At 70.3% G+C, this 102031-nt stretch carries 97 protein-coding genes; 50 read left to right on the top strand and 47 right to left on the bottom strand.

Features of this window, described 5'->3' with window-relative positions; translation table 11 throughout:
* Nucleotides 1-306 precede the first annotated feature (306 nt).
* On the bottom strand, nucleotides 307-1200 hold the full coding sequence (locus ACH34T_RS39845; protein ID WP_396026190.1) for an SDR family NAD(P)-dependent oxidoreductase: 894 nt from the start codon (nucleotides 1198-1200) through the stop codon (nucleotides 307-309).
* Between the two features lie 213 nt (nucleotides 1201-1413).
* Here ACH34T_RS39845 and ACH34T_RS39850 point away from each other — a divergent pair, with 213 nt between their 5' ends.
* The 5 genes from ACH34T_RS39850 (at nucleotide 1414) to ACH34T_RS39870 (ending at nucleotide 5903) form a co-directional block, all read left to right on the top strand.
* Nucleotides 1414-2562, top strand: coding sequence for a GAF domain-containing sensor histidine kinase (locus ACH34T_RS39850; RefSeq protein WP_396026191.1), 1149 nt, complete (start codon nucleotides 1414-1416; stop codon nucleotides 2560-2562).
* A complete protein-coding gene (locus tag ACH34T_RS39855; protein ID WP_396026192.1) occupies nucleotides 2559-3281 on the top strand; it encodes a response regulator in 723 nt (240 codons plus the stop codon). The genes ACH34T_RS39850 and ACH34T_RS39855 overlap by 4 nt, the downstream gene beginning before the upstream one ends.
* Before the next feature lie 36 nt (nucleotides 3282-3317).
* Entirely contained in the window at nucleotides 3318-4103 is a 786-nt protein-coding gene (locus ACH34T_RS39860; RefSeq protein ID WP_396026193.1) for a PP2C family protein-serine/threonine phosphatase, read from the top strand.
* 641 nt (nucleotides 4104-4744) lie between these two features.
* Entirely contained in the window at nucleotides 4745-5092 is a 348-nt protein-coding gene (locus ACH34T_RS39865; protein ID WP_396026194.1) for a DUF2752 domain-containing protein, read from the top strand.
* Nucleotides 5093-5180: 88 nt separating this feature from the next.
* Complete coding sequence (locus ACH34T_RS39870; protein WP_396026195.1) at nucleotides 5181-5903, top strand: RDD family protein; 723 nt, start codon at nucleotides 5181-5183, stop codon at nucleotides 5901-5903.
* 184 nt (nucleotides 5904-6087) lie between these two features.
* Here ACH34T_RS39870 and ACH34T_RS39875 read toward each other — a convergent pair whose 3' ends face one another.
* The gene (locus tag ACH34T_RS39875) at nucleotides 6088-6843 is read right to left on the bottom strand and encodes a hypothetical protein (RefSeq protein ID WP_396026196.1); all 756 of its coding nucleotides are present in this window, start codon (nucleotides 6841-6843) and stop codon (nucleotides 6088-6090) included.
* A gap of 209 nt (nucleotides 6844-7052) precedes the next feature.
* On the opposite strand from ACH34T_RS39875, the gene ACH34T_RS39880 reads away from it, so the two are divergent.
* The 4 genes from ACH34T_RS39880 (at nucleotide 7053) to ACH34T_RS39895 (ending at nucleotide 9904) form a co-directional block, all read left to right on the top strand.
* The gene (locus ACH34T_RS39880) at nucleotides 7053-7841 is read left to right on the top strand and encodes an ABC transporter ATP-binding protein (RefSeq protein ID WP_396026197.1); all 789 of its coding nucleotides are present in this window, start codon (nucleotides 7053-7055) and stop codon (nucleotides 7839-7841) included.
* 381 nt (nucleotides 7842-8222) lie between these two features.
* Nucleotides 8223-8993, top strand: coding sequence for a sulfite exporter TauE/SafE family protein (locus tag ACH34T_RS39885; RefSeq protein WP_396026198.1), 771 nt, complete (start codon nucleotides 8223-8225; stop codon nucleotides 8991-8993).
* Between the two features lie 89 nt (nucleotides 8994-9082).
* Nucleotides 9083-9319, top strand: a complete 237-nt coding sequence (locus ACH34T_RS39890) for a hypothetical protein (protein WP_132181957.1) — start codon at nucleotides 9083-9085, stop codon at nucleotides 9317-9319.
* 123 nt (nucleotides 9320-9442) lie between these two features.
* Complete coding sequence (locus ACH34T_RS39895; RefSeq protein WP_396026199.1) at nucleotides 9443-9904, top strand: hypothetical protein; 462 nt, start codon at nucleotides 9443-9445, stop codon at nucleotides 9902-9904.
* A 264-nt stretch (nucleotides 9905-10168) separates the two neighbouring features.
* Here ACH34T_RS39895 and ACH34T_RS39900 read toward each other — a convergent pair whose 3' ends face one another.
* From ACH34T_RS39900 to ACH34T_RS39915, 4 genes are all read right to left on the bottom strand, one after another.
* Nucleotides 10169-11083: a Rieske 2Fe-2S domain-containing protein gene (locus ACH34T_RS39900; protein ID WP_396026200.1), complete on the bottom strand. Its 915-nt coding sequence runs from the start codon at nucleotides 11081-11083 to the stop codon at nucleotides 10169-10171.
* A 210-nt stretch (nucleotides 11084-11293) separates the two neighbouring features.
* Nucleotides 11294-11908 (bottom strand): Uma2 family endonuclease, encoded by a 615-nt coding sequence (locus tag ACH34T_RS39905; protein WP_396026201.1) that lies wholly within the window; start codon nucleotides 11906-11908, stop codon nucleotides 11294-11296.
* A gap of 330 nt (nucleotides 11909-12238) precedes the next feature.
* A complete protein-coding gene (locus ACH34T_RS39910; protein ID WP_396026202.1) occupies nucleotides 12239-13687 on the bottom strand; it encodes a catalase in 1449 nt (482 codons plus the stop codon).
* A 57-nt stretch (nucleotides 13688-13744) separates the two neighbouring features.
* Nucleotides 13745-14152, bottom strand: a complete 408-nt coding sequence (locus tag ACH34T_RS39915) for a Fur family transcriptional regulator (protein WP_396026203.1) — start codon at nucleotides 14150-14152, stop codon at nucleotides 13745-13747.
* 455 nt (nucleotides 14153-14607) lie between these two features.
* Here ACH34T_RS39915 and ACH34T_RS39920 point away from each other — a divergent pair, with 455 nt between their 5' ends.
* The 4 genes from ACH34T_RS39920 to ACH34T_RS39935 all read left to right on the top strand — a co-directional run bounded on the left by ACH34T_RS39920 (nucleotide 14608) and on the right by ACH34T_RS39935 (nucleotide 19256).
* Entirely contained in the window at nucleotides 14608-15708 is a 1101-nt protein-coding gene (locus tag ACH34T_RS39920) for a CapA family protein (protein WP_396026204.1), read from the top strand.
* A gap of 78 nt (nucleotides 15709-15786) precedes the next feature.
* On the top strand, nucleotides 15787-16557 hold the full coding sequence (locus tag ACH34T_RS39925; protein ID WP_396026205.1) for a GyrI-like domain-containing protein: 771 nt from the start codon (nucleotides 15787-15789) through the stop codon (nucleotides 16555-16557).
* On the top strand, nucleotides 16554-17084 hold the full coding sequence (locus ACH34T_RS39930) for a GyrI-like domain-containing protein (protein ID WP_396026206.1): 531 nt from the start codon (nucleotides 16554-16556) through the stop codon (nucleotides 17082-17084). Before ACH34T_RS39925 ends, ACH34T_RS39930 begins: the two co-directional genes overlap by 4 nt.
* 192 nt (nucleotides 17085-17276) lie before the next feature.
* Nucleotides 17277-19256: an SDR family oxidoreductase gene (locus ACH34T_RS39935; RefSeq protein WP_396026207.1), complete on the top strand. Its 1980-nt coding sequence runs from the start codon at nucleotides 17277-17279 to the stop codon at nucleotides 19254-19256.
* A gap of 424 nt (nucleotides 19257-19680) precedes the next feature.
* On the opposite strand, the gene ACH34T_RS39940 is transcribed toward ACH34T_RS39935, so the two are convergent.
* The gene (locus ACH34T_RS39940; protein ID WP_396026208.1) at nucleotides 19681-20691 is read right to left on the bottom strand and encodes a helix-turn-helix domain-containing protein; all 1011 of its coding nucleotides are present in this window, start codon (nucleotides 20689-20691) and stop codon (nucleotides 19681-19683) included.
* 1147 nt (nucleotides 20692-21838) lie between these two features.
* Here ACH34T_RS39940 and ACH34T_RS39945 point away from each other — a divergent pair.
* A complete protein-coding gene (locus tag ACH34T_RS39945) occupies nucleotides 21839-22621 on the top strand; it encodes an endonuclease/exonuclease/phosphatase family protein (protein WP_396026281.1) in 783 nt (260 codons plus the stop codon).
* A gap of 1 nt (nucleotide 22622) precedes the next feature.
* Here the strand turns inward: ACH34T_RS39945 and ACH34T_RS39950 are convergent, their stop codons facing one another.
* Entirely contained in the window at nucleotides 22623-24221 is a 1599-nt protein-coding gene (locus ACH34T_RS39950; protein ID WP_396026209.1) for an alpha/beta fold hydrolase, read from the bottom strand.
* A gap of 185 nt (nucleotides 24222-24406) precedes the next feature.
* Between ACH34T_RS39950 and ACH34T_RS39955 the strand changes: the two genes are divergently transcribed.
* Nucleotides 24407-25036, top strand: coding sequence for a TetR/AcrR family transcriptional regulator (locus ACH34T_RS39955; RefSeq protein WP_396026210.1), 630 nt, complete (start codon nucleotides 24407-24409; stop codon nucleotides 25034-25036).
* 17 nt (nucleotides 25037-25053) lie between these two features.
* Here ACH34T_RS39955 and ACH34T_RS39960 read toward each other — a convergent pair whose 3' ends face one another.
* The gene (locus ACH34T_RS39960; protein ID WP_396026211.1) at nucleotides 25054-25830 is read right to left on the bottom strand and encodes a class I SAM-dependent methyltransferase; all 777 of its coding nucleotides are present in this window, start codon (nucleotides 25828-25830) and stop codon (nucleotides 25054-25056) included.
* A 181-nt stretch (nucleotides 25831-26011) separates the two neighbouring features.
* On the opposite strand from ACH34T_RS39960, the gene ACH34T_RS39965 reads away from it, so the two are divergent.
* Together ACH34T_RS39965 and ACH34T_RS39970 are read left to right on the top strand one after the other, a co-directional pair.
* Nucleotides 26012-26476 (top strand): hemerythrin domain-containing protein, encoded by a 465-nt coding sequence (locus tag ACH34T_RS39965; protein ID WP_396026212.1) that lies wholly within the window; start codon nucleotides 26012-26014, stop codon nucleotides 26474-26476.
* 219 nt (nucleotides 26477-26695) lie between these two features.
* Nucleotides 26696-28243: an MFS transporter gene (locus ACH34T_RS39970; protein ID WP_396026213.1), complete on the top strand. Its 1548-nt coding sequence runs from the start codon at nucleotides 26696-26698 to the stop codon at nucleotides 28241-28243.
* Between the two features lie 182 nt (nucleotides 28244-28425).
* On the opposite strand, the gene ACH34T_RS39975 is transcribed toward ACH34T_RS39970, so the two are convergent.
* The 6 genes from ACH34T_RS39975 to ACH34T_RS40000 form a co-directional block, all read right to left on the bottom strand.
* Nucleotides 28426-28617, bottom strand: a complete 192-nt coding sequence (locus tag ACH34T_RS39975; protein ID WP_396026214.1) for a hypothetical protein — start codon at nucleotides 28615-28617, stop codon at nucleotides 28426-28428.
* A gap of 29 nt (nucleotides 28618-28646) precedes the next feature.
* Entirely contained in the window at nucleotides 28647-29120 is a 474-nt protein-coding gene (locus ACH34T_RS39980; protein ID WP_396026215.1) for an alpha/beta fold hydrolase, read from the bottom strand.
* Between the two features lie 136 nt (nucleotides 29121-29256).
* Nucleotides 29257-29961, bottom strand: a complete 705-nt coding sequence (locus ACH34T_RS39985) for a hypothetical protein (RefSeq protein ID WP_396026216.1) — start codon at nucleotides 29959-29961, stop codon at nucleotides 29257-29259.
* A 6-nt stretch (nucleotides 29962-29967) separates the two neighbouring features.
* Nucleotides 29968-30267 (bottom strand): chorismate mutase, encoded by a 300-nt coding sequence (locus ACH34T_RS39990; RefSeq protein WP_396026217.1) that lies wholly within the window; start codon nucleotides 30265-30267, stop codon nucleotides 29968-29970.
* A gap of 33 nt (nucleotides 30268-30300) precedes the next feature.
* Nucleotides 30301-32610 (bottom strand): peptidylprolyl isomerase, encoded by a 2310-nt coding sequence (locus ACH34T_RS39995; RefSeq protein ID WP_396026218.1) that lies wholly within the window; start codon nucleotides 32608-32610, stop codon nucleotides 30301-30303.
* 874 nt (nucleotides 32611-33484) lie between these two features.
* Nucleotides 33485-34783, bottom strand: a complete 1299-nt coding sequence (locus tag ACH34T_RS40000) for a GH1 family beta-glucosidase (protein ID WP_396026219.1) — start codon at nucleotides 34781-34783, stop codon at nucleotides 33485-33487.
* A 157-nt stretch (nucleotides 34784-34940) separates the two neighbouring features.
* Here ACH34T_RS40000 and ACH34T_RS40005 point away from each other — a divergent pair, with 157 nt between their 5' ends.
* The 3 genes from ACH34T_RS40005 to ACH34T_RS40015 all read left to right on the top strand — a co-directional run bounded on the left by ACH34T_RS40005 (nucleotide 34941) and on the right by ACH34T_RS40015 (nucleotide 37846).
* Nucleotides 34941-35564: a TetR family transcriptional regulator gene (locus tag ACH34T_RS40005; RefSeq protein ID WP_396026220.1), complete on the top strand. Its 624-nt coding sequence runs from the start codon at nucleotides 34941-34943 to the stop codon at nucleotides 35562-35564.
* 47 nt (nucleotides 35565-35611) lie between these two features.
* Complete coding sequence (locus ACH34T_RS40010) at nucleotides 35612-36220, top strand: hypothetical protein (protein WP_396026221.1); 609 nt, start codon at nucleotides 35612-35614, stop codon at nucleotides 36218-36220.
* A gap of 519 nt (nucleotides 36221-36739) precedes the next feature.
* The gene (locus ACH34T_RS40015; RefSeq protein ID WP_396026222.1) at nucleotides 36740-37846 is read left to right on the top strand and encodes a ferritin-like domain-containing protein; all 1107 of its coding nucleotides are present in this window, start codon (nucleotides 36740-36742) and stop codon (nucleotides 37844-37846) included.
* A 390-nt stretch (nucleotides 37847-38236) separates the two neighbouring features.
* Here the strand turns inward: ACH34T_RS40015 and ACH34T_RS40020 are convergent, their stop codons facing one another.
* Nucleotides 38237-38656 carry a hypothetical protein gene (locus ACH34T_RS40020; protein ID WP_396026223.1) on the bottom strand — a complete coding sequence of 140 codons (420 nt, stop codon included), beginning with the start codon at nucleotides 38654-38656 and terminating at the stop codon, nucleotides 38237-38239.
* A 493-nt stretch (nucleotides 38657-39149) separates the two neighbouring features.
* Here ACH34T_RS40020 and ACH34T_RS40025 point away from each other — a divergent pair, with 493 nt between their 5' ends.
* Both ACH34T_RS40025 and ACH34T_RS40030 read left to right on the top strand, forming a co-directional pair.
* On the top strand, nucleotides 39150-39479 hold the full coding sequence (locus ACH34T_RS40025) for a hypothetical protein (protein WP_396026224.1): 330 nt from the start codon (nucleotides 39150-39152) through the stop codon (nucleotides 39477-39479).
* Nucleotides 39480-39943: 464 nt separating this feature from the next.
* Nucleotides 39944-40561: a septal ring lytic transglycosylase RlpA family protein gene (locus tag ACH34T_RS40030; RefSeq protein WP_396026225.1), complete on the top strand. Its 618-nt coding sequence runs from the start codon at nucleotides 39944-39946 to the stop codon at nucleotides 40559-40561.
* A gap of 64 nt (nucleotides 40562-40625) precedes the next feature.
* On the opposite strand, the gene ACH34T_RS40035 is transcribed toward ACH34T_RS40030, so the two are convergent.
* Nucleotides 40626-42296, bottom strand: coding sequence for a hypothetical protein (locus ACH34T_RS40035; RefSeq protein ID WP_396026226.1), 1671 nt, complete (start codon nucleotides 42294-42296; stop codon nucleotides 40626-40628).
* A gap of 372 nt (nucleotides 42297-42668) precedes the next feature.
* Between ACH34T_RS40035 and ACH34T_RS40040 the strand changes: the two genes are divergently transcribed.
* Together ACH34T_RS40040 and ACH34T_RS40045 are read left to right on the top strand one after the other, a co-directional pair.
* The gene (locus ACH34T_RS40040) at nucleotides 42669-43031 is read left to right on the top strand and encodes a YkvA family protein (protein WP_396026227.1); all 363 of its coding nucleotides are present in this window, start codon (nucleotides 42669-42671) and stop codon (nucleotides 43029-43031) included.
* Between the two features lie 244 nt (nucleotides 43032-43275).
* Nucleotides 43276-43416 (top strand): hypothetical protein, encoded by a 141-nt coding sequence (locus ACH34T_RS40045; RefSeq protein ID WP_396026284.1) that lies wholly within the window; start codon nucleotides 43276-43278, stop codon nucleotides 43414-43416.
* Here the strand turns inward: ACH34T_RS40045 and ACH34T_RS40050 are convergent.
* Nucleotides 43371-43502 (bottom strand): hypothetical protein, encoded by a 132-nt coding sequence (locus tag ACH34T_RS40050; protein WP_396026228.1) that lies wholly within the window; start codon nucleotides 43500-43502, stop codon nucleotides 43371-43373. The genes ACH34T_RS40045 and ACH34T_RS40050 overlap by 46 nt on opposite strands.
* Complete coding sequence (locus ACH34T_RS40055; protein ID WP_396026285.1) at nucleotides 43445-43711, bottom strand: hypothetical protein; 267 nt, start codon at nucleotides 43709-43711, stop codon at nucleotides 43445-43447. The genes ACH34T_RS40050 and ACH34T_RS40055 overlap by 58 nt, the downstream gene beginning before the upstream one ends.
* Before the next feature lie 439 nt (nucleotides 43712-44150).
* Here ACH34T_RS40055 and ACH34T_RS40060 point away from each other — a divergent pair, with 439 nt between their 5' ends.
* The gene (locus ACH34T_RS40060; RefSeq protein ID WP_396026282.1) at nucleotides 44151-44522 is read left to right on the top strand and encodes a hypothetical protein; all 372 of its coding nucleotides are present in this window, start codon (nucleotides 44151-44153) and stop codon (nucleotides 44520-44522) included.
* Between the two features lie 31 nt (nucleotides 44523-44553).
* Complete coding sequence (locus ACH34T_RS40065; RefSeq protein WP_396026229.1) at nucleotides 44554-46143, top strand: caspase family protein; 1590 nt, start codon at nucleotides 44554-44556, stop codon at nucleotides 46141-46143.
* A 15-nt stretch (nucleotides 46144-46158) separates the two neighbouring features.
* Here the strand turns inward: ACH34T_RS40065 and ACH34T_RS40070 are convergent, their stop codons facing one another.
* Together ACH34T_RS40070 and ACH34T_RS40075 are read right to left on the bottom strand one after the other, a co-directional pair.
* Entirely contained in the window at nucleotides 46159-46746 is a 588-nt protein-coding gene (locus tag ACH34T_RS40070) for a hypothetical protein (protein WP_396026230.1), read from the bottom strand.
* Between the two features lie 127 nt (nucleotides 46747-46873).
* On the bottom strand, nucleotides 46874-48070 hold the full coding sequence (locus tag ACH34T_RS40075; protein ID WP_396026231.1) for an IS110 family transposase: 1197 nt from the start codon (nucleotides 48068-48070) through the stop codon (nucleotides 46874-46876).
* Between the two features lie 330 nt (nucleotides 48071-48400).
* Here ACH34T_RS40075 and ACH34T_RS40080 point away from each other — a divergent pair, with 330 nt between their 5' ends.
* Entirely contained in the window at nucleotides 48401-48988 is a 588-nt protein-coding gene (locus tag ACH34T_RS40080) for a hypothetical protein (protein WP_396026232.1), read from the top strand.
* Between the two features lie 573 nt (nucleotides 48989-49561).
* On the opposite strand, the gene ACH34T_RS40085 is transcribed toward ACH34T_RS40080, so the two are convergent.
* Both ACH34T_RS40085 and ACH34T_RS40090 read right to left on the bottom strand, forming a co-directional pair.
* Entirely contained in the window at nucleotides 49562-50311 is a 750-nt protein-coding gene (locus tag ACH34T_RS40085) for an IclR family transcriptional regulator (protein ID WP_396026233.1), read from the bottom strand.
* A gap of 1270 nt (nucleotides 50312-51581) precedes the next feature.
* Complete coding sequence (locus ACH34T_RS40090; protein WP_396026234.1) at nucleotides 51582-51746, bottom strand: hypothetical protein; 165 nt, start codon at nucleotides 51744-51746, stop codon at nucleotides 51582-51584.
* Nucleotides 51747-52326: 580 nt separating this feature from the next.
* On the opposite strand from ACH34T_RS40090, the gene ACH34T_RS40095 reads away from it, so the two are divergent.
* The 4 genes from ACH34T_RS40095 (at nucleotide 52327) to speB (ending at nucleotide 56451) form a co-directional block, all read left to right on the top strand.
* The gene (locus ACH34T_RS40095) at nucleotides 52327-52506 is read left to right on the top strand and encodes a hypothetical protein (protein WP_396026235.1); all 180 of its coding nucleotides are present in this window, start codon (nucleotides 52327-52329) and stop codon (nucleotides 52504-52506) included.
* 879 nt (nucleotides 52507-53385) lie between these two features.
* A complete protein-coding gene (locus ACH34T_RS40100) occupies nucleotides 53386-53634 on the top strand; it encodes a zf-TFIIB domain-containing protein (RefSeq protein WP_396026236.1) in 249 nt (82 codons plus the stop codon).
* A 620-nt stretch (nucleotides 53635-54254) separates the two neighbouring features.
* Complete coding sequence (locus ACH34T_RS40105; RefSeq protein WP_396026237.1) at nucleotides 54255-55208, top strand: carbohydrate-binding protein; 954 nt, start codon at nucleotides 54255-54257, stop codon at nucleotides 55206-55208.
* 217 nt (nucleotides 55209-55425) lie between these two features.
* The gene (speB, locus tag ACH34T_RS40110; protein WP_396026238.1) at nucleotides 55426-56451 is read left to right on the top strand and encodes an agmatinase; all 1026 of its coding nucleotides are present in this window, start codon (nucleotides 55426-55428) and stop codon (nucleotides 56449-56451) included.
* A 121-nt stretch (nucleotides 56452-56572) separates the two neighbouring features.
* Here the strand turns inward: speB and ACH34T_RS40115 are convergent, their stop codons facing one another.
* The 6 genes from ACH34T_RS40115 to ACH34T_RS40140 form a co-directional block, all read right to left on the bottom strand.
* A complete protein-coding gene (locus ACH34T_RS40115) occupies nucleotides 56573-57439 on the bottom strand; it encodes a hypothetical protein (RefSeq protein ID WP_396026239.1) in 867 nt (288 codons plus the stop codon).
* Nucleotides 57440-57444: 5 nt separating this feature from the next.
* Entirely contained in the window at nucleotides 57445-57966 is a 522-nt protein-coding gene (locus tag ACH34T_RS40120) for a SigE family RNA polymerase sigma factor (RefSeq protein WP_396026240.1), read from the bottom strand.
* A gap of 144 nt (nucleotides 57967-58110) precedes the next feature.
* Complete coding sequence (locus ACH34T_RS40125; RefSeq protein ID WP_396026241.1) at nucleotides 58111-59958, bottom strand: hypothetical protein; 1848 nt, start codon at nucleotides 59956-59958, stop codon at nucleotides 58111-58113.
* Entirely contained in the window at nucleotides 59955-60755 is an 801-nt protein-coding gene (locus ACH34T_RS40130; RefSeq protein WP_396026242.1) for a glycosyltransferase, read from the bottom strand. Before ACH34T_RS40130 ends, ACH34T_RS40125 begins: the two co-directional genes overlap by 4 nt.
* 217 nt (nucleotides 60756-60972) lie before the next feature.
* On the bottom strand, nucleotides 60973-61143 hold the full coding sequence (locus tag ACH34T_RS40135) for a hypothetical protein (protein ID WP_396026243.1): 171 nt from the start codon (nucleotides 61141-61143) through the stop codon (nucleotides 60973-60975).
* 25 nt (nucleotides 61144-61168) lie between these two features.
* Nucleotides 61169-61522, bottom strand: coding sequence for a PRC-barrel domain-containing protein (locus ACH34T_RS40140; RefSeq protein ID WP_396026244.1), 354 nt, complete (start codon nucleotides 61520-61522; stop codon nucleotides 61169-61171).
* Nucleotides 61523-61667: 145 nt separating this feature from the next.
* On the opposite strand from ACH34T_RS40140, the gene ACH34T_RS40145 reads away from it, so the two are divergent.
* Nucleotides 61668-62507, top strand: a complete 840-nt coding sequence (locus ACH34T_RS40145; protein ID WP_396026245.1) for an alpha/beta fold hydrolase — start codon at nucleotides 61668-61670, stop codon at nucleotides 62505-62507.
* 250 nt (nucleotides 62508-62757) lie between these two features.
* Here the strand turns inward: ACH34T_RS40145 and ACH34T_RS40150 are convergent, their stop codons facing one another.
* Together ACH34T_RS40150 and ACH34T_RS40155 are read right to left on the bottom strand one after the other, a co-directional pair.
* On the bottom strand, nucleotides 62758-63216 hold the full coding sequence (locus ACH34T_RS40150) for a PPOX class F420-dependent oxidoreductase (RefSeq protein WP_396026246.1): 459 nt from the start codon (nucleotides 63214-63216) through the stop codon (nucleotides 62758-62760).
* A complete protein-coding gene (locus tag ACH34T_RS40155; protein WP_396026247.1) occupies nucleotides 63213-64127 on the bottom strand; it encodes an NAD(P)-dependent oxidoreductase in 915 nt (304 codons plus the stop codon). The genes ACH34T_RS40150 and ACH34T_RS40155 overlap by 4 nt, the downstream gene beginning before the upstream one ends.
* Before the next feature lie 52 nt (nucleotides 64128-64179).
* Here ACH34T_RS40155 and ACH34T_RS40160 point away from each other — a divergent pair, with 52 nt between their 5' ends.
* Both ACH34T_RS40160 and ACH34T_RS40165 read left to right on the top strand, forming a co-directional pair.
* Nucleotides 64180-64587 (top strand): MerR family transcriptional regulator, encoded by a 408-nt coding sequence (locus ACH34T_RS40160; RefSeq protein WP_396026248.1) that lies wholly within the window; start codon nucleotides 64180-64182, stop codon nucleotides 64585-64587.
* Nucleotides 64584-65135: a cob(I)yrinic acid a,c-diamide adenosyltransferase gene (locus tag ACH34T_RS40165; protein WP_396026249.1), complete on the top strand. Its 552-nt coding sequence runs from the start codon at nucleotides 64584-64586 to the stop codon at nucleotides 65133-65135. The genes ACH34T_RS40160 and ACH34T_RS40165 overlap by 4 nt, the downstream gene beginning before the upstream one ends.
* 88 nt (nucleotides 65136-65223) lie before the next feature.
* On the opposite strand, the gene ACH34T_RS40170 is transcribed toward ACH34T_RS40165, so the two are convergent.
* Together ACH34T_RS40170 and ACH34T_RS40175 are read right to left on the bottom strand one after the other, a co-directional pair.
* Complete coding sequence (locus ACH34T_RS40170; RefSeq protein WP_396026250.1) at nucleotides 65224-65832, bottom strand: hypothetical protein; 609 nt, start codon at nucleotides 65830-65832, stop codon at nucleotides 65224-65226.
* 67 nt (nucleotides 65833-65899) lie between these two features.
* Nucleotides 65900-66424, bottom strand: a complete 525-nt coding sequence (locus ACH34T_RS40175; RefSeq protein ID WP_396026251.1) for a hypothetical protein — start codon at nucleotides 66422-66424, stop codon at nucleotides 65900-65902.
* A gap of 152 nt (nucleotides 66425-66576) precedes the next feature.
* On the opposite strand from ACH34T_RS40175, the gene ACH34T_RS40180 reads away from it, so the two are divergent.
* Together ACH34T_RS40180 and ACH34T_RS40185 are read left to right on the top strand one after the other, a co-directional pair.
* A complete protein-coding gene (locus tag ACH34T_RS40180) occupies nucleotides 66577-67326 on the top strand; it encodes a GntR family transcriptional regulator (protein ID WP_396026252.1) in 750 nt (249 codons plus the stop codon).
* A gap of 57 nt (nucleotides 67327-67383) precedes the next feature.
* A complete protein-coding gene (locus ACH34T_RS40185) occupies nucleotides 67384-67941 on the top strand; it encodes an NUDIX domain-containing protein (protein ID WP_396026253.1) in 558 nt (185 codons plus the stop codon).
* A gap of 22 nt (nucleotides 67942-67963) precedes the next feature.
* Here the strand turns inward: ACH34T_RS40185 and ACH34T_RS40190 are convergent, their stop codons facing one another.
* The 3 genes from ACH34T_RS40190 to ACH34T_RS40200 form a co-directional block, all read right to left on the bottom strand.
* Nucleotides 67964-68998 (bottom strand): ATP-binding protein, encoded by a 1035-nt coding sequence (locus tag ACH34T_RS40190; protein ID WP_396026254.1) that lies wholly within the window; start codon nucleotides 68996-68998, stop codon nucleotides 67964-67966.
* A gap of 77 nt (nucleotides 68999-69075) precedes the next feature.
* Nucleotides 69076-69792: a response regulator transcription factor gene (locus ACH34T_RS40195; RefSeq protein ID WP_396026255.1), complete on the bottom strand. Its 717-nt coding sequence runs from the start codon at nucleotides 69790-69792 to the stop codon at nucleotides 69076-69078.
* A 287-nt stretch (nucleotides 69793-70079) separates the two neighbouring features.
* Nucleotides 70080-71564: a glutamate--cysteine ligase gene (locus tag ACH34T_RS40200; protein WP_396026256.1), complete on the bottom strand. Its 1485-nt coding sequence runs from the start codon at nucleotides 71562-71564 to the stop codon at nucleotides 70080-70082.
* A 156-nt stretch (nucleotides 71565-71720) separates the two neighbouring features.
* Here ACH34T_RS40200 and ACH34T_RS40205 point away from each other — a divergent pair, with 156 nt between their 5' ends.
* Entirely contained in the window at nucleotides 71721-73103 is a 1383-nt protein-coding gene (locus tag ACH34T_RS40205; RefSeq protein WP_396026257.1) for a sensor histidine kinase, read from the top strand.
* Between the two features lie 75 nt (nucleotides 73104-73178).
* On the opposite strand, the gene ACH34T_RS40210 is transcribed toward ACH34T_RS40205, so the two are convergent.
* Complete coding sequence (locus ACH34T_RS40210; RefSeq protein WP_396026258.1) at nucleotides 73179-73727, bottom strand: YceI family protein; 549 nt, start codon at nucleotides 73725-73727, stop codon at nucleotides 73179-73181.
* A gap of 224 nt (nucleotides 73728-73951) precedes the next feature.
* Between ACH34T_RS40210 and ACH34T_RS40215 the strand changes: the two genes are divergently transcribed.
* Nucleotides 73952-74773, top strand: a complete 822-nt coding sequence (locus ACH34T_RS40215) for a L,D-transpeptidase family protein (RefSeq protein WP_396026259.1) — start codon at nucleotides 73952-73954, stop codon at nucleotides 74771-74773.
* 273 nt (nucleotides 74774-75046) lie between these two features.
* On the top strand, nucleotides 75047-75763 hold the full coding sequence (locus tag ACH34T_RS40220) for a hypothetical protein (RefSeq protein ID WP_396026260.1): 717 nt from the start codon (nucleotides 75047-75049) through the stop codon (nucleotides 75761-75763).
* A 405-nt stretch (nucleotides 75764-76168) separates the two neighbouring features.
* Here the strand turns inward: ACH34T_RS40220 and ACH34T_RS40225 are convergent, their stop codons facing one another.
* Together ACH34T_RS40225 and ACH34T_RS40230 are read right to left on the bottom strand one after the other, a co-directional pair.
* Nucleotides 76169-77308: an NADAR family protein gene (locus ACH34T_RS40225; RefSeq protein ID WP_396026261.1), complete on the bottom strand. Its 1140-nt coding sequence runs from the start codon at nucleotides 77306-77308 to the stop codon at nucleotides 76169-76171.
* Nucleotides 77309-77438: 130 nt separating this feature from the next.
* Nucleotides 77439-79001 (bottom strand): S1 family peptidase, encoded by a 1563-nt coding sequence (locus ACH34T_RS40230; RefSeq protein WP_396026262.1) that lies wholly within the window; start codon nucleotides 78999-79001, stop codon nucleotides 77439-77441.
* Nucleotides 79002-79149: 148 nt separating this feature from the next.
* On the opposite strand from ACH34T_RS40230, the gene ACH34T_RS40235 reads away from it, so the two are divergent.
* Complete coding sequence (locus ACH34T_RS40235) at nucleotides 79150-79530, top strand: hypothetical protein (RefSeq protein WP_396026263.1); 381 nt, start codon at nucleotides 79150-79152, stop codon at nucleotides 79528-79530.
* A gap of 186 nt (nucleotides 79531-79716) precedes the next feature.
* Here the strand turns inward: ACH34T_RS40235 and ACH34T_RS40240 are convergent, their stop codons facing one another.
* Complete coding sequence (locus ACH34T_RS40240; RefSeq protein WP_396026264.1) at nucleotides 79717-80415, bottom strand: helix-turn-helix domain-containing protein; 699 nt, start codon at nucleotides 80413-80415, stop codon at nucleotides 79717-79719.
* Nucleotides 80416-80901: 486 nt separating this feature from the next.
* Between ACH34T_RS40240 and ACH34T_RS40245 the strand changes: the two genes are divergently transcribed.
* Nucleotides 80902-81804, top strand: coding sequence for a hypothetical protein (locus tag ACH34T_RS40245; RefSeq protein ID WP_396026265.1), 903 nt, complete (start codon nucleotides 80902-80904; stop codon nucleotides 81802-81804).
* Between the two features lie 102 nt (nucleotides 81805-81906).
* The gene (locus ACH34T_RS40250) at nucleotides 81907-82947 is read left to right on the top strand and encodes a beta-propeller fold lactonase family protein (protein ID WP_396026266.1); all 1041 of its coding nucleotides are present in this window, start codon (nucleotides 81907-81909) and stop codon (nucleotides 82945-82947) included.
* A 73-nt stretch (nucleotides 82948-83020) separates the two neighbouring features.
* On the opposite strand, the gene sigE is transcribed toward ACH34T_RS40250, so the two are convergent.
* Nucleotides 83021-83560: an RNA polymerase sigma factor SigE gene (gene sigE, locus ACH34T_RS40255; protein ID WP_396026283.1), complete on the bottom strand. Its 540-nt coding sequence runs from the start codon at nucleotides 83558-83560 to the stop codon at nucleotides 83021-83023.
* Nucleotides 83561-83781: 221 nt separating this feature from the next.
* On the opposite strand from sigE, the gene ACH34T_RS40260 reads away from it, so the two are divergent.
* Nucleotides 83782-85359, top strand: a complete 1578-nt coding sequence (locus ACH34T_RS40260) for an acyl-CoA synthetase (protein ID WP_396026267.1) — start codon at nucleotides 83782-83784, stop codon at nucleotides 85357-85359.
* A gap of 129 nt (nucleotides 85360-85488) precedes the next feature.
* Nucleotides 85489-87405: a serine/threonine-protein kinase gene (locus ACH34T_RS40265; protein WP_396026268.1), complete on the top strand. Its 1917-nt coding sequence runs from the start codon at nucleotides 85489-85491 to the stop codon at nucleotides 87403-87405.
* Nucleotides 87406-87415: 10 nt separating this feature from the next.
* Here the strand turns inward: ACH34T_RS40265 and rho are convergent, their stop codons facing one another.
* Nucleotides 87416-88735: a transcription termination factor Rho gene (gene rho, locus ACH34T_RS40270; protein WP_396026269.1), complete on the bottom strand. Its 1320-nt coding sequence runs from the start codon at nucleotides 88733-88735 to the stop codon at nucleotides 87416-87418.
* A 581-nt stretch (nucleotides 88736-89316) separates the two neighbouring features.
* Between rho and ACH34T_RS40275 the strand changes: the two genes are divergently transcribed.
* Nucleotides 89317-90141, top strand: coding sequence for an enoyl-CoA hydratase/isomerase family protein (locus ACH34T_RS40275; protein WP_396026270.1), 825 nt, complete (start codon nucleotides 89317-89319; stop codon nucleotides 90139-90141).
* Here the strand turns inward: ACH34T_RS40275 and ACH34T_RS40280 are convergent.
* The 3 genes from ACH34T_RS40280 to ACH34T_RS40290 all read right to left on the bottom strand — a co-directional run bounded on the left by ACH34T_RS40280 (nucleotide 90116) and on the right by ACH34T_RS40290 (nucleotide 93106).
* Complete coding sequence (locus ACH34T_RS40280; protein WP_396026271.1) at nucleotides 90116-91042, bottom strand: hypothetical protein; 927 nt, start codon at nucleotides 91040-91042, stop codon at nucleotides 90116-90118. The genes ACH34T_RS40275 and ACH34T_RS40280 overlap by 26 nt on opposite strands.
* Nucleotides 91043-91169: 127 nt before the next feature.
* Nucleotides 91170-91814, bottom strand: a complete 645-nt coding sequence (locus ACH34T_RS40285) for a LuxR C-terminal-related transcriptional regulator (RefSeq protein WP_396026272.1) — start codon at nucleotides 91812-91814, stop codon at nucleotides 91170-91172.
* Nucleotides 91778-93106 (bottom strand): sensor histidine kinase, encoded by a 1329-nt coding sequence (locus tag ACH34T_RS40290; RefSeq protein WP_396026273.1) that lies wholly within the window; start codon nucleotides 93104-93106, stop codon nucleotides 91778-91780. Before ACH34T_RS40290 ends, ACH34T_RS40285 begins: the two co-directional genes overlap by 37 nt.
* A gap of 242 nt (nucleotides 93107-93348) precedes the next feature.
* Between ACH34T_RS40290 and ACH34T_RS40295 the strand changes: the two genes are divergently transcribed.
* Together ACH34T_RS40295 and ACH34T_RS40300 are read left to right on the top strand one after the other, a co-directional pair.
* A complete protein-coding gene (locus tag ACH34T_RS40295) occupies nucleotides 93349-95550 on the top strand; it encodes an MMPL family transporter (protein WP_396026274.1) in 2202 nt (733 codons plus the stop codon).
* 393 nt (nucleotides 95551-95943) lie between these two features.
* Nucleotides 95944-96324 (top strand): hypothetical protein, encoded by a 381-nt coding sequence (locus tag ACH34T_RS40300; protein ID WP_396026275.1) that lies wholly within the window; start codon nucleotides 95944-95946, stop codon nucleotides 96322-96324.
* 89 nt (nucleotides 96325-96413) lie between these two features.
* Here the strand turns inward: ACH34T_RS40300 and ACH34T_RS40305 are convergent, their stop codons facing one another.
* Nucleotides 96414-97259, bottom strand: coding sequence for a polysaccharide deacetylase family protein (locus ACH34T_RS40305; RefSeq protein WP_396026276.1), 846 nt, complete (start codon nucleotides 97257-97259; stop codon nucleotides 96414-96416).
* Nucleotides 97260-97350: 91 nt separating this feature from the next.
* Here ACH34T_RS40305 and ACH34T_RS40310 point away from each other — a divergent pair, with 91 nt between their 5' ends.
* Nucleotides 97351-98091, top strand: coding sequence for an ABC transporter permease (locus ACH34T_RS40310; protein WP_396026277.1), 741 nt, complete (start codon nucleotides 97351-97353; stop codon nucleotides 98089-98091).
* Nucleotides 98092-98325: 234 nt separating this feature from the next.
* Here the strand turns inward: ACH34T_RS40310 and ACH34T_RS40315 are convergent, their stop codons facing one another.
* Nucleotides 98326-99072: an IclR family transcriptional regulator gene (locus ACH34T_RS40315; RefSeq protein ID WP_396026278.1), complete on the bottom strand. Its 747-nt coding sequence runs from the start codon at nucleotides 99070-99072 to the stop codon at nucleotides 98326-98328.
* Nucleotides 99073-99188: 116 nt separating this feature from the next.
* Here ACH34T_RS40315 and ACH34T_RS40320 point away from each other — a divergent pair, with 116 nt between their 5' ends.
* Together ACH34T_RS40320 and ACH34T_RS40325 are read left to right on the top strand one after the other, a co-directional pair.
* Nucleotides 99189-100445 (top strand): amino acid deaminase, encoded by a 1257-nt coding sequence (locus tag ACH34T_RS40320; RefSeq protein ID WP_396026279.1) that lies wholly within the window; start codon nucleotides 99189-99191, stop codon nucleotides 100443-100445.
* The coding region (locus tag ACH34T_RS40325; RefSeq protein WP_396026280.1) for an amidohydrolase family protein at nucleotides 100445-102031 on the top strand (1587 nt) is incomplete at its 3' end. The genes ACH34T_RS40320 and ACH34T_RS40325, both read left to right, overlap by 1 nt.

Genomic DNA, 102031 nt, shown 5'->3' on the forward strand with positions numbered 1-102031 from the left:
CTGCGAGCACGGTGGGCTCTGCGAAGACGGCAGGCTCTGCGAGCACGGTGGGCTCTGCGAAGACGGCAGGCTCTGCGAGCACGGTGGGCTCTGCGAAGACGGCAGGCTCTGCGAGCACGGTGGGCTCCGCGTACACGGCGGTCTCCGCCTGCACGGCTCGCTCCGCTTCCCCGGCGGGCTCTGTTTGTGTGGCGGGCTTGGCTTGTGTGGCGGGCTTGGTCTGTGCGGTGGGGGCTGTGTGCTCGGGCTTCGGCTGGTCGGGGGTGGGCGGTTCGGGGCGTGCTCGGTCAGGTTCTAGGGCGGTGGTCATTGGGCACCGGCCAGGTCGGCGGCGCGGTAGCGGCCGCTGGGCGGACGGTCGGTCACGAGACGGCGGAACGCGGCGGCGGCCTCCTCGGGCGGTGGCGCGGAATCGGCGTCCTCGCCCGCGGCGCGGAGCATGTCGGTGTTCATCTCGCCTGGGTCCGCCCACCACACGGCCACGTCCGGCTCCTCCGCCGCCAGGACGTTCGAGAGCTGCTCCAGCGCCGCCTTGGACGACCCGTAGCCGCCCCACGTCTCGTAGTTCTCCACGGCCGCGTCCGACGTGATGTTGAGGATCGCGCCGCGCCGCTCCCGCAGGCTCGGCAGGACGTCCTGGATCAGCGCCAGCGGCGCCAGGACGTTCGTTGCGAACGTGTCCGCCAGGTCGGTGACGGGCAGCGCCGCGAGCCGGTACATCGGCGTCGGGCCGAGGGTGCTCGCGTTGTTGACGAGCAGGTCAAGCCCGCCGTCCACGGCCCGGACGAGGTCCGCGCGGTGCGCCGGGTCGGTGACGTCCCCGGCGATGGCCGTGACACTCCCGCCGCTCGCGCCCGTGCTCGCGCCGCCTGCGCTCTCGACGCCGGAGCTCCCGCTGCCCGAGCCCGCGCCTGCGCCGCCCGCACTCGCGCCCGCGCTGCCCGCGCTGCTCGCGCTCGCGCCCGCGCCGCCTGCGCTCCCGCCGCCGTTGCCGTTGCCGCTCCCGGCGTTGCCGTTTCCGGTGTTGCTGTTGCCGTGGTTGTCTTTGCGGCTGTTGCTGTCGCTGATGTCGTCGGCTGCGGCGGATAGTGCGGCTGCGTCGCGTGCGTCGATGACGAGGTGCCAGCCGTCCCGGGCGAGTTCGCGGGCGAGGGCCCGTCCGAGCCCCCGGGAGGCCCCTGTGATCAATGCGGTCTTCATGCTCTCGACGCTAGAAACGAGCGGCGTTCACGGCATCGGCCAACGGGTCCGCTAAACGGTGGTCAGTTGGTCCTAGGACCGGCGTCCCGGACGCCCGGACGGCACGGGCGCACGCGTCCTCCCGGGGGCTGATTCGAGAAGTCGCGCGCAGCGAGTACGGTCTTCACATGTGAGCGCCGCGAGGCGCTGGGCCAGCGGAGACGAGAGGCCGGGATGGAGACGGGCGAAGGCTGCGGCGAAGGCGGCCAGGGCGCGACCCTGCGCGCCGTGAGCTCCGCCGTGCTCGCGGTCACCCGGCACCTGTCCGTCCACGAGGTGCTGCAGGTGATCGTCCGGGCGGCGGCGCAGCTGCTGGACGCCCGGTACGCGGCCCTCGGCGTCCCGGACGACGAGGGCTCGTTCGCCGAGTTCGTCGTCGAGGGCGTCTCCGACGAGGAGTGGGAGCGCATCGGCCCGCTGCCACGCCAGCACGGCATGCTCGCCGCGATGCTGCACGGCGACACGCCCAAGCGGCTCGCCGACATCCGCAGGGAGCCGGAGTTCGAGGGCTGGCCGCACGCGCATCCCGTCCTGAAGGACTTCCTGGGCGTCCCGATCCGGGACGGCCAGGAAGTCATCGGCATCATCTTCCTGGCCAACAAGAAGCGCCCCGGCGGCTTCACCGACGACGACGAAGAGCTCCTCACCCTGTTCGCCGCGCACGCCGCGATCGCCATGACGAACGCCCGCCTGTACGAGCACAACCGCGAGCTGACCGTCGTCGCCGAACGCAACCGCATGGCCCGCGAGCTGCACGACGCCGTCGCGCAGAAGCTGTTCTCGCTGCGGCTCACCGCGCGCACCGCGTCCGCGCTGGCCGAGCGCGACCCCGTCCGGACCGTCCAGGAGCTGGAGCAGGTCGAGCGGCTCGCCGCCGAGGCCCTCGCCGAGCTCCGCGCCGTGATCTTCGAGCTGCGCCCGGCGGACCTCACCGACGGACTGGTCTCCTCGCTGCGCAAGCACGTCGAGGTCCTCGACCGGGCGCATGAGGCGACGGTACGCATCGCCGCCGACGAGGCCGTCGTCCTCCCCGAAGACCAGGAGGCCGTCGCCTTCCGCATCACCCAAGAGGCGCTCTACAACGCGCTACGCCACGCTGGTGCCCGCATCGTCGAGGTACGGCTCGGCACCCGCGACGGGCAGGCCGTGCTGGAGGTCGCCGACGACGGGTCAGGGTTCGACGCGTCCGACACGGCGGCCGAGCAGCAGAACGGGCTCGGCCTCGCGTCCATGCGCGACCGCGCCTACTCGATCGGCGGCGAGCTCACGATCGACGCCGCGCCCGGGCACGGCACGACCGTCCGGCTGGAGGTGCCGCTGTGACCGCCAACGGGCGCACGCCGGACGATGGCCCGCCACGCCGCCCGGGAAGGGCGCCGATCAAGGTCCTGATCGTGGACGACCATCCGGTCGTCCGGCAGGGGCTGCGCACCTTCCTCGGCATCCAGGACGACATCGAGGTCGTCGGCGAGGCGGAGGACGGCACGTCGGCCGTGACACTGGCCGAATCCCTGGAGCCCGATATCGTGCTCATGGACCTCAAGATGCCGGGCGCCGACGGCCTGACAGCGCTGACGGAGCTGCGGGCTCGCGGGGTGGCGGCACGGGTCCTGGTCCTGACCAGCGTCACGGAACGCGGGCACGTGCTGCCGGCCGTTCAAGCGGGCGCTGCCGGGTACCTGTACAAGGACGTCGACCCGCAGGCGCTCGTCCAGGCGATCCGGGCGGTCCACGACGGGCACGTGCTGTTCGCGCCCGACGCGGCCGAGGCGATGCTGGCGGACGGGCCCGGCACGCAGGACGACCGCGGCCTCGCCGCGCTGACCGAACGGGAACGGGAGGTGCTCGTGCACATCGCGCGGGGCAGATCCAACCGGGAGATCGCTCGCGCGCTCGTGGTGTCCGAGAAGACCGTCAAGACGCACGTCAGTAATCTGCTCATGAAACTGGGAGTCCAGGATCGGACGCAGGCGGCGCTCTACGCCGTCCGGCACGGTGTCGGCCCGTCCGGCGCCGATGGCGAGACAGCCGCCCGCGACTGATACAACTCCACTCACCGGATCGTCATCGAAATTGGTATGAACGTAGCTATCAGATACGCAGCAGGCAGCGACATCGGCTGCAACCGAGAGAACAACGAGGACTCGGGCTACGCCGGTGCGCGGCTGATCGCGGTCGCGGACGGCATGGGCGGCTACGCGGGCGGCGAAGTCGCGAGCTCGACCGTCATCGGCTCATTGCGCTCGCTCGACACCGACTCCCATCAGGACGATCTCGTCGACATCCTTGGCCGCGCCGTGGCGGAGGCCAACGAGAAGTTGCGCATCGTCCGGGAGGAACGCCCGGACCTGAGCCGCATGGGCACCACGCTCACCGCGATGCTGTGGTCGGGCGAGTCCGTCGCGCTCGCGCACGTCGGCGACTCGCGCGGCTACCTGCTGCGCGACGGCGAGCTGTTCCAGATGACGCAGGACCACACCATGGACGAGCTCCTCAAGGCGGAGGCCGAACAGGCCGGCCAGCAGGCCGACCCGGCGGAGACGTCCCGGCTGTCGCACGTCCTGTACCGGGTCCTGGACGGACGCGAGGACCGCGAACCCGACCTGCGCCTCCGCGAGGCCCGGCTCGGCGACCGCTACCTCCTCTGCTCGGACGGCCTCAGCGGCCCGGTCGACGCGCAGACCATCTACGAGGTCCTGTCCGCCGAGGCCGATCCGCAGCGCGCCGTCGACCGGCTGATCGAGCTCGCCCGCGAGAACGGCGGCCCCGACAACATCACGGCCGTCGTCGCCGACGTCATCGAGTCCGACCACGTCACCGCCGCCGACGCCCCCGTGGTCGTCGGCGCCGCCGCCCAGTCCTGACCACCACCCCGGCCGGCCTCCACCCCACGCCACCGGCGAACCCGGCATCCCTTCCACACGCGCGCGCCGACCCCAAACCCCACCCACCAAGAGCGCCCCCCGCACCCCACACGCCCCTCCCCACCCACCCCCAACACGACCTCCACACCCACCCCACCTCGCGCCACCTCACCCCGCGCCGTCCTGCACCCGCTCTGCCCCTTGGTTTCGTGTCTGTGTCTGTCGGTTTGTCTGTGTTGTGCGGGCTTCTTGGTGGCGTGTTGTTCGCTACGCTTTCCTGGGTTTCGTGGTGGTCGGCGTCGCGTCTGGAGCGGGGTCGGCGGAGTGTGATAGGTGTCTTGGTTTCGGATGATTCGTTGGATTCATCGGGCGAAAGAGTGCCCATGTAGCTGGCGGTTTGTCCTACTCTTGCCCCTGGGGCGGTGTCGCAGAGCACTGGGTAACGGTCCGATCGCAGATCGTTGACCGGGCTTGACCCGCCTTAGGGTGCACCCGATATACGGGTCACTCACCTGTATGTCATCGAGGCGGAGGATTCGTTGGGGGGAGCGCCCGGGGCGGCGGCCGCGAGTGCACCGGAAGGTGTGCTCGGCGGGATCGTCAGCCGGACCCTCACCGCAGCGCGGCACGGACCCCTGGGTGTGGTGCTGCGTGTTGCGGCGATGGCCTTCGCGGCCGTCGGCGCGTCATGGATCCACCGTGTCAACGACCCCGGCGTGCTCTGTCCCCTACGGGCGCTCACCGGAATCCCGTGCCCCATGTGCGGGAGCACCACCGTGTTCATCGAGCTCGGCGCGGGCCGTCCGGTCCATGCCGCGCTGGCGAACCCGGTGGCGCTCACCGGCGCGATCGCCGTGGCGCTCGCACCACTGGGACCGGGAGGACGGTGGTGGGCACTCCAGCCGAAGACCCGTGCCTGGATGCTCGGCACCGCCCTCGTGGGGTCGGAGCTGTGGCAGCTCGTCCGGTTCGGTGTTCTGCGGGTTTGAGCCGCGGTCGGTCCTCGGCCAGACTTGCGGAGCCCACCGGGTCCGGCGGGCGTCACACAACCACAGGGTCAATCAATAAGGAGCAAGTGTGGGTAACCCCTACGACCCCTACGGTCAGCAGCCGGGCTACGGGCAGCAACAGCCCGGGTACGGCCAGCAACCCCCAGCCCAGCCCGGCTATGGCCAGCCGGCCCAGCCCGGGTACGGCCAGCCCCCCGCGCAGCCCGGCTACGGTCAGCCGCCCGCGCAGCCGGGTTACGGCCAGCCCCCGGCGCAGCCCGGGTACGGCCAGCAGCCGCCCGCCGCCCAGCCCGGCTACGGGGCGCCGCCGCAGGCTCCCCCGGGACAGCCGGGCTACCAGGAGGTGCACCACCACCACTACGGCTCCGGCGGCCAGCTGGCCGAGTGGGGCTCGCGTGCGGGTGGCGCCATCATCGACGGCTTGATCATCGGTGCGCCGCTCTTCGTGCTGTACATGGTGGGCCTGCTGCTCGCCAGCGCCGGAGACGGCGCCGGGGTGCTCGGCCTGCTGCTGATCGTCATCGGTTACATCGCGGCCTTCGCCGCCAGCCTCTGGCTGATCTACCAGGAGGGCACCACCGGCCAGACGATCGGCAAGCGGCAGATGGGCATCCGCCTCGTGAGCGCGCAGACCGGCCAGCCCATCGGCTTCGGCATGGCGTTCGTCCGCAGGCTCGCGCACATCGCGGACAGCTTCGCGTGCTACATCGGCTACCTCTGGCCGCTGTGGGACGATCGTAAGCAGACTTTCGCCGACAAGATCTGCAACACCCTCGTGGTCCGCGGCTGATCAGCGGCCCGCGAGCCGGGGTTCCATCCCCTTGCGCGACATGAGCGGGGCGTCCCTTCGGGGGCGCCCCGTTTTCATGTGGCATGGCATCGTTCACCCACAGCACGCCACCCCGTTCGCCTACCGGACGGCGCCCGTTGCCTGTGGGACGGTGCCTTGTTCGCCTTTCGGGGAGGTCCGTTTTCTAGGGGACGGGGTCGAAGGCGCTGTTGCACGCGGCGACGAGGGCGCGGCGGACGGCGCCGTCCAGGAGCCGCAGCGCCTCACCGCGGCGTCGCACCTGGTCGGCGCTGAGGCCGCCGTCGTCCATCTGGCGGGCCAGGTCGACGACGAGGGACAGCCGCCCGGCGAGCGCCGCGACGCGGTGCGCGCGGGGCGGGTAGCCGGGGGCGAGCGGATGGTCGCCGCGGTCAGGGTCGCGCAGCGCGGTGAGCGCGTCGGTGATCTCGGACGGCGCGCCGGCGAGGTCGTCGACGGTCAGCAGCGCCTCGGTGGCGTCCCGCATCGCGAGGGTGAGCTGCCGGTCGGCGTCCGCGAGGGACGGGACGTCGGGAAGCCCGGGCGACGCGTCATGGGTCGTCCAGCGGATCCCGACGTAGGACGACCCGCGCCGGTCCTCGGCCGGGACGAGCCCGATCGCCCGGTCGCCGAGCACGACCACGACGCCCGCGCCCGCGTCGATCGCCGCGCGGTTCAGGCTCGGCGGTCCGGTCAGCCCGAGCGGGTCGCCCGGTGCGGGCAGGGCGAGCCGCAGCGCGGTCATCCCGCCGACGCGCAGGTCGCCGAGGCCGCGGCGCAGCGTCACCTCGGCGGGCTCGCCGCCCAGGATCTGCGGGCCCGCGCCCTTCTCGACCGCGTCGACGGCCTCGTCCAGGCCGACGTGCCCGGTCAGCCAGGCATTCCCCCATGCGACCAGCGCGGTCGCAGCGTCCTTGCTCATCGCCGTTCCCAATACTCCCTGATCGGCATGCGAACCACCATAAGCGCTCGGGCCGACGGTGCCGCAGGACGTAACGAACCTCTCGCGTCGCGGGTGATCCCGCGGGCCGCCGTCCCCGGCGGTAAACCCGGGGGTCACGCCCGCCGCCCGATCGCATAGGTTCTTTCCTGAGGATCAGGGACCACCCGGATTGGAGACGAAGGCGCGCGATGACCGGCGAGGTGCTTCAGCTCCGCGGAGTCGGGGTCAGGCGCGGCAGTGCGACCCTGCTGCGAGATGTCACGTGGACGGTGAACGAAGGCGACCGCTGGGTCATCCTCGGTCCGAACGGCGCCGGCAAGACGACCCTGCTCCAGATCGCCGGCGCGATGATGCACCCGTCCTACGGCACGGCCGTGATCCTGGAGGAGGAGCTCGGCCGGACGGACGTGTTCGAGCTGCGTCCCCGGGTCGGGCTCGCCAGCTCGTCGGTCGCGGAGAAGGTGCCGTCCGGCGAGAAGGTCGTCGACCTGGTGCTGACCGCGTCGTACGCGATCCTCGGACGGTGGCGGGAGGAATACGACTCGACCGACGTGAGCCGCGCCGTCGCGCTGCTGGACGCGCTCGGCTGCTCCGACCTGATCCGGCGCACGTTCAGCACGCTGTCCGAGGGCGAGCGCAAGCGCGTCCAGATCGCCCGCGCGATGATGCCCGACCCCGAGCTGCTGCTGCTGGACGAGCCCGCCGCCGGCCTCGACCTCGGCGGCCGTGAGGACCTCGTCGCCCGCCTCTCCGTCCTCGCCGACGACCCCGACGCGCCCACGATGGCGATGGTCACGCACCACGTGGAGGAGGTCCCGGAGGGCTTCACGCACGCGCTGCTGCTGCGCGCCGGCGAGGTCGTCGCGCAGGGCAAGGTGGACGAGGTGTTCACCGCGGAGCACCTGTCGAACACCTTCGGCATCCCGCTCACCGTGGACCGCCAGGACGGCCGCTGGTACGCCCGCACCACCCGCTGAGCGCGAGGCGCTACCTGCCGACGGCGCGCGCTACCTGCCGAACGCAGTGCGCTCCGCCCGCTGAGCGCGAGGTGCTGCGCCCGCTGATTGCGAGGTGCTGCGCCCGCTGATTGCGAGGTGCTGCGCCCGCTGATTGCGAGGTGCTGCGCCCGCTGATTGCGAGGTGCTGCGCCCGCTGATTGCGAGGTGCTGCGCCCGCTGAATGCGGTGCGCTTCACGTGGCCACGTGGTGCCCGGTCTGGGGCGTGCTTTCGTCGGGGTGGTCTACCCGTTGAAACGGGGGGATTCGTCCCCGAACCACCCCCAGTGGACGGTGGTGGACGGCCGTGTCCATACGATGTGTGCGCCGTTGTGAACTCGTAGCGCCGGGGTGGAGCCGACTTGGACGTGCTGGACGCGGTCGCGGTGTTCGCGGCCGGGGTCGCCGCCGGCGGCATCAACACGATCGTGGGCTCCGGCTCCCTGATCACCTTCCCGACGCTGGTGGCGCTCGGCTACCCGCCCGTGGTGGCGAACGTGTCCAACAACATCGGGCTCGTTCCGGGGAGCACGACCGGCGCGTACGGGTACCGCGAGGAGCTGAAGGGGCAGCGCGAGCGGCTGCTGCGGCTCGGCAGCGCCTCCGTCGCCGGCGCCCTGGCCGGCGCTCTGCTCCTCCTCGGCCTTCCCGCCGAGGCGTTCGACGTGATCGTCATCGCGCTGATCGTCATCGCGTTGGTCCTGGTGGTGGTGCAGCCGCGCCTGCAGAAGTGGGTGCTGCGCCGCCGCGAGGGGGAGCACCGTCCGCACGGCGGCCCGGCGCTGTGGGTCGGCGTCCTGTTCGCGGGCATGTACGGCGGCTACTTCGGCGCGGCGCAGGGCATCATCCTCATCGCGCTCCTCGGCATCATGCTGGACGAGGACCTGCAGCGCGTGAACGCGGCCAAGAACGTCCTGTCGGCCGTCGTTAACGGTTCCGCGGCGGTGGTGTTCACGCTGATGTGGCTGTTCTCCGACACCGAGATCAACTGGTGGGCGGTGCTGCTGATCGCGTCCGGCGCCGTCGTCGGCGGGCTGATCGGCGCCCGGGTCGGCCGCCGGATCCCGCCGCTGGTGCTGCGCAGCGTCATCGTGGTCGTCGGCATTGTGGCGATCGTCAATCTCCTGGTCTGACCAGCGCGTTCGCATCGATCCACAGGGTTGGCCGCCTGATGTTCCGGGTATAAGTCGAATATACGTTCGACTACCGGAGGTTCGCGCGGATGAAGGGCGACAGGGTCGAGATCGTCATCGATGCCGGTGGCGAGGGGACGCGGACGTACGAGGTCGTGGCGAGCCGGGCGGGCCGCCGCGTGGAGATCGCGACCCGCCGCGGAGTCGTGGAGGTCAGCGAGGTCACCCGCACCGGCACGGCCGTCCGGACGGCCCGCTTCATGTCCAGCCGGGTGCTGGCGCTGGTCGAGTATCCGACGTCCGATCAGGTGCACGAATCCGAGTGACGGCGTCCCGAGGGGCATCCCGATGAGATAGAATCGAACAAATATTCGAAGAATCATGGGATGCAGTGGTCGGCCTGGGACGCCTCGGGCCGGCCTGACCTTCGACGTAAGGCGGACATGCCGATGACATCCTCGCCCGACGTCCTCTCGCCCTCCCTCGACGCGATCAAGAGCTCCCAGGCGCGGCAGCGTCCCGTCGTCATGATCACTTACGCTCCCGACGGCCCGCCCCGCGTCTGCGTTCCGGACGCCGGAGAACTGCGCGTGATCGACGGACGGCTCCTGCACGTGGCGGTCTGGCCCGACAGCCCCACCGCGGCCGACCTGGACCGCGGCCTGCCCGTGCTGCTGATCGTCCCCGCTTCCCCGGACGTCCATCTCATCCGCGCCACGGCGCACCGGCTGGTCGGCGCCGCCATGGTGTGGGCCCACTACGACCTCACGATCATCTCGGCGCGGATCGCCGTCCGGGGCACCGCGCCCGCGCCCTTCGCCCAACCCGTCCGGGTCAGCGACGAGGCCGACGCCGGAGAGGAGGTCCTGACGAGCGTCCGCCAGAAACGGCTGGTCAGAATGCTCAGCTAGCGCCCACCCGAGAACGGACCCTCGACGAGCACCCAGGCCCCGGCCAAGGGACCGCTCCCTGGCCCCGGTCAACGGACCGCTCCCTGGCCGGGGCCTGGCCGCCAGGGTCCGGGCCGCCGGGGTCTTTGGGGGGCATGCTGCGGCGAGCTTGTCGCGCTTGTCGAGGAGGCTGTGCCGGTGAGGCTCCCAGGCGAGTTTCGCTCGGGTCGGCGCCGGTCGCGGCCTGGTCCAGCCGTCCAGCCGGCAGCGTGTGGTCTGGCGGGGTCAGTAGGGGCGGACCTGGACGGTGCCCTCGTCCGTCACGCGGGTCTCGAAGGCGGGCTGGCGGGCGGTGGCCGGGCCATGCACGACGGATCCGTCCTGGACGCGGAACATGCTGCCGTGCCAGGGGCAGATGACGCAGGTGTCGGCGTTGTCGTCGGTGATGATGCGGCCCTGGTGGAGTGGCCCGGCGAGATGGCTGCAACGGTCGGCGAGGACGTGGATGTCGTCGCCCGTCCGCAGGACGAACAGGCCGATGTAGCCGAGGCGCCGGTGGACGGGCCAGCCGTCCGGGAGCTCCTCCGCGGCGCACAGATCGTGCCAGCCGAGGGGGACGAGGTGGCCGACCTGGTCGGCGTGGCTGGCGCCCGCGGCCTGACGGAACGCCAGATGGCCGCCGAGGTAGGCGCCGGTGACGAGGGCGGTGAGGCCGGCGAAGCCGAAGGCGCGTCCGGCGCCGTCCCGGCCCTGGAAGCGGGCCACGAGGGAGACCGAGTACAGCGTGCTCGCCGTCAGCATCCCCGCCGCGTGGACGAGCCCGACCCGCTGCTGCTCGCGGTGCAGCGCCGACCAGTCGGCGACGCCGGTGAGCACGGTGGGCACCGCGCTCACGAGCCCCGCGGCCACGAGCGTCTGGGACGCGCGGCGCTGACCCGGCATGAGGTCGAGGACGGCGGCGGAGACCCAGAACCCGATGGGCATGTCGGTGAGCGGCGGATGGGCCGGGTGCCCGAGGGGGACGCCGTGGAGGGCGTCCTTGACGGGCCCGGGCGGCAGCGCCCGCCGCACGGCCAGGGACAGGACGCGGATGACGCGGTCGAGGCCGCGCGCCTGCTCCAGCCCCTCGGTGGCATCGGCCAGCCGCGCCGCCCCCTCGGGCCGGGACATGCGCCGGAAGATGTTCGCCCTGCGGTTCATGCCCCTCCTTCGCGGCTCTGCCGGGACGCCTGTCGCGACACTAGTCTTCCGCGTTCACCTGCGGCCAGTCATACGTACCTGCAGCCGGACACCCCTAAACAACGCGGTCAGCACGCCAGCGCCCCCAGCCCCGACGGTGCCTTCGGAGTCACCGGCAGAATCACGCGGCCGCCGCTGCGATGCGGCACGGCCGCGCTCCCCGATGCGGCTTCAGACGCTTTCCAGGTCCGAGAACGTAACGTTGATCTTCATGCCTTCCGGAAGTTCGGTGTCCAGCACGTCGCGGTGAACGAAGGCGAGTTGGTAATTGCGGCCGGACCAGTCGAGCCGATACTCCTCCACGGAGTGGATCGCATCGTCGGCGTCAAGGACGATGATGAGGTACATGGGGATGCGCTGAGCGGCGTACTCTGCCTTCTTGTCCTGGAAGTCGCGTTGCTTGCTGTCCGCGCCCGCGATCTCCACTGTGGTGAAAACGTCTGCACTCGTCACCTTCGAGCCGCGCTCGACGCAATGCAGGACGCTGACGTCGGGACGCCGCACGGTGAAATACCGGCCCTTTTCCTTGGCTTGAGGATTGGAACACCGGTAACGCATATCGAGGTCTTGGACCACGCTGATGCAGGGACTCGGCGGACGAGCGTCCCGCAGCGCATTTGTCAGGTTGTGGGAAACAATCTGATGCTCATGACCGGGGGACCCGCAGAAGACGACGCTGCCGTCCACGACCTCGATGGTTTTGCATACCTCTTCTGGGAGGGCCTCGTACTGCTCCTCGGTGATGAGGAGGCTGTACGGGTCTGCCGCCCATACGGGAAGGGGCATGCTCGGGCTCCTCGGGGTCCGTCCTGTACCTGGCCAGAGCCTATCGGCGCGGCGTCGGCCTTGCTTGGGCGTCGGCCTTGCTTGGGTATCGGCCTTGCTTGGGTATCGGCCTTGCTTGGGTATCGGCCCCGCTTAGGCGTCGGCCCCGCTTAGGCGTCGGCCTCGCTTGGGCGTCGGCCCACTTGGGCGTCGGCCTCGCTTGGGCATCGGTCACGCGTGGGAAGCGGCCCGGCGGGGGAGGCCGCCCGGCCGCTTCGAGGGGGCGTGGTCAGCCGGAACACGCCCCGGGTGAGGGACGGCGTCGAGGTGAGCGCCCTCCCTCCGGGATGGTCAGGAGCCGTTCACGCCGAGGCCCCTGGCGACGCGGTCGCCGAGGTCCTTGTGGACGTTGCGCCAGTACTCGACGACGCGCGGCTTCATGTCGCCGGTCACCTCGGGCGCGTTCGCGTGCAGCAGGATGTTGTTCACCATGTGGTCGCGGTCGACGTCCGAGAGGACCTTCTCCCACAGGGTGCGGGCCTGGCCGTAGTCGTCGTCCTCGCGGTGCGGGGTGTAGGCGCTGCGGACGATCTCGCCCGCGACCCCGTAGGTGTCGCCCGCCCAGAGGGCCGGATCGGCGACGGGCCCGCCCACCGAGTTCGGCGCGTACACCGGGTCGGCGGAGTTGGAGTACGTCATCGCGCCGTCCTTGTTGTAGGTGTGGACGGGCGCCTTCGGGCGGTTGACCGGCAGCTGCAGGTAGTTCGGGCCGATCCGGTAGCGGTGGGTGTCGGGGTAGGAGAACAGCCGGCCCTGCAGCATCTTGTCCGGGGACGCGCCGATGCCGGGCACGAGGTTGGACGGCTCGAACGCGGCCTGCTCGATCTCGGCGAAGTAGTTCTCCGGGTTCCGGTTCAGCGTCCACCGGCCGATGGTGATCGGCGGGTAGTCGGTGTGCGGCCAGACCTTGGTGAGGTCGAACGGGTTGAACCGGTAGTCGGCGGCGTCCTCGAAGGGCATGATCTGCACCTGCACCGTCCAGGACGGGTGGTCGCCGCGCCTGATCGCCTCGTAGAGGTCGCGGATGTGGACGTCCGGGTCCTGCGCGTCGGCCTCTTCGGCGGTGAAGTTCCTGATGCCCTGGTCGGTCTTGAAGTGGTACTTGACCCAGAATTTCTCGCCGCCGGCGTTGTACCAGAGGAACGTGTGCGAGCCGTACCCGTTCATGTGCCGCCAGGACGCGGGCGTCCCGCGGTCGGTCATCAGGAGCGACACCTGGTGGGCGGATTCGGGCGACAGCGTCCAGAAGTCCCACTGCATGTTGTTGTCGCGCAGGTGGTTGTCGGCGCGGCGCTTCTGCGAGTGGATGAAGTCGGAGAACTTCTGCGGGTCGCGGATGAAGAAGATCGGCGTGTTGTTGCCGACGAGGTCGTAGTTGCCCTCGTCGGTGTAGAACTTGATGGAGAAACCGCGCGGGTCGCGTCCGGCGTCGGCGCTGCCGAGCTCCCCGGCGACGGTGCTGAACCGGACGAGCGACTCGGTGCGGGCGCCCTTCTGGAAGAGGCTCGCCCGCGTGTACTGGCTGACGTCCTCGGTGATTTCGAGGACGCCGTACGCGCCGCCGCCCTTGGCGTGGACGACCCTTTCGGGGACGCGTTCGCGGTTGAAGTGCGCCATCTTCTGGATCAGGTAGTGGTCCTGAAGCAGCAGCGGGCCGTTCGGCCCCACGGACTGCGAATGCTCGTCGCTCGGCGCGGGAATTCCGGCGTCGGTGGTGGTGGTCGGCCTGTCATCGGACATTGGCGCGGTTCCTCCTTGCTCCGTTATTGGTGATGCGGGTCGCGGGTCCGCGGTGGCTCAATCGTCCGCCCCCTGGTCGGGACGGCGGTCGGTGGGGCGGCAGGCGGGGCAGAGGCCCCAGAAGGTGACGTCGGCTTCGTCGACCTGGTAGCCGGCGGCGTTCACCGGTTCGAGGCAGGGGGCCTCGCCGACGACGCAGTCGACGTCCTGGACGGCTCCGCAGGCGCGGCACACCAGGTGGTGGTGGTTGTCGCCGACGCGTCCCTCGAACCGGGCCGGGCTGCCGGCCGGCTCGATGCGGCGGACGAGACCGGCCGCCGCCATGGCGTGCAGGGCCTCGTACACGGCCTGGAGCGAGATGTAGCCCACCCGGTCGCGGACGCCGCCGGCGATCGCGACGGCGCCGAGGTGGTCTCCGGCGCGGACGGTCTGCAGGATCGCCACACGCGCCGCCGTCACCCGCAACCCCGCACCCCGCAATTCCCCAGCGACGACCGCCGCAACGCCCGCGGACGGCGCGGCGGCATACCGCGCAACCGCAGGCTGCGCGGTGCCACTGGGCTGCGTGCCAGTGGGCTGCGCGGTGCCAGTGGGCTGTGCCGTGCCAGTGGGCTGTGCGGTGACCGGTTGTGTGGCGGCGGGTTGTGCGGTGACCGGGTGTGCGGCGGTGGGGTGTGCCGTGACCGGCTGTGTGGTTGTGGGGTGTGTGGTGGCAGTCGGTGGTGCGGAGGGCGTGGGGTGCCTTGTGGTGGCGGGAGGTGGTGGGTGGGCGGATGCGGGCATGTGGCTCAACCTATGTCGCAAACATGAATGATTCAAGATAATGAACCATACATCTTTAGTCGGGGTGCTTGCCGCGCGTGACATGCTGGGGCGTCCGATGACGGAGGTCCGTGGCGGGCCGGGGCGGAGGTGAGGCGATGGGCACGCGGGGGAAGGCGGTCGCTGCGGCGGCCGTGGCCGGGACGATGGCGCTTGCCGCGGCGGGGTGCGGCGGCTCCGGCGGCTCGGACGACTCCGACGCGAAGGGCGCGACGTCGGCGCCCAGCGGCAAGGCGTCCTCGGGCGGGACGGGCGGTGCGGCGCCCGCCAAGGAGCCGATCATCCTGGCGTTCGGCGGCGACACGCACTTCGAGGGCCAGCTACGGTCACGACTCGGTAACGCCAAGAGCGCGCTCGGCCCTGTCGCGAAGCAGCTGCGCGCGGCCGATCTCGCCATGGTCAACCTGGAGACGGCGATCACCACGGGCGGGACCGCCGCGCCCAAGTCGTTCACCTTCCGCGCCCCGCCGTCCGCGTTCAAGGCGCTGCAAGGCTCCGGCGTGGACGTCGTGTCCATGGCCAACAACCACGGCATGGACTACATGGAGGGCGGCCTCCGTGACTCCCTTGCCGCCATCAAGCGCAGCGGGTTCCCGGTTGTCGGCATAGGCAAGAACGCGAACGACGCGTTCCGTCCGTACCGCGTCACTGTGAAGGGCAACAAACTCGCCATCGTCGGAGCGACTCAGGTACTGGACGACAACCTGATCCAGGCGTGGACGGCCACGGACACCAAGGGCGGCCTTGCGTCGGCCAAGGACGTCCCCCGGATGGTGCAGGCGGTGAAGGAAGCGCGCAAGGGCTCGGACGTCGTCATCGTCCACCTGCACTGGGGCGCGGAACTCCAGCCCTGTCCGCTGCCGCGCCAGAAGGAACTCGCCCAGCAGCTCGTCGCGGCGGGGGCCGACATCGTCGTCGGCGGGCACGCGCACATTCCGCTGGGCGGCGGCTACATGGACGGCTCGTACGTCCACTACGGCATGGGCAATTTCGTGTTCTACTCCGCGAGCGGCAAGACCGCCGAGTCCGGGGTGCTGCTCCTGAAGGTGGAGAACGGCAAGGTCGTCAAGGACAAGTGGGCGCCCGCCAGGATCTCCGGCGGCATCCCGATCCCGCTGAAGGGCGCCGGGGCGGCGTCCGCCCTCAAGCGGTGGAACGGGCTGCGCGGCTGCACCGGCCTTCAGGCGCGCCCGTCCTGAGCTCATTGATCGGTCTGAGCCTGCTGATCCGTCCTTGGGCTGGACTCTCCCATGGTGGGAGGGCTCAGGGTGGTGCCCGTGAGCGATGATGATCTCCTGCCGATCGGGCGGTTCGCGCGGCTGTGCCGGCTGAGCGTCAAGCAGCTCCGGCACTACGCCGATCTCGGGCTGCTCGCACCGGCGTGGACGGACCCGGCGTCCGGCTACCGCTACTACCGGCCTGTCCAGGCACGGGACGCGCTGCTGATCGGCCTGCTGCGGGCGATGGACGTCCCGCTGCCGGCCGTGGCGCGCGTCCTGTCCGGGGACGCGGGCGACGCGGGCGACGCCCTGAAGGAGGCGCGCGACAGGATCGAGGCCGATGTCGCCCGGCGGCGGCGCGGCCTGCGGCTCCTGGACCGCGTGGTCGCCGAAGGGCTGCCGGAGACGGAGGTGTCGATCGTCCGGGAGCCGGCGCGGCGCGTGGTCACCGCGCGGGAGCCCGCGACGCCGTCGACGATCCCGGACGCGACCGGCGCCTGCGTGGCCCGGCTGCTACCCCGGATGTCACCGGACGGCCTGCTCATCGGGCTGTTCCCGCTGGACATGGCCGAGGAGTTCGATGTCCGCGTGGCCGTCCAGGCGGCGGCCGGCGACGACCTCCTGTCCGGTGGTTCGTTCGCGTCGGCCGTCCATGTCGGCCCGTACGAGGAGATTCCGCTCACGGTCCATGGCGTGCTCGCGTGGTTCGGCGACTACGGGCACACGCCCGCCGGGCCCGTCCGCGAGGTGTACCTCAACGACCCCGCGACCACGCCGCCCGAGCACCTGCAGACGCGGGTGCAGATCCGTGTGGAGGATTCCCAGTGAGCTGGTACGAGGCGGCTGAAGAACCGGAGTTGGTGGAGCACGGCTCTGTGTCGGGCCTGGCCGTTACAGGACGCGGCGAGCCGGGCGGTGCCGCCTATGGCGAGAGCGTCGGCGCGCTGTACGCGGTCATGGGCGCGCTTGGCGCGCCGATGGTTCCGCTGGAGGGACGCTGGTGGGTCGAGGAGGAGGGCTCACCGTTCGACGTGCCCCGCGACCGGTGGTGGTGGCATCTGTTCCTTCGCCTCCCGGACGACACCCAGTCGATCGATCAGGCCCGTGAGGAGGTGCGGTCGAAGGTGGCGGCCGCTGCGCGCGTCCAGCATGTGACGTTCACGAAGGGCCGATGCGTACAGCTGCTGCATCGCGGAGCGTACGCGGACGAGCCCGCGTCCCTCGCCCGCATGTACGCGCTGATGGAGGACGAGGGCGTGGTCCCGAACGGCCTGCACCACGAGATCTACCTGTCCGATCCCAGCGAGACCGACCCGGAGAAGATGCGCACAATCCTGCGCCAGCCCATCCGCTAACCGCACGTCCGCCAACCGCTTGTCCGCTGCCGCTGCCACTCGTTTAGTGGCCGCGTCTGGTGGCTGCTCGTCTGGTGGTCGGCCTGTTCGGTGACCGCTCGCGCGGTGGTCGTATTGGACTGTCCGTCGCAGAGGCGTAGTTTCACGAGAAACGGCACGGCGGACGGACGGGCGGACGGGCAGGCGGGGTTCATGCGAGATCAGTGGGTGAGGTCGGGCGACATCGAGCTGGCCGTGCGGGTGCGGGGCGACGGGCGGCGGCCGACGGTCGTCCTCGTGCACGGGTACCCGGACACCAGCGCGATGTGGGACGAGGTGGCCGAACGGCTCGCCGGACGGTTCCGCGTCGTCGCGTACGACGTGCGCGGGGCCGGAGCGTCCGGCAGCCCGGCCGACCCGCTCGACTACCGGCTGGACGCGCTCATGGGCGACCTCGAAGCCGTCCTGGACGGGGTCGGCGCCGACGAGCCCGTCCATCTAGTGGGGCACGACTGGGGTTCGGTGCAGGGCTGGGAGGCCGTGATCGGCGACCGGCTGCGGGGTCGCATCGCCTCGTTCACGTCGATCTCCGGGCCGGACCGGCGGCATATGGCGCGCTGGGCCGCGCAGGCCGTCCGGTCCGGGCCGCGCGGGATCGCCGAGGTCCTCGACCAGGTGCGGCGCAGCGTCTACATGCCGGTGCTGATGGCGCCGCGGCTCGGCGAGGTCGCGGCCCGGCTGCTCGCGGCCGGGTTCCCGCACGTGATGAGACTTCGCGAGGGTGCCGACCCGCGCTCGGGCCACCCGGCCGCCACACTGCCCACCGACGCCCGCAACGGCCTCGGCCTCTACCGAGCGAACATGGGCCGCAACCGCACCACACGCGGCAAAGGCCCACACGCCCCAGGCACGTCCGGCGGAGCCATGTCCGGTGGCGGCGCGACCGGCGGAAGCGCGACCGGCGGGGGCGTGTCCGGTGGAGGCACGTCTGACGGGGGTGCGTCCGGCGGAGGTGCACGTGGCGGAGGCGCGTCTGGCGGGGGTGCGCGTGGCCAAGGTGTGGCTGGCGGGGGTGCGTCCGGCCGAGGTGTGTTTGGTGGGGGTGTGGCCGCCGGTGATGGGTGGACGGACGTGCCCGTGCAGCTCATTGTCCCGATCAAGGACAGGTACGGCTCTCCGTCGCTGCTGCTGTCCGCGCGTGGGCCGGTGTCCCGCCTGTACGTGCGGCGCGCGCCGGCCGGGCATTGGGTGGCGCGCAGCCATCCCGACCTCATCGCCCGCTGGGTCACCGAGTTCGTCGAGCACCTGGACGGTGGGCCGGAGACGCCCGCCCTGGCCCGGGCCCGCGCGGCGGGCGTGCCCGGCAAGGAGTTCGGCGGCGACCTCGTCGTCGTCACGGGCGCGGGCAGCGGCATCGGCCGCGCCACCGCCCACGCCTTCGCCGCAGACGGCGCACGGGTTGTCGTGGCCGACATCGACGAAGACGCCGCCAAGCGCACCGTGGACGAGATAGCCGCGGCCGGTGGCGAAGCCCACGTCTACAGGGTCGATGTCGCCGACGCCGAAGCGATGGAGCGGTTCGCCGACCACGTGCGTGATTCGTTCGGTGTCCCGGACGTGGTCGTCAACAACGCGGGCATCGCCCTAGTCGGGTCGCTGCTCGACACGCCAGAGGAAGAGTGGGCCCACGTCCGCTCCATCAACTTGGACGGCGCGTATCGGGGCTGTCGCCTGTTCGGACGCCAGATGGTCGAACGTGGCGAGGGCGGGCACATCGTCAACATCTCGTCCATGGTGGCGTTCCTGCCGAGCCCCGAGATGCCCGCCTACAGCGCGACCAAGGCCGCAGTGCTCCAGCTGAGCGAGAGCCTCCGCGTCGACCTCGACCGCTACGGCATCGGCGTCTCCGCTGTCTGTCCGGGAGTCATCATCACACCGATGATTGGTCGAACCCGTTTCGTGGGGCGGCCCCCAAACCTGGACGGCGAGCAGCGCAACCGAGTGGCCCGGGCGCTTGAGCGCCGAGGCTCCCCGCCGGAGAAGGTCGCACAGGCCGTCCTGCGAGCCGTCCGCCAGGACACGCCGGTCACGCTCGTCGCCGCCGAAGCACGCATCGCCCGCGCGCTCTCTCGCGTGTCGCCCACCGCGAACCGGACCATCGCCCGCATCACCCGCCGCCCCGGCGTCCACTGACGCCCGCGTCACCCGCCGCCCGGTGTCTGGGGACTTCCGCGTTCTTCGTCTCGGCGGTGTTCGGTGGTCCGCGCGTCATCCGTCGCGCGGGCGTCAAATTACGCGCGCGTTATCCGTCGCGCCGATGTCCGGGGATGCCCGCGTTATCCGCCGCCTGGGCGGCCGATGGCCCTCGCATCATCCGCTTTCCGGTGTCTGGGGACTTCCGCGTTATCCGCCGCCCGTTGTCCGGTGGTCCGCGCGTCGTCTGTCGCGCGGGCGTCAGGTTACGCGCGCGTTGTCCCTTGCGCCGGTGGCCGGTGGCGCCCGTGTTATCCGCCGCCCCGGTGCCCTGTGGCCCCCGCGTTATCAGTCGCGCTGGCGTCAGGTTGCGCGCGTGACATCCGTGGCGGTGGCGTTGGGTGGTGGCGTGTGGGTTGTGGCGTTAGGGGGCGGTGGTGGTTCGCTTGAGGGTTTGGGTGGGGGTTTCTCCGAAGCGCTGGCGGTAGTGGGCGGCGAAGCGGCTCATGTGGACGTATCCGGCGGCCTCGGCGACGTCCGTGACGGTGCGGGCGCCGGGTGGCGTCTCGATGAGCGCGGCGCGGGCGTGGTCGAGCCGGACTCCGCGGAGGAGCCGGGTGGGCGTCAGGCCCCATTCGTCCTGGCAGATGGCCTGGAGTTGGCGGACGCCGATGCCCACCGCCGCCGCGATGTCGGTGACCCCGATCGGACGGTGGTGATGCGCCTCGACCCAGTCGCGGATGACACCGGCGAGACGGTGTGAGGGCTGCTCCTGGGGTTCCGCGAGACTCGCGGTCCCGGTGTGCGGCAGGCCGAGCAGGATGGCGGTGAGCAGCGCCTCCTCCAGGCTGCGCTCCGCCAGCGGGTGGAGGCCGTCGGCAGCCGTCGCGTGGTCGAGGACGTCGCAGACGTGCCGCCAGGTCCGCTCGACGATCGAGGACGGCACGAGCGCTCGTTCGCCGGTGTCGAGGAAGCGCAACGGCGGGCTGTGCTCGCGTCCCAGATGGTCGGCGAGATGGTCGGCGAGCCGCCCGGTGCTCGTCGCGATCACGAGGCAGCCCATCATCGGGGGCGGCGTCATCCGCATCGGCTCGTCATGGGACAGGACGTGGCCGCCGCCCGTGGTGTCCCGGCTCTTCGTGACCCGGTACTCGACGTCCATGGGCGCCATCGGCGCGCACATGGCGAAATGCCCCTCGGTCGGTGGTGTGTCCACAATGACGCCGCCGCCCCCGTACCGCACCCAGACGAGGTTGACCGCGCCGACGCCCAGGGCGTTGACCTGGCCGTCCAGCGGCACACCCGGCCGGAGGGGCTGGAGGTCGTGGCCGACGGCGAACGGTTCGACCGCGTCGTGCAGGACGTCGATGTCCGTGCTGACGACCCGCTGGTAGGCGGACAGCGGCGGCGATATCTCGGCTGAAGTCATGGTCATGTCGGGGCTGGTGCCGTTTCGTGACGGTCGATGGACAGGACGCCGCAGGCCCCGTGGCCGCTCCCGCAGCGCGGGCTTGACCTCGGCGGCGAAGCGGGCCGGTTCTTTAGCGTAATTGAAGGACGACAGAGCGATATCCGGAATGAGGCGAGCTCGAATCCCATGCCGACCCCTTTTTGTCCGGGTGCGCTTGAGGCATTGCCCGCTCAGTATCGGAAGCCATCGCGTCGGCGGGCAACGTCCGGATGCAGCCACGTACCAACGTCCGTGGTCAGACGGGGGGGTTGTAAAACGGGGGCTTGCCAAACGGGTGTGTGGTCGTGCGGAGCGTGGCCAAGTGAGAGCGTGGTCGTGCGGAATGTGGTCGTGCGGAATGTGGCCGAGCGGGTGTGGTCAGGCGGGGTGTGGTCGTGCGGGGGGTGGTTGTGCGGGTGTGTGGTTGTGGGGTGGTCAGACGGGGATGGCGCCGAGGACGAGGCGGTCGAAAGGACCCGTGTCCTTTGCGCATGGGCCGTCCGTCATCGCGTAGACGACGACGCGGGCGGGGCATCGCCGCTGTTCCCGGGCCCACAGCGCCAATTCGTGGACTACCTCGGCGAGATGGGCCCCGCAGGAGGCGCGTGCGTTCGACCGGTCCCTCGGGGCGGCCGCCGTCTCCACGCGGACGTGAAAGCAGGACGAACGTCCGCAACACGCCATCGCGCAAGGCTGCTTGCCGTTGAGGGGAAGATAAGCGGGGTCGCTGCGCATCATGGCACTTTCGGCGTCGTCGCGAACTCGGCGATGAACGGGGGACAGCCGTGCGGGTGCGAATTCAGTAATCCCCTGAGCGGCAGGGCAACAACATGTGCGCCTCCATGACAGCGGCCGGGGCTGAGCCTCCAATGATGCACCAGCCCTTCGCACATTTCAACGCGTGTTGGATAGCCCGCCGCGTTCTCCGGCTAGCCCGTACCTCACCCGCCTTCAAGGGATTTAGCCGAAATACCTGAATAGGGGCGGGTGTGGTGCGTCCGAAATCCGGACGGGTTGGGCCGCGGGCGGGTGGTGGGCGGTGCGTCTTGGTGGTGGGGGCTCCACGTAGAGTGGCGGGCATGGCTACCTGGGACTACGACACCCGGCGCTCCGCCAGCGGGCGTACCACGTGATGGATGTCCGCGTCCGTGTCCTCACGTTCAACACGCTGTTCCGCGGCCGTTCGCGTGCCCGCCTGAGCGTGCTGGCCCAACTCATCGAGGAATCGGACTACGACGTCGTCTGCCTCCAGGAAGTCATCTCGCCGCGGAACCTGGCGCACCTTCGACACGCGGCGAAGTCGTACCCGCACATAGCGCACGCACCGACCTTTCCAGTGGTGCGCGGCGGACTGGTCACTCTTTCGCGCCGTCCGATCACTCGCCGCCATTTCCGGCCCTTCACGCCGACCCGCCCGGCACGTCTTGAATGGCTGCTGCGCAAAGGTGCGCTGTTCACCCGCGTCCAGCTTCCGGGCGGGTTTCTGACGGTCGTGAACACGCACCTTTCCGCGAACATGGACATGGACTGGACGCCGTCCAACGTCTACACCAGGGCCGAGGAATCCGAGCTGGGCGAGCTGGCCGCGCTCATCGGCAGAGTCGATCCGGCGGAACCCAAGGTCGTCATGGGCGACTTCAACGTCCCCCGTGCGCACGACCTGTTCCGCGAGTTCGCGTCCAGCACGGGCCTGCGTGACGCGCTCGACGGCGATACGGAACCCACATTCCGTCCCGAGTACGCCGAGCTGGAGCCGATAGACCAGATCCTCGTCACGCCGAACCTCGAAACCACCACCCGCGTGGTCTTCAAGGACGACGCCCGCCTCGCCGGAGGCGACGTCGTCCCTCTGTCCGACCATTACGCCATAGAAGCAACCCTTACCTGGGCCGCTTCCGGGCCGGTCGCCGGTTGAGTCAGTCGGTGCAGACGGTGTTCGGCTTCGGCAGGATCCGGTCGGTCAGGTAGTGGTTGGCGGCGTCCCGGACGCACTGGGACACCATGAACATGCTGTAGTCGTCGCCGTCCCGGCTCAGGACGACGCTGCCCGGCAGCTGCGAGGCGAGGACGCGGCCTTCCGAGTGCAGGGCGAGGGCCTGATGCGTCGACTGGACGACCAGCGCGCGCGGCGCGCCCGAGACCTTTCCGCCGGATTGGACCGGCTTGGCGTCGATCGGCCAGCCGATGCAGCCCGCGTACCGGTTCCAGGAGCTCACCGCGCCGCCGAGATGCGGCGAGATCTTGGCGAGCCGGTCCCGCACCCGGGCGACCTGCCGGTACGTCCGGACGGGCCGGGCGTTGTCCAGGCAGGCCGGGATCTGCGCCTGGACGAGGTCGAGCGTCCGGTCGGGATTGCGGGTGAATTCGGACGCGTCGCCCGCCTGTGCCTTGGCGATGGCCTTGGCCAGCTCGGGCCACTGGATGAACGAGACGTTCATGAACTCCTGGGTCGCGACGCGGATGTCCTCGCCGGTCAGCGGACGGTGGGCGCCGCCCGCCACGGGGACGGGGTCGCGGTCCGCGCGGGCGACGAGGGCGTCGTACTCGGCGGCGACGTCGTGTCCCTTGAGCACGCAGTCGTCCGAGGCGGCGCACCAGTCGGCGAACCGGTTGAACGACTGCTCCGCCGCGGTGGCCTCCTTGAAGATCCTGCGGAGGGGTGAACCGGTGTTGTCCAACGCGGTGTCCAGGTACATCGTGCGCAGGCGTCCGGGGAACAGGTCGGCGTAGGTCCGTCCGAGAAGGTTGCTCCAGAGGATCCCGTACCAGTTGAGCTGCCGCTCCCCGAGGCCCTTGCGGACCGCCTCGATGTCGCGGGCGACGCTCGTGATGTCGACGTTGGCCATCAGCGCGCCGTTGCGGCGGACGCAGTCACGCGCGAGGGCGCGGTTGTGGTCGACGAGCTTCTGGAACGTCCGCCGGTCTTTGGGGAAGTAGCTGACGCCTTCCGGCCTGAGCGGCTCGGCGCAGCGGATGGGCGTGCTGCGCCCGGCCCCGCGCGGATCCACGGCGACGATGTCGAAGCGCTTCGTCATGTCCCCGCCGACCTGTGGGAGCCCGACCTGCATCGCCAGCCTGAACTGCTCGATCGCGGAGCGTCCGACGCCGTTGTTCAGCATCAGGGTGCCGACGCGGTGCGCCTGGTCGTCGGCCGGGCGCCGGACGAGCGCCAGTTCGAGCTGCGCGCCGCCCGGCCTGGACCAGTCGACCGGCACCCGCATCGTCCCGCACCGCATCCCCTTGAACTCGTCCTCAACACACGCCCGCCACCCAATGCCACCCAACGCGACGCGGCTGGACGCGGTGCGGCCGGGCTCGGTGCTGTTGGACGGATCGCGCCCGACGCGGCCGGACGGATCGCGCTCGACGCGGCCGGACGGATCGCGCTCAGTGCGGCTGGACGAGGGCCGCTGATCGTTTTTGGTGGGCGCGGCGAGTGCCGGAGTGGTCGTCATCGCCCCGGCCGTCACGGCGGCGGTGAGCGTCCAGCCTGCTCGTCGTGTCGCAGTGCGCATGTCCAGCTCTCCTTCGTGGCGATGCACTCCGGGCTCAAACAAGCGTGATGAGCCATTGCACTTGTTATAGACTCTAACAAGAGTGAGGGAGCTACAGTGCTCCGTCAAGGGGAAGTGCCGGAGAACGCGTCCAGAAGTCCTATCGTCACTGGTAGCTGTGGTGAGCTGACGGAAGAGGCGGTGACATGGCGGAGATCGCGGCGTCTCCCCGCGAGCGCTACCGGGCGCAGGTGCGCACGGAGATCAAGGAACGGGCGTGGGAGCAGATCGCCACGGCGGGCGCGTCCGCCCTGTCCCTCAACGCGATCGCCAAGCAGATGGGGATGAGCGGCCCGGCGCTCTACCGCTACTTCGCCAACCGTGACGAGCTGATCACCGAGCTGATCAGGGACGCCTACCGCAGCCTGGCCGACGCCTTCCACGCCACCGCCGAGGGAGGTACCGACCTCGCGAGCCTCGCCCATACCGTCCGCCGCTGGGCGCTCGACGTCCCGCATCGCTACTTCCTCATCTACGGGACGCCCATACCCGGCTACCACGCCCCCGCCGACACCACCGAGATCGCCGCGGAACTGATGGCGATCATGCTCGACGCCTGCCCGCCCGTGCCCGCGGACGGGACCGCCCTCGACCGGAACCTGGACGAGCACGGCCATTGGGGCGCCTCCCACCCCGCACCGGTGCGGCGTCGCGCCCTGACCTTCTGGACGCGCCTGCACGGCGTGCTCTCACTGGAACTCGCCGGCCACTTCACCGGAATGGAATTCGACCCCGCCCTCCTCTACGAAGCCGAAGTGGCCAGCCTGCAAACCTGACCACGGGTGTTGGATTGTCAGGCGCCGGCCGGTCGGCTGGGTTTGCGGGCCTCGATGAGGGAGCGGGACGAATGCGCGACGAACGCGCCGTCCTCTTGGATTTGCTCGTGCAGCCGCAGCAGACGGTCGCGGTAGGCGTCGACAGAGAAGCCCGGGACGATCCAGATCACTTTGCGCAGGAAGTAGACGACCGCGCCGATGTCGAAGAACTCCATGCGGAGCCGTTCGAGGCGCAGGTCCTTGATTTCGAGACCGGCGGCGGTGGCGTCGGCGCCTTCGATGTCAGGGTGGCGCTTCCGTCGTGCTTCGGGCTGCGGCCCGAGAAAGTACTCGGTCAGCTCGAAGACGCTGGCTGGGCCGACGTGTTGCGCGAAGTACGTACCGCCGGGGGCCAGGACGCGGGCTATTTCCGTCCACCAGACCGTGGCGGGGTGGCGGCTGACGACCAGGTCGAAAGCCCCGTCGGCGAATGGCAGCGGCGGCTCGTCCGGATCGGCGACGACCACGACGCCCCTCGGATGCAGCAGCCGGGTGGCCCTGTCGACATTCGGCGGCCAGGATTCCGTGGCCACCATTATCGGCGGGAAGCGGGCGGCTCCGGCCAGCACTTCACCGCCGCCGGTCTGAATGTCGAGTGCCGCATCGGCGCGGGCGAGCCGTTCGCTCATCAGCCGCTGATATCCCCAGGACGGGCGCTGCTCCGTCGCTCGGCCGTCCAGCCAGGAGAAATCCCAGCCCGCCACAGAGACGGATCCGGCCTCGGCGACCAGCTCCTCGAACGTCCTCTGGTCCATGCTTCCATCGTCGCAGCCGCTGCCCGCGCCTTGACCACTGACCTGCATCGTGATCGGGTTTCCGGCAGCGTCGCGGTGCACCCGGCGGGAGGACGCCGAGGGCATGGAGGCGCCGGATCCTAGGAACACCTTGGAATCGTCCCGCGATCGCCTCAGGGCGTTCGGCAATCAGCTGATCGAAATGCACATCTGGCTCCGCGACGAACTCGACTCCCTCCGCGACGAACTCGACTCCGTCCGTGCGGAACCTGACGACCGCCTCGCGGACGGGATTCGCCCGCGCGAGCTGCGAGCCCATTGCCTGACCTTCTGCGCGGCGTTGAACCGGCACCATTCCGGGGAGGAGGGCGGGGCCTTCCCGGCGCTCGCGCAAGCGTTCCCCGAACTGCGCCCAGTGCTGGACGAACTGCGCCGCGACCACCTACTGGTGGAGGACTCCCTCCAACGCCTGCACACACTCCTCGCCGACCTCGACGAGGAATCAGACCTCACCGCTGTTCGGAGGGAACTGGACAGCCTCGCCGTCCTGATGGAAACACACTTCGTCTACGAGGAGAGACGGATCGTGTCCGCGCTCAACGCGCTGGACATGCCGGACTGGGAGCGCGATCAGCCCGACTTCCTGATCGGCGATCCCGAAACCTGAGGTTCGACCGCGCTTTGAGGGTTGCCCGCGCACCTGGCTGCGAATCGTCGCCGATGGACGGTGAAAGTCTCCGGCACCACTTCAACGAAACACTTGACAGACATGGATGCCGGAAACAACGAAACGCACGGGACGGGTTCTGCCGTCAAGACCCGAGACGGCGGCGGCGGTACGGCGGGACACGCGTCCGAGTCGCGCCGATGGTGGACGCTGGCGGTGGTGAGCATCGCTCAGCTCCTCGTCGTCCTGGACGGGACGATCGTGAACATCGCGCTGCCGTCCGCGCAGGCCGCGCTCGGCATGTCCGACGCGAGCAGGCAATGGGCGATCACCGCGTACGCGCTCGCGTTCGGCGGGCTGCTGCTGATCGGTGGACGCGTCGGCAGCGCCATCGGCCACCGGCGGACGTTCATCATCGGGCTGGTCGGCTTCGCCGCCTCGTCCGCGCTCGGCGGGGCCGCCGTGAACCCCGAGACGCTGTTCGCCGCCAGGGCCCTGCAAGGACTGTTCGCCGCCGCGCTCGCGCCCGCCGGAATGTCGCTCCTCACGATCACCTTCACCGGAGGACGCGAACGCGGCCGGGCGTTCGGAGTGTTCGGCGCGGTCGGCGCGGCGGGCTCGGCCGTCGGACTGATCGCGGGCGGGGCGTTGACCGAGTATGTCGGGTGGCGCTGGTGCCTGCTCATCAACGTGCCGATCGCCCTGCTCGCCGTGTTCGCCGCCAGCGCACTCGTCCCACGCGACCGCCCCGCCCGTACCCCGTCCGACACCGCTCGCTCAGCCGCCAAACCCCAATCAGCAGCGACCCCAACCGGCTCATCCCGAACGCCCCACGCGACCGGCGCAACCGGCTCGGCTGGCGCGAACGGTTCAGCCGACCCGCGTCCTCTGGCCGGCGCCGGTCGTTTTGGACGTCGCAGTAGGCGGCTCGACGTGCCGGGTGCGCTGCTCAGTGCCGTCGGGTTCGCCGCAGTGGTGTACGCGTTCAACGAGGCCGAACCGCGCGGTTGGTCGTCGCCTCGCGTGCTCGCGCTCCTGGCCACGGGCGTTCTGCTGCTCGCGGGGTTCGTCGCCGTCGAGGTGCGCTCGTCCAATCCGTTGCTGCCGATGCGGGTCCTCGCGCACCGCGCCCGCGCGGGGGCGTTCGTCTCGATCACGCTCATGTTCGTCGCGATGTTCGGGTTCTACCTGTTCATGAGCTACTACGTGCAGGGAATCCTCGGCTACTCGCCCATCCAGGCGGGCCTGACGCTCATCATCAACGCCCTGGCCGCCCTGGTGAGCTCGACCTTCATCGCCGGGAAACTGCACGGACGGGTTCCGCCCGCGGCGCTGATCCTGCCGGGCCTGATCGCGGCCGCCGCCGGGATGCTCCTCCTGACCCGCCTGACTCCGCACACAACGGACGTCCTGCCGCTGTATCTGACGCCCGCGCTGATCCTCACCGGGCTCGGCCTCGGGTGCGTCATCCCGGCGACCGCCGCCCTAGCCACCGTCGACGTCCGGCACCAGGACATCGGCGCGGCGTCCGCCGCCTACAACGCGTCCCAGCAGCTCGGAGCCGCACTGGGCACCGCACTGCTCAACACCATCGCGACGAGCGCCGCGGCGTCGCACCTGGCAACGTCCCGGGACGCCACGCCGGTGGCCGCGTCCGTGCACGGCTACACCACCGCTCTGGCGGTCGCGTCCGTGATCCTCATCGCCGCCGCATGCGTCACCGCCCCTCTCATGGCACGCCGCACCCGAGGGCGCCCACCCCAATGACCCCTGCGACGGGACGCAACCATGACGACTGGTGCGGCCACTGATGCCGCCACTATTTCGCGCACACGTGAGGCCGCCAGGCCCGGTTCGATGCCCGTTGGACGAGGTCCGATACCGCCGCACGATGGACGCCTGAACACCTCAATCTCCGAATTCACCCACCCAGATTCACCCACCCAGATTCAACTGCCCAGATTCATCTGCCCGGCCTTTGCCAGGACGCGGGCGAGTTCGCGGGGGCGGGTGGCCATCGGCCATTGGCCCGAGTCGAGGTCCACGTACTCAAGGTGGGTAGCGCGGGCCAGCTCAGGACTCTCACCGGCGGCGATCCACTCCTCGGCCTGGGCGGGGGTGAACTCGGGGCAGACGACCACGACGGGGACGTCGAAGCGGCGCTCGTTGGTCAGGCGTACGACTCCCTTGGCGACCGCCTCGGGGACAGGAACCGCGGCGGACGCGAAGCGGTCCCGGCTCTGCTGGTCCAGGTCGGCGGCGTCCGCGCCCTCGAAGGGATCCCAGCCCGGGAAGGGCATGACGCCGCCCTCAATCGCGAAGTGATCGGCGTAGGCCTGCCCATCGGCGGGGGGAAGCCGCCGACCAGGGCAACCTTGGTCACCTTCTCCGGTCGCGCGTCGGCGGCCAGCCAGGCCAGGGTCGATGCCGCGGAGTGCCCTACCACCAGCGGCTTTCCGGGCGCCGCGTCAACCGCGGCGAGCACTGCCTCCAGCTGGTCGTCAAGCGTCGCGGAGGCGGCGCCGTCGCCCTGCCCCGGGAGGGTGAGCGGCACGGGATGGTGGCCGAGCGCGGTGAGTTCGGGGACGACGTCGTCCCAGGCGGATCCGTCGAGCCATAAGCCAGCGATGAGCAGGATGTCCACGGCGGCTCTCCCGAAGAGGAGTCAGATCTGTGTGACGGCACGCTACCGGGAGGCTCTGACACGGCTCCGTCAGAGTGCGATCTTTGGAAACGGCACGCCCAACCCCCGAACCCGGCGAACCTATGCGGTCACAGCACTAGCTCGGGCTCAGCTGGGATTCGATTTCCATCAGGCGTTCCAGCGCTGCCTCGTCCTCTGTCCGGGCGAAGGCGGCGCTGACCGCCGCAGTGGCCGGACCGCCGGTCAGCCATTCGATGACCTGCTCGTATGAGCGTGACGAGGTGTCCCAGAATCCGTGGATGAGTCGTGGTCGTCCGCGCCGCCAGATCAGTTTCTCGGTGACGAACTCGTGCAGATGGCGAGCGGCGGGCAGGGATGTCAATGCGCCGCCCCATTCGTCCAGCCATGGTCTCATGTCGGTATCCATGCCGGCGAGTGAGCAGAGGGCCGTGTCTACGGAGGGGCAGGCGGGGAAGTCGTCCAGAGTGCGTGTCCAAAAGGCGTTCAAGAAGGCGGCGATGGCGTCGCGCTGTGGCCAGTCCTGCCATCCGACACGGCTGAACTTCATGAAGACGATTTCCGGGTCCGGCCAGCCGAATGCGTCATCGGCCGCCAATTCCAGCAGGCGTGGCGCGAAATAGTGGAAGTCCTCCGGGCCGCCCCAGGTGTTCAACACTTTGGTGGCGTACCGGGACAGGTCCGCAGCGGAAAGGGCGCGGAGCGGACGGGCGAGCAGCGGCCGTCCTTCATCGGGGTCGACGCAGCAGGGGCACCCCTCCAGATCGACGGGACGCGGGACGTCCGCGAACGCGGCATAAAGCCCGTCGACCACCGCCGCCACGCCGCGTCAGCGCCCCTTTCGCCGCGCGTGTTCGGCAAGTTCGAGATCGATGAAAGCGGCGATCATCGTCCGCCACACCGCCTCGGCGACCTCGGGCGCCAGGCCTGCGGCGGCGGCGCGCTCGCGAGCCAGCGCGACGACCTGCTCCACCCCTTCCGGCGCGCGGACGCCCTGCTCGTCGGTCTTGAACGACGCGGCCGCACGCACCAGGGCCTGCCGCTCGGCCAGCAGCCTGACGAGTTCACCGTCGATGCCGTCGATGCGGGCGCGAACCTCAGCGAGGGTGTCCTGGCCTTCATCTCGCATCGGACGATCGTCCCATCCGACCGATCATCGGAACTAGCCGACGGCCGTCCGGAACTCGGAAATGGTGATCCTCTGTTTCGGCGGGCCGTCGCCGGGGCCCATGACGGTGCCCTCCTTGGCGCCTGCCTTGGCCACCTTGTCGACGATTTCCAGACCGGACGTGACCCGTCCGAAGATGGTGTAGTTGGGCGGCACAGACGAATCGCCGTACACGATGAAGAACTGGCTGCCATTGGTGTCCGGTCCGGAATTGGCCATGGCCACCGTGCCGCGGGTGTAGCCGGCACCGGCCGTGACCTCGTCCGCGAATTTGTAGGAGGGCCCGCCGGTCCCGGTGCCCGACGGATCGCCGCACTGAAGGACTTTCATGCTCGGGCTCGTCGTGAGGCGGTGGCATGCGGTGTTGTCGTAGTACTTCTTGGTCGCTAGATAGGCGATTGAGTTCACTGTGCACGGCGTTTTGGCGGGGTCCAGTTGCAGCACGAGCGTGCCGAGATTGGTCTTGATGGTCGCCTGTCGCGGTTGTGACGCGGGCACTTGGGACGGCGGTGTCCCGACGTCCGTGACGCTCCCGCCGGTCGCGGGCGAGTAGCGGCAGGTCTGCTTGGACGGGCCACCCTGCGCCACCGCCGGGCCTCCGCCCTTTTTGCCGCTCGTCCCATCGCCTTTCCCGGCGTCCCTGAGCAGGACTGCGACGAAGACCCCTCCAATGACCAGCAAAGCCGCCGCGGCCGCGCCGGCGACCATAAGCGGACGTCTGCTGTGTCCGGGCGCCGATGGATCCGTCCGAATGGGAAACCCTTCGGGAGGCGGAGGCGGTGCACCGGTCGGCACAGTCCCCTGCGGAAACGCGCCGAAGGGATTGGCGCCGGACGACGGCGGTGGATCGGCCGAGTGCGCGCCCGGCCAAGGCCAACCAGACATATCCGCACCGGACGCAGGAACGCCGGACGCGAACGGGGCAGGCACGACGGGGTTTGGTGAGAACGCGGAGGGCGGAAGCGCGGCAGCCGACGTACCTTCCGCCAGAAGGCTCACCCGCGAATCCCCATCCACACCGGCCCCCGCATAGAGATTCGCGCCCACACTCGACTCCGGCCCCAGACCCGCGCCCACATCCACGCCCACGCCCGGGTTCGGGTTCGCGCTCGCGTTGGGGTTCGCGTCCGCGTTCGGGTTCGGCTTCGCGCTCGCGTTCGGGTTCGGGTTCGCGCTTGGGTTCGCGCCCACGCCCGGGTTCGCGTCCGCGCCCACGCTCGGGTTCGCGCCCAGGTTCGCGCCCGCGCCCGCGCCTGTTCCCGCGCCTGCGCCTGCGTTCAGGTTCGGGTTCGCATCCGCGTCCGTGTTCGGGGCTGTGCTTTGGACCGGGGCCGCGTCCGCGTTCGGGCTCGTGTCCAAGCTTGGGCTCGCGTCCGGTGTCGGGCTTATGTCCGCGTTGGGGGCGGCGTCCGGGCCCAGGGTGGCGGCTGGAGCCGGGTCCGTGTTCGAGACGGGGGGCAGGTGCGGGGCTGCGTGCGGGGCTTGGGCGGTGTGCGGCCGGTTGGCGAGGAGACGCTGCAGGACCTGCAGTGCGGTCGGGCGGGCCGCCGGGTCTTTGGCCAGGCAGGACGCGACGAGCGCGCGAAGTTCCCCGGTCAATGCGCCCAGCTGCGGCTCCCCGTACAGGACCCGCTGCATGATGGCCGCCACGTTGTCACTGCCAAACGGCGGGACGGCGTTCGCGGCGAACACGATCGTGCACGCCCACGCGAACATGTCCAGGGGTGCGCCGCCGACGGAGCCCGCCACCTGTTCCGGCGCCATGTAGGAAGGTGTGCCGACGGCACCGGTCATGGTGGCCGAGGTCGCGTCGAGCGGACGGGCGATGCCGAAGTCGATGACCCTCGGGCCGTCCTCACCGAGCAGCACGTTGGCCGGTTTGAGGTCGCGGTGGACGACGCCCGCCTCATGAATCGCGGCCAGCGCGGTGGCGGTGCCGATGGCGAGCCGGACCAGCTCGCCGCCGGTCGCCACACCGTGCTCGGATATGTGCTCTCGTAGCGACGGCCCGTCGATGTATTCGCTGACCATGTACGGGACGTCCCCGTCCACCCCTGCGGCGAGGACGCGGGCGGTGCAGAACGGGGCGACCCGCCGGGCTGCGGCCAGTTCCCGCTCGAAGAGTGTGCGGCCCCGATCGTCCTGGCCGATGTCGACGCGAAGGAGTTTCGCCGCGACCGGCTGGCCGGTGTCCGTTTCGCCCAGGAAGACGCTGCCCTGGGCGCCCTCGCCGATCCGGGCCGTCAGCCGGAACCCGCCGATCTCGCGGGGATCGTTCGGACGCAGCGGACGAGGGTCGGGCATTCAGGACCTCCACGGCGGAAGCAGAAAGAGCAGATTATCCGCAAGCCTCCGACCGTCGAGTACGGCCGGGCGCGACAAGAAAGGCCCCAGCCGCGCCTGAGGCGAGCGACACGCCAGCCCGGCGCGGGGTCGCAGGGCGCGGACGAGCCATGGTCCCGCACCACGGCGATGTTGAGGACGACAGCGCGACGACGGAGGCGGCACGACGGGCGGCGAACTCGGCGGTCACGTGGACCAGCATGCGGCGGCGCCGGGACGCGAGGCCAGGGGCGGGCCGCGAGGGCAGGACGAGAGGCTTGGGGCGGCAGCGAGGGCTTGCGTCGTGACAATGGGCGAAGGGCTTGGGCGATGGCGAGGGCGGGACGCGGTGCCAGGGGGTGGGCAGCGAGGGCAGGGTGAGGGGCTTGGGGCGGCAGCGAGGGCTTGCGTGGTGACAAGGGGCGAGCGTGGAGTGAGGGGCTGGGACGGTGGCGAGGGCAGGGTGTGGTGACAAGGGGCGAGCGTGAGGCGATGGGCTTGGGGCGGTGACGAGGGCAGGACGTGGTGATTAAGGGGCTTGGGGTGGGGAGTGGTGATCAAGGTGGCGGGTGGGCGGTGGCGAGAGGGCGTGGGTGTGGCGGTGGAGATGGTGGGTCGGGGGTCCGGTGCGGGTCGCCTCCGCCATTCTGGGCGGCCGGGAACGCGTGGGCGTACAGTCTCCGCGCGAGCCCCGCCTCAGGTGAAGCCACCGTCGCCCTCACCGCCTACGAGGCCGGCGCCATAGCCGAACTCCTCGGCACTGGACGGAGCCGGCGGCGTGATCGCGGGTGCGTGCCCCGACGATGCCGTCGGCCGTGGAAACCGGGGCGTTGGCATGGTGTGTGTGGGGCGGGTGCTATGGCGATGGGGTTATGAGGTCGCGGTACCAGGCGTAAGACCTCTTCGGCGTGCGTTTCTGTGTCTTGTAGTCGACGTGGACGAGGCCGAAGCGCGGATGGTAGCCCTCCGACCATTCGAAGTTGTCCAGGAGCGACCATGCGTAGTAGCCGCGGATGTCGATGCCCTCGTCGATGGCGGTCCGCATGGCCTTGATGTGGGCGTCCAGGAATTCGATGCGGGACGAGTCGTCCACCGTGCCGTCCGCGCCGATCTCGTCCGGGAAGGAGCAGCCGTTCTCGGTGATGTAGAGCGGCGGCAGTGAATAGCGCGAATGGAGGCTGCGCAGCAAGGACAGGAAGGCTTCGGGGACGATCGGCCAGCCCATCCCGGTCGTCGGATATTCGGTGATGTCGGTGATGTCGAACGGCAGGGGGCCTTCGGCCGGATTCTTCAGACGCGTCGGCTGGTAGTAGTTGACGCCCAGGAAGTCGATGGGCGTCGCGATGACGGGCAGGTCTTCGGGCCGGACGAACGACGCGTCCGCCATGACGTCGGGATAACGGCCGAGCAGGACGGGATCGGTGAACAGCCGGTTCATGAACGTGTCGAACGCGTCCGCGGCGGGCTGGTCGTCGGGGGTGGCGGCCCACGCCGGGGAGTAGTGGTTCGTCAGGCCGATCTCGCGGGCGCCGCGGCCGCGTAGGGCGTTGACGGCGAGGCCGTGGCCGAGGAGCTGGTGGTGCGCGGCGGGGAGGGCGCCGAGCATGAGCGTCCGTCCGGGGGCGTAGACGCCGAACGCGTAGCCGTAGGCCATGACGACCACCGGCTCGTTCAGGGTTATCCACATTTCCACGCGGTCAGTGAGTCGCTCGGCGGCCAGGTAGGAGAATTCAGCGAACCGGTAGGCGGTGTCGCGGCTCATCCAGCCGCCTGCGTCTTCGAGCGGCTGCGGGAGGTCCCAGTGGTAGAGGGTGGCGGCGGGGGCGATGCCGGCGGCGAGCAGGCCGTCCACCAGGCGGTCGTAGAAGTCCAGGCCCTTCGGGTTGACCGGGCCGCGCCCGGACGGCTGGACGCGCGGCCACGCGATCGAGAACCTGTACGAGCCGACGCCGAGGCCCGCCATCAGCGCGACGTCCTCCGGCCACCGATGGTAGTGATCACAGGCGATGTCACCGGTGTGCCCGTCGCGGACGCGTCCCGGCGTGTGGGCGAAGGTGTCCCACGTGGACGGTCCCCGCCCGTCCTCGTCGACGGCGCCCTCGATCTGGTAGGCGGCTGTGGCGACGCCCCAGCGGAAGCCTTCCGGAAGTCCCATCGCGTTCGGCCCTCCCGTATGCCCGCCGCCGGAAATACGAATTACTTTCGGATATTAGGGCTGCGGATGGTGCGCACGGAAGACTCCCATGGCCTCACGGTGGTGAACGGCACCCGGTTCATGCCGGAGCCCGGCGTGTTCGGGTGACAATGGTGGGGTGACCGAGATCCGGACCCCGCTCCGCCGCCGTCCCGCCCAGCGCCGCAGCGCCGAACGCGTCCAGCGAATGCTCGACGCCTGCGCGGACATCCTCGACGAGGACGGCTACGACGGCCTCACCACGACGCGCATCGCGCAGCGCGCCGACGTGGCCATCGGCTCGGTGTACCAGTTCTTCCCCGACAAGCGCGCCGTCGCGCAGGCCCTCGCCGTGCGCAACCTGGAGGTGTTCGGGGAGCGCATCTCGGCGCGGCTGGCCGAGGGAGGCTTCGGCGACTGGTCCGACACGGTCGGCGTGATCATCGACATCTTCGTGGAGATGCACCGGACCGTGCCGGGCTTCCGCGTGCTGCGGTTCGGCGACGTCGCGGACGTCAACCTGCTCGACTCCGACGCCGACAACAACGCGGTGGTCGCCGGCCGGCTCCGCCAGATGATCGTGGAGACGTTCGCCGTCCAGGACACCCCGGGCCTCGCCACCGCGCTCGCCATCGCGGTGGAGGCCGGCGACGCCGTCCTGAAGATGGCCTTCCGCCGCGATCCGGACGGCGATCCGCTGATCGTCGCCGAGGCGGAACGGCTGATCCACGGCTACCTGGCCTCGCATATCGAGGAGTCCTGACCGTCCCCCGTCATCTGTGGCAGACTCCGCAAAACGCTACAGAACGGGTGAGTTCGCTGGACGAAGAACGGCTCCAGGCGCAGCAGACGCTCCTGATCCGGCAGCGTGTGCGCCTGATGGTGAACCAGTACGAGGTGCACGCCGCCGCCCCGGACGGCGGCGAGGGTGAACTGCTCGCCTTCGCCCAGCAGAAACGCCTCGCCTTCAAGGAGCAGGTGACGCTCTACGCGGACGAGGCCAAGACCCGTCCGATCCTCGGCTTCAAGGCCCGCAAGCGCATCGACCTCGCGTCCGCCTATGACATCACGGACGCGCACGGCCAGCCCATCGGCGTCTTCCGCAAGGACTTCAAGAAGTCGCTGCTCGCCTCGACCTGGCACCTGGAGCAGCCGGGCCTCGGCGTCACGACGGGCAGCGAACGCAACAAGACCGTCGCGGTCCTGCGCCGCATCTGGCAGTTCATCCCCTACGCGGACGCCCTGCCGTTCGCGTGGCCGTACCACTTCGACTTCTACGCCGGAGACCAGGTCGTCTTCTCCGTCGACAAGAAGTTCGGCTTCCGCGACCGCTACGTCGTAGAGATCAAGGACCCTCGCCTAGACCGCCGCCTGATCATCGCCCAGGCCGTCGGCCTGGACGCCCTCCAGTCCCGCTGACCCCCACCCCAACCCCCACACGCCGCCCCCGCCCACCCCACACGCCATCCCGGCGCCCACCCTCCGGCGTCCCCGCGCCCACCCTCCGGCATCCCCCGCGCACAGCCTCCGGCGTCCCCCGCGCACGCCTTCTGGCGTCTCCGCGCACACCCCGCACGCTGTTCCTGCGCACACCCCGCACGCTGTCCCGCGTACCACACGCCGTCCCCGCGCACACCTTCCGCCGTCCCCGCGCACGTCCCCTGACTTCCCGGCGCTCGCCCTTCGGCGTCCTCGCGCGCGGTCTGCGGTGTTCTCGCGTGCAGTAGCCGGTGTTGTTCGGTGGCTGGTTGTTGGGGGTTGGGGGCGGGTGGAGGGATGGTGGGTCGACGCGTTGTCGTGAGGGTGTGGGTTGGTCAGTGTGTTCTTGCGTGGGCCTGGCCTCCCGGGGCTTTACATGTTACGAAGAGATGTAAAGCCGTGGGCGGAGCACACTTGCGTCGCGAGGGCGCGGCGTCACCCCCGGAGGAGGATTTCCCGGTGAGTTCCTACGACCTCTACAGCACGCCTGTCCCCACGGACACGTGGAACGTCCCCATGGCGGGCGACGCCCGGTTCACGTGGGAGTACGACGAGGGCCGTGACCGGCTGCTGAACCTGTACCAGAAGGGCAAGGACAAGCAGTGGGACGCGCAGAAGCGCATCGACTGGGATCTGGAGGTCGATCCGGTCAACGTCGCGGGCCTGCCGGAGCACTTCAATCCGCTCTTCGGCTCCGACATCTGGGAGAAGATGTCGCAGAAGGAGCGGGACGAATTCGGACGGCATCAGGGGTCGTGGCTGTTCAGCCAATTCCTGCATGGTGAGCAGGGCGCGCTGAACGTTTCGGCGCGCATCGTCCAGTCCGTGCCCGACCTGGATTCGAAGTTCTACGCCGCCACCCAGACCATGGACGAGGCGCGCCACGTCGAGCTGTACACGAAGTTCGTGCACGAGAAGATCGGCATGTACTACCCCGTCAATCAGGACCTGGCGAAGTTGCTCGCCGAGTCGCTGGAGGACAGCCGCTGGGACCTGCCATATCTCGGCATGCAGGTCCTGATCGAGGGGCTCGCGCTCGCCGCGTTCGGCCTGTACCGCGACATGTCGACGAACCCGCTGGTCAAGCAGCTGCTCGCGTATGTGATGCAGGACGAGGCGCGGCATGTGGCGTTCGGGCGGCTCGCGCTCAAGGACTACTACGCCGAGCTCACCGACAAGGAGCGCGCCGATCGCGAGGAGTTCGTCGTCGAGGGCTGCTACCTGATGCGCGACCGGTTCAAGGGACGCGAGATCTTCGAGCGGCTCGGCCTGCCGGTCGACGAATGCATGGAGTTCGTCGACAACTCCGAAATGTACACGCTCTACCAGTCGCTGCTGTTCAGCCGGATCGTCCCGTGCGTCCGGGATGTTGGGCTGTGGGGCGACAAGGTGCAGGCCGCCTATGCGGACATGGGCGTCCTCGACAATGCCAAGGCCGACCTTGAGGCGCTGATGAGGCAGGACGAGGAGATCGCCGAAAAGGTCGATGAGGAGCGGTACGCCGCGGAGCTCGCCGGGCGCAGGGAGGAGGTCGACGAGGCCATCACCCTCGGTGCCGCCGAATAGACCTCGTCCGGCCTGGCGGGGGCGTCCTTCGGGGCGCTCCCGCTTTTTTGTGTCTTCGGGGAACTTTGTTGGAAGTTGTCGCCATTTAGTGCGCGTGGGGATGTCGGCGGCCGGGTCCCGTAGATCTATATGGCGTTTACCAATTGATTCTCTAATTGGAGGTGCGCGCCTCGGGTCTGTACTAACGTCCCCGCTCGACGGTGCGCCGGATTTGCAAGCCGCGCGGGCGCACACCCACACGTGCAGGGTCAATCCGAAAACCCCGGGGGGAAGCATGAATCGATCCGCCAGAAGCCTGCTGAGCGTCTCCGTCCTGGCTCCGGTCGCCGCGGCGTTCGCCGTGACGGCCGCACCGGCGAACGCCGCGCCCGGCCCGGCCACCACGCTCCTCTACGACGCGGCCGCCGCGGCCGCGCCGGTCACCCGCACGCTCCCCGACCCCGTCACCCAGACCGCGGGCCAGACCGCCGAACGGGCGACCGGCGCGGTCGACGAGGTCCTCACCGTCGCGCCGGCCTCGCCGGGGCTTCGCTCCACAGCCGGACGGCGGTGCGCCCTGAACTCGGGCAAGAAGTCCAATTCCCCGGCAGGGACGAGCCTTCCGGACGTGCCGCTGCCGTCCGTCGGCCAGGGCTCGCTGGGCGGGCTTCCCCAGGGCGACTGCCTCCCGGCCGGGCGCCGCGCCAGGTCGAACACGCTGCCCATCCCGCCCGACACGACGAAGGTGCCGCGCGCGCTTCTGAAGGACGCCGGAAAGGTCGGCGGGGCGGTGCGCGACAGCCAGCTCGGCGGGCTCCCAGGCGTGGACACCGTTCTCCCGGGCGGTCGCCGCTCCGTCCTCCCGGTCGGACGGTCTGGTGCACTTCCGAACGGTCGGTCCGCTGCGCTTCCGGGTGGACGGGATGGTGCGCTTACGGGCGGTGGCTCTGGCGCGCTTCCGATCGGACGGGACGGCGCGCTTCTGGGCGGTGCTCCTGGCGCGCTTCCGGTTGGACGGGACGGTGCTCTTACGGGCGGTCGTTCTGGCGCGCTTCCGGTCGGACGGGATGGTGCGCTTCCGGTCGGACGGGATGGTGCGCTTCCGGTCGGACGGGATGGTGCGCTTCTGGGCGGTCGGCTGGACGCGCTTTCGGTTGGTCGGTCTTTGGCGGTGCCGGGTAGTCGGTCCGGTGCGCTTCAGGGTGGCCGTCGTGGGGCGGCTGCGGACGGTCAGCGGGCTGCGATGCCGGTGGGCGCGGGCTTGCGGGATGTCTCGTCCGAACTTGGTTCGGAGCCGGCCCCCGGGCTGCCTAGTGTTCCGTCCATGCTCGGGTCCGCGCAGCCGGGCGGGCTGCCGGTCGGCTCGACGCTCTTCCCGCCGGCCGGACGGCACGCGCGGCCTGGCCCGTCCGACGACGACCTGCTCGGCCAGGCGAACAACACGGTCAACCAGGTCGGCGGTGAGATCGACAAGACCGAGAACGGCGTCGGCAGCGTGGTGCATGTGCTGAAGGCGAGGCAGCGCGTCGCGAAGCCCGCGGACGGCCCGTTGTCCATGCCGGGCGCGCCCGGGATCGGGCTCCCCAACCTGCCCGGGATCGGGCTCCCGAGCGGGACGGGGAACGGGCTTCCGGCGGTGCCCGGACTCGGCTGACGACCACCGGGACGGGGCGTTCCGCGGATGCGACGACATTCGCGGAACGCCCCGTTCCGTTAGCAGGCAAGCGTTTGTTATATGTCCGAGATCGTAGCTTCTATGGGTAGTAAAGGTGATCTACGAACCCGGTTACCGTTCGGAGTTGATCAGCTTCATAGGGCAAAAGCTGGGGTGACAAACCCCACAAACCAGGGCTCTGCGGCTTGATTCACGTGGGACACACCGTACGGTCAAGGACTTGTGCGGCGTCTTAGAGATCAAAAGTGAAGATGCCATTCCCTCGCCGCACCTGCCGGACGCCTGAACCGCGATGATGCGGAGCGCCTTGAGATCGGCGCGGAGAGCGGGCCAAAGAGCCCGTAGGCGGCGGGGAATTCGGGACGCGTGACGTCGCCCGAACCTGCACAAGCCGCGAACACAGCGGGCGTCCGGGGTCCTGTCCCCTAACAAAGGACTCCTCTGTGGGTAGCCCTGTCAGGCGTCTTCTTCGAGCGCGCCTACGCACTACCATCCTGATCGTCTCGGGCGCCGCCGTCGCCGTCCTCGCGGTGGGCGCCTTCGCTCTCGTCAACGGCGACGAATCCACGAAACCGGCGTCGGCCGCGGAGAGCGCGCCGCAGGCCACGACGGCGTTTCAAGACCGTCCGCGAACCGGACCCACCCGCGCCAGCCGCGGCCAGCCCCGCTCACCGGAGCCGTCCCCGAAGAAGACGAAGTCTCCGAAGAGCAAGCCCGACAGCAGCGCCGGGCACGTGGCGAAACCGGTGAAGAAGAAGCGGCACAAGGTCGTCGAGTCAGGCTCGTGCAAGGCCTCCTACTACTGGGAGGGGCAGATGACCGCCAGCGGCGAGCCCTTCGACCCGAGCGAGCTGACGGCCGCGCACAAGACGCTGCCGATGGGCACCAAGGTCCGCGTGACGAACAAGAACAACGACCGGTCGGTCATCGTCCGCATCAACGACCGCGGCCCGTACGCGGGCGGCCGGTGCCTGGACCTGTCCAAGGCCGCGATGAAGAAGGTCGGCGGCACCGGAGCGGGCGTGATCCCCGTCCGGTACGAGGTCCTGTCCCGCGGCTGACCCCCGCGCTAACCGCACCCGCCCGGTGGGCCATCGAGTCTTGCTCGCCGGGCGGGTGCGTCCTTCACCGCCCGCGCCCGAACCCGCACCCGGCCGCGCCCGCCGCTCCAGCTGCCTCCGCCGCTCCGGCCGCTCCGGCCGCTTCTCTCGCCCCGGCGGCTCCGGACGCTTCCCTTGTGCCCGCTGCCCCGGCCGTGCCAGCTGCTGCGGCTGTACCGGCTGCTGCGGGATGTTTGTCGGCGCTCTGGGCCCCGGGTCCGGCGTTCTGTGTGCTGCTCGACCATGCCCCGTCTCCGCCTGCCGGTGGACGGGCGCCAGGCGGACGAGCCTGCTCTGTTCGCGCGTCTCTCGTGTCTGTGGTCGCGGACGCAACGTCCGACCCCTGGCGGACGTCGACCGGTTGTGCGGGTGCGAAGCCCGAGGTTGACGGCTTGGTGTTCTCCGGTTTCTCCGGTTGAGTGCTCTCCGGCTTAGCGCTCGCCTGTGCAACTCCGTTTGGAGCGTCCACTGGCTGTGGGTTGGCCGGTGAGGCGGCCGCTGACTGGACGACGTTGGTTGTCTGCATGCCGGACGGTCGCGTGTTGACCGGCTGCGTGTCGTCTGGGGAGGCGTCCACGGGGTGGACGCTCGTCGGCAGCGACTCGGGCGGTCGAGCGCTGACCGGTGGGATGTTGATCGGCTGGGTGGTGACCGCCGTGGCGTCCACGGGTTTGTTGTTCGTGGGTTGCGGGTTGGGTGAGTGGGCGTTCGTCGTCTGCGCCGAATTCGTCGTGTGGGCCGTGTCGGTCGGTTGTGTTTCGGTCTGGTGCGTTGCGGTTGGCGGGGTGTTGACGGGCACTTGGACGATTGTCGGCTGCGCGTCCGCCGGTGCGGTCTCTTCGGGCGGAGAGGGTGTCGGCCGGGCGAGGCGTTCGCGGAACCAGTCGGTGAGGACGCCGTCCACGCGCACGGCCTCGGTGATCGGTGGACGCGCCTCGGTGCCGGGTTCGGCGGCCAGCGCGTGACCCATGCGGAACGTCGCGGACTCCACCGGTCCGGCGTCGTGGCGGCGTAGGAGGTCGCGCAGGGACGTGATCTCCCGCGCGGGGACGACCCGGTCCCTGGCGCCGCCGATGAGGAGCGTCGCGACGTTCCGTCCGGTGAGGTCGCCGGCGAGGGTGCCGAGGTCGAGGCGGTCGGCGAGCGCGGCGGCGCCGTCCGTCCAGGATCGGTCGCGGCCGGACCGCTTCTCGACCGCGCGCGCGGCCCGCGACGGTGCGACGACGGGCGCGACGAGCGCGACGGCGCTCACCGGCACGGCGCCGCGCGCCACGGCCAGCAGCGCGGCCGCGCCGCCCGCGCTGAAGCCCGCCAGGCCGACGGCCGCGTCCGGGTCGTCCGGGAGGCCGAGATCGCGGCGGATGTCCGCGAGGGCGGCGGGGAGGCGCTCGACGGCGCTCTCGACCGCCGCGCAGTACGTCTCGATCGTCTCGGTCTCCAGGATCGCGCCGGAGCCGAGCCCGCCGGGAGAGCGGGCGGGCAGGTCGAGGTAGACGCGCCACACCGGCACGCCGGTCATCGGGATCGCCGCGGCGAGCGCGCTCGCCGTGCGGGGCGGATCGAATCCGGGCCAGGCCACGATCAGCCGGGTGGGTCCCGAGGCGGTCGCGTCGACGGCGGTCGGGGGCAGCGCGACGTACGCGTCGCCTGCCGCGGTGCCGTGGACGGGGTGGTTCGTATGGTGGTCGCCGCTCATGTCGGTACGTCAGCTCCTGCGATGCTCGACGGGCGATGCCGGTCGTGCCCGGGGGAGGTCGCTCCTCCCGGGTGCGGCGGCGCTCCTCTCGCGCGCCCCATGCTTCCAGCGGACGGCGGGCAACACACCGTGAATCGCCGCACGTCGCCCATGAGAGTGACGAAGAACTCACCAGAGGTGACGCCTGTCGAATGTTCGAGTGAGCGTCTGACCACGGGGTTTCGCGATCGTTCCGATGCTGTTGCGGGTGTGGTGCCTGTGACAAGAGCCTCATGGTCGGTCGGAGGGAACATTTCCGGCACCGGCCGCGTCGTAGATAGTCGTGGGCGCCGCGGGGGCGCGCCCTCCTGAACGTCCCTCTGAGGAGTGCTCGTGGACAGGAAGCGCAGCGCGGCCGCCGCGGGGCAGGCCTGGCAGATCTACGCCGAAACCCTGAAACCCGATGCACCAGGCCTCTGGGAGCGCGTACGCGCCGTGCCCCGGATGCTCAAGTCCGTCTTGCGCGGGCAGTACAAGGGGCTGTCCTTCGGGACGCTCGGGCTGCTCGCGCTTGGCGTCGTCTACATCATTTCCCCGATCGACGCCATTCCCGACGTGATTCCCATCGCGGGGATCGTGGACGACACAGGGCTGGCGCTCTGGATGCTCGCCGTCCTCGTCAAGTCCGCGGGGGACTTCGTCATGTGGGAGCGCAGTGGCCGACCGACGGTCGTCGTCGGCGAGCCTCTCGACTAACCGTCGGCGAGCTTCTCGACTAGGGCGTGTTTCAGAAGGGGCGCTGGTGCGGTCGGTTCGGTGGTGTGTCGCTGACGATAAGCAGCGAGGCCTCCGGTAGCTGGTTCTTCGACCAAGAAGACCAGTGTCCCGGAGACCTCGTGGCCACCTTAGCGGTGACGGGCCGGTTCGACCTGACCGATGCTCAGTGGGTGGTGCTGGAGCCGCTGCTGCCCAGACCGCGCATGTCAGGGCGTCCGCCCAAATGGAGTCCGCGCTCGCCACGCGGGTGGAGTGCGCCATCAACCGCCTCAAGCGAAACCGGGCGGTGGCGACCCGATTCGACAAACTCGCCGTCCGCTACCAGGCCACCATCCACATTGCCGCTATCAACGAGTGGCTATGACCCTTCTGAACACGCCCTAGGTGCTGGATCACGACCCACGGCACGTCCAGCGGGTCGTCTGGGAGGAACCGGCCGATATAGCGCACGGTGCATATCTGGAGAGCGAACCCGAGCTGACTGTGGTCCCGCGCCGCTTCGCGATCAGCTTGCGGTCCTCGTCGTCCAGGAAGAGGAACCGCTCCAAGATCAGGTTGCCGTCCAGGATCAGGGTGCGCAGCCACGGCATCCGGAGCACCTCGGCGGGGAACGCCTGGACTTTGCGCCCGGTCGGCCAGAGCCCGGGACACGTGGTCACTCGCCGACTCGGCCGCCGTCCGGGGCTCCGGGCCGCAGGACCGGCAGCCCGGCCCGGCAAGAGATCGGACCAGAAACCAACCAACCGAATTCACGCGGTGGATTCGGGCTCAGATACAGGGACGCGCTGCCACCTGCCGTACACGCAAGCCATACCAACTCGGTGCGTATGCGATCGGCGATCGGCTGGCCAAGCGGCACGAGCACAGGGCGATCACGACCGCTGGTTAGCGAACCTGTCGCCGCCGATCAGCAGGTAAGACAAACGCGGGTGAAGAACGGGCGGGCGGAACGAGCTGGGCCAGCGTGGTTCAGTTGAGGCTGCGGGCCGTCCTGTTAGCGAGATGATCGGGCTCGGGCACGTCCAGGCCGCTAGCATGATTGATCCCAAATCACCGCAATTTTAGGGACGTTACCTCGTGTCTGAGATTTCTGATGCAGTGGACCTGCAGGTAGTTGTCGAGGGTGCGGAGGCCGCGACTCACACTGTGGGGTTGTGCGACTGGCTTGGTTTGGAGGATGAACTGCGAGGGCGGGTAAGGCCTCAGCGGCGGGCACCAAAGCCGGGAGAGATGGGCGCGTCGGTGGAGTTGCTGACGGTGGCGGTGGGCTCCGGTGGCGCAGTGGTGGTGCTGCTCCAATCGGTGTGCACCTGGCTTACCTCCCGTGGTGCCGACGTCAAGGTCACCGTCAGCGCTGATGACGGGCGGCGTATCGAAGTGGACGTCCGTCGTGCCGCAGACCCGGCGGCGGTGCTGCGCGAGGTGGCGGAACAGTTCCCGGCGGCCGGCGAGCGGCATAGTGAGTCATAAGCCGCTCCCGGATGGTAGGGGCAGCCGGGCGGTGCTCATCGGGGCAGGTACCTTCCGCGACCCGGAGTTGCCCGACATTCCGGCTGTGCGCGCGAATCTGGAAGACCTGCGCCAGGTGCTGACGCATCCCGTATATGGCCTCCTCGCCGCCGAGCATTGCCAGGTATTGGCCGATCCCGCGGACCAGGCAGCTGTCGGCGTGGCCTTGACCGCCGCTGTCCGCGAAGCAGAAGATCTGCTGCTGGTCTACTACTGCGGCCACGGGGTCCTCGACGACACCGGAGTGCTGCACTTCGCTCTGACCGGCACGGACGCCGAGCACGTCGGCTTTTCCGCCATCCACGTCGACCTTGTCAAACGCATGGTCGGCAGCGCTCGCGCCAAAGCCCGCGTGCTCCTACTGGACTGCTGCTTCTCCGGCCAAGCCGTCACGGTCATGAGTAGGCGGAAAAGCCTCGCCCTGGGGCAGCTTGACCTGACGGGCACCTATACCTTGACATCCACGCCTGCCACCTCCCTCTCTCACGCCCCACTCGGTGCCCGCAACACCGCCTTCACCGGAGCGTTGCTGGACGCGCTACGAATACCCGGCCCGCTCACCCTGGATCAGATCCACCACCACATTGACCAAGAGCTGGCCGGCCGAGGCCTCCCGCGCCCGCAACGCCGCTCTGTCGGCGCCGCCGGAAACCTCACCGTGACGCGGGGGCCAATCCAACCCCCACTCCCGCCCCTACCTGCCGCCACCGCTTCCCGGCCCCGCAAGAAGCCGCCGAGCGCCAAGGCGAAGACTGGCCGTGCCGTGCTCGTGATGTTGCCGCTCGCCTTGCTCCAGGGCAGCACCCACGTACCCCAGGCGCCGGACTCATTCCTCGATACCACGCAAGTAGTGGCGGGAGTCTGGCAAGACGGCGCAGGAGATCGGAGTCACGAAGCGGATTCAAGCTACAACGCTGACGTCATCATGGGATTGCTCGATCGTACCGACTTCAACGGTGTTATCACGCTCAGGAGAGTCGCGCGAGAGGATGCGATAAACTCACTGAGGAGTCAGCAGGTCCACATTGCCGGCACGCTGGGCATAACTTCATTAAGAGAACAGCGAGTCGACTTTGTCGGACCGCTCGCGTCCTCGCGACTGGGTGTGTTGGTTCGTAGCGATGATACACATATAGAAAAAATATCGGACCTTTCCCGGCGGACCGTATGCATGATTGCCGGCTCGACGTCGATCGATGATTTGGCGAAGGTCGAAAAGGGGGCGCGGATCGTCCTGGAAAAGGATTTTGGTGACTGCCGCACCGGCCTATTGGCGAGTAAAGTGAACGCGATCGTCGGAGACCGGTTGACGCTCGCCGGCATGCAGCTGGCAGATCGGCAGGATACCAAACTTGTCGACGGGATCAGGTTCGGCCCTCGCACCTCCACGGGGTTCGCGATAGCCAAAGGCAATCACGAAACCTGCCAACGCCTCCGAACAGCCTTGCACAACTATGTCGGCAGCAACGATTGGCGGAAGCACTTCAGCGAACGCCTCCCCTTAACCCGGGACTTCCTCGAGGCACAACCCACCTTGGAAGAGATTAACGAAATGTCTTGCCGAGGAAGCACGGCAGGCTGAGCCTGAATGCGCCGATCAATATCGGGTGACGATGGTGCGGTAATGCAGAGAGGTGCCCTCTGAACTGGGAAGATGGGAGTTCTTCACTCTTCCATGAACCCGGTCCGAGAGGGCACCGCGTAAGTGCGATTGTCTCACCTTGCCAACAAGACGCATGCGGTGTTCGACGACGAGCCCGTCATCGCTTATGGCGGTCTGGTGCCGGTGATGCAGCCGGCCGAGCGCTGTGGCCTGCCGGGCCTGGTCTTCGAGCACGTCCGGGTCCGTGAGCGGTGTGGGGCCAATGCCGGCGGCGAAGGTCTGCTCGATCGTGGCGGGATGGCCGCGGGCGCTGACTGCATCGATGACCTGGACCTGTTGCGGCACGGCGGCATGGACAAGGTGTTCGACGATGTGCGGGCGCCGTCCACGCTGGGCTCGTTCCTGCGCTGCCTGTCCTGGGGGAACGTCCGCCAGATCGAGAAGACGGGCCGCCGGTTGCTGGTGGCTCTGGCCGCGCACACGCCGCTGTTGCCCGGCGCCGGTCAACTGGCGTTCGTGGACGTGGACTCGATGCAACGGCGGGTGTATTCGGCGGCCAAGCAGGGCGCCGGGTTCGGCCACACCAAGATCGGGGGCAGCAGCGTTCTGGTCCGCGGGCTGAACACCCTGGCCGCGACGTTGTGCACGCCGCTGGCCGCCCCGGTCGTGTGTGCCACCCGGCTGCGGGGGGGTGTCCCTATTGGATCTGTCAAGCAGCCTGAGGTTCGGTCTGGCGCTGGTAGGTGGTGCCGTCCCGGAGCATGGCGAACAGCACGTCGCAGCGGCGGCGTGCCAGGCAGATCAGAGCAGCGTTGTGACGCTTTCCTTGTTCGCGTTTCCGCTGGTAGTACGTTCGCGAGGCCGGGTCTGCGAGGGAGGCGAACGCGGCCAGGAACATGGCGCGTTTGAGGTTTTTGTTGCCGCCCTTGGGCGGGTGCTCGCCGCGGATGGAGGTGCCCGAGTGCCGGGTGACCGGCGCGAGCCCGGCGTAGGCGGCCAGGTGACCGGACGTCGGGAACGAACTGCCGTCGCCGACCTCCAGCAAGACGCGTGCTGCGGTCCTGACCCCGAAGCCGGGCATCGACGTCAGGACCCGGGAAAGAGGGTGCGCATCAAGCATCCTCTCCACCTCACTGGCGATCTGTTTGCGCTGGTCCAGCACGGTGCGCAGCGAGCTGGCCAACCTGGGCAGCACGGCCTCGGCGGCGGTGGTGCCCGGGACGGTGACGGTCTGCGCCTCCAGCGCGGCCAGGATGTCCTCCACCAGCTGCTCGCCCATGCGCGGCGCGAGCTTGCGGGCGATGTTCAGCATCCGGCGGCGCCCGGCCTGCCGCAGGCCCTGCGGGCCACCGAAGCGGACCAGCAGTTCCTGGACGGCCGGGTGGTCGGCCTTGGGGCCCAGCACCCGCTCCAGCGCGGGGTGGATCTGGGTGAGCAGGCCGCGGATGCGGTTGCGGACCCTGGTGGCCTCGGCGGCCAGGTCGTCGTCGAACCCGACCAGCACCTCCAGTTCGGCCAGAGCCTCCTCGCCGGTGTCGACCCGCCGCAGCGTGTGCGGCAGAGTGCGGGCGGCGTCGGCGATGACGTAGGCGTCGCGCGCGTCGGTCTTGGCGGTGCCCGGGTGCAGGTCGGCCAGCCGCCGCATAGTCAGCCCGGGCAGGTAGGCGACCTGGCAGCCGGCGGCGCGGGCGACCGCGACCGGCAGCGCGCCGATCGAGGCGGGCTGGTCGACAACCATCAGCACCGGGCCGTGCTCGGCAAGCTTGGCGAACAGCGCCTGGAGCTTGGCCTCGTCGTTGGGCAGCGGCTTGTCGTGCAGCCGCTTGCCGGACGGGTCCAGCGCGCAGGCGTGATGCTCACCCTTCCCGACGTCCAAGCCCAGGAACACCGCGTACTCGCTGCTCATCAACGTCCCATCACGTCGCAGGTCACCTCATGCTTGCTTGGTCGGGGTCGGGCGACGACTGCCGGCAGCCACGTTATGAAGAGACCTGCCCCGAGGGGGCGGCCGGGTCCCTATCAGCGGTCCATCGACGCCACCAGACCGGGTGACAACACCCCCCGGATCATCAACAACAGGGGAACTCAGTCATGCCCGGCCAGGCGACCAAGATCCCCGATCACCGGGGACGCGAAGAAGATAACGGGGACCGCCGCCAGCGCGCGGGGCGCCGATGCCCTGGTCGCCGAGGCGATCGGCACCAGCCGGGCGTGCGGCGCTTCGGGGCTGCCGGTGATGCGCGGCGACTCGGCGTTCTACTCGGCCAAGGTCATCGCCGCCTGCCGCCACGCCGGGGCGTGCTTCTCGGTGACGGCGAAGATGGACCCCAAGATCAAGGCCGCGATCGCCGCCATCGACCAGGCCGCATGGACCGCGATCAGGTATCCCAACGCGATCTTCGACGAGGAATCGGGGACCTGGATCTCCGATGCGCAGATCGCCGAGACCACCACACCGCCTTCACCTCCACCAAGAAACCCGGTGACCGCCCGCCTGATCGTGCGGCGCGTCAAACGCCTCAACCCCAAAGCCACCGCCGGGCAAGACGAGCTGTTCGGTCTGTGGCGCTACCACGCGGTCTTCACCGACTCCCCGTTCGAGCTCGCGCAGGCCGAGGCTCAGCACCGCGACCACGCCGGCGCCATCGAGCACACCTTCGCCAACCTGACCGACGGCCCCCTGCCCCACCTGCCCTCCGGCGACTTCGCCGCCAACGCCGCATGGCTGGCCTGCACCGCCATCACCCACAACCTGCTACGCGCCACCGCTGTCTGGCCAGCGCGTTCCACGCCCGAGCCCGCGGGACACTGCGCCGCCACCTGATCGGTGTCCCCGCCCGCCTGGCCCGGCACGGACACGGTCACCTCACCCTGCACCTGCCCGAGCACTGGCCCTGGGCACCAGCCTGGCTGGCGCTGTTCGACACCATCCGCCCACCACCAGCAGCAGCGGCCTGACCAGCCCCAACCCGGTCACCGCACCTCTCGACGACCAGCACGGTCACCCACCCCAACCCGCCGACCACACCCCAGCGGACAAGCCGCGACCGCGCACGGCAGGCCTCGCACACCCCAAACCCGCCACCCACCAGCAGAAACCGCCCCCGGGCAAGAGATCGGACCAGAAACCAACCAACCGAATTCACGCGGTGGATTCAGGCTCAGGGACGCGGGGATGGCGGATATCGGCACGGGGAAGAGCATGGGTCCGTGTACAGACAATCCGGCGCGCGCGACCGGGTTCTGAAACACGGCCTAGCCGTCGGCGAGCTTCTTGACTCGCCGTCCGCGAGCTTGTCGACTAGGCGTCGGCGTGCTTCTTGAATATCGGCGGGCCTCTCGGCTAACAGACCAACGGCGGCGGTGAGGACGTCGTTGGTTGGCAGTGGGCGCGGCGTTACTGCGCTGGTGGGCCGAGTTCCTTGGCGAAGCGTTCGGCGGCGTCCTGCATGATGGGCACTACGTTCGGAACGGCCTCGCGTGTCATCCGTCCGGACGGGCCGGACACGGAGAGGGCCGTCAGCGCCGGGGCACCCTGCAGGGGCACGGCCACACAACGAACACCGATTTCCTGTTCCTCGTCGTCCAGTGCATAGCCCTGCTCACGGATGCGCTTCAGCTCGGAGAGGAGCGCGTCCGGGTCGGTGAGGGTGTTCGGTGTGTGCGCGTCCATTCCCGTCCGGGCGAGGATCTCGCGGACCCGTTCGTCGGACAGTTGCGACAGCAGCGCCTTCCCCACGCCGGTGCAGTGCGGTTGGACGCGTCGTCCCACCTCGGTGAACATCCGCATCGAGTGCTTGGACGGCACCTGCGCCACGTACACGGCCTCGTCGCCTTCCAGCACCGCCATGTTGGCCGTTTCGCCGACCTCGTCCACAAGGCGGGACAGCACCGGCCGCGCCCACGTGCCCAGCAGGCGGCTGGCGCCCTCGCCGAGCCTGACCAGCCGCGGGCCCAGGGCGTACCGCTTGGACGGCTCCTGGCGCACGTAACCCTTGTTCACCAATGTCCGCATCAGGCGGTAGATGGTCGGCATGGGCAGTCCGGAGACCTCCGTCAGCTCGGACAGCGCCATCTCGCCCCCCGCGTCCGCCAGATGTTCGAGCAGATCGAACGCACGCTCAAGCGACCGGACCGCCTCCGCCACCCGCGTCTCCTCTCCCTCGCGACCCACCCGATTCTACGGAGAGTCGATTTCGCTGTACGAAAGACCTGGGGTTGGCTGGGCGGCTCACGTTACGCCTGGCCATGACCTGGCAATAACTGTCGTTGCCCGGCGCGCCACGTCGCCGCCCCCCTGGCAGTCAATACGGACAGAACCGGGAGAGGGATCGGGTGCGAACGGGGCGCCGAACGACACGCTGGGGTGCGATCGCGGCAAGCGGCGCACTGACCGTACCGTCGCTGACGCTGGGTGGTCCAAGCAGTGCGGCCGTACCGGACGGACGCCCGTCGGCCGTCCGGTTACACATGGACATGACGGCTCGCGGGAGTACGACCGCCGGGCCGGACTATGCGCTGACCTACACGGTCCGGGTGAGTGCTGAAGGCGGGACTGCTCGGGATGTGGCATTGCAGCTCACGGCCGAACGCCCGCTGACCTGGATGAGGTTTTCGTCCACGTGCGGTCGGGCGGCGTCCGGTCAGAGCCTGCGATGCGACCTAGGCGATGTTGGCGGGACGGTGCTTGAACGAACGGCGACCGTCCGCATCCCGCATTCCGTGGTTTCGGGGGAGTCCACTAAGACGTTGAGTGTCCTCGCCGTGGCGGACGCTGCGAACACAGCCCACCGATCGGTCCGCGCGGTGGTCGGCTTCTCCGACGGTGCCGTTTCTGCTGGGGCTTCTTCGTCGATGGACGGGGAACCCACGCTCGTGGCTACGGGGAGCGTTCCGCCGGGGGCGGATGCTGTGCCCTGTCAGGGCGGCCAGGCTGTCGGGCAAGGCAAGCCCCGTCACGCCGATCTGCCTAGTGGTGCCAAGCCCAGCAGCCCGTCCGGTAACTCGCCTGGGGGTGGAGGCGCGCCGTGCCAGGCAGGGACGCCGCCTAGCGGCGGCAAGCCGCGTGCGGTTGGACAGGGGGGCGCGGATGGTTCTTCGTCCAGCACGCCGCGTTCGGGTGCCGCCACTGGTGGCAAGCCGTCGCCGGGCGCGTCGAGCGCGTCGAGCGGTAGTGCGCCTTGCCAGGGTGGCAGGCCTTGTCACGGGGGCCCGCCGAGCGTAGGCGTGCACGGTTCAGGTGGTCCTTCGGGCGCGTCCGGCAAGCCTTCTGGGACGACGCCGTGCAAGAGCGGCGTGGCGTGCAACGCTGGGAAGCCGAGCGGTGGGGGCCAGTCGAGTTCCAGCGGTCAGCCGAGTTCCGGCGGCCAGTCCGAGCCGTGCAAGGTCGGCGCGGCAAGCAGCAGTGGCAAGCCTTGTCATGCAGGCAAGCCGTCCGGCGTAAGGCCGTCGGCAGCGAAGCCGCCCGGGGTGAAGCCGTCAGTGGGGAAGCCGTCCGGGTTGAAGCCGTCAGTGGGGAAGCCGTCCGGGGTGAAGCCGTCAGCGGGGGTGCCGTCCGGGGTGAAGCCGGGTGCGGCTGGCAAGCCAACGGGCAAGCCGTGTCAAAGCGGCGCGGTTGGCGTGGCGGGCAGCGCGGGTGCTGCGAGTGGTGCGCCGTGTCAGGCGGGGATGCCTAGTGGTGGCAAGCCGCGTCCGAGTGGTGCTGCCACCGGCAAGCCAAGGACGGGCGCGCAGCCCGGCACGGGTGGCAAACCAAGCGCGGCCGCGTGCAAGGGCGGCAAGGTGTGCAACGGGGGCATACCGTCCGGCAGCGTTGGGGTGAAGCCGCGGGTGACCCCTGAGGCGGGCCCGCCGAGCCAATCGAAGGCGCCCGGCCGTCCGGGCCTGGACGACCAGGTAGGTGCGGGTCCCGGATCGGGCACCGGAAAGGTTTGCCAGCGCGATCAGTCCGGGAAGTGCGTGGCTGGGCAGGTCCTGCCGCCCGGCGCGGACGGAGGGACAGGAGCCGGTGCATCCGGGACGGGTGGAGGCCAGACCATCCCTGAGGCGCCCGTGCCTAACCTGCCGACGGCGCCGCAGCCCGAGGCCGTCGTCCTGCCGCCGTTGAACGCGCCTGGGGGAACACCGACGCGTGCCGCGGCGGGGCAGAGCCAAATGACGCTGATGTCCCCCACCAGCCTGGACGATGGCGACGAGACGGACTGGGCCGTGGTCGTCGGCGTCGCACTCGTGGCTGAGATCGGCCTGCTGTGGGGCGCCGCATGCATCGCGCTGTGGCGGCGTCGCATCGCATTCCAACGCGCCGCGTCCAAGGCCGCCGAGCGCGGTCAGCCGACGGGCTGACCGCCATGACGGAGCGACGAGTCTCCGACAACGACGGCCTTCCAAGACGACGACCGTCCCGACGCGACGACCGTCCCAGGACGAGTAACCATCTTGGGCCGAGCGGACATTCCAGAGCGAGCAGCCGCTCTGGGGCGAGCGGCTGTTCTGGGGCGGCGGGTCTTCCGGGACGCAGTCCTTCCGAGGCGACGGCCGTTCCGGAGCGAGCGGCCGTCTTAGAGCGAGCGGGCGTTCAGGGACGCAGGCCTTTCGAGGCGGCGGCCGTTCTGGGCGGCGGGCGTTCCGGGGCACAGACCTTCCGAGGCGGCAGCCGTTCCCAGGCGAGCGACCGTCTTAGGACGGGCGTGCCGGGCGGGCGGAGGCTCTGGGGTGGCGGTGTGCCGGGCAGGCGCCTTCCGAGGCGAGGGGCGTTTCGGGGGGCGGCGGTCTTAAGGCGAGCGGCCGTTCTGGGGCGGCGGGTGGCTCGGGGCGCAGGCTTTCCGAGGTGACGGCCGTTCCGAGGCGAGCGGCCGTCTGGGACGGGTTTCGGGGCGAGCGGGCGTTTTGGGGCGCAGGCTTTCGAGGCGGCGGTCGTTGCGAGGCGGGGGAGGGTGTTCCGGGGCGGGTGGCCGTTCTGGGGTGGCGGGTGTCCGGGTGTGGGCGTTCCGGGAGTGAGGGGCGTTCTGAGGTGACGGGCGGTCCGGAGAGCGGGCTTTCCCGGGGGTGACGGGGTGCTCCGGGGTGACAGGTGTGTTCCTGGAGCGGCCGGATGGCGATACGAACGGTGGTGTGCTGGTTTCTGGTATCCGATTCGGAGGACGGTTGTCCCCTAATGGGGCTTCCCGTCAGTAAGCTGACCGACTGACGGTAAACGCTGCCGTGACGGACAGGGGATCCGGTATGTCAGACGCCACGCTGCAATGTCCGAAGTGTGAGTCTCAGCTCGCCAGTCACGAACGCAACGGGGTTGTGATCGAGGAATGCCCGGGATGCAAGGGCGTCTTTCTCGATCGCGGCGAGCTGGAGCAGCTGATCGACGCCGAGAGCCGCTACCTCGCCGCGCTCCCGGACGAGGTGAACCCGGAGACGACGTACCAGGGACGGCACCGCAGGGGCATCATGCAGCAGATCTTCTCCGGCGATCAGTAGGTCCGCGGATGGGGGCGGGCCTCGTGAACGTCCGCGCGTGAGAGGACATTTCCTCCCGTCACGGGAGTGATAAACCCTGCTTTGGGGAGTGTGGGCGCGGGCCAATATCGCGCCCTGACTACCCATGCGGTAATTCCACGATCATCGCCGGTTGTCGGGGGTGTCAGAGAGGGTTGTCCGGGGCGGTGCGCCGACGGCGTCGTCTGATATCGCGTGGCCCGTCTGGCCCGTCCGTCGGACGGTGATCAATGGCGTTGGGTTCGCTGCTTTTCTGACTGGTGGCTTGCGGCTCCGGCCGGTTCGGCCGCGTTCTCCTTGAGTTGGCTGGGGCTTTGGACAGGGCTTCCTCAGTGCGCGTGGTGTGGAGGGTGTGCTTGTGGCGATCTAGGCGGGGCGAGAATTAGTGAGGTGACGAGTTGTGCCCCCCGGGGGGGAGGGGGTGTCTGGCTGGGATGGACGGTGATTGTTTCGACGCTTCTCGAAATCGGGTTGAAAAATGGTTCATTGACTGTATGAGGAAAGCGTCGCGATTCTTGGGGACGGCATGAGGCCGCCAATTTCTGGGCCGTGGCCAGCGCGCATGCCGACAGCTTCCCGCCGTCCATGCTGCAAGGAGTCGCGTGATGCAGCGTCGAAATCTGTTCGCCTGCGCCGTTCTCATCGCCGCTACGATCCTCCCCGCAGCCAGCGCCTCTGCTGCTTCTGTCGATCCGGCCGCCAGGGCTGGCGCGGACGGAGCGGTGGGAACGGATGGGGCGGATGGAACCGCCTCGCCGAGTCCGAATGCGCCTAAGCGCGGATACGTCGCGGGCGCTCGGACGTTCACCCCCGACGCCCGCAATGCCAAGGCCGTCCAGCGCTTCCGTGAGCTGCACCGTTCCCGCGTCCAGCGTGAGAAGATCCACCACTTCTGGGGTGTCGAGCCCGCCGCCGGGTCGCATGACGGAATGCAGGCCACGCAAAGCGTCGACACGAGCTACACGGTCTCCTTCAAGGACGACTTCACCTACACGCCGACGATCAAGGCCGCCGGGTCCTGCATGGAGGTCACGACCGTCTACTCGCAGGTTCTTGGAAACGAGATTTGGGCTTGGGATTGGTGCGGAGGCAACGGGCCGAAGAAACAAATCAAGATGGACGGCGCCTTCGTCGACACCTATACGAAACCGGTGAACGGTCACCCGGCGTACAGTGTCCAGCTCGTCGAGACGAACGCGGGCAGCAACGCATGGTCGGCTTACCTCTACAACCAGAAGACCAGTTCCTGGGAACTCTTCTACAGCAAGTCGGGAACGGATCAGAGCGAGCTGACCTACGGTTGGAACATCTTCGAGATCTACGCGACCCGCGACCCGAGCACGGGCAACGGCTACTACTGCAGCGAGGCCAAGAACGTCGTGTTCGAGAGCAGTTCCATTCAGCTCCGTCAGAACAATGCCTGGCGTCCGGCGGGCGCCTCCGACTCCCCGTGGCGGCCCACGGCCAGCCCGAACCCGAATGACTACCTTTGCCCGTCGCTGAAGTTCGTCCGCGCAGGCCAGGGGGCCAACGACCACTGGATCGTCCGCCAGTAGGACCTTTCCGCTGTCCGGCGGCGTGTTCCTTCTTTGCGCTGCCGCACAAGGCCCGCATGCCCGGCTGCGAGTGTCGGGTCGGCGTCAACTGATGGGCGGACTCGACAACAACGCCGTTTCTCGGGACGAGGTCCCGCGCTCCACCTGCTGTGCCTGTGCGTGTTGTAGGTCTTTGCTGGGTATTGGGACCCAGGGTCGGCAGATCAGGGGGGTGCAGATGACGTCCACGGAGCGGTATGGGCCGCAGTTCGGCCCGGACATCACGTTTCTGGGGGTGCCGCGCTGCACCTGGTCGGATCCGTCGACCTATGAGGACGCCGACGTCGTCATTCTCGGGGCCCCGTTCGACGGCGGCACGTCCCACCGGGCGGGAACGCGGTTCGGGCCGCGGTATATCCGGCAGACCTGTTATATGCCGCACAATGGGTCACGGCCGTCGCTGGCACTGCGGGTGGACGGGCTGCAGGGCGACCTGACGGTCTACGACGCCGGGGATGTGGAGATGTATTCCGGCGATGCCGAACGCTCCGTCCGAGACCTGCAAGAAGCGGTGTACGCCGTGGCCCGCACCGGGACGATTCCGCTGATCCTGGGCGGCGACCACACCATCGCCTGGCCCGACGCGGCCGGAGTGGCGCAGCATCTGGGCGCCGGACGGGTCTCGATGGTCCATTTCGACGCGCACGCCGACACCGGCGACATCATTTTCGGATCGCTGATCGGGCACGGGCAGCCGATGCGGAGGCTGATCGAGTCGGGCGCGTTGCGCGGTGACCGGTTTCTGCAGCTGGGCCTGCGCGGTTACTGGCCCGGTCCGGACACGCTGGCCTGGATGGCGGAGCAGGGCATGCGGTCCTATGAGATGACCGAGATCGTCGCGCGTGGCCTGGACGAGTGCCTGACCGAGGCGTTCCAGATCGCCACCGACGACTGCGACGGGGTGTTCCTGTCGGTCGACATCGACGTGTGCGACCCCGGGCACGCGCCCGGCACCGGCACGCCCGAGCCCGGTGGCCTCACCGCACGGCAGCTGCTGGACGCGGTGCGTCGCGTCACCTACGAGCTTCCGGTCGTCGGGATCGACATCGTCGAGGTCTCTCCGCCCTACGACAACGCCGACATCACCTCGGCTCTGGCGAACCGCGTCGTGCTGGAGGCCCTGTCCGGCATCGCCCGCCGACGGCGCGACGACCGCGACGGAACCGTCTGGGATCCTCGCCAACCCCTCCTCGACGGACGCTGACCCCAGCCGCGACCAGACGTTTCTGGGTCATTGCGGGTGCGGCCTGGTGTGAGGGCGTGAGCGATACGGCGTCCGGCCCCCCGTCCAGCCCCGTCCGGCCCCATCGGGCCCCTGAGCTGCGCTAAGGCGGGGTGGGCGAGCCGGGCGTCTTGGGCGGGGACGACGGGGTGGACGTCGGCGCGCTGTTGAGGGTGCCCGCAGGAAGGACGCTGAGGGCCACGCGCTGTGCGCGGGTCGCGTCGGCGCCCGGGCCCTTCAGGGAGACGAAACCCCACGCGCCGGGCTTCCACTGCCACGCCAGCTCCACCGCCCCCGCCCGCAGGACCGGCGTCGCGAGCACATAGGCCGGACGCCCGTGAACCGGCGGCGCCGGACGACCGGACGGAACGCGCCCGCCGCTCCCCTCCGGCAGCCCACCCCGCGGGTACATCTCGATGAGGCCGTCCGCGCGCAGTGTCCCGCCGGGCCGCTCCGGGCGCAGCGTGATCCGCTGGACGTCGCGCCGCGACTCGTACGACACCGGCGCGAACCCGCCGGCCGAGCCGACCTGGAACTCGTGCCGTCTCGCGTCGAACCCGCCTGCGACAGGCTCGGGCGGCCTGGACGGCCGCCCGGACGGGTCGCGGTCGAGGAGCGGCACGGCGAACAGCGTCACGACCACCGCCGCGGCGGCCGCGACGGTCGCCGCCGTCCGACGGATGCGCACACGACGCCGACCTGCGCGAACGGCCGCATCCGCGAGCCCGACCGTGTCGGCGGACGCGGGTTCATAGCCGCGCAGCACCCCGAGCATCCGGGCGGCCTCATCGTCGGCGTCATGCACCTCACCGGATTCACCGACCTCGTCGGGTTCATCGAGCGCACTGACCTGGTCGGGTTCGTCTAGGGCACCGAGTTGGTCGGGTTCGTCTAGGGCGCTGACCTGGTCGTCGGTCTTGCTTGTTGCGTCGGGTTCGTCGGGTTCGTCGGGTCGGTCGGGGTTGCGCACCGGGGTCACTCCTTGCTCCGTACGGCCGGGTCGGTGTCGCCCAGCAGTGCCCGCAGCCGGGCGAGGCCGTGCGCGGTCTGGCTCTTGACGGTCCCCTCGGAGCAGCCGAGGATCCCCGCGACCTCCGCCACGGGAAGGTCGCACAGGAACCGCAGGACGAGGACCGCGCGCTGCTTGGGCGGCACCCTGTCCAGCGCCGTCCGGACGACGGCCTGCGTCTCCACATCCGGGACGCCCGCAGCGGGGACGCCCGGCGTTTCGGCGGGAGCGCCCGTGAGCCGGACGCGCGCCGTCCAGGCCAGGCGACGCTCGTTCAGGAACGACCGGACCAGGATCGCACGGACATAACGGTCGATGTCCTCGGCTCCCCGAGCGCGGCGCCAGTGGACGTACAGCCTGGTCAGCGCCGTCTGGACGATGTCGTCGGCGCGGTGCGCGTCGTGGCACAGCAGGTGGGCGATGCGGCGCAGGCCGGGCAGGGCGTGCGTCACGTACTCGACGTACTCCGCCTCATCCGCCGCCCGCACCGCCGCAGCCCTTCCTTCCCCGATCCGTCCGAGCACCGCCGACCCCAGCCCCGCCCCTGCCGGTGGGCCCGCAGCAGTTGGTCTGGTTCTTCGTGAGACGCTCGGACGGGCGGCGGGGATCGTTCGTTCGGTTGCCACGGCCGGTCACCGCCCCCGTCCGTCGTGGGTGATCGGGCGGACGTCCCACAGCCACACGCCGTCCTCGGAACGTCCAGGACCGAGCAGCGCGGACACGACCGCGTACACGTCGCGCTCTCGCGGGTCGCGGCGGTCGAGGACGACCAGGTCAGCCCGCCAGTACGTCAGATCGGCGAAGGCGGCGGCCCGTTCGGCGTCGCCGACCGCGGGCGGGTTCCCGTCGTCGCCGGCGCGGCTCAGCAACTCGGACGTCGGACGGCGCGGCGCCCCGTACCCGCCGAGACGCCGCGGCCCGAACGGGCCGAGGAAGTACCCTTCGGGCACCGCGAACCCGAGTCCCGCCTCGATCTGCCAGTGCAGCGGCCTCGCATAGGCGACGTCCGGCAACGGCGCCGGGACCAGCGTCCGGCCGGGTCCGACGTAGCGCCGCCACGTGCCTTCGGTGAAGAACGCGGGCGTCGGCGGCCGGTCCATGGCGGGCAGCGGCTTCGGGACGATCGGAACCAGCGCCTGCGCCAACACGACCACGCACACCAGACGCGCCCGCGTCCCGCCAGGCGAATCCGCGAGGAAGCGGTCGAGGCCGATCGCCAGCAGGAGCCCGATCGGCGGGACGCACACCAGCGTCATCCGCGACTCGATCACCGACTCGTACAGCGGGAACCGGGCGAACACCCGCCACGGTCCGGGCACCCCGGTCGGCTCGCCGTTCACGATGATCTCCGGCCCCAGGGACAGGACGGACGCGACGACGACCACGACGCCCAGCGCCCGCGCCGCCGGATCGCGCCGCAGCCAGACGACCAGCGCCGCCACCAGCACCAGCAGCGGCCAGCCGAAGAACGCGTTCTGCTCCGTCGTGCTCGCGGCCAGCGGCCCCGGGACGGCCTCGTGTCCGGCCAGCGACTGCCGGGCGAACGCGGCGAGCGTCACGACGTCGTTGCCCGCCGGGCCGTGCAGCAGCCCGTCGTAGCTCTGCCGTCCGAAGAACTGCCGGGTCAGCGCGTACGCGGTGAGCGCCGCGGCGATCAGAGCCGCCACGGCCAGGCCGCCCGCGACCCGCCGCGCCATGGCGACGCCGTCCGGCCGCGCGAGAACGTACGCAACACCGAAGACCGCAAGGCCCGTGGCGGCGAGCAGGAGTGCCTCCTCGCCGAGGAAGACCTGGTACGCGACCAGGACACCGAGAACCACGCCGTTCCGCAGAACACCTCCGCCACCGCCCGCGAGCTCGTTGCGTTCGGGCGCGCCGCGGGCGAGTCGCAGGAGCCGTCCCACGATGAACGGGATGACGAACAGCGCGACGAAGTTCGGGTGCGCGTTCGCGTGCGAGATCATCGGCGGCGCGAATCCGCAGAACCCGCCCGCGACCGCCGCCGCGGGACGCGACAGGCCGAGAGATCGGCGGGCCAGCCAGTACCAGCCGGCGGCGGTCCCGGCGAGCCCGAGCGTCAGCACCAGCGCCCAGGTGACCGACGGGCCGAACGCCAGCGTGATCGGCGTGAGCGGCACCGACACGCCGAGCATCACGGTGTTCGCCATGAGGTTCACGCCGTCCGGGGTGTTCTGCAGGGTGGTGAAGAGCGGATCGTCCAGGTGCGTCACTGACCGGGCCGTGACGGCGAAGAACCATTCCCATTGCGTCTGGTCCTGGCCGCCGTCCACGAGGTAGCGGCGCGCCGGGTCCGCCCACAGGTTCTTCAGGACGACGAACGCGGCCCCCACGAACCCACCGCACACGACAAAGTCGATCCCGCGCCGCCGCAGGCCCCGGCGAACCCCCACCACCGCCCGCCGCCTCCGCACACCCCCACCACCGCCCGGTTTGTCGCGGCGCATTCGGGTGTTGATCACGCTGCCGCCTGTGGCTGCGTCCGCGTCGTGGCTGTGTTGGCGGCGTCCAGGGGTCGGGGCGGGTGGACGATGCGGCAGCGGCCGTGGCGGAGGCGGATGGCCATGACGTCGCCGAGTGTCCGGATGTAGCCGGACGCGCGGACCTTCGAGCCCGGGCGATGCGTCCACCGCACCGGGACCTCGGTGACCGGCCATCCGCGCCGGGCGAACAGGCACAAGATCTCTACGTCGAAACCCCAGCCGTCCACCCGTGCCGCAGCGAAGGCTGTCCGTGCCCGGTCGCCGTCGAACAGCTTGAATCCGCACTGGGTGTCCGCCACGCCGCGTAACACGATCGCGTGGATCAGGGTCGTGCCCGTCCGGGCCAGGAGAAGTCGGAGCCTGTGCCGCCGTACGTCCCGTCCACCGGCCGCGCGGGACGCGATGGCGGCGACGGCGCCGTCCATGAGCGCGGCGTGCAGGCGTGGCAGTTCGTCCAGCGGTGTGGCCAGGTCGGCGTCGGTGAACAGGACGAGCGCACCCCGCGAGGCCGCGACGCCCGTGCGTACCGCGTGGCCTTTCCCCCGGTTGGACGGAGACCGCAGCAGCCGCACGCGCGGATCACCGAATGCGGCACGGGCGACGATGTCCGCACCGCCGTCCGCGGACCCGTCGTCCACGACGATCAGTTCCCAGCGGTGCGGGCCGGCGTCGAGGTGGGCGCGCAGTGCGGCGAGCGTGGACGGCAGGCGGTCGCGCTCGTCGTAGACGGGGACGACGACCGACAGGTCCACCGGTGCGGCAGCGGGTGCGTTCACATCCCGAGGACCACGACGGGACCGTCCCCGGTTGTATGACCTACATCACACCTGCCCCGAGCCGGCCGGTCACCGTCAGCACGCTGCACGGGAGCCGGTCACCGTCAGCACGCTGGGCGGGAGCCCGTCGCCGTCAGCGCGCGGACGGGAGCCGGTCGCCGTCAGCGCGCGGACGGGAGCCGGTCGCCGTCAGCGCGCGGACGGGAGCCCGTCGCCGTCAGCGGGCTGGGCGGGAGCCTCTTCGCCGACCGATCCGCACTCCGCTCAGGACGAGGTCGGCCAGAAACAGCAGCACCCCGATGACCAGGAGGTAGAACAGGCCCTTCATGACGACCCCGATGATCCCCAGCGCGATCGCCACCACGAGGATGAACAGGAACAACGCCATGTGGACTCCCTCCCGGGCCGCCTGATCAGCGACGCGCCAGCCGACGTTCGCTCGGCGCCGCGTCGTACGGCAGGTCGTAGTGGTCGAAGAGCGCCTGCTCGTCCCCGGCGAGGAGCTCCCCGTCGGTGTCGATCGACGGCGCGTTCTTGACCTGCTTCTTCGCGTAGGCGACGCGGACGTGCCCCGGCCCGACCGTCGCCCCCGCGAGCGGCGCGAACACCAGACGCTGCCGCGTCGGGAGGCCGATCTTGATGGTGACGAACGACGGCCGGTCGGTCGCGGTGTCGACGTAGACGGCCTCCAGTTCGCCGATCTTGCTTCCGGACGCGTCGATCACCTCGTGGCCGCGCCACTCTCGAATGTCCTCGACCTCGAACATGTCACACACCCAGCCGTCGGGTCCCAACCCTGTCAGGCCGTACATCTACCCAGCTCACAGAAGATATGTCTCGCCGGCCTTACGTTGCGCCGCGTCGCCGTCCGCGCCGTAGAGTCGGCCAAAGCAGACCAGCAGGGGGACACCAGTGGACGAATGGACATTGGCCAACACCTACGAAAGCCCGCTAGGCGAACTCCGGTGGGACCGGCTGGGCGATCCGGGCGGCCAACCCCTCGTCCTCCTGCACGGCACGCCGTTCTCGTCGTTCATCTGGCGTGACATCGCCCGCGCGCTGTCCGTCCACCGTTCGGTCTACGTTTTCGACATGCCCGGCTACGGCTCCTCGGCCATGCACGATTCCCAGGACCTTTCACTGGACGCACTAGCCGGGGCCTTCGCCGGGCTCATCGAACACTGGGGCCTGACCCGTCCGGACGTCGTCGCGCACGACTCGGGCGGCGCCGTCGCCCTCGGCGCGCACGTGGACCGTGGCGTCCCCTACCGGCGCCTGGCCTTGGTCGACGCGGTGTCCCTGCCGCCCTGGGGCAGCGAGTTCTTCGCGCTGGTGGGCGAGCATGCCGACATCTTCCGCCGACTGCCTGGGCCGCTGCACCGCGCCATGCTCCGCGAGTACGTCGGCACGGCCAGTTCCCCCGGCCTGCGCCCGGACGTGCTGGACGCCCTGACCGGCCCGTGGCTCGGTGAGGACGGCCAGGCCGCCTTCTACCGCCAGCTCACCCAGCGCCGCGCCGACCTCGCCTACATCGACCGCATCCGGGACGGCTACCCCGCGATGGACCTGCCCGTCCTGGTCTGCTGGGGCGCCGACGACTCCTGGGTCCCCGCCGAGCGCGGCCGCGAACTCGCCGCCCTCATCACCGACGCGGATCTGCACATCATCCGCGGCGCGGGCCACCTACTCCCCGAAGACCGCCCCGCCGAACTAACCGCCGCCCTACTCACCTTCCTAAACACCCCCACCTGAACAAACCCCCGGCAGCCCGGCCCCGGCCGACCCCCCCGCCCCACCTCACCCGCCCACTGCCCGCGCCGGGCTCAGGCTGCGCCCGCGCCGCACCCGCTCGCGCCCTGCCCTGCCCGTGCCGCGCCTTGCCTGTGCTGCGCCTTGCCTGTGCTGCGCCCCGTTCTCGCCGTCCTCTGCCCGCGTCGGGGCCACGCCTGCGCCCGGGCTTGGGCTGCGTCTGCGTCGGGGTCGGTTGGGGTTGGGGGCGGTGTTAGCTGAGCTTGGTGCCGTAGACGTGGTCGACCGTCATCACCATGAGCACCCTGCGGTCGGACACCATGACCGAGCGGTACTCGTCCCAGTCGGGGTGCTCTCCGGCGGCGGTTCGGTAGTAGTCCACCAGTGCCTCGACCTCGGGGCCGTGGGGGTCGGTTCCAGGGCCGGTGAGTGTCGCGATGCCTTCGGCGGTGGCCCATGACCGGCCGTCCGGGCTGGTGACCTCTAGCGTGGCGCGCGGGTCCCGGCGTAGGTTCGCCGTTTTGGCCCGTCCTTCGGTCATCGATACGTAGATGAGACCGGCTGCCTGGTCGTAGAAGGGCGTTACGGGGGAGAGCTGCGGGCGTCCGTCCGCCTTGATCGTTGCCAGGACGCCGAGGCGGCTCTCCGCGAGCAGCGCGCGCGGGTTGAACGGCCCGCCTGTGCTGCCCGTCCCGCCGGTTGCGGCGGTCACGGTCGCGTCCCCGAAGGCTTGCGGAACTGCTCGATCATCGCCGCGTAGCCGTCGCCGCCGTGCCCGCCGGCCACTGCCCGGTCGGTCAAGGCCTTGATGAGTCGCGGAAGTTCGGCGTTGACGCCGAGTGATTCGCTCTCGTGCACGAGGTGCTCCATAGCGGCGTGGTGGGTGTCGATCGTGGCATCGAGGGCCGGATACGCGCCGTCGTCGATCTGCCGCGCGTAGCCGGGCAGCCAGCCGGTCACGGTTCCGATCGCCTGCTCCGCGAGCGACGCGAACGTCGTGGCGTCGACGCCCGCCGTCCCGAGCAGGGCGGCCCCGTGCAGGAAGCCGTTTCCCATGTTCCACATCAAGCTAAGCACGGCCACCTCGTACAGCGACGCCAGGCCGGGGTCGGCGCCGAGATGTGTCGTCGTGGGGGCGAGGGTTCGCAGGGCCGGTTCGTGCAGGTCGAAGGCCGTCCGCGGGCCGCTGTAGACGATGGCGGCGTCCGCCGTGCCGATCCCCGGGGGGACGGCCATGATCGCGCCGTCCAGATAGGTGGCGTCCCGCTGCGACGCCCACTCGCCGGTCTCGCGGGCCTGCGCCGACGTGCCCGAGGTCAGGTTCACCAGGACCCGGCCGCCGACGACGTCCCCCAGCGGTTCAAGAAGCTCCCGCACGGCCTGGTAATCCGAGACGCAGATGACCACGAGCCGTCCGTCCACGACGGCGTCGCGAGCCGAGCCGGCGAGTTTCGCGCCCTGGGCGACGAGCTGCTCGGCCTTCGCCGCTGTGCGATTCCAGACCGTCGTCGGATATCCGTCGCGCAAGAACGCCGCGGCCAGAGCCTGACCCATCAAGCCCAGGCCCAGGACGGTCACGTGCGTACGGCCGGCATCGCGGTTCTCCATCAGCTGCTTCGTCATGGCAGAATCATCAACGTTCACACCGATATGAAGGTCAAGGAGGAGTGAGCGCGTGCTGATCGGGGAGCTGAGCAAGCGGACCGGCGTCAACGCACATCAACTGCGGTACTACGAGGCCCAGGGCCTGCTGGAACCGCGCCGCGGCGCCAACGGCTACCGCGAGTACGCCGACGACGCCGTGCTGATCGTCACCCAGATCAGGCGGCTGCTCGAAGCCGGACTGTCCACCCAGGACATCGCGTTCCTCCTGCCCTGCGCGACCGGCACGGCCCCCGAACTCGAACCCTGCCCCGAACTGCTGGACGGCCTGCGCGCGCGCCTGCACGGCCTGGACGAGCACATCGACACGCTCACCCACTCCCGCCAGGCCCTCCAGGACTACATCGACGCCACCGAACGACGCATGCCACCGCACCGCCAGGACGGCGATGCGCTCACCCCGCAGCCGACACCGGCATGAAGATCTATACGCGCAAGGGGGACGGTGGGCAGACGGGCATCTGGGGCGGCCGCCGCCTGGACAAGGACCACGTCCGCATGGAGGCGATCGGCGCGGTGGACGAATGCAACGCCGCGATCGGCGTCGCGGTCGCAGCGGCATTGCCCGGCAAGGCGGCCCGTGTCCTCGCCGAGGTCCAGGACTGCTTGTTCGTGGTCGGCTGTGAACTGATGGCGCCTGACCGCACCGGCGCGGGCGGTTCTGTTCCGCGGCTGACCGGCGAGGAGGTCACGCGGCTGGAGTCGGCGATCGACGAACTGGACGCCGAGTTGCCCGAGCTGACCAGTTTCATCCACCCGACCGGAACGTCCGAGGCGGCGAATCTGCATCTGGCACGGGCCGTGTGCCGACGCGCCGAACGGCGGGTGACCACGCTGCGACGCACCGAGCCAGTGACCGATCACGTCGCCGCGTATCTGAACCGGCTGGCCGACCTGCTGTTCGTCCTGGCCCGCCACGCCAATTCCGCCGCCGGCATCACCGACCGCACCTGGCACCCCAAGCAATAGCAGGTCGACGCGGGCCGCGCCGAATAGCAGGCCGACGCGGGCCGCGCCCAATAGCGAGGCGCGCGAAGCCCTTGACCGGCGTGACCGACTAGGCCTTCGATGGACGGAATCGGGTGGCCGTCCGGGCGCGAAAAAGGGCGACGAGGTTGAGCACGGCTATCAAGGCAAGGACGACAAGGGCGAACCAAAAGCCGCCCCCAAGCCCGACCCTGTTTCCGGACTGGTCGATCAGCGGTGCGCTCTCGCTCTTCGGAATGGACGAGAACAGGACGGAGAGAAACTCCCTCGCGGCGCTCTCCATCCGTGCGACGGCCGACAGCCCGGTCACCACCAGCAGCCCGCCCGACACCGCCGCGACGACAGCTCCGTACAGGGGTCGCCTCTGAGCAGGGCGGGCCACAGCGGTTCCCGCGCCCGACGCGATGGCGAGGAGCGTGACGATCGCGAGCATGCGAATGACGACCGGCCAGTGGTAGTCGTCCTGGCGGACGGCCATGTTCGCACCGGTCGAGGAGATGTCGAGGGCCGACGCCAACGGCGACATCGCATCCGCGGAGGACGGGAATTCCCATGACGACATGGCGGCGCACGGCAGGAACAAGAACGCGAGCAGGACGACCACAAAGCCGACGGGGTTGACGCCCCGCGTCACGAATTTCTCGAAGGAGAAGGAGGAGGATCGAGGCGCATCATTCACCCGCCGAACCTTAACCGCGCCCGCCCGAGAGGGCTCCCGCGCCCACAACGAAGTCGCCAACGCGTCGTCAAATTCCGCCGGACCTTCCCCCACCCGCCCGGCCGACCCCACCCGTCCGCCTGCCCCCGCCCGCCTGGCCGGGTCCGCCTGCGTGGCCGGGCCCGCCTGCCGGGTCGCGTCCGCCTGCCGGGTCGCGTCCGCCCGTCCGGCTGCCCCCGCCCGCCGGGCCGGGTCCGCCCGCCTGGCCGGGCGCGCCTGCCTGGCCGGGTCCGCCCGTCGGGCCGCGTCCGCCCGTCGGGCCGGGTCCGCCCGTCGGGCCGGGTCCGCCCGTCTGGTCGGGGCCGCCCGTCTGGCTGGGGTCGCTTGTCTGGTTGGGCGTGCTGGCGCGGAGGTGCTCTGCGGTGGCGACGCGTTCGGCCAGGCGCGTCTGGGCGTCGCAGAGGAGCCACAGTTCGCCCTCGTCCATCGCGACGAGCTCTTCCAGGCAGCCGTTGAGCAGCTGGTAGTCCGACAAGGGGGTGATCCGGGTGGCCCGCAGGCCCTTGTCCGAATGTTCGCTGTGCCAGCCGGGCGTGCACATCGTCACCGACATCACGCGGACTCCCTCGGTGGGGCTATGGTGGGTCTACCATAAGCCGACCAAGGAGCGCCCACAACGCGTTCCGTACAACACCAAGTGGATGCCGGACGTCGCCGGATCCGTACGGTGTGAGGTCAACGCACTACCCCGGAGCAGGATCTGGCATGCCGCGTCCCCCCACGAAGGCACAGGCCATCACGAACGCGCTGGCCGCCCGCATCGTCGAGGGCGAACTCGATCCGGGCACGTGGCTGCCGTCCGAGCGGGAGCTGGCGCGGCAGCACGGGGCCGACCGCTCCACCGTGCGGCGGGCGCTGCGGATGCTCGCCGAGCAGGGCCTCGTCCAGCTGCGGCACGGTTCGGGCGCGCAGGTGCGGACGGCGCGGCGCGTGCGGCGCGCGGCGGGCGACACCATGCGGCAGGCCGGGACATGGCGCGGGTTCCACGTCTCGGCGCAGGAGGACGGTCGCACGCCGTTCACGCGGACGACTGTCAGCGAGGTCGAGGCGGGCAGACCGCTGGCACGCCGGCTGGACGTGCCGCCGGGAACGCGGGTACTGGAACGGGCGCGCGTCCAGGGCGTGGAAGGGGAGCCGCCCGTCCAGACCGCGACGACCTGGGTGATCCTGGACGTCGTGGAACAGATCCCGGTGCTGCGCGACGTCGACACCGGGCCGGGCGGCCTCTACTCGCGCCTGGAGGAGGCCGGTCACCGGATCACGTTCGAGGAGTCGGTGACCTGCCGCCTCCCCTGCGCGGACGAGCAGGACACGCTGGAGATCGGCGCGGACCGGCCCGTCCTGACGCTGTGGCGCCGCGCCTACGACCAGGATGGACGCGTCGTCGAGGTCACCCACCGGGTGGTGGTCGGCGACCGGCACGAACTCGTCTACCGCTACGCACCGGGGGTCTGACATGAACGACCACGGATCGGGGGCCTGACATGAACGACTACGGATCAGGGGCCTGACATGCATGACGACGGGGAGGAGCCTGCGGTCCGCCGGGTCGGCTCGCGGGTCGTCTACGAGAATCCCTGGATGGTCGTCCGGGAGGACGAGGTCGAGCGGCTGGACGGCTCGCGCGGCATCTACGGCGTCGTCGACAAACCCGACTTCGTGCTGGTCATCCCGCTGGAAGGCGGCGGGTTCCATCTCGTCGAGGAGTACCGGTACCCGATCGGGAGGCGCACGTGGAGCTTCCCGCAGGGCTCGCTTCCCGGACGGCAGGCCGCAGACCCGCAGGAACTGGCCCATCTGGAACTCGCGCAGGAGACCGGCCTCCGCGCCGCGACGCTGACGCACCTCGGATACCTGAACTGCTCGCACGGGACGAGCGGCCAGGGCTTCAACGTCTTCGCCGCGTCCGGCCTGCGGCCAGGCGAGCCCGACCGGGAGCCGGAGGAGCAGGACATGCGGCAGAAGTGGATGTCCAGGGACGAGTTCAAGGCGCTGGTGCGGGAGGGCCGCATCACCGACGATTCGACCCTCGCCGCCTACGCGCTCCTGACCATGAACGAGTCCGGCTAGCGCGAGGCGACGGCCTGGTGGGTCAGGCGGCCTCTCCGGCGTTCGGCGGGATCGAAACGCGGATGCGGCAGCCGGTCGGAGTGTCCAGGACGGTGATGTCGCCGCCGTGCAGGTCCGTCGCCCAGCTCGCGATGGCGAGCCCAAGCCCGGTGCCCCCACCGGACGCCCCGGCCCGTCCACCGGCCGTGAACCCGACGCCCCCGGCAGGGCCGCGGTCGCCGACCCCGCCGACAGAGCGGTAGAAGCGCTCGAAGACGCGGGCGCGTTCCTCGGGTGGGATGCCCGGTCCTTCGTCGGCGACGTCGATGACGAGTCCGCCCGGCGGGCCCCCGGGGCCGGGACGTGCGGTGATGGTGACGGGACGTCCGTCCGGGCCGTGCCGGGCGGCGTTGTCGAGCAGGTTCGCGACGATCTGGTGGAGGCGGTCGCGGTCGGCGGTGGCGCGGAGCCCCGGCGTGACGTCGGACGCGAACAGGGCGTCCGGGCGTCCGGCGGCGGCTTCCGCGGTGACGTCGGCGACGAACGCGGCCACGTCGATGTCGATGACGTTCAGGGTCGCCGCGCCCGCCTCGACGCGCGACAGGTCGAGGAGCTGGGTGACGAGGCGTCCGAGCCGTTCGGTCTGGTCAAGGGCGGTTTCGAGGACGTCGGGCGTCGCGGGTGTGACGCCGTCCGCGACGTTCTCCAGCACGGCCCGCAGCGCGCTGATCGGCGTGCGCAGCTCGTGCGACACGTTCGCGACGAACTCGCGGCGCTGCCGGTCGACCTCGGCGAGGTCGGCGGCCATCCGGTTGAACGCCTGCGCCAGCTCGCCGACCTCGTCCCGCGACGTGGCCCGCACACGGCGGCTGTAGTCGCCACGCGCCATGGCCCGCGCCGCCGCCGTCATCTCGCGCAGCGGCGCGGTCATGCCGTGCGCGAGCAGCTGGATGACGACCAGCGAGATCAGTACGCCGACGGGCAGCGTCTGCCGCGCCCGGAACCCCAGCGGGTACCCCCACAGGACGATCAGGACGGCGACGCACGCGGTGACGACGACCACGACGCCGAACTTCACTTTGATCGACCGTAGCGGGTCCAGCGGCCTGGGAAGCCTCGCCCACAACCTGTGGATAAGTTCGCGGTCGACGGCGGTCACGGCGCCGTCTCCAGGCTGTAGCCGACACCGTGGACGGTCCGGATCAGCTCCTGGCCGAGCTTGCGGCGCAGCGCCTTGACGTGGCTGTCGACGACCCGGGTCCCGGACGCGTCCGCCCAGTTCCAGACCTGTTCGAGCAGGACGGCCCTGGTCAGCACCGCCCCGCGGTTGCGCAGCAGGCAGCTGAGCAGGTCGAACTCGGTCGGCGTGAGATGCACCTCGCGCCCGTCCCGCCGAACCCGCCGCGCCCGCTGATCGACCTCCAACGCCCCCACCCGCACCACCACCTCTCCCCGCCGCACACCCGCGCCCCCGACGCCCGCGCCCGCGCGGCCTGGATCCGCGGCGCGGCGGAGGAGTGCGCGGATGCGGGCGACGAGTTCCCGCATGCTGAACGGCTTGGTCACGTAGTCGTCGGCGCCGACGCCGAGCCCCACGATCAGGTCGGTCTCGTCGTCGCGGGCGGTGAGCATCAGCACCGGCACGGGACGTTCCGACTGGACGCGCCGGCAGACCTCAAGCCCGTCGAATCCGGGCAGCATCACGTCCAGCACGATGAGGTGCGGCTCGTACGCGCGGGCGCGCTCGACCGCGCCGGGGCCGTCGCCGGCGATGTCGACGGCGAATCCCTCCGCCGCCAGCCGGTCGGCGACGGCCCGCGCGATCGTCGGCTCGTCCTCGACGACGAGGATCCGCGTTTCGTACCCAGTCACGAACCAGACTCTAGAAGCACGTCATGTGTGCATTGAGTGTGATTTGTACAGGACCCGTGAAGATCCCTGGACGAGACGGCCGGCCAACTCCCCTGGACAAGACCTCTCAGCCCGCGTCCTCCCCTTGGACAAGACCTCAGCCCGCGTCACGGGTCGTGCGGCCGGAGGCGCCCAGCGCCGGAGGTCGCACGACCCGCCGGCCGGGGGGCCGTTTCACGAGACGCGCCAGCGGCTCGGGAAACGGTTCACCGGCCGCAACGGGGGTTCCAGGGGGTCGCCCCCCTGGACTAACACCCCCCGACGGGCCAGGTGTGGACGGGAGCGTTGTCGCGCATGTGCTCCACGTAGGAGCGGGTCATCATGCGGAGGGCCTCGTGCCGGGAGACGCCGCCGGATTCCTCGATGGCGTCGACGGTGTCGATCTGCCAGGCGGCGCCGGTGCGGCCGGTGACGCAGCGGCGTTCGACGATGTCGAGGAGGCGGTCGCGGCGGGACGGGTCGACGCCCCACCGTTTCAGGCCCTCGTGGGCGAGGGGCAGCAGTTTCCGGAGGATGAGCTCGGCGGCGGGGACCTCGCCCATGCCGGGCCAGTAGAGGGTGGAGTCGAGGCCGTCGCGGGCGGCGCGGTGCAGGTTGTCCTCGGCGGTCGTGAAGGACATGCGCGTCCAGACGGGGCGTTCGTCCTCGGCGAGCATGCGGACGACGCCGTAATAGAAGGCGCCGTTGGCGATGACGTCCGCGACGGACGGCCCGCCGGGCAGGACGCGGTTCTCCACACGAAGGTGCGGACGCCCCTTGACGACCGCGTAGATCGGACGGTTCCAGCGGTAGATCGTCCCGTTGTGGAGGGTCAGTTCGCCCAGTTCGGGGATGCCGCCTTCGTCCAGGACGGCACGCGGGTCCTCGTCGTCGCAGAGGGGGAGCAGTGCGGGGAAGTAGCGGGTGTTCTCCTCGAACAGGTCGAAGACGGACGTGATCCAGCGTTCGCCGAACCAGACCCTAGGCCGGACGCCCTGCGCCTTCAATTCGTCCGGACGCGTGTCAGTGGCCTGTTCGAACAACGTGATGCGGGTCTCCTGCCATAGCCGGTGCCCGAACAGGAAGGGGGAGTTGGCCCCGAGCGCGACCTGCGCGCCGGAGATGGCCTGGGCCGCGTTCCAGTAGGCGCCGAATTGGTCGGGGCTCACTTGGAGGTGGAACTGGACGCTCGTACACGCGGCTTCGGGGGTGATGGTGTCGGTGTGCATGCGCAGCGGTTCGGGTCCGTCGATGGCGATGTGCATCTCCTCGCCGCGCGCCGCGAAGATCTGGTCGTTCAGCATCTTGTAGCGCGCGTTGGCGGAGAGGATCTCCTCGCCGATGTCGGACCGCCGCAGGGTCGGCAGGATGCCGATCATGGCGAGACCTCCGCCGACCTCGCGGGCGCGGGCGTCGGCATGGTCGAGATGGTCGCGGACCTCCGCCTCCAGTTCGCCGGTGCCCGTCCCGCCGAGTTCCCGCGGCGGGATGTTGATCTCCAGGTTGAACTGGCCGAGCTCCGTTGCCCAGGCCGGGTCGGCGATCGCCTTGAGCACGTCCGCGTTGCGCATCAGCGGATCGCCGAGTGAGTCGATCAGGTTGAGCTCGATCTCCAGCCCGATATGGGGGCGCCGGAAGTCGAACTGGGATTCGCCCAGCATGCGGGCCAGCACGTCGAGGCACCTGCGTACTTTGTCGCGGTACCGCCGCCGGTCCTCGCCGCTGATGGTGACCGAAGCCACGTCCCTGCCCATGTGTCCGTCCCTGTGCTTCGGAGGAACCGTCATAAACGGGATCTCCCGGTACGACGAGGTGAAAACCACGCACTTGCCGTCGACCTCCCGATTTGTAACCGGCCGGTAGCGTGTGTTCTTCGTCCGAAACCTGGCTATTCCCGGCAGGGAGGGACCATGCGCATGCGCCCCCGGTCCATCCGGGCCAGGGACACGCTCATCGCCGCCGTGATCGCCGCCCTTGTGCTGGGCGTGGCCGCGATCGGCGTCGACTTCGCCGTTCGCACCGCGGTCAAGGCCGATCTTCTCCAGGGGACGCAGGTCGAGGCCCGCCGGGTCAGCGGCGGCGTCCGCGACGGTTCGCTGGAGGGCCAGATCTCCGACGAGACCCGCGGCCGGATACTGATCCAGGTCGTCGAGCCGGGCGGTCGCGTCACAAATGCGACACCGGCCGCGACCGATCGGGCGCCGGTGAGCAGAGTCTGGCCGTCGAGCAACCTGCGCGTCCGCGACTACACCGAGTGCCGCGGCACCTGGCCGGACCGCGAATGCTTCGTCGTCGAGGCCATCCGCGTCACCACCGCGCCCGACTCCGTCGTCGTGTACGCGTCGGAGGAGCTCCCGTCCTACCTGGTGAACGGGCTGCTGGAGGCCGCGCTCGCCATGGTCGTGCTGTTCTTCGCCGGGCTCGTCGCGTGGATCACCTGGCGCATCGTCGGCCGTACCCTCGGCCCGGTCGAGGCCATCCGCACGCAGCTCGCCGAGATCAGCGCCACCGACCTGAGCCGCCGCGTCCCCGAGCCGTCCGGGCAGGACGAGATCGCGGAGCTCGCCCGCACCGCCAACGCGACCCTCGACCGGCTGGAACGCGCCGTCGGACGGCAGCGGCAGTTCGCCTCCGACGCGTCCCATGAGCTGCGCACCCCCATCACCGCGCTCCGCGCCAACCTGGAGGACGCGTCGATGCACCCCGACGACAACGACCTGCGGGCCGTCGTCGAGTCGGCGCTGCGCGACACCGACCGGCTGGAGTCGATCGTCACCGACCTGCTCCTCCTCGCCCGCATCGGCACCGGCGGGCCGACCGCGCAGGAGCCGATCGACCTGGCCGAACTGGCGGACGCCGAGCTCCGCCGCCGCGCCTTCGACCTGAAGATCACCACGGTGCTCGCCGGGCGGGTGACGGTGCGCGGGGTCCGCGTGCAGCTCGTCAGGCTGCTCGGCAACCTGCTGGACAACGCGGAGCGCTACGCCGAGTCGTCCATCACGATCGAGGTGATCCGGGCGGACGGCCAGGCGCTGCTCACCGTCACCGACGACGGCGTCGGCATCGCGACCGCCGACCGCGAACGCGTCTTCCAGCGCTTCACCCGCCTCGACACCGCCCGCAGCCGCGACGCGGGCGGCACCGGCCTCGGACTCGCGATCGCCCGCGAGATCGCCCAGGCGCACGGCGGAACGCTCCGCCTCGAGGACCACCCGTCGTCCGGCGCCCGCTTCGCCCTCCGCCTCCCCCTCGTCACGACGCTCCGCCGCCTCCCGCCCGCACCCCCACGCTGACCCGCGCCGGCGTGCTTTGGAGAATGCCGAAGGCCGCCCACCGCTGGGGTGGACGGCCTTGGGAGGAAGTGCCGGTCAGGCGCGGACGGCCTGGACCTCAAGCTGGAGGTCGACCTTGTCGCCGAGCAGGGCCTTGTCGCCCTTCAGCGGCACGTTGAACTCGATGCCCCAGTCCTTGCGGTTGATGGTGGTGCCGGCGGAGAACCCGGCGCGCGTCCCGCCCCACGGGTCCTCGGCGACGCCGTTGAACTCGACCGAGAGGCTGACCGGACGGGTGACGCCCTTGATCGTCAGGTCGCCGTCCAGGAAGTGCTCGCCGCCCTCGGCGCGGACGCCCCTGGTCACGAACGTGATGGTCGGGTGGTTCTCGACGTCCAGGACCTCGGCGGTGCGGACGTGCGCGTCCCGGTCGGGGTTGCGGGTGTCGAGCGAGGCGACCTTGATCTCGGCCGTGGCGCCGGACTCGCCGAGCTCCTCGGCGATCTGCACGGACCCGCTGAAGTCGGTGAACGTGCCCCGCACCTTGGTCATCAGGTGCCGGATGACGAAGGTGACCTCGGAGTGCGCGGGGTCGATGTTCCAGGTGCCGGCGGTCAGTTCGGGGGCGACGGCGGCGATGCTCATGGTGACTCCTCCAGGGAAAGGTGTTCGGAACCAGCGGTGTTCGCGACGAGCAATGTGCTTGAAAGTTCAACAACCAGTCGAAGGTTAGTTGAGGGCTCAAACATTGTCAAACCCGGGTTTGTTCCCCTGGCGTGCAACCCGATCGGGCGGTCGTGCGTAGACAGCGGGCACAGAGGCGGGCCGGAGGCCCGTCCCGCCGGCGTCCACGATCATCGGGAGTCCTCGTGAGCGACGAACAACCGCGCGCCGCGATCCGCGGCACGGCCCGTCCGTCCAGCCCGGCCCGCGGCATGGCGGCCGGTACGGCCGCACTGGCGGCCATGGCCGTCCTCGTGACCGGCTGCGGGGGAGAGGAGCCCGGCACCGGCAAGGCGGAGGCCGCGGGCGGCGGAGGCAAACTGCCCCAGGCGACCACGTACACCACCCTCAACGACCTGCCGGCCGACCCGGCGCCGGCCGCCGCCATGGACGGGACGGTCGTCCACCCCGGCGCCACCGCCCCCGTCTCGGCGCAGCCGGGAGCGCCCGCCGTGGCGGAACTGCCCGCCACCCAGCTCAAGGCGGACACCTGGGTGCCCGTCGTCGAGACCCGCCCCGGCTGGCGGCGCGTGCTGCTGCCGAGCCGTCCCAACGGCGTGACCGGCTGGATCCCCGACTCCGGGCTGAAGGTCGCGCGCAGCACCCACGTCGTCAAGGTGGACGTCGGCGACCGCAAGCTCACCCTCCTGAACTCCGGCCGCCGGGAGGGAACCTGGCCCGTGGCGGTCGGCGCGCCGAAGACGCCCACCCCGACCGGACGGACGTTCATCCTCGCCTCGCTGGCCCCGTCCAAGCCGACCTTCAGCCCGCTCATCCTGCCGGTCGGCGCGCACTCCGAGACCCTCGACTCCTACGGCGGCGGCCCCGGGACGGTGGCGTTCCACGGCTGGCCCAGCACGTCCGTCTTCGGCAAGGCCGTCACTCACGGCTGCGTGCGCGTCCCCGCGGATGCCCTGAAGCTCCTCGCCAAGGCCCCACTGGGCACACCCGTCGTCGTCACCGCCTAAGCCGCCATGCCCGCCCCCACCTGACGCGCATGCCCACCACCGCATGCCCGTCCGTCCCCGCCACCGCTTCCCCGTCCGTTCCAGCCACAACCTGACGTCCGTCCCTGCCTGACGTCCATCCCGGTCACAGCCCGACGTCCGTCCCCGATCACAACCCGACGTCCGCCCTTGTCACCGCCTGACGTCCTGATCCCCGGCCATGAGGTCGGTCTGCCCGCCCACCATCCGAATGTCCTCACCACAAGAAGTCAGAACCCCCCAAGGAGAGCAACCGTGCGTTTGCAGACAATCACGAAGTGCGCGGCGGTCGCCGGCGCGCTCGCTCTGCCCTTCGCCGCCGTCGTCCCCGCCGCGTCCGCGACCGGCGGCGGTGTCGGCTCCGCCGTCGCCATCTCGGCGACCGGGCCCGTCGCCATCCCGCCGACGCCGTCCGTGACGTCGACCGTCCAGAAGCCGGAGCGCAAGAGCGTCGCCGAACTGCCCGCCAACGCGCTCGGGATCGAGGCGAGCCTGCTGAACGCCGCCGCCTGGGCCGGGCACGGCCGCGCCTCCGTGACCGACCTCAGGATCGCCAAGTTCGGCCTCAGCGCCAGCTCCGTCACGGCCAAATGCGAGAACGGCAACGGCGTCTCGCACCTGAAGGAGGCGACCCTCAACGGCCGCAAGCTGAAGCTCACCGCGGCGCCCAACTCGTCCCTGACCGTCAACCTGACCGGGCTCGGCTCCGCGACGGTCACGCTGAACAAGCACGTCCGCGACCACGACGGCAACCTCTCGATCACCGCCATCGAGCTGAGCGCGACGCTCGCCGGGAAGACGCAGACGATCGCCATCTCGTCCGTCACCTGCGGTAAGGGCGGGAAGCCCGGGGACCCGAGCGTCCCGCCGTCCACGCCGTCCGAGCCCGGCACGCCGTCGTCGCCGTCCACCCCGCCGGGCGCCGCGCCCGCGCCCACCCCGGTCACCGGCGACCTCCCCGTCACCGGCTGACACACGCGCAGGAAGGGCCCGCGACGCGTGGGGGCGCGCGGGCCCTTCCTCTGAACGGCCAGTGCTCCTGACCGTCATCGGCACGTGGTTCGGAGGCACCAGCCACAGGACACGATCGGCCCCGGCGAACGCCCAGGTGCGGCGGTCGGGTGACCAGCCAGGTACAGGTAAACGTGCAGAGTTGATCAGCGTGTTGGTCGCGGTGCTGGTCGGGCGGTGGTGAAGACTTCCGGGTGATGTTCATGATCCGGGCTGCGGGCGCCGGACGCGACGATCTCGGAGATCACCCGGGAGATTCCGGCGGGGCCCAGGCGGATGTCTCTGGCCGTCGGGACGGAACAGCGACGATGCTGTGGGCGACGGGGCGGGACGGGACGACCTGGAAGTTCTGCGAGCCTGAAGGCCCTAGGCAGGGTGATCGGGTCGGGGTCTGTGGAGGTCGGATCGGATTAGTTCGAGTAGGCGGCCGACCCAGTTGCGGCCCTCGTGGGGGCCGCGATCGGTCCAGAATGGTGACTCGGAATAGCCGGTGTAGCTGATTCGCGCGTCGCCCGTGGACAGCAGGATCCCGGCCAGTTCGGGGTGTTGGGTGAATTTGGCGCGCAGCAGGTCGGTCATGACGGCGGTACGGATGTTCGCCCAGTCCGGGCGTAGAGGGCAACGGCCGCCGAGTTCGTGCGCTTCGCCGGCGGTGGCGGCCTCCTGGATGTGGTCGTGGTCGGAGCGGGCTGCCGCGGCGAGTGCCCAGTAACCGTGGATGACCGTGGGATACGTCCGGCCGTCGTAGGTGAGCGGGGACGGGAACTCGTTCCGCAGCGCGAACAGGTCCGGTTGCTCTGGAGGTTCGGTCGGCGGATTGAGGCGCTCATGCAGCGTGATCGCCGCGGCCCCGGGCTGTGGGGGATCGTCGGCGTGCAGGACGGCGAGGTGCTCGCGGATTTCCCGCGCTCCGCGGTCGCCGGCATCGAAGTACTCCAGGACGCCGGCGTGCATCTCGGGAGTGACGATCGGCCCGTCCCCCCACACCGGCTCGCCGATGTCGGTGGTCAGCTGCCGCAACGGGATGTCCTGCCGGTCCATGTCGCCCAGGACGAACACCCGGCGGTGCGGGGGGATCGCCAGGTACGCCTCGCGGACGAGTAGGCGGTTGGCTTCGACCGGCTCCTGCTGGTAGCGCTTGATCGCCTCCCAGCACAGGTCGGAGGTCGTCGGGCGGCCGTTCAGGGCTGCGATCTCGTCCGCGACCTCGCCCAGGAAGCCTTCGTTCGTCAGCGGCTCCGGATAGCGGGCCTTCCAGCGCGGCGTCTGCGGGGGACGCTCGGGCGGCGGACGTCCGGGATCAAAGAGAGCGATCTTCCCGGACTCCAGTCGTTGGCGGAGTTCCTGCAGGCCCATCGTTTCCTGGCAGCTGAGCAGGCCATCGGCGTAGGCGAAGAGGTCAGCGACGTGGTAGCGATCGGAATACCCCTTGACCCAGACGTGGCACCAGGCCCCGTCGATCCGCTCGCCGTCCAGCCACCGGTGTGTCGGCCTGTTCCACGGCATCCGCGTAGGCTAGCGCGGCCCAGGCGGGCCGGGCATTCCTCAGCGGTCGCAGGTGGTGGCTGGGACGGCGTTCGGTGTCAGGGCCTGGCGGCCCGCCCTCGACGATTCGGGCGGGCCGCCGGTGTGTTGGTCAAGAACAGAAGGAATTCTGGCTGGCGTTGGCGCGGCGGCCGTCGGCGTCGACGATCGAGACCGAGACGAAGGTGTCGCCGACGGGGGCGCACCTTGCGGCCAGGATGACGAAGTTGCCGTCGTAGTCGTCGATTCGCCTGACGTCCCGGCCGTTCGTACTGACCTGGACGGAGTCGGGATCGGTGCCGCCCTCCCAGTTCAGGTCGCAGGTGAAGCGGTCGTAGTCGGCGTAGCAGTTGAACGCCGTGATCATCGGGGGTGGGGGAGAGGGGCGTGAATCGGCGAGCAGAAGCCGGACGCCGAGGCCGAGCTGGGTCGCGTTGATGGGTTGGTAGGTGGTGGTGAAGCCGACGCCGGTGCAGGTGGTCGACACCGTGTGGCCCTGTGCTTGACCGGTGCCCGGGGTGATGACCGGGCCGCCGGAGTCGCCGCCGATGCTGCAGAAGCGCGCCGAGTTCAGGCCGAGAACCGTCACCTGGCCCAGGCTGCGGACCCCGTCGTCGTACTCGACGAGCAGGTTCTCGTTGGTGGCGATAATTGGGCCGCAGCGGAACTGACTGACCCTGCCGAAGGAGCAGACCGTGTCACCCTGCCTGGCCGCCTGGGATCCCAGGACCGGCGTGGTACTGAAGAACGACGTCCGTACCGCCGGTAGCACCCGGTTGCTCGGCTCGGAATTGAGCTGTAGGTAGGCCCGGTCGAACGTCCGGGTGGCCGGTGTGACCGGGGGAGGGAGCGGGAAGGACGACTTGGCGGTGCGCCCGGCCCCGCCCGAACCGCCGATGACGGTGTCGAAGTCGACGAAGTTTCCCCGCTCGACGCAGTGCCCCGCGGTGACGAAACCGGTCGAGCCGTCCAAGAGCGATCTGACCCCGAGCCCGGCGGTGCAGCGGTTCTTGGACAGCAGGTTGATGTAGCCGTCGCCGCCGACCAGGTCGGCTGTCGCCTTCTGCGGACCCTGGCTCTGCTCGAAGGTCACCAGGGCGGCGGGCACGCCGGCGGCGGCGACCCATTCGGCCGCGGCGCCCTGCCGTCCGGGTGCGGCCAAGACCACCAGGCTGTTGCGGCGCGCGTCGACGTACCATCCGTGCACGGCTTTGCCGAGCTGCTTGCCGGCGTGGGTCTGTAGCTTGAGCTGGGCCGTCGCCAGCTCGGCGCGGGAGTGGGTCACCAGTGCGGGGGTGGCGCCCGCGGCGCGGACGGCCTGCGCGGCGCGCTGGTCGGTGACGGCGACCATCAGCGCCGAGCCGTCCTCGTTCAGCCAGGATCCCGCGAAGTGCCGTCCGGCTGCGTGGTGGGCCCGCCCTTCGACGGCCCCCGCGGCGTGCTGGCGGCCGAGCCGGGTGATCGCCTCGGCGCGGGTCAGGCGCATGTCCCGCCGCATCGCCTCGATCATCTTCGGCGACGTCCGCGCCGCTCCCTCGGCCACTCCGGGAGTCGGAACCAGCAGGACCGGACCCGAGCCCGCGGCCGGGCCCGGCTCGGCCGCCGCCGCACCTGCCGGTGCGGCACCGGCCGGGGCGGCGAGCGCGGCCAGCAGCATGCATGCCGCCACCAGCACCGCGGGCAATGGTGAACGAACCAAAGAGCTTCGCATTGGGCACCTCGACATCGAGTGACGTTCCGAACTCCTGGTATTCGCCGCTCGACACCGTTCGGATGAAAGCTCATCGGACCCACGCCGGGGATGATCGGGGTACCGTCCACGCGTGGACGGTTCTGTCTCCAGCCCGCGCGTCCTCGTGATCGGGCTGGACCCCTATCGGGTGCCCGGGCCCTGGGACCCCAGGCCGGTGGTCGAGGCGATCGAGGCGGGGGTCGCGCGATTCGCCCAGCACGGCGTCGGCGTGGAGACCTGCCTGTTCGGCCTCGACGGGAGCGACGACGTGGAAGCGGTCGTCGGCGGTGCGTTGCGCGCCCGGCCCTGGGAGTGCGTCATCGTCGGGGGCGGCCTGCGGACCGCGGACGATCAGATCGAGTTGTTCGAGCGATTGGTCAATCTGGTGCGGCGGCACGCTCCCGACGCGGCGATCGCGTTCAACCGCACCCCGACGGACATCTTCGACGCCGCCGCTCGCTGGATCAGGTGACGGGTGCGAGCGTTCGAGCAGGTCACCCGAACGTGCAGGCCACTGCCGTGCAGGCCGCTGCCGTAGAGGATCGCGGTGGTGAGGATCTCCGGCAGCGTCTGAAGCGCGTCGCCGAGCAGCGGGTGCTCGTCGCCGAGCTTCCGTCCGGGGACGTTCCGCAGCCGGCGCCGTCCGTCGGCGGGCCGGTCAGTTCGGGGTGGTGGGATGCGCCGGGGTCGCGGTGGTGATGGCGGCGAGCCAGTCGATGCGCTCGGCGAGCTGGCCGAAGACCTCCTCGAAGATCTCCTCGGTGTCGGCAGGGCCCGGGTCGGGAACCGACCAGTGGACGCGCCGTGGGGCGGGGCCCAGTGCCCGGTGGGCGTTGTCGCACACGGCGACGAGCAGATCGGTGGGCGCCAGCACCTCGTCGACGTGCGCGGTGTCACGGCTCTGCAACCGCAGCCCGTGCCGGTGGGCGGTGCTGACGGCGCGGGGGTGGACGCGCGGGGCGGGCCGGATGCCCGCGGAGGCGACCGGGATCGGAGAACGGTCCGCCCAGATCGCGGCGGCCAGGGGGGAGCGGGCCCCGTTGCGGGTGCAGACGAACACCACCCGCGGCACCGTCAGCGGCGTGATCGGATTCAGCGCCCGCAGCGCGGAGGGGATCAGGCGCACGTACCTGCCTCGCCGGTCGACCTCCGAGCGCGTCCGCCCGACGAGTCCCGCCGCCTGCAACACCCCCAGGTGGTGGGCCAGCAGGTTGGACGGCAGGCCCAGCAGGCGGCCGAGCTCCCCCGGAGCCAGGTCGCCGAGCAACAGTGCCTCGACGATCGCCAGCCGCGCCGGGTCGCCCAGCGCGTGATGCGCGGCCGCCCGCCATCGAGGCAGGGATGGGTCAATGGCCATTGAGGCAATGGTCGTTGACGTGTTTTCATGCGTCAAGGCCGCCGTCCGACGGCCCCCGCTCCCCGCCTCCGGAGGCTCCCGTGCCTGACGATCCGCCCCGCCAGCGGTGCATTCCGTGCCGCGCGCCCCGGCCGCACTGACCGGGTCCCAGCTACATCCGGGCCCCGCCGGGCCCGACGGAACGGGCGCTCCCCCGTCGTTCCCTTGACCTTTACGCCCCGCCGCGTCCGAAACCTGGGGCGACTCACGCGACCGGTGCGGTCCGGCCCGACGCCAGGCCGCACATAATTGCCTCCCGCCTCGCACTTAATTGCGAATTCGGCCATTAATTCCGGTCGCCGAGCATGGAGTCATGCATTTGCCATGCCCAATTTCGAAGACTTTTCGGCTTTCTCAAGTTGGCAGGCATTGCTCTGTTTCCCTATGCCGCCCGCGCCTACCTTCATCGGTGTTCGAGAAATTCGATCACGATTGGCGGTGTTCGAGATGAGTCAGATCACCCCGAGGGAATGGACGGGCAGGTGGGAGGCGATTGTCCAGGCGCCGACCCTGACCAAGCTCTACTGGCTGCTGCGGATCGGAGTGGCCGTCGAATACGTGGGGCACGGGTGGGCGGGACTGAGCCGCTCGCGGGCCTGGCTGCCCTACTACGACCTGTTCGGCTTCTCCGAGGACTTCGCCCTCGACCACATGTACTACATCACCGGCACCATCGACATCAGCGTGGGACTGCTCGTCCTGGTGTGGCCTGCCCGGATCCTGCTGCTGCACGCCACCGTGTGGGGAGTGTTCACCGCGCTGCTGCGCCCGGCCGTCGGCGAAGGCTGGTGGGAGTTCCTGGAGCGCGGCGGCAACTACGGGATGCCGGCGGCCATGCTGATCCTCGTCGGGCTGGGCGGCTGGTCGGTGCGCGGCTGGCTCCGGCGCGCCGACGCGCCCGTCGCCGTCTCCGACCGCTCCCTCATCGCCGCGCACTGGGCCGCCCGCGGCGGCCTGGCCCTGCTCCTCATCGGCCACGGCGGATTCGGCGCGTTCGAGGACAAGCCCTACTGGTACGACTTCTTCGATTTCTTCGGTATAACTCCTTCCACGGTCGAGTCCGCCCATCTCATGGTGGTGTTCGGGACTTTCGAGATCCTTCTCGGCCTGGCCATCCTCGTCAAACCGGGGCGGGCGCTGCTGCTCTTCGTGCTGGCCTGGAAACTCGGCACCGAACTGCTGCGGCCCCTCGTCGGGCAGGAATGGTTCCAATTCGTGGAACGCGACGGCGACTACGTCCTGCCGATCGCCCTGATCCTCATAGCCGGTCTTTCCACCCGAGCCCTTCACCAGCGCACACCCGACACCCCGCCGGTGCCCCCCGCCCCGACACGCGCCCCCACAACGTGACCCGCCGCCGAGCGCTCACCCGCTCTCTCGGCGATCAACTCTCCCCACCAACCCAAGGAGTCTGCCGGAAGGCCTGCTCCCAGAACTGATGAGGAACCCGTGATGTCGTACCACGACCATGCATCGAAGATCCGTGCCGCCTCGCTGGCGCTCCTGGCCGGTACCGCCCTCCTCACGGCAGGGGCCCTGCCCGGTACCGCCGCCCAGGCGGACCAACCCGCCGGTCACGGTGCCCCGGCGGCCCGTCCGTCGTACAAGCCCGTCGTGCTGGCCACCATCAACGTCGGCCTCAACCCCCGCGCGGTGGCGTTCGACCCCGACCATGAGACCGCCTACGTCGCCAACGCCGGATCCAACACCGTCTCGATCATCGACGTGGAGACCCGGAAGGCGATCGGCACCATCGAGGTCGGCAAGTTCCCCTACGGCGTCGCGTTCGTGCGCGATGGTGACTTCGTCTACATTCCGAACCGCGACTCCGATGACCTGTCGGTGATCGACACCCACACCCGGAAGGTCATCAAGACGGTCACCGTCGGCGACGCCCCCCGGTGGGTCGAAGTCGCCCCGGACGGCCGCCACGCCTACGTCAGCAGCACCGGATCCGGCGTCGTCACCGTCATCGACACCGCCACCCACGCCGTCATCGGCAACATCCCCGTCGGCCTGTCCCCGCGCGGCATCGCCTTCGCTCCCGACGGCCGCACCGCCTACTCCGCCAACTCCGACTCCGACAACGTCGCGGTCATCGACACCCGCAGCCAGAAGGTGGCCGCGACCATCACCGTCGGCGACGAACCGCGCGGCGCCTTCGTCACCCCCGACGGCAGGACCCTCTACATCTCCAACACCATCGGCGGGACCGTCTCGGTCATCAACACCCGGACTCGCACCGTCACCGACACCATCACCGTCGGCGCCAACCCCCGCGGCCTCAACCTCTACCGCGGCGACCGCATCGCCTACGTCGCCAACTCCGGCTCCGACACCGTCAGCATCTTCGACACCCGCACCCACCGTGTCCTCGGCGACGTGGCTGTCGGCGACGACCCCCGCTGGACGGCCTCAGGACCGGACGGCGACTACCTCTACGTCACCAACACCGGCTCCCACACCGTCTCGGTCGTCACCGTGACCCGTTGACCGTCCCGCTCCGCCCCGGTGAAGCCACACCGCTGCTTTGCGCAGGTGGTGGCGGGGACGCGTGTCCTCGCCGTCAGTGGTCGCAGGTGGTGGGGACGTCGGTGGGGCGGCGGTGTTCCAGGGCGTCGCGGAGTTGGGCGCGGCCCCGGTGGATGCGCGAGCGGACGGTGCCGAGCTTGACGTTGAGGGTCGCGGCGATCTCCTCGTAGGAGAGGCCCTCGATGTCGCACAGGACGACGGCGGCGCGGTATTCGGGGGCCAGGCCGTCGAGGGCGCGCTGGATGTCGGCGTCCAGGTGGCGGTCGTCGTAGGCCTGGGCGGGGGACGGCTCGCGTCCCTGCAGGCGTTCGGCGGCGTCGTCGCCGAGGGCGTCGAAGCGGATGCGCTGCTTGCGGCGGGCCCGGTCCAGGAAGAGGTTGGTGGTGATGCGGTGCAGCCAGCCCTCGAACGTGCCGGGGGTGTAGGAAGACAGAGAACGGAAGACCCGGATGAAGACGTCCTGGGTCAGGTCTTCGGCGTCGTGCCGGTTGCCGGTCAGCCGGTACGCCAGCCGGAACACTCGCGTGGAGTGCTCGCTGACGATCTCCTCCCACGTCGGCGGGGTCCACGCCATAGCGCCTGCGCTCACCACTACCCCCGTCTGATACTGAATCGTTACGGCCAAGCATGCCGGTACACGGATAAGAGCCGTGTAAGAAGGCGCGACCTTGGCCGGATCAGGCGGCCGCCCGGGTGTGATCCACCTCATTGGACTGGATGACAATAAGGGTTGAGTTCGCCGTCCCCCGTGGGGAGGATCGGGGCATCCCCACCCCGACGTGCGAGGACGGTGGCATGGTGCGCAGCTACAACCCGGCCGACCTGCTGGAGATCATGGCCGCGGCGGGGCCGGACCGTCCGGCGCTGGTGGCGGGGCCGGAGCGGAGGACGTTCGCGCAGCTCAACGAGCGTGCGAGCCGGGTCGGACGGCATCTGGCCCGCGCGGGCGTGGGGGCCGGCGAGCATGTCGCGATCCTCGCCCACAACCGCGTCGAGTGGATCGAGGCGATGTTCGGCGTCTTCAAGATCCGCGCGGTGCCGATCCCGGTGAACTTCCGGTACGTGGCGGCGGAGCTGCGGCACGTCCTGTCCGACTCCGACTCGGTCGCGCTGATCGGCGAGTGTTCGCTCTTGGCGAAGACGGCGGAGATCCGCGGGGAACTGCCGAAGCTGCGGCACGTCGTCGCGCTGGAGGACGGGTCCGAGGGTGTGCTCCCGGGCGCTGTGCCCTATGAGCGCGCGCTTGCCGAGGTTGATCCGGATGAGGGCTTTCCCGAGCGGTCGAACGACGACCGTTACATCATGTACACCGGCGGGACGACGGGATATCCGAAGGGCGTCGAATGGCGCAGCGAGGACGTCTTCTTCGGCGCCTTCGGTGGCGGGAACGTCTTCGGTGACCCGATCGGGAGCCCGGAGGAGCTCGCCGCCAACGCCGACCAGCCCGCGATGGCCGTCCTCGACTGCGCGCCCGTCATGCACGGCGCCGGGCAATGGGTCGCGTTCATGGGTTTGTTCAGCGGCGCCAAAGTCGTCCTTTACATTGACCACGCATTCGACGCTGACAAGGCCCTCCGACTCGTCGCCGAAGAACAGGCGAATGTGCTGATGCTCATCGGTGACGCGATGGCGCGACCGGTCGTTGACGCACTGGCCACCGGCCAATACGACACGTCCTCGTTGATTGGCATCGCGTCCGGTGGCGCGCCCTTGACCGATGGGATGAAGGAGGCGCTGAGCGCCCATCTCCCGAACGTCGTTTTCCTCGACAACTACGGGGCCTCGGAGACCGGTGCGTGCGGGCCGTCCGTCGGAGGCGGCAAGGACGGGACGGCACGGTTCCAGATGGACCCGGACGTCACCGTCCTGGACGACGACCTGAACGTCGTCGCGCCCGGCGAGATCGGCAGGCTCGCGCGCAAGGGCCACATCCCGGTCGGCTACTACAACGACCCGGAGAAGACCGCGTCGACGTTCTTCACGGACGCGGAAGGCACCCGCTGGTCGATCCCCGGCGACTTCGCCGCCCTGGCCGCGGACGGCACGATCGTGCTGCTCGGCCGCGGTTCCCTCGTGATCAACACGGGCGGGGAGAAGGTGTACCCGGAGGAGGTCGAGGTCGCGCTGAAGGACCACCCGGACGTGGACGACGCGGTCGTCGTCGGCCTGCCGGACGAGCGGTTCGGGCAGCGCGTGGCCGCCGTCGTCGCGCCGCGTCCTGAGGCCGCGGTGACGCTGGACGAACTGGCCGAGCACTGCCGCGGCCGCCTCGCCGGTTACAAGGTGCCGCGCCAGATCGAGGTGGTGGACGAGGTGCGGCGCACGGCCGTCGGCAAATCCGATTACAAGTGGGCGCGGAGCGTCTTCGACTAAACCTGCGACTTGACGGGGCCTGCCGGGCTTATACCACGTCCGGCCGCTTTCTCCGCCGCAGGCGGCGGTCAAGAAATGATTGATGCCGTGGGAGCGTGGCTTGAGCGCTTCCGGGCGAATAACTTCCCCATGAATGGGGATCGGTTGATACCGCTAGCGCGGCGGTATCGCCTGCTCTCTGTGGTCGGCAGGGGCGGCATGGGGACCGTCTGGCGCGCCTACGACGAGATGCTGGACCGGGACGTCGCCGTCAAGGAGGTCCATCTCCCCGGGCGCATCACCGAAAGCGAACGCAGGGTGATGTGCCGGCGCCTGCTGACCGAGGCACGCGCCACCGCCGCGCTGAAACATCCGGGCGTGGTCGCCGTCCACGACCTCCTCGTCGAGGACGGCCGGCCGTGGATCGTCATGGAGTTCCTGGAGTCGTGCTCGCTGAACCGGCTCATCACCGAGGACGGCCCGCTGGGCGTGCGCCGGACGGCGGAGATCGGCGCGGCCGTCCTGTCGGTGCTGCGCGCGTCGCACGCGGCGGGGATCCTGCATCGCGACGTCAAGCCCAGCAACGTCCTGATCTGCGACGACGGACGGATTCTGCTCACCGACTTCGGCTTGGCCGTCCATCTGGACCGCGGTCGCGAGACCGTCGACACGATGCCCGCGGGCATCGAAGGCTCTCCCGCCTACCTCCCGCCCGAACGGGTGAACGGACTGCCGGGACTGGAGGCGTCCGACCTGTGGTCCCTCGGCGCGACGCTTTACACGGCCGTCGAGGGTTTCTCGCCGTTCCTGCGGTGCCACGCACTGGCGTCGATGGTGGCGGTGCTATTGGGCGACTACGCGCGTCCTGTACGGGCTGGGCCGCTGACCGCCGTCGTCGAAGGACTGCTTCGTCAGCGGCCAGAAGACCGTTTGACGGCCGAAGCCACTGCGGAACTGCTGGCGAACGTGGTCGGGACCGTCCCGGAACCGGGTGCGACGCGGGCGACGCTGACGCCCGTCCCGCAGGAGGTCCGCGGGTTCTCCGCGCGCCGGCTCACGCTGCTGCGCCGCGTCCCGTGGGCGTCTCGCGGTTCGTGGGTCTCGCGGGACGCGGCACGTTCCCACGTCTTCCGTGGGCCGCGCGTCCCGTGGACGCTGCGCGGCGGCAGGCCACCTGGCGCCCGGCGGGACGCCACGTCGCCGCCGTGCGGTTCGCGACGGCGACGCAGACGGCGGCGGCAGCGGCAGCGCTGGATGCGCGGCTGGTGGCGTCAACGGCGCCCGTGGACGCCCAGGCAGCGGTGGCGGCCGCGCGTCCCGGCACTGATCACACGACGCAGGCCGACCACGGGACGCAGACCGATCGCGCGACGGTGGCCGATCACGGGACGTGGAGCGGCCACGGGACGTGGAGCGGCCACGGGACGCCCAGCGGCGGCGGGACGTGGGGCGGCGGCGGGGCGCAGGGTGCGGCCTGGGACGGTGGCGGGTGTGGCGGTGCTCGCCGCGCTCGCGGCCGGAACCGGCACCTGGGCGGCCCGCTGGACGTCGATCGGCAAGAGCGACGCGGTCGCCCTGCGTCCGGCGGCGGGGGTGACGGGCAAGACGGCGAAGTACCGGGAGGCGGGCGCCTATTCGGTGCGCGTGCCCGCGGGATGGCAGGCCGAGCGGCGCGGGTCCGTCATGCGGTGGAAGGACGTCCGCACGGGACGGGGGCTGCGCATCACCCCGGTGTCCGGGAACCCGCTGGCCGGCCTGCGCGCCGAGGAGCGGGCGGCCGTGGCGCAGAACCGCTACCCCGGGTATCACCGGTTGCGGCTCGAAGCGGTGCCTGAGGTCATCGCCGGTGCGGCGGAATGGGAGTTCACCTGGCGGAACGGCGACGGTCGCGAACCCGGCGGCGAACCCGGGCGAGAGTCCGTCCGAGGGCACAAGACCAGGCACGTGCTGTGCAGCCGGGCGGCGGGGTATGAGTTCTGCTTCTACGCGCCCGATCGGCAGTGGACGCCCGGCCAGCGCCTCTACGACAAGATCCTCAGATCGTTCCGTCCCGAGAAGGGGAGTTAGGGAGGGAGGGTCAGACCGTCTGCTGGAGGCGGAGGAGGAACTCCGCGTTGGACGAGGTGCCCTTCATCTTCTCCAGCAGGTGCTCGACGGCCTGCTGCTTCTCCAGCCCCTGGAGGGCGCGGCGGAGGCGCCAGGAGAGCGCGAGCTCCTCCGGCGACATGAGCAGCTCGTCGCGGCGCGTCGAGGACGCCTCGATGTCGACGGCGGGGAAGACGCGGCGGTCGGCGAGGCCCCGGTCGAGCTTCAGCTCCATGTTGCCGGTGCCCTTGTACTCCTCGAAGAAGACGTCGTCCATCCGGGAGCCCGTCTCCACCAGCGCGGTGGCGAGGATCGTGAGGGAGCCGCCGTTCTCGATGTTGCGGGCGGCGCCGAAGAACTTCTTCGGCGGGTAGATCGCGGTCGTCGCGACGCCGCCCGCCAGGATGCGGCTGCTGGACGGCGCCGCCAGGTTGTACGCGCGGCCGAGCCGCGTGATCGAGTCGAGCAGCATGACCACGTCGTGGCCCTGCTCGACGAGGCGCTTGGCGCGCTCGACGGCCAGTTCGGCGAGCGCCGTGTGCTCCTGCGCCGGACGGTCGAACGTCGAGTGGATCACCTCGCCGCGGATCGTCCGCTGCATGTCGGTGACCTCTTCCGGCCGCTCGTCGATGAGCACGACCATGAGGTGCACTTCGGGGTTGTTCTGCGCGATCGCGTTGGCGACGGCCTGCAGCACCATCGTCTTGCCGACCTTCGGCGGCGACACGATGAGCCCGCGCTGGCCCTTGCCGAGCGGCGCGACCAGGTCGATGATGCGGGTGGCGAGCGGGCCGGTGTCGAGGCGGAGGCGCTCGTCCGGGAACAGCGGGGTCAGCTTGCCGAACTCGGGCCGGTCGGCCGCCTCCGCGGGCGGGACGCCGTTCACGGTGTCGACGGAGGCGAGGGCGGAGAACTTCTCCCGGTTGGACTTCGGCGGCCGCGCCGTGCCGGTGACGGCGTCGCCGGGGCGCATGTTGTTGGCCTTGATCTGGGTGAGCGAGACGTGCACGTCGTCCGGTCCGGGGTGGTAGCCGGAGGTGCGGACGAACGCGTGCTTGTCCTGGACGGCGAGGATGCCGTGGAACGGGACGGTCGGCGCCTCTTCGGCGGGGCGCCGTCCCTGCCGGCTCTTGCGGCCGCTCTGCGCGGACACGCTGTGCGGCGCGACCTTGCGGCCGGTGGCCTTGCCCTCGCCGGTCCTGCCTTCGCCGGTCTTGGTGTCGGCGATCTTGGCATCGGTGTCGGCGGTCTTGGTGTCGGTGGCCGCGCGGTCGGCGGCGGGTCGTTCGGTGGTGAGTGTGGAAGTGGACATGTGGGTCCCTATCTCAGGCCTGCGCGGAACGCTCCGCGCGGCCCGGGGTCGAATCCCGTGTACGGCGGCGGAACCCGCGGCACGTACGCGAGTGGAACGAGAGAAATGCAGCTCGGTTCACCGGGCTGACGTCGGCTCCCTTGTACGGCGGCCCAGCACGTTGCTCTGTACGTACCGAACCGGGAAATCACCGGGCTCTCAGATGGCCCGGGCGGGGAAGAAACGCCCTCGCCGCGAATCGCGGAAATCCGAAGACGCTGCTTTGAGAGTACAGCACCCCAGGGCGGTTTCGCATTCCCGGAGGTCGTGGACGGCTTTCATGCAGGTGGTCCCCCAGTGGCGGGCGGCGCGGTGGTGCGGCGGCGCGGTGCCCCCGCACGCGCCGCCACCGATGATCGCTGGTGCCTCGACCGTTAAGACTCCCAGGCCGTCCCGCAAGTTCCGATCAGCCCGCTCGGGTCAACGGAGATCATGGCCTGGGACGCGACGATGTGCCCGCCGGTCTGCCCTCCGGTCGGCCCTCCTGGCGAGCCGCGTTCCGGGCTTCCGTACGATGAGCCGCGTCTAGGCGGAGGAGGATCATGGGCGAGTCGCCGGACCGGGAGCCGTCGGACGGGGGGCTGCGTGCGGAGGTCGCGGGTCCCGTCGGCACGGTCGTGATCGACCGTCCGGCCAAGCGCAACGCGATGTCCGCGGACATGTGGCGGGCGCTCCCCGGCATCCTCGACGCCCTCGCCGCCGACCCCGGCGTGCGCGTCGTGGTGCTGACCGGCGCGGGCGGGAACTTCTGCGCGGGCGCCGACATCGCCGAGCTCGGCGACATAAACCGCGACGACGACTCGCACCTGTCGACGCTCGCGGAGCGGGCGCTCGCCGCGTTCCCGAAGCCGGTGCTCGCGGCGATCGAGGGCTACTGCGTCGGCGGCGGCTGCCAGCTCGCCGCGGCCTGTGACCTGCGGTTCGCCGCGGACGGCGCCCGGTTCGGGATCACCCCGGCCAAGCTCGGCATCGTCTACCCGGCCGAGGCGACGGCGCGGCTCGTCGGGCTGGTGGGGCCGTCCGCCGCGAAGTACCTGCTCTACTCGGCGGACCTGATCGGTGCCGAGCACGCGCTCCGCATCGGCCTGCTGGACGAGATCGTCCCGGCGGGTGCCCCCGGCGACGGCTCCGGTCTCCGCGAGCGTGTCGCCGGGTTCGCGGCGACGCTGGCGTCCCGGTCCCTGCTCACCCAGCGCGCGACGAAGGACATCGTGGACGCGATCGTCGCGTCCGGGCAGGCCGGCGCGAAGGCGAAGGCGAAGCGGTGGCTGGACGAGCTGGCCGCGAGCGGCGAGGTCGACGAGGGCGTCGCCGCGTTCCTCGAACGCCGCGACCCCGATTTCACCTGGACGGCTCCGACCCGCTGAGGACGCGGAAGCGCGTCCCGGGGAGGAGGCGCAGGCGGCGCGCCGCGGCGGGCGGATCGTCCAGCAGCGCGGCGGTCTCGGGACGGAGCAGCTCGGCGAGGGGCAGCACCCCGCACATCAGCGATTCGGGCGTCCGGACGACGAGCAGCGGCCCGATCTGCGCCGTGCCCGCCTCGGCGTCGGCGAGGAGGCCCAGCAGGTCCAGGACCTGCGCCGTCGCGTCCTCGCCGTCCGCGGGCAGGGAGCGGACGAGCTCGATGAAGTCGCTTTCGAGGCCGCGCGGGCTGCGTCCGGACAGGTGGTAGCGGTCCTGGTCGGCGAGCTCGATCCGCAGGCCGTGCCGTCCGGCGAACCGCTCGTACGGGCCGGTCAGCGGGGCCCGCGCGGCGGGCGGGGAGACGCGGAGGAAGCCGCCGACCACGTCCACCGGCTCGGCGCCGAGGGACGCGGCGACGGCGTCGTCGAGCCGCCGGGCCAGCTGCGCGCGCAGGCCCGCGACCTCGGCGGCCAGGTCCGAGGCCTTGGCGGCCAGGCCCGCGACCTCGGTGGTCAGGCCGGCGACGGCCTCGCGTTGCTGGTCGGCGGTCTCGCGCTGGCGGTTCAGCTTGTCGTTGACGTCCGGCACCATCCGGTCGTTGATCTGCGCGATCAGCGACCGGATCCGGGCGTCGGCCGCGCCGAGCGCCTCCCGGTCGCGGTCCTGCTCGCGGGTGAGCCGGTCCAGCCGCTCCTCCTGGGACGTGCGGAGGTTCTCCAGCTCGTCCCGGGTCCCCTTCAGCGCGCGGAGCTGGGTGCGGATGTCGGCGATCTCGGGCGCGCCCGGTATCCGTTTGCGCTCGAACGCCAGATACAGCTCACGGCCGGCGATCGCCAGGCAGAGCAGGACCAGAATCACCGTCATCGGGCCGTACCTTTCTGGGGGCAGCCCCCAGACCCCCGGGGGAGGGGAAGCTCGGCGGTCCTCGCTTCGCCGCGGTCGCCGCGGTTGCCGGGCCTCCTGAGGGCCGTCTCGCCGAGCAAGATAGCCGTCAGCGGTTCAAATAGGCCAGGACGGCCAGGACGCGCCGGTTGTCGTCGCCGGTGACGGGCAGGTCGAGCTTGGTGAAGATGTTCGCGGTGTGCTTCGTCACAGCCCGCTCCGTGACGACGAGCCGTTCCGCGATCGCGGCGTTCGACCGGCCCTGCGCCATCAGCTCCAGGACCTCGGTCTCGCGTGGCGTGAGGCGGCTGACCGGCGTGTTCCGGGTGTTGCTGGCGACGAGCCTGGAGATGACCTCGGGGTCCATCGCGGTGCCGCCCGCGGCGACCCGGCGGACCGCGTCCACGAACTGCGCGGCGTCGAACACCCGGTCCTTCAGCAGGTAGCCGATGCCGCCGGTGCCGTCGGCGAGCAGCTCCCGCGCGTACAGCTGCTCCACATACTGCGACAGCACCAGGACGGGCAGGCCCGGGACCTGCCGCCGCGCCTCCAGCGCCGCCTGGAGCCCCTCGTCGGTGAAGGACGGCGGCAGACGCACGTCGACCACCGCCACGTCCGGGCGGTGGTCGAGGAGCGCCTTCAGCAGCGAGGGGCCGTTGTCGACCGCGGCGGCGATCTCGAAATCATGGGTTTCGAGGAGGCTGACCAGCCCTTCTCTCAGGAGGGCGAGGTCTTCGGCGATGACAACGCGCACGGCAGCTCCATGGTCACGATCGTCGGGCCGCCCACGGGAGAGTTGAGGGCGAGGATCCCGTCGAATGTACCGATCCGCCGCTCGATGCCGCGCAGGCCCGTCCCGCCGTCCATCGTGGCGCCGCCGCGGCCGTCGTCGGTGACGCTGATCCGGAGCATGCCGCGCTCGTACCGCAGGTCGACCCAGACGCGGGACGCGCCGGAGTGCTTGGCCGCGTTCGTGAGGATCTCCGACACCGCGAAGTAGGCGGCCGACTCGACCGGCGGCTCCGGCCGCGCCGGCAGGTCGGCGGCGACCTCGACCCGCAGCGGGTGGTCGAGCGCGAGGGCCTTGACCGCGTCGCCGATGCCGCGGTCGGCGAGCACCGGCGGGTGGATGCCGCGGACGAGGTCGCGCAGCTCGTGCAGCGCCTTCGCGGACGACTCGCGCGCCTCCGACAGCAGGATCCTGGCCTTCTCCGGGTCCCTGTCGAGCAGGTGCTCGATCGCGCCGAGGCTCATGCCCATCGCGACGAGCCTGGCCTGCGCGCCGTCGTGCAGGTCGCGCTCGATGCGGCGCAGCTCGGCGGCGGACGCGTCCACGGCCTCCGACCGGGTCTCCGTCAGGTGCCGGACGCGCAGCGCCAGCTCCGACTTCCGCGTCGGGCCGAGGATGAACCGGCCCCACTGCCCGTACACGTTCATCATCTTCGGGCCGATGAGGAACCCGGCGGCGATGCAGGCGGTGGCGATGACGACCGTGGACGTGACGCGCATCCAGTCATCGCTGTAACCCTCCGTGATGTGGACGTAGGCGTACCAGTCGGCGCCGGCGTAGTGGCCGATCAGGTCGCCGACGAACGCGGCGAGCGCGTAGCCCCACAGCCCGTACAGGATGAGCAGGCCCGGCAGCGCGGCCGTGAACAGCACCAGGATCGGGTCGACGACCACCCACAGGTAGTCGCGCCAGGTGGCCGGGTCGCTGATCAACCGGACGAAGCGCTTGATCATCCCGTGGATGCCGGGCTCGACCTCGGGCTCCGGCAGGTAGGGGCGCTCGATCCTGACGTCCGTCCACTGGTTGATGCGGGAGCGATACGCGTCCAGCTGGGTGCGCAGCAGCATCACCGCGGACGGGAACAGCAGCACCCCGAGAAAGCTGGAGATCATCGAGACGACCGTGATGAACCACGCCCCGGTGAGCATCGCGGGGATGCCCAGCAGCCCGAACGCCAGGCCGCGCCAGGGCGCCCTGACGTGCTGCTGGAGCCGGGTCTCCCGCGGTCGTGCCTTCTCCAGTCGCGTTTCGTTCACCCTCGTCTCTTTCGCCAGTTCACCGTTCACGGGGGTTCCTCCAAGGGTCGCTGCCTTATGACGTCCAGTCTTCTGGCCTGCGCCCTTCTGCACAGTGTGCCCGCAACCCGAGGTGATGGTGTACCTGGCTACACCTGTACCTACCTACACCCCCGGACGGCGTCTAAGGCCATGTCGCGCCGTTCCCGCCGTTCCTAGCGTTTCTGGGTGTCAGCCCTATCCGACGAATTCCGGGGAACCCCATGAAACGGAATCTCGCCGCCACGCTCGGTGGGTGGAGCGCGCGGCACCGATTGACGGCCATCTTCGGCTGGCTCCTGTTCGTCGTCCTGGCCTCCGTGCTCGGCGGGGCCGCCGGACAGATCACGATGGAGGGCCACGAGCAGGGCACCGGGCCCTCGGCGCGGGCCGAGCAGATCCTCTCCGAGGCCGGGGTCGAGGACCCCGACCAGGAGACGGTGCTGATCTCCGGCGGCGCGCACGCGGCCGGGTCGCCCGAGATGCGGCGCGCGGTCGCGGCCGTCCGGACGAACGTCAAGGCCACCGGCAAGATCATCGATATGCGGCCGGACGCGGTGGCCAAGGACGGGCGGCACGTGATCGTCCAGTTCACGGTGCCGGAGGCGGCGGACGACGTGCCCGACCCGCTGCCCGCGATCCAGGACGCGGTGGCGAAGGCGGAGCGCGACAACCCGTCCGTCGAGATGGGGCAGTTCGGCGGCGCCACCGCCGACGCCTGGTTCGACGAGGCCCTCGGCAGCGACTTCAAGCGCGCCGAGATGACGGCGCTGCCGCTCGCCCTCGGCATCCTGCTCGTCGCGTTCGGCGCGCTGGTCGCGGCCGTGCTGCCGGTGATGCTGGCGTTCACCGCGTTCCTCGCGGCGGGCGGGCTCCTCGCCGTCACGAGCCACGCCCTGCACGTCGACGAGACGACGAACTCGGTGATGCTGCTGATGGGCCTCGCGGTCGGCGTCGACTACTGCCTGTTCTACCTGCAACGCGAACGGGAGGAGCGTCGCAAGGGCCGGGACAGGGGCACGGCCCTCGCGATCGCCGCCGCCACCTCGGGACGGTCGGTCCTCGTCTCCGGGCTCACCGTGATGGTCGCGATGTCGGGGATGTTCCTGTCCGGGCTGCTGCTGTTCAAGGGGTTCGCCGTCGCGACGATCCTCGTGGTGTTCATCGCGATGCTCGGGTCGGTGACCGTCCTGCCCGCGGTGCTTTCGCTGCTCGGCGACAAGGTCGAGTTCGCCCGCATCCCGTTGCGGCGCCGCCGCTCCGCCCAGGACCGTGGCGGGGTGGTGGGGGCGCTGCTGAAGCCCGTCCTGGCCCGTCCGGGGATCGCGACGGTGCTCGCCGCCGGGGTGCTGCTCGTCCTGGCCGCGCCCGCGCTCGGCATGAAGACGGAACAGCTCCGCATCGACCAGCAGGTCCCGCCCGGTGAGGAGATCGCGCAGACCTACACCCGGCTGAACGAGGCGTTCCCCGGCACCCCGGAGCCCGCGGTCGTCGTGGTGAAGGCGGGCGACATCAACGCGCCGCGGGTCAGGGCCGCGATCGACGACCTGAAACGGCAGGCCGCCGCGTCGGACGAGCTGAACGAGCCCGTCGAGGTCACCGTCCACGAGAAGGAGAACATCGCCGAGATCGAGGTCCCGCTGGCCGGGTCCGGCTCCGACGCGACGTCCACGCACGCGCTGGAGACGCTCCGTGACCGGATCGTCCCGCAGACGGTCGGGAAGGTCGGGGAGGCGCCGGTCACGGGCCAGCTCGCCTGGTCGATCGACTACAACGCGCAGCTCAGGACGAGCATCGTGCCCGTCTTCCTGTTCGTCCTCGGCATCACGTTCCTGCTGATGCTGGTCTTCTTCCGCTCGCTGCCGATCGCGGTCACGGCGATCGTCCTCAACCTGCTGTCGGTCGGCGCCGCCTACGGCGTGATGGTCGCGGTGTTCCAGCACGGCTGGGGCGACTCCCTGGTCGGGACGACCGGCGCCGGGGCCCTGGAGTCGTGGATCCCGCTGTTCGTCTTCGTCGTCCTGTTCGGCCTGTCGATGGACTACCACGTGTTCGTCGTCTCCCGGATCCGCGAGGCCCACGACCGTGGCCTGGACACCACCCGCGCCGTCCGGGAGGGGATCCGCGCCACCGCGGGCCCCGTGACCAGCGCCGCCGTCATCATGATCGCCACGTTCGGGATCTTCGGGACGCTCACCATGCAGGACTTCAAGCAGCTCGGCGTCGGCCTGGCGGTGGCGGTCCTGATCGACGCGACGATCGTCCGCGTGGTGCTGCTCCCGGCCGTCATGTCCCTGCTGGGGCGCGCGAACTGGTACCTGCCGCGCTGGCTGGGCTGGCTGCCCCAGATCTCGCACGCCGACCCGGCCGCTTCGGAACCCGTCCAGCCGCCGCCGGCGCCGCAGCCTTTGATCCCGCAAGGCTGAGGTTCCATGCGCAAAGCCCCGGCCTTCGGGCCGGGGCTTTGCTCAATTTTCCCGCTCGCGCCGCCCGCCGATTCGATATACCTTCTTCGGTATAACTTCTTCGGTATAGCGACTAACGGCTTCCGGTATAACGACGCCGGTCATATACCAGGTGATTGGCCTCCGCGCCATGAAACCCGCGCCCACTTCTTGTTGATCACGGCCTATTCTTCTTTGCCGAGGTCGGGACGGGATATAGCTTACTTTGATGAGGTAATGACATTACCCCTCGTGTCATGGCCGCTGGATGATGAGGTCTGCATTCGAGGTCCGGTTCCTTGGAACCGGGCCTGAGTATTGCGACGCCGGCGCCACAGTACGGGTTCCACCCAAACCCAGAGGAAGTGTGCATTCATGAAGCTCCGCAAGTACGCCCTCGCCACGGTGGGCGCCGGTACCGCCGCGCTGGCCATCTACGGCTTCGGCATCGGCCCGGCGTCCGCCGCCCTCGGCCCGGACGACGACAAGCCCAAGCCGCCGCCGGTCGCCTGTGCCCTCGACAGCAAGGCCGGCCCGTTCGTCGCGGCGAACTGCATGGGCCACGGCGCCGTGCAGCTCACGGTCTTCTGCCCCGAAGACCACCGGATGGACTCCACCATCAACGCGTTCCGGGGGCAGTCGACGCTGCTCGACAATCGCTGCGAGGACGGCCCCACGATGGCAGCCCTCACGCTGTTCGACATGAGCACCCACAAGGCCGGTGAAGTTCTGGTGCCCATGCAGAGGGTCGCCTGACAATCCGGTTCTGAACACCGCGAACGCCGCCCCGTCGACTGCGTCACGGGGCGGCGTTCCCATGCGTTCTCAAACGGCCGTCGCGGCGATTAGAGGGCGACGAAGGACAGGCCGCGTTTCTTCAATTTCGGGATCGCGCCTTTGAGGGCCTTGATGGTCTGGGAGCGGTCGCCGCCGCCGTCGTGGCACAGGATGATGTCGCCCTCCTTGCCTTCCAGCAGGGACCTGCGAATCCGGCCGACGCCCGGCGTGGCCCAGTCGCGGGGGTCGACGGCCCAGTCGATGGGAAGCATTCCCTGCTCGGCGGTCAATTCCAGCACGGTGTCGGACCAAATGCCGCCGGGCGAGCGGAAGAACTGCGGGACGACGCCGGTGATGTCGGCGATCCGGTCGTGCGCGTCGACGATCTCCTTGCGGACGCGCTTCTCCGAAAGCCCCGCGATGGTGATCGGGTGCGTCTCGGTGTGGTTGCAGATCTGGTGACCGGCGTCGGCGATCCGGCGGGTCAGCTTCGGGAATTCCTTGACCTGCTCGCCGATGATGAAGAACGTCGCGTGGACCTCCTCTTCGGCGAGGAGGTCGAGCATGCGCGGCGTCCACGTCGGGTTCGGGCCGTCGTCGATGGTGAGGGCGATCGACTTCGGCGGCGGCGCGGGGGACAGCTGCGACAGTTCGCGGACGGGCGTCTCCAGCGCGGTGAGCTTCGCGGGCGTCCACGCGGCGGGACGCGGCGTCGGGGTGGGCGTCGGCGTCGGCGTCGGGGACGGCGACGGATGGATGACCGGCCGCGCGCGGGGAGTCGCCGCAGCCGAGGCCCGGGAGTCGCCCGAGGGACGGACCCCGTCCGCCGCCAGCGCGGTGAGGCCGGCCGCCGCACCCATCAGCCAGAGCGCTTCGCGACGGGAAGTCAGGCGGGACGCTAGCTCGGACGCCACACCTGCAACATCTACCTCCACAAGTACCACGCTATCGGGGTTTAACGGGGTAGGAGGCCGCTATGCGATCATCAGCACACTTGGGGGAAGGGTGAACGCGGCTCCCGAATTCGGGCCCGTGCTCGCGCTCGTGCTGACCGGGCTCGCCGCGTTCGCGGCCGTGGTGGTCCGGGCCGGCGGCCTCGGTCTCGGCCGGGACATGCTCGTCGTGACGGTGCGGGCGGCCGTCCAGCTCGCGGTCGTGTCGCTGCTCATCGCGGGGGTGCTGCGCAGCGCCGGCTGGACGGCGACGTTCATCGCGGTCATGGCCGTGGTCGCGGCGGCGACGGCGGGACGGCGGATCACCGGATCAGTGCGCGGATGCGGATGGTGGACGCTGCTGCCCATCGTCGCCGGGGTCGTGCCCGTCCTCGCGCTGCTGCTCGCCTCGACGGCGGTGCCGTGCCGTCCGGTGGCGGTGCTGCCCATCGCGGGGATCTTCATCGGCGGCGCCATGTCGGCGACGGGACTCACCGGACGCCGGGCCCTGGACGAGCTGACCACGCGCCGCGGCGAGTACGAGGGCGGCCTCGCGCTGGGCCTCCTGCCCCGGGACGCGTCGCTTGAGGTGTGCCGGCCGGCCGCCGCGCTCGGGCTGTTCCCCGTCATGGACCAGACGCGCACGGTCGGGCTAGTCACGCTGCCGGGCGCGTTCGTCGGCGTGCTCCTCGGCGGCGCCGACCCGGCGGAGGCGGGCGCGATCCAGCTGCTCGTCCTCGTCGGGCTGCTGGCCGTCGAGTCGATCGCCGTCCTGATCACCCTGGAGTTGGTGGCCACCGGAAGGCTGTGTTAGCCCAGGGGGACGACCCCCTGGAACCCCCGTCACCGGCCGGTGAACCGTTTCCCGAGCCGCTGGCGCGTCTCGTGAAACGGCCCCCCGGCCGGCGGGTCGTGCGGCCTCCGGCGCGGGGCGCCTCCGGCCGCACGACCCGTGGCCCCGGCTGAGGTCTGGTCCAAGGACGATGTGCTGACTCGTCCAAGGGACGCTGACTCGTCCAAGGGACGGTGTGCCCCGGCTCGTTCGGGGTCAGGGGGTGGGGTGGCCGCAGTCGGTGGAGATGGCGCGGACGGTGTCGAGGAGGGCGGGCAGCAGGGCGAGGACCTCGTCGCGGGTCAGCACCACCTCCGGGACCGAGATGGAGACGGCGGCGACGACGCGTCCTGTCGCGTCGCGGACGGGAGCCGCGACGCAACGGATGAACGTCTCGTGCTCGGCGTCGTCGAGCGCGTAGCCCTGCTCGGCGACGCGGGACAGCTCGTCGAGGAGCTGGGGCGGGCCGGTGAGGGTGTGCTCGGTGAACGCGGTGTACTCGATCTCCTCGGCGACGCGGCGGCGGCGCGGTTCGGGGAGGTCGGCGAGCAGCACCTTGGCGATCGCGGTGGCGTGCAGCGGCATGCTCAGCCCCACCCGCGAGTACATGCGGATCGAGTGCCGCGAATCGTATTTGTCCAGGTAGATGACGTTGCCGCCCTCGTACACGCCGAGGTGGACGGTCTGCCCGGTGTCCTCGTTCAGCCGCGCGAGGTGCGGGGCGGCGACGTCCCGGATACCGCGCTGCTCCAGCGCCGCGCCCGCCAGCGCGAACAGGCGGGAGCCGAGGTGGAAGCGGTGGTCGGAGTCGCGGTGGACGAACCGTCCGGCCTCCATGGTGCGTAGCAGCCGCAGCACGGTCGTCTTGTGGACGCCGATCTTAGCGGCGAGCTCGTCCAGGGTCCGGGGCCCCTCGCCCAGCTCGCCGAGGATGGCGAGGGCGCGTCCGAGGCTCTGGCTCATCCGGCTCCCTTCCGGGGTAAGCCCCGGGTCGTTGACCGGCACCCGCGGGTGATGTTACAACCACAATGGCACAAGACGCAATTGTCGTTGCATTATGTGCAATTACGGAGGTCATGATGGTCGCGAGCATCGATGCCGGGGCGATCGACGCGCTCGCTGAGGAGCGGCTCGACTGGCGCTTCAAGGCGATTCCGGCGTCGTTGCACGGGATGTCGGTGGCGGAGGTCCGCGACGCCCGTCCGCCCCTCGACGACTTCGGCACCCCGCTGCTGACGCTGGACGAGGCCGCGCTCGACCACAACGTCCGGACGATGGCGCGCTGGGCAGGCGCGGCGGGTGTCGCGCTTGCCCCGCACGGCAAGACGACCATGGCCCCGCAGTTGTGGCGGCGGCAGCTGGACGCGGGCGCGTGGGGCGTCACGGTCGCGAACCTGCCGCAGCTCCGCGTGGCCCGCGCGTTCGGTGTCCGCCGGGTCATGCTCGCGAACGCGCTCCTCGACCCGGCGGGCCTCGCCTGGCTGGCCGCCGAGCTGGAGGAGCATCCGGAGTTCGAGTTCATTTCGTGGGTCGACTCGCCACACTCGGTCGTGCTGATGGACGACGCATTGCGCCAAGCCCGCGCCCAGCGCCGGGTCGACGTGTGCGTCGAGATCGGCGGTCCGCACGGGCGCACCGGCGTCCGGGACGACGGCGACGCCCGCGCGCTCGCCGACGCCGTGCGCGGGGCCCCGACACTCCGGCTCGCCGGGCTCGCCGGATACGAGGGCGCGCTCGCGCACGACGCGTCCGACGAGGGGCGCGGCGCCGTCGACGCCTACCTGCGCCGGATGGCGAACCTCTTCGGCGCCCTCGACTACGAGACGGACGAGCCGATCGTGACCGCCGGAGGCAGCTCCTTCTTCGACCAGGTCGCGGACGTGTTAGTCGGGGTCGACGGCCGGGTGGTGCTGCGGTCGGGGGCGTACATCGTCCACGACGACGGGTTCTACCGGGAGATCTCGCCCTTCTCGCGAGGCGCCGGCGACGCGCCGCTGCGGTCGGCCATGCACGGCTGGGCGCGGGTCGTGTCCCGGCCGGAGCCCGCGCTCGCGCTGCTGGACGCCGGCAAACGCGACCTCCCGTTCGACGAGGGCCTGCCCGCGCCGCAACTCGTCCGGGGGAAGGGGCCGGAGGCGGTCGAGAAGGCGCACGTCACCGCCATCAACGACCAGCACGGCTTCCTGGTGGACGCGTCCGTGGAGGTCGGTGACGTGGTGAAGCTGGCCCTGTCGCATCCGTGCACCGCGCTCGACAAATGGACGCTGATCCCCGTCCTGGACGACGCCGACGCCGAACGACCCGCCGTCATCGACCTCGTCAGGACGTGGTTCTGATGCCGGGCACCGTGATCCGCGGCGCGACCGTCGTGGACGGCACCGGAGCCCCCGGCCACGTCGCCGACGTCACGATCGCCGAAGGCCGGATCACCGAGATCGGCGACGGCCTGTCCGGGACGACCGTCATCGACGCGGACGGCCTCGTCCTCGCCCCCGGGTTCATCGACATGCACGCCCACTCCGACCTTGCGCTGCTCATCGAGCCCGACCACCTCGCCAAGGTCAGCCAGGGCGTGACGACCGAGGTCATCGGCCAGGACGGCCTGTCCTACGCGCCCGTCGACGACACCACCCTCGCGGACACCCGCCGAGCCATCGCCGGCTGGAACACCGACCCGCCCGGCTTCGACTGGACGTGGCGCACCGTCGGCGAATACCTCGACCGGCTCGACCAGGGCATCGCGGTCAACGCCTGCTACCTCGTCCCGCAGGGCACGGTGCGGATGCTCGCGATGGGCTGGGACGACCGCCCGCCGACCCGCGCCGAGATCGACCGGCAATGCGAACTCGTCGCGACCGGCATGCGCGAGGGCGCGGTCGGGATGTCCAGCGGCCTCACGTACGTGCCCGGCATGTACGCCGACGACGAGGAACTGACCGAGCTGTGCCGCGTCGTCGCGTCCCTCGGCGGCTTCTATGCGCCGCACCACCGCTCGTACGGGGCGGGCGCGCTGGAGGCGTACGCCGAGATGGTCGAGCTGTCGCGCCGCTCCGGCTGCCCGCTGCACCTCGCCCACGCGACGATGAACTTCGGCGTCAACCGCGGACGCGCGCCCGAACTGCTGGCCCTCCTGGACGACGCGATCGCCGACGGCTGCGACATCAGCCTCGACACCTACCCGTACCTGCCCGGCTCCACGACCCTCGCCGCGCTGCTGCCGAGCTGGGCGTCCGCGGGCGGCCCCTCGGCGCTGCTGGCCCGCCTCCACGACCCCGCCGAGCGGGCCCGGATCCGGCACGCGATGGAGGTCGAGGGGTCGGACGGCTGCCACGGCGTCCCCGCCGAATGGGAGACGATCGAGATCTCCGGCTCCCCGGACACCACCGTCGTCGGACGGACGATCGCCGCCCTCGCCGCCGCGTCCGGACGTCCCGCGTTCGACGTCTACTGTGACCGTCTCATCGCCGACGACCTCGCCACCACGATCCTCCAGCACGTCGGGCACGAGGAGAACGTCCAGGCGATCATGCGGCATCCGTGCCACACGGGCGGCAGCGACGGCCTCCTCGCCGCCGCCAAACCGCACCCGCGCGCCTGGGGGACGTTCCCGCGCTACCTCGGCCACTACGTCCGCGAGCTGGGCGTCCTGTCCCTGGAAGAGTGCGTCGCGCACCTGACCGGACGCGCCGCGCGGCGGCTCCGCCTCGAAGACCGCGGGCTGATCAGGCCCGGACACCACGCCGACCTCGTCCTGTTCGACCCCGCGACCGTCCGCGACACCGCCACGTTCGACGACCCGAAACAGCAGGCCGAAGGCATCACGCACGTCCTCGTCGGCGGCACCCCCGTCATCGCCGACGGACACCACACAGGCGCCCTCCCCGGCCACTCCCTCCGCCGCACCCCCACCGCAACAACCCAC

The organism is Actinomadura sp. 9N215, from assembly GCF_044326345.1.
Taxonomy (GTDB): Bacteria; Actinomycetota; Actinomycetes; order Streptosporangiales; family Streptosporangiaceae; genus Spirillospora.

Excerpts from the sequence above, each read along its gene's own strand:
- ACH34T_RS39845 (WP_396026190.1), bottom strand. The coding sequence starts at position 1,200 with ATGAAGACCGCATTGATCACAGGGGCCTCCCGGGGGCTCGGACGGGCC.
- ACH34T_RS39850 (WP_396026191.1), top strand. The coding sequence starts at position 1,414 with ATGGAGACGGGCGAAGGCTGCGGCGAAGGCGGCCAGGGCGCGACCCTG.
- ACH34T_RS39860 (WP_396026193.1), top strand. The coding sequence starts at position 3,318 with ATGAACGTAGCTATCAGATACGCAGCAGGCAGCGACATCGGCTGCAAC.
- ACH34T_RS39875 (WP_396026196.1), bottom strand. The coding sequence starts at position 6,843 with ATGAGCAAGGACGCTGCGACCGCGCTGGTCGCATGGGGGAATGCCTGG.
- ACH34T_RS39880 (WP_396026197.1), top strand. The coding sequence starts at position 7,053 with ATGACCGGCGAGGTGCTTCAGCTCCGCGGAGTCGGGGTCAGGCGCGGC.
- ACH34T_RS39890 (WP_132181957.1), top strand. The coding sequence starts at position 9,083 with ATGAAGGGCGACAGGGTCGAGATCGTCATCGATGCCGGTGGCGAGGGG.
- ACH34T_RS39895 (WP_396026199.1), top strand. The coding sequence starts at position 9,443 with ATGACATCCTCGCCCGACGTCCTCTCGCCCTCCCTCGACGCGATCAAG.
- ACH34T_RS39900 (WP_396026200.1), bottom strand. The coding sequence starts at position 11,083 with ATGAACCGCAGGGCGAACATCTTCCGGCGCATGTCCCGGCCCGAGGGG.
- ACH34T_RS39905 (WP_396026201.1), bottom strand. The coding sequence starts at position 11,908 with ATGCCCCTTCCCGTATGGGCGGCAGACCCGTACAGCCTCCTCATCACC.
- ACH34T_RS39910 (WP_396026202.1), bottom strand. The coding sequence starts at position 13,687 with ATGTCCGATGACAGGCCGACCACCACCACCGACGCCGGAATTCCCGCG.
- ACH34T_RS39920 (WP_396026204.1), top strand. The coding sequence starts at position 14,608 with ATGGGCACGCGGGGGAAGGCGGTCGCTGCGGCGGCCGTGGCCGGGACG.
- ACH34T_RS39935 (WP_396026207.1), top strand. The coding sequence starts at position 17,277 with ATGCGAGATCAGTGGGTGAGGTCGGGCGACATCGAGCTGGCCGTGCGG.
- ACH34T_RS39940 (WP_396026208.1), bottom strand. The coding sequence starts at position 20,691 with ATGACCATGACTTCAGCCGAGATATCGCCGCCGCTGTCCGCCTACCAG.
- ACH34T_RS39945 (WP_396026281.1), top strand. The coding sequence starts at position 21,839 with ATGGATGTCCGCGTCCGTGTCCTCACGTTCAACACGCTGTTCCGCGGC.
- ACH34T_RS39950 (WP_396026209.1), bottom strand. The coding sequence starts at position 24,221 with ATGCGCACTGCGACACGACGAGCAGGCTGGACGCTCACCGCCGCCGTG.
- ACH34T_RS39955 (WP_396026210.1), top strand. The coding sequence starts at position 24,407 with ATGGCGGAGATCGCGGCGTCTCCCCGCGAGCGCTACCGGGCGCAGGTG.
- ACH34T_RS39960 (WP_396026211.1), bottom strand. The coding sequence starts at position 25,830 with ATGGACCAGAGGACGTTCGAGGAGCTGGTCGCCGAGGCCGGATCCGTC.
- ACH34T_RS39965 (WP_396026212.1), top strand. The coding sequence starts at position 26,012 with ATGCACATCTGGCTCCGCGACGAACTCGACTCCCTCCGCGACGAACTC.
- ACH34T_RS39990 (WP_396026217.1), bottom strand. The coding sequence starts at position 30,267 with ATGCGAGATGAAGGCCAGGACACCCTCGCTGAGGTTCGCGCCCGCATC.
- ACH34T_RS39995 (WP_396026218.1), bottom strand. The coding sequence starts at position 32,610 with ATGCCCGACCCTCGTCCGCTGCGTCCGAACGATCCCCGCGAGATCGGC.
- ACH34T_RS40000 (WP_396026219.1), bottom strand. The coding sequence starts at position 34,783 with ATGGGACTTCCGGAAGGCTTCCGCTGGGGCGTCGCCACAGCCGCCTAC.
- ACH34T_RS40025 (WP_396026224.1), top strand. The coding sequence starts at position 39,150 with ATGCTCGGGTCCGCGCAGCCGGGCGGGCTGCCGGTCGGCTCGACGCTC.
- ACH34T_RS40035 (WP_396026226.1), bottom strand. The coding sequence starts at position 42,296 with ATGAGCGGCGACCACCATACGAACCACCCCGTCCACGGCACCGCGGCA.
- ACH34T_RS40045 (WP_396026284.1), top strand. The coding sequence starts at position 43,276 with ATGGAGTCCGCGCTCGCCACGCGGGTGGAGTGCGCCATCAACCGCCTC.
- ACH34T_RS40075 (WP_396026231.1), bottom strand. The coding sequence starts at position 48,070 with ATGAGCAGCGAGTACGCGGTGTTCCTGGGCTTGGACGTCGGGAAGGGT.
- ACH34T_RS40080 (WP_396026232.1), top strand. The coding sequence starts at position 48,401 with ATGCGCGGCGACTCGGCGTTCTACTCGGCCAAGGTCATCGCCGCCTGC.
- ACH34T_RS40095 (WP_396026235.1), top strand. The coding sequence starts at position 52,327 with ATGTCCCCCACCAGCCTGGACGATGGCGACGAGACGGACTGGGCCGTG.
- ACH34T_RS40100 (WP_396026236.1), top strand. The coding sequence starts at position 53,386 with ATGTCAGACGCCACGCTGCAATGTCCGAAGTGTGAGTCTCAGCTCGCC.
- speB (WP_396026238.1), top strand. The coding sequence starts at position 55,426 with ATGACGTCCACGGAGCGGTATGGGCCGCAGTTCGGCCCGGACATCACG.
- ACH34T_RS40135 (WP_396026243.1), bottom strand. The coding sequence starts at position 61,143 with ATGGCGTTGTTCCTGTTCATCCTCGTGGTGGCGATCGCGCTGGGGATC.
- ACH34T_RS40140 (WP_396026244.1), bottom strand. The coding sequence starts at position 61,522 with ATGTTCGAGGTCGAGGACATTCGAGAGTGGCGCGGCCACGAGGTGATC.
- ACH34T_RS40155 (WP_396026247.1), bottom strand. The coding sequence starts at position 64,127 with ATGACGAAGCAGCTGATGGAGAACCGCGATGCCGGCCGTACGCACGTG.
- ACH34T_RS40165 (WP_396026249.1), top strand. The coding sequence starts at position 64,584 with ATGAAGATCTATACGCGCAAGGGGGACGGTGGGCAGACGGGCATCTGG.
- ACH34T_RS40175 (WP_396026251.1), bottom strand. The coding sequence starts at position 66,424 with ATGTCGGTGACGATGTGCACGCCCGGCTGGCACAGCGAACATTCGGAC.
- ACH34T_RS40180 (WP_396026252.1), top strand. The coding sequence starts at position 66,577 with ATGCCGCGTCCCCCCACGAAGGCACAGGCCATCACGAACGCGCTGGCC.
- ACH34T_RS40185 (WP_396026253.1), top strand. The coding sequence starts at position 67,384 with ATGCATGACGACGGGGAGGAGCCTGCGGTCCGCCGGGTCGGCTCGCGG.
- ACH34T_RS40200 (WP_396026256.1), bottom strand. The coding sequence starts at position 71,564 with ATGGGCAGGGACGTGGCTTCGGTCACCATCAGCGGCGAGGACCGGCGG.
- ACH34T_RS40205 (WP_396026257.1), top strand. The coding sequence starts at position 71,721 with ATGCGCATGCGCCCCCGGTCCATCCGGGCCAGGGACACGCTCATCGCC.
- ACH34T_RS40210 (WP_396026258.1), bottom strand. The coding sequence starts at position 73,727 with ATGAGCATCGCCGCCGTCGCCCCCGAACTGACCGCCGGCACCTGGAAC.
- ACH34T_RS40225 (WP_396026261.1), bottom strand. The coding sequence starts at position 77,308 with ATGCCGTGGAACAGGCCGACACACCGGTGGCTGGACGGCGAGCGGATC.
- ACH34T_RS40240 (WP_396026264.1), bottom strand. The coding sequence starts at position 80,415 with ATGGCCATTGACCCATCCCTGCCTCGATGGCGGGCGGCCGCGCATCAC.
- ACH34T_RS40245 (WP_396026265.1), top strand. The coding sequence starts at position 80,902 with ATGAGTCAGATCACCCCGAGGGAATGGACGGGCAGGTGGGAGGCGATT.
- ACH34T_RS40250 (WP_396026266.1), top strand. The coding sequence starts at position 81,907 with ATGTCGTACCACGACCATGCATCGAAGATCCGTGCCGCCTCGCTGGCG.
- sigE (WP_396026283.1), bottom strand. The coding sequence starts at position 83,560 with ATGGCGTGGACCCCGCCGACGTGGGAGGAGATCGTCAGCGAGCACTCC.
- ACH34T_RS40260 (WP_396026267.1), top strand. The coding sequence starts at position 83,782 with ATGGTGCGCAGCTACAACCCGGCCGACCTGCTGGAGATCATGGCCGCG.
- ACH34T_RS40265 (WP_396026268.1), top strand. The coding sequence starts at position 85,489 with ATGAATGGGGATCGGTTGATACCGCTAGCGCGGCGGTATCGCCTGCTC.
- rho (WP_396026269.1), bottom strand. The coding sequence starts at position 88,735 with ATGTCCACTTCCACACTCACCACCGAACGACCCGCCGCCGACCGCGCG.
- ACH34T_RS40275 (WP_396026270.1), top strand. The coding sequence starts at position 89,317 with ATGGGCGAGTCGCCGGACCGGGAGCCGTCGGACGGGGGGCTGCGTGCG.
- ACH34T_RS40280 (WP_396026271.1), bottom strand. The coding sequence starts at position 91,042 with ATGACGGTGATTCTGGTCCTGCTCTGCCTGGCGATCGCCGGCCGTGAG.
- ACH34T_RS40295 (WP_396026274.1), top strand. The coding sequence starts at position 93,349 with ATGAAACGGAATCTCGCCGCCACGCTCGGTGGGTGGAGCGCGCGGCAC.
- ACH34T_RS40300 (WP_396026275.1), top strand. The coding sequence starts at position 95,944 with ATGAAGCTCCGCAAGTACGCCCTCGCCACGGTGGGCGCCGGTACCGCC.
- ACH34T_RS40315 (WP_396026278.1), bottom strand. The coding sequence starts at position 99,072 with ATGAGCCAGAGCCTCGGACGCGCCCTCGCCATCCTCGGCGAGCTGGGC.
- ACH34T_RS40320 (WP_396026279.1), top strand. The coding sequence starts at position 99,189 with ATGGTCGCGAGCATCGATGCCGGGGCGATCGACGCGCTCGCTGAGGAG.